The 92376-nt window shown below is 60.4% G+C and carries 80 protein-coding genes, 1 pseudogene and 1 riboswitch; of the genes and pseudogenes, 31 read left to right on the forward strand and 50 right to left on the reverse strand.

Annotation, left to right across the window (positions count from 1 at the left end; genetic code table 11):
- From PMI11_RS24380 to PMI11_RS24390, 3 genes are all read left to right on the forward strand, one after another.
- Positions 1-326: ABC transporter permease (locus PMI11_RS24380; protein ID WP_007822510.1), on the forward strand; the 326-nt coding region annotated here is incomplete at its 5' end.
- Complete coding sequence (locus PMI11_RS24385; RefSeq protein WP_037072025.1) at positions 313-1155, forward strand: ABC transporter ATP-binding protein; 843 nt, start codon at positions 313-315, stop codon at positions 1153-1155. The genes PMI11_RS24380 and PMI11_RS24385, both read left to right, overlap by 14 nt.
- Positions 1155-1892 (forward strand): ABC transporter ATP-binding protein, encoded by a 738-nt coding sequence (locus PMI11_RS24390; RefSeq protein ID WP_037072045.1) that lies wholly within the window; start codon positions 1155-1157, stop codon positions 1890-1892. The genes PMI11_RS24385 and PMI11_RS24390 overlap by 1 nt, the downstream gene beginning before the upstream one ends.
- A gap of 153 nt (positions 1893-2045) precedes the next feature.
- Here the strand turns inward: PMI11_RS24390 and PMI11_RS24395 are convergent, their stop codons facing one another.
- From PMI11_RS24395 to PMI11_RS24415, 5 genes are all read right to left on the reverse strand, one after another.
- Positions 2046-3809 (reverse strand): peptidoglycan D,D-transpeptidase FtsI family protein, encoded by a 1764-nt coding sequence (locus PMI11_RS24395; RefSeq protein WP_007822514.1) that lies wholly within the window; start codon positions 3807-3809, stop codon positions 2046-2048.
- 174 nt (positions 3810-3983) lie between these two features.
- Positions 3984-4943: a sugar-binding transcriptional regulator gene (locus PMI11_RS24400; RefSeq protein ID WP_007822515.1), complete on the reverse strand. Its 960-nt coding sequence runs from the start codon at positions 4941-4943 to the stop codon at positions 3984-3986.
- Positions 4944-4964: 21 nt separating this feature from the next.
- Positions 4965-6431, reverse strand: coding sequence for an FGGY family carbohydrate kinase (locus PMI11_RS24405; protein WP_007822516.1), 1467 nt, complete (start codon positions 6429-6431; stop codon positions 4965-4967).
- Positions 6432-6495: 64 nt separating this feature from the next.
- Positions 6496-7452 carry a transketolase family protein gene (locus PMI11_RS24410; protein ID WP_007822517.1) on the reverse strand — a complete coding sequence of 319 codons (957 nt, stop codon included), beginning with the start codon at positions 7450-7452 and terminating at the stop codon, positions 6496-6498.
- The gene (locus tag PMI11_RS24415; RefSeq protein WP_037072047.1) at positions 7452-8261 is read right to left on the reverse strand and encodes a transketolase; all 810 of its coding nucleotides are present in this window, start codon (positions 8259-8261) and stop codon (positions 7452-7454) included. Before PMI11_RS24415 ends, PMI11_RS24410 begins: the two co-directional genes overlap by 1 nt.
- 212 nt (positions 8262-8473) lie before the next feature.
- Here PMI11_RS24415 and PMI11_RS24420 point away from each other — a divergent pair, with 212 nt between their 5' ends.
- From PMI11_RS24420 to ribB, 7 genes are all read left to right on the forward strand, one after another.
- A complete protein-coding gene (locus PMI11_RS24420) occupies positions 8474-9457 on the forward strand; it encodes an ABC transporter permease (protein ID WP_007822521.1) in 984 nt (327 codons plus the stop codon).
- 113 nt (positions 9458-9570) lie between these two features.
- Positions 9571-10500: a sugar ABC transporter substrate-binding protein gene (locus tag PMI11_RS24425; RefSeq protein ID WP_007822523.1), complete on the forward strand. Its 930-nt coding sequence runs from the start codon at positions 9571-9573 to the stop codon at positions 10498-10500.
- Between the two features lie 27 nt (positions 10501-10527).
- Positions 10528-12006: a sugar ABC transporter ATP-binding protein gene (locus PMI11_RS24430; protein WP_007822525.1), complete on the forward strand. Its 1479-nt coding sequence runs from the start codon at positions 10528-10530 to the stop codon at positions 12004-12006.
- A gap of 22 nt (positions 12007-12028) precedes the next feature.
- A complete protein-coding gene (locus PMI11_RS24435; protein ID WP_007822527.1) occupies positions 12029-12817 on the forward strand; it encodes an SDR family oxidoreductase in 789 nt (262 codons plus the stop codon).
- Positions 12818-12821: 4 nt separating this feature from the next.
- Positions 12822-13559, forward strand: a complete 738-nt coding sequence (gene tpiA, locus PMI11_RS24440) for a triose-phosphate isomerase (RefSeq protein WP_037072029.1) — start codon at positions 12822-12824, stop codon at positions 13557-13559.
- Between the two features lie 74 nt (positions 13560-13633).
- Positions 13634-14416 (forward strand): glucose 1-dehydrogenase, encoded by a 783-nt coding sequence (locus tag PMI11_RS24445; protein WP_007822533.1) that lies wholly within the window; start codon positions 13634-13636, stop codon positions 14414-14416.
- A gap of 106 nt (positions 14417-14522) precedes the next feature.
- A riboswitch (FMN riboswitch) is annotated at positions 14523-14667 on the forward strand.
- Between the two features lie 115 nt (positions 14668-14782).
- Complete coding sequence (ribB, locus tag PMI11_RS24450) at positions 14783-15409, forward strand: 3,4-dihydroxy-2-butanone-4-phosphate synthase (RefSeq protein ID WP_007822535.1); 627 nt, start codon at positions 14783-14785, stop codon at positions 15407-15409.
- A gap of 154 nt (positions 15410-15563) precedes the next feature.
- On the opposite strand, the gene PMI11_RS24455 is transcribed toward ribB, so the two are convergent.
- From PMI11_RS24455 to PMI11_RS24480, 6 genes are all read right to left on the reverse strand, one after another.
- Positions 15564-16688 (reverse strand): Gfo/Idh/MocA family protein, encoded by a 1125-nt coding sequence (locus PMI11_RS24455; protein WP_007822537.1) that lies wholly within the window; start codon positions 16686-16688, stop codon positions 15564-15566.
- A 12-nt stretch (positions 16689-16700) separates the two neighbouring features.
- Positions 16701-17486: a ThuA domain-containing protein gene (locus PMI11_RS24460; protein WP_007822539.1), complete on the reverse strand. Its 786-nt coding sequence runs from the start codon at positions 17484-17486 to the stop codon at positions 16701-16703.
- A 75-nt stretch (positions 17487-17561) separates the two neighbouring features.
- Positions 17562-18590: an ABC transporter ATP-binding protein gene (locus tag PMI11_RS24465; protein WP_007822541.1), complete on the reverse strand. Its 1029-nt coding sequence runs from the start codon at positions 18588-18590 to the stop codon at positions 17562-17564.
- A 12-nt stretch (positions 18591-18602) separates the two neighbouring features.
- On the reverse strand, positions 18603-19433 hold the full coding sequence (locus tag PMI11_RS24470) for a carbohydrate ABC transporter permease (protein ID WP_007822543.1): 831 nt from the start codon (positions 19431-19433) through the stop codon (positions 18603-18605).
- The gene (locus PMI11_RS24475) at positions 19433-20419 is read right to left on the reverse strand and encodes a carbohydrate ABC transporter permease (protein ID WP_007822544.1); all 987 of its coding nucleotides are present in this window, start codon (positions 20417-20419) and stop codon (positions 19433-19435) included. The genes PMI11_RS24470 and PMI11_RS24475 overlap by 1 nt, the downstream gene beginning before the upstream one ends.
- Before the next feature lie 84 nt (positions 20420-20503).
- On the reverse strand, positions 20504-21769 hold the full coding sequence (locus PMI11_RS24480; protein ID WP_007822547.1) for an ABC transporter substrate-binding protein: 1266 nt from the start codon (positions 21767-21769) through the stop codon (positions 20504-20506).
- 299 nt (positions 21770-22068) lie between these two features.
- On the opposite strand from PMI11_RS24480, the gene PMI11_RS24485 reads away from it, so the two are divergent.
- The gene (locus tag PMI11_RS24485) at positions 22069-23094 is read left to right on the forward strand and encodes a substrate-binding domain-containing protein (protein WP_007822549.1); all 1026 of its coding nucleotides are present in this window, start codon (positions 22069-22071) and stop codon (positions 23092-23094) included.
- Between the two features lie 121 nt (positions 23095-23215).
- Here PMI11_RS24485 and PMI11_RS24490 read toward each other — a convergent pair whose 3' ends face one another.
- Entirely contained in the window at positions 23216-24007 is a 792-nt protein-coding gene (locus PMI11_RS24490; RefSeq protein WP_007822555.1) for a phenylalanine 4-monooxygenase, read from the reverse strand.
- A gap of 119 nt (positions 24008-24126) precedes the next feature.
- Between PMI11_RS24490 and PMI11_RS24495 the strand changes: the two genes are divergently transcribed.
- A complete protein-coding gene (locus PMI11_RS24495; protein ID WP_007822557.1) occupies positions 24127-24588 on the forward strand; it encodes an Lrp/AsnC family transcriptional regulator in 462 nt (153 codons plus the stop codon).
- A gap of 14 nt (positions 24589-24602) precedes the next feature.
- Here PMI11_RS24495 and PMI11_RS24500 read toward each other — a convergent pair whose 3' ends face one another.
- Complete coding sequence (locus PMI11_RS24500) at positions 24603-25103, reverse strand: Lrp/AsnC family transcriptional regulator (RefSeq protein ID WP_007822559.1); 501 nt, start codon at positions 25101-25103, stop codon at positions 24603-24605.
- A gap of 127 nt (positions 25104-25230) precedes the next feature.
- Here PMI11_RS24500 and hppD point away from each other — a divergent pair, with 127 nt between their 5' ends.
- The 5 genes from hppD (at position 25231) to gfa (ending at position 30460) form a co-directional block, all read left to right on the forward strand.
- Positions 25231-26340 carry a 4-hydroxyphenylpyruvate dioxygenase gene (hppD, locus tag PMI11_RS24505; protein ID WP_007822560.1) on the forward strand — a complete coding sequence of 370 codons (1110 nt, stop codon included), beginning with the start codon at positions 25231-25233 and terminating at the stop codon, positions 26338-26340.
- Positions 26341-26409: 69 nt separating this feature from the next.
- Complete coding sequence (gene hmgA, locus PMI11_RS24510) at positions 26410-27771, forward strand: homogentisate 1,2-dioxygenase (RefSeq protein WP_007822562.1); 1362 nt, start codon at positions 26410-26412, stop codon at positions 27769-27771.
- Positions 27772-27820: 49 nt separating this feature from the next.
- Entirely contained in the window at positions 27821-28846 is a 1026-nt protein-coding gene (locus PMI11_RS24515) for a fumarylacetoacetate hydrolase family protein (RefSeq protein ID WP_007822563.1), read from the forward strand.
- Positions 28843-29475, forward strand: a complete 633-nt coding sequence (maiA, locus tag PMI11_RS24520; protein WP_007822564.1) for a maleylacetoacetate isomerase — start codon at positions 28843-28845, stop codon at positions 29473-29475. The genes PMI11_RS24515 and maiA overlap by 4 nt, the downstream gene beginning before the upstream one ends.
- Before the next feature lie 412 nt (positions 29476-29887).
- Positions 29888-30460, forward strand: a complete 573-nt coding sequence (gene gfa / locus PMI11_RS24525) for an S-(hydroxymethyl)glutathione synthase (protein ID WP_007822565.1) — start codon at positions 29888-29890, stop codon at positions 30458-30460.
- Between the two features lie 92 nt (positions 30461-30552).
- Here the strand turns inward: gfa and PMI11_RS24530 are convergent, their stop codons facing one another.
- Both PMI11_RS24530 and PMI11_RS24535 read right to left on the reverse strand, forming a co-directional pair.
- Entirely contained in the window at positions 30553-30783 is a 231-nt protein-coding gene (locus tag PMI11_RS24530) for a BrnA antitoxin family protein (protein ID WP_007822566.1), read from the reverse strand.
- A 169-nt stretch (positions 30784-30952) separates the two neighbouring features.
- Positions 30953-31600, reverse strand: a complete 648-nt coding sequence (locus PMI11_RS24535; RefSeq protein WP_037072031.1) for a TetR/AcrR family transcriptional regulator — start codon at positions 31598-31600, stop codon at positions 30953-30955.
- 136 nt (positions 31601-31736) lie between these two features.
- Between PMI11_RS24535 and PMI11_RS24540 the strand changes: the two genes are divergently transcribed.
- Positions 31737-32945 (forward strand): HlyD family secretion protein, encoded by a 1209-nt coding sequence (locus PMI11_RS24540; RefSeq protein WP_007822568.1) that lies wholly within the window; start codon positions 31737-31739, stop codon positions 32943-32945.
- Positions 32946-32968: 23 nt separating this feature from the next.
- Complete coding sequence (locus PMI11_RS24545; RefSeq protein ID WP_007822569.1) at positions 32969-34564, forward strand: DHA2 family efflux MFS transporter permease subunit; 1596 nt, start codon at positions 32969-32971, stop codon at positions 34562-34564.
- 142 nt (positions 34565-34706) lie between these two features.
- Here the strand turns inward: PMI11_RS24545 and PMI11_RS24550 are convergent, their stop codons facing one another.
- From PMI11_RS24550 to PMI11_RS24575, 6 genes are all read right to left on the reverse strand, one after another.
- Positions 34707-36077: an IS1182 family transposase gene (locus PMI11_RS24550; RefSeq protein WP_037072033.1), complete on the reverse strand. Its 1371-nt coding sequence runs from the start codon at positions 36075-36077 to the stop codon at positions 34707-34709.
- Between the two features lie 130 nt (positions 36078-36207).
- On the reverse strand, positions 36208-37281 hold the full coding sequence (locus PMI11_RS24555; RefSeq protein ID WP_007822572.1) for an LLM class flavin-dependent oxidoreductase: 1074 nt from the start codon (positions 37279-37281) through the stop codon (positions 36208-36210).
- 96 nt (positions 37282-37377) lie between these two features.
- Entirely contained in the window at positions 37378-38754 is a 1377-nt protein-coding gene (locus PMI11_RS24560) for an LLM class flavin-dependent oxidoreductase (protein ID WP_007822573.1), read from the reverse strand.
- 19 nt (positions 38755-38773) lie between these two features.
- On the reverse strand, positions 38774-39514 hold the full coding sequence (locus PMI11_RS24565; protein ID WP_007822574.1) for an ABC transporter ATP-binding protein: 741 nt from the start codon (positions 39512-39514) through the stop codon (positions 38774-38776).
- Positions 39490-40368 carry an ABC transporter permease gene (locus PMI11_RS24570; protein ID WP_007822575.1) on the reverse strand — a complete coding sequence of 293 codons (879 nt, stop codon included), beginning with the start codon at positions 40366-40368 and terminating at the stop codon, positions 39490-39492. The genes PMI11_RS24565 and PMI11_RS24570 overlap by 25 nt, the downstream gene beginning before the upstream one ends.
- 41 nt (positions 40369-40409) lie before the next feature.
- On the reverse strand, positions 40410-41435 hold the full coding sequence (locus tag PMI11_RS24575; RefSeq protein ID WP_007822576.1) for an ABC transporter substrate-binding protein: 1026 nt from the start codon (positions 41433-41435) through the stop codon (positions 40410-40412).
- 426 nt (positions 41436-41861) lie between these two features.
- On the opposite strand from PMI11_RS24575, the gene PMI11_RS24580 reads away from it, so the two are divergent.
- On the forward strand, positions 41862-43433 hold the full coding sequence (locus tag PMI11_RS24580; RefSeq protein WP_037072035.1) for a diguanylate cyclase domain-containing protein: 1572 nt from the start codon (positions 41862-41864) through the stop codon (positions 43431-43433).
- A 7-nt stretch (positions 43434-43440) separates the two neighbouring features.
- On the opposite strand, the gene PMI11_RS24585 is transcribed toward PMI11_RS24580, so the two are convergent.
- Positions 43441-44310 (reverse strand): LysR substrate-binding domain-containing protein, encoded by an 870-nt coding sequence (locus tag PMI11_RS24585; RefSeq protein ID WP_007822586.1) that lies wholly within the window; start codon positions 44308-44310, stop codon positions 43441-43443.
- A 145-nt stretch (positions 44311-44455) separates the two neighbouring features.
- Here PMI11_RS24585 and PMI11_RS24590 point away from each other — a divergent pair, with 145 nt between their 5' ends.
- Positions 44456-45313: an urea carboxylase-associated family protein gene (locus PMI11_RS24590; protein WP_007822588.1), complete on the forward strand. Its 858-nt coding sequence runs from the start codon at positions 44456-44458 to the stop codon at positions 45311-45313.
- Positions 45314-45349: 36 nt separating this feature from the next.
- Here the strand turns inward: PMI11_RS24590 and PMI11_RS24595 are convergent, their stop codons facing one another.
- Positions 45350-46615 (reverse strand): glycerate kinase type-2 family protein, encoded by a 1266-nt coding sequence (locus PMI11_RS24595; protein ID WP_037072037.1) that lies wholly within the window; start codon positions 46613-46615, stop codon positions 45350-45352.
- Positions 46616-46789: 174 nt separating this feature from the next.
- On the opposite strand from PMI11_RS24595, the gene PMI11_RS24600 reads away from it, so the two are divergent.
- Positions 46790-48082 (forward strand): MFS transporter, encoded by a 1293-nt coding sequence (locus PMI11_RS24600; protein WP_007822590.1) that lies wholly within the window; start codon positions 46790-46792, stop codon positions 48080-48082.
- 77 nt (positions 48083-48159) lie between these two features.
- Here the strand turns inward: PMI11_RS24600 and PMI11_RS24605 are convergent, their stop codons facing one another.
- From PMI11_RS24605 to PMI11_RS24615, 3 genes are all read right to left on the reverse strand, one after another.
- The gene (locus PMI11_RS24605; protein ID WP_007822591.1) at positions 48160-49620 is read right to left on the reverse strand and encodes an MFS transporter; all 1461 of its coding nucleotides are present in this window, start codon (positions 49618-49620) and stop codon (positions 48160-48162) included.
- Between the two features lie 62 nt (positions 49621-49682).
- Positions 49683-50519 (reverse strand): alpha/beta fold hydrolase, encoded by an 837-nt coding sequence (locus PMI11_RS24610; RefSeq protein ID WP_007822592.1) that lies wholly within the window; start codon positions 50517-50519, stop codon positions 49683-49685.
- 12 nt (positions 50520-50531) lie between these two features.
- On the reverse strand, positions 50532-51692 hold the full coding sequence (locus PMI11_RS24615) for an FAD-dependent monooxygenase (RefSeq protein WP_007822593.1): 1161 nt from the start codon (positions 51690-51692) through the stop codon (positions 50532-50534).
- Positions 51693-51803: 111 nt separating this feature from the next.
- On the opposite strand from PMI11_RS24615, the gene PMI11_RS24620 reads away from it, so the two are divergent.
- Positions 51804-52736 carry a LysR family transcriptional regulator gene (locus PMI11_RS24620; protein ID WP_007822594.1) on the forward strand — a complete coding sequence of 311 codons (933 nt, stop codon included), beginning with the start codon at positions 51804-51806 and terminating at the stop codon, positions 52734-52736.
- On the opposite strand, the gene PMI11_RS24625 is transcribed toward PMI11_RS24620, so the two are convergent.
- The 5 genes from PMI11_RS24625 to PMI11_RS24645 form a co-directional block, all read right to left on the reverse strand.
- Entirely contained in the window at positions 52701-53555 is an 855-nt protein-coding gene (locus tag PMI11_RS24625; RefSeq protein WP_007822595.1) for an inositol monophosphatase family protein, read from the reverse strand. The two genes, PMI11_RS24620 and PMI11_RS24625, sit on opposite strands and share 36 nt — an antisense overlap.
- Positions 53556-53575: 20 nt before the next feature.
- A complete protein-coding gene (locus PMI11_RS24630; protein ID WP_007822596.1) occupies positions 53576-54616 on the reverse strand; it encodes a LacI family DNA-binding transcriptional regulator in 1041 nt (346 codons plus the stop codon).
- Positions 54617-55111: 495 nt separating this feature from the next.
- Positions 55112-55417 carry a hypothetical protein gene (locus tag PMI11_RS24635; RefSeq protein ID WP_007822597.1) on the reverse strand — a complete coding sequence of 102 codons (306 nt, stop codon included), beginning with the start codon at positions 55415-55417 and terminating at the stop codon, positions 55112-55114.
- 191 nt (positions 55418-55608) lie between these two features.
- On the reverse strand, positions 55609-57504 hold the full coding sequence (locus tag PMI11_RS24640) for an ABC transporter ATP-binding protein (RefSeq protein ID WP_007822599.1): 1896 nt from the start codon (positions 57502-57504) through the stop codon (positions 55609-55611).
- Between the two features lie 24 nt (positions 57505-57528).
- On the reverse strand, positions 57529-59493 hold the full coding sequence (locus PMI11_RS24645) for an ABC transporter ATP-binding protein (RefSeq protein WP_193385629.1): 1965 nt from the start codon (positions 59491-59493) through the stop codon (positions 57529-57531).
- Positions 59494-59694: 201 nt separating this feature from the next.
- Here PMI11_RS24645 and PMI11_RS24650 point away from each other — a divergent pair, with 201 nt between their 5' ends.
- From PMI11_RS24650 to PMI11_RS37435, 4 genes are all read left to right on the forward strand, one after another.
- Complete coding sequence (locus PMI11_RS24650; RefSeq protein ID WP_007822603.1) at positions 59695-60564, forward strand: aldose 1-epimerase family protein; 870 nt, start codon at positions 59695-59697, stop codon at positions 60562-60564.
- 273 nt (positions 60565-60837) lie between these two features.
- A complete protein-coding gene (locus PMI11_RS24655) occupies positions 60838-62244 on the forward strand; it encodes an FAD/NAD(P)-binding protein (RefSeq protein ID WP_007822604.1) in 1407 nt (468 codons plus the stop codon).
- Positions 62245-62321: 77 nt separating this feature from the next.
- On the forward strand, positions 62322-64280 hold the full coding sequence (locus PMI11_RS24660) for a hybrid sensor histidine kinase/response regulator (RefSeq protein ID WP_007822606.1): 1959 nt from the start codon (positions 62322-62324) through the stop codon (positions 64278-64280).
- A 57-nt stretch (positions 64281-64337) separates the two neighbouring features.
- Entirely contained in the window at positions 64338-64511 is a 174-nt protein-coding gene (locus PMI11_RS37435) for a hypothetical protein (RefSeq protein ID WP_007822608.1), read from the forward strand.
- Positions 64512-64601: 90 nt separating this feature from the next.
- Here PMI11_RS37435 and PMI11_RS24665 read toward each other — a convergent pair whose 3' ends face one another.
- The 5 genes and pseudogenes from PMI11_RS24665 to cyoA all read right to left on the reverse strand — a co-directional run bounded on the left by PMI11_RS24665 (position 64602) and on the right by cyoA (position 69621).
- Positions 64602-65360, reverse strand: coding sequence for an SURF1 family protein (locus tag PMI11_RS24665; RefSeq protein WP_037072051.1), 759 nt, complete (start codon positions 65358-65360; stop codon positions 64602-64604).
- Positions 65361-65406: 46 nt separating this feature from the next.
- A complete protein-coding gene (gene cyoD / locus PMI11_RS24670) occupies positions 65407-65808 on the reverse strand; it encodes a cytochrome o ubiquinol oxidase subunit IV (RefSeq protein WP_007822612.1) in 402 nt (133 codons plus the stop codon).
- On the reverse strand, positions 65805-66425 hold the full coding sequence (gene cyoC, locus PMI11_RS24675) for a cytochrome o ubiquinol oxidase subunit III (RefSeq protein ID WP_007822614.1): 621 nt from the start codon (positions 66423-66425) through the stop codon (positions 65805-65807). The genes cyoD and cyoC overlap by 4 nt, the downstream gene beginning before the upstream one ends.
- Before the next feature lie 6 nt (positions 66426-66431).
- Entirely contained in the window at positions 66432-68435 is a 2004-nt protein-coding gene (cyoB, locus tag PMI11_RS24680) for a cytochrome o ubiquinol oxidase subunit I (RefSeq protein ID WP_007822616.1), read from the reverse strand.
- A gap of 42 nt (positions 68436-68477) precedes the next feature.
- Positions 68478-69621 (reverse strand): annotated as a pseudogene (gene cyoA / locus PMI11_RS24685) (ubiquinol oxidase subunit II).
- 376 nt (positions 69622-69997) lie between these two features.
- Between cyoA and PMI11_RS24690 the strand changes: the two are divergent.
- Complete coding sequence (locus tag PMI11_RS24690) at positions 69998-71329, forward strand: MFS transporter (RefSeq protein WP_007822620.1); 1332 nt, start codon at positions 69998-70000, stop codon at positions 71327-71329.
- Positions 71330-71401: 72 nt separating this feature from the next.
- On the opposite strand, the gene PMI11_RS24695 is transcribed toward PMI11_RS24690, so the two are convergent.
- From PMI11_RS24695 to PMI11_RS24740, 10 genes are all read right to left on the reverse strand, one after another.
- Complete coding sequence (locus PMI11_RS24695) at positions 71402-71869, reverse strand: cyclic nucleotide-binding domain-containing protein (protein WP_025669918.1); 468 nt, start codon at positions 71867-71869, stop codon at positions 71402-71404.
- Between the two features lie 96 nt (positions 71870-71965).
- The gene (locus PMI11_RS24700) at positions 71966-74680 is read right to left on the reverse strand and encodes an ABC transporter transmembrane domain-containing protein (protein ID WP_007822623.1); all 2715 of its coding nucleotides are present in this window, start codon (positions 74678-74680) and stop codon (positions 71966-71968) included.
- A 194-nt stretch (positions 74681-74874) separates the two neighbouring features.
- Positions 74875-76008 (reverse strand): glycosyltransferase family protein, encoded by a 1134-nt coding sequence (locus PMI11_RS24705; protein ID WP_037072039.1) that lies wholly within the window; start codon positions 76006-76008, stop codon positions 74875-74877.
- Complete coding sequence (locus PMI11_RS24710) at positions 76005-77252, reverse strand: glycosyltransferase family 4 protein (RefSeq protein ID WP_007822627.1); 1248 nt, start codon at positions 77250-77252, stop codon at positions 76005-76007. Before PMI11_RS24710 ends, PMI11_RS24705 begins: the two co-directional genes overlap by 4 nt.
- An 11-nt stretch (positions 77253-77263) precedes the next feature.
- Complete coding sequence (locus PMI11_RS24715) at positions 77264-78472, reverse strand: glycosyltransferase family protein (RefSeq protein WP_007822633.1); 1209 nt, start codon at positions 78470-78472, stop codon at positions 77264-77266.
- Between the two features lie 95 nt (positions 78473-78567).
- Entirely contained in the window at positions 78568-79743 is a 1176-nt protein-coding gene (locus PMI11_RS24720) for an ABC transporter permease (RefSeq protein WP_007822634.1), read from the reverse strand.
- Positions 79743-80741 carry an ABC transporter permease gene (locus tag PMI11_RS24725; protein ID WP_007822635.1) on the reverse strand — a complete coding sequence of 333 codons (999 nt, stop codon included), beginning with the start codon at positions 80739-80741 and terminating at the stop codon, positions 79743-79745. Before PMI11_RS24725 ends, PMI11_RS24720 begins: the two co-directional genes overlap by 1 nt.
- Positions 80742-80744: 3 nt before the next feature.
- Positions 80745-82649: an ABC transporter substrate-binding protein gene (locus PMI11_RS24730; protein WP_007822636.1), complete on the reverse strand. Its 1905-nt coding sequence runs from the start codon at positions 82647-82649 to the stop codon at positions 80745-80747.
- Positions 82649-84538, reverse strand: coding sequence for an ABC transporter ATP-binding protein (locus PMI11_RS24735; RefSeq protein WP_007822637.1), 1890 nt, complete (start codon positions 84536-84538; stop codon positions 82649-82651). Before PMI11_RS24735 ends, PMI11_RS24730 begins: the two co-directional genes overlap by 1 nt.
- A 183-nt stretch (positions 84539-84721) precedes the next feature.
- Complete coding sequence (locus tag PMI11_RS24740) at positions 84722-86062, reverse strand: adenylate/guanylate cyclase domain-containing protein (RefSeq protein WP_007822639.1); 1341 nt, start codon at positions 86060-86062, stop codon at positions 84722-84724.
- Positions 86063-86480: 418 nt separating this feature from the next.
- On the opposite strand from PMI11_RS24740, the gene PMI11_RS24745 reads away from it, so the two are divergent.
- Positions 86481-87830, forward strand: coding sequence for a nucleotide sugar dehydrogenase (locus PMI11_RS24745; RefSeq protein ID WP_037072041.1), 1350 nt, complete (start codon positions 86481-86483; stop codon positions 87828-87830).
- Here PMI11_RS24745 and PMI11_RS24750 read toward each other — a convergent pair.
- Positions 87820-88995, reverse strand: a complete 1176-nt coding sequence (locus tag PMI11_RS24750; RefSeq protein WP_007822642.1) for a DUF3095 domain-containing protein — start codon at positions 88993-88995, stop codon at positions 87820-87822. The genes PMI11_RS24745 and PMI11_RS24750 overlap by 11 nt on opposite strands.
- A 121-nt stretch (positions 88996-89116) precedes the next feature.
- Between PMI11_RS24750 and PMI11_RS24755 the strand changes: the two genes are divergently transcribed.
- Positions 89117-89596 carry a class I SAM-dependent methyltransferase gene (locus tag PMI11_RS24755; protein WP_007822644.1) on the forward strand — a complete coding sequence of 160 codons (480 nt, stop codon included), beginning with the start codon at positions 89117-89119 and terminating at the stop codon, positions 89594-89596.
- Positions 89597-89603: 7 nt separating this feature from the next.
- Here the strand turns inward: PMI11_RS24755 and PMI11_RS24760 are convergent, their stop codons facing one another.
- Positions 89604-90059, reverse strand: a complete 456-nt coding sequence (locus PMI11_RS24760; RefSeq protein WP_007822648.1) for an Rrf2 family transcriptional regulator — start codon at positions 90057-90059, stop codon at positions 89604-89606.
- Positions 90060-90194: 135 nt separating this feature from the next.
- Here PMI11_RS24760 and PMI11_RS24765 point away from each other — a divergent pair, with 135 nt between their 5' ends.
- Positions 90195-91100, forward strand: a complete 906-nt coding sequence (locus tag PMI11_RS24765) for an NAD(P)/FAD-dependent oxidoreductase (RefSeq protein WP_007822651.1) — start codon at positions 90195-90197, stop codon at positions 91098-91100.
- A gap of 12 nt (positions 91101-91112) precedes the next feature.
- Here PMI11_RS24765 and PMI11_RS24770 read toward each other — a convergent pair whose 3' ends face one another.
- Together PMI11_RS24770 and PMI11_RS24775 are read right to left on the reverse strand one after the other, a co-directional pair.
- A complete protein-coding gene (locus tag PMI11_RS24770; RefSeq protein WP_007822657.1) occupies positions 91113-91991 on the reverse strand; it encodes an FkbM family methyltransferase in 879 nt (292 codons plus the stop codon).
- A partial coding sequence (locus tag PMI11_RS24775; RefSeq protein WP_007822658.1) for an adenylate/guanylate cyclase domain-containing protein occupies positions 91991-92376 on the reverse strand: 386 nt, incomplete at its 5' end. The genes PMI11_RS24770 and PMI11_RS24775, both read right to left, overlap by 1 nt.

Raw genomic sequence — 92376 nt, forward strand, 5'->3', positions numbered from 1 at the left:
CGGCAGCCCGCCTCTATGGCGCCTCGCCATTGCGCATCCTGTTCGTCTATATCGCCCCTATGTGCATTCCGTCGGTGATCGTACGCCTGACCCTGAACATGGCAGGCATCATTTTGACGGCCGCCTCGCTTGGTTTCCTCGGATTGGGCGCGCAGCCGCCGGCGCCCGAATGGGGCGCGATGATATCGAGCGGGCGCAAGTTCATGCTCGACTATTGGTGGGTTGCCGTGATGCCGGGCGTTGCCATTCTCGTCACCAGCCTCGCCTTCAATGTCGCAGGCGACGCGCTTCGCGACATTCTGGATCCCCGTCATGCAAGGTCCTGATATGAAGCCAGTCCTCTCAGTCGAAGACCTCAATGTCAGCTTCGGCAGGAACGCCGTGCCTGCCGTTTCCCATGTCAGTTTCGAAGTCGGGCGCGAGCGCGTCGGCATCGTCGGCGAGTCCGGCTCTGGAAAATCGACGACCGGTCGCGCGATCATGCGCCTTCTGTCGGCAGGCGCCACCGTCTCGGCAAAGCGTCTCGACCTCGACGGCAGTCCGCTTCTGTCTCTGTCCGAGAGGCAGATGGGAAAGATACGCGGCAAGGATATTGCACTCATCATGCAAGACCCCCGCTATTCGCTCAATCCGGTGCTCACCGTCGGCAAGCAGATCGCCGAAGCCGCCCGCCTGCATCTCAACCTGCGTGGTGCAGCGGCGACCGCTGCCGCCAAAGTAATGCTCGAGCGCGTTCGCATCAGGGACGCCGAGCGCGTGATGGCGCAGTATCCGCATCAGATATCTGGTGGCATGGGGCAGCGTGTCATGATTGCGATGATGCTGCTTGCCAAGCCAAAGCTCGTCATCGCCGATGAACCGACCTCGGCGCTCGATGTCAGCGTGCGCAAGGACGTGCTGACGCTGCTCGATGAACTCGTCCGGGAGAACGATTCCGGCCTGCTGCTGATCAGTCACGATATCCGGATGGTCTCCGCCTTCTGCGAGCGGATCATCGTCATGTATGCGGGGCGCATCGTCGAGACGCTGACGCGGCTGGAAGATGCAAGCCATCCCTATACGAAGGGGCTGATCGCCGCGATGCCCGATCCGCGACATCCCGTCCGGCGGCTTGCGGTCCTCGATCGCTCGAAGATCGACCTGGAGAGAGCATGATGATCGAAGTCCGCGACCTCAACGTCAAATTTCTGTCCGGCAAACAGCAAAACCATGTCGTCAAGGATATCAGCTTCAGCGTCGCGCGTGGGGAAACGCTGGGTATCGTCGGCGAATCCGGCTGCGGAAAGTCCACTGTTCTGCGATGCCTGTCAGGCATGGAAAAAGGCTGGTCGGGCGAAATCACGCTCGCCGGTCGCACCGTCGGCAAGTCGAGAAGCCTCGACGACCTCAAATGCGCCCAGATGGTCTTCCAGGATCCTTATGGCTCGCTGCATCCGCGCCACCGGATCGGCACGGCCCTTGCCGAGCCTTTGCGGGCCATGGGCAGACAAGAGATCTGGCAAAGCGTTGAGCGTTCTCTGCGCCAGGTCGGCCTGCCGGGGGCATTTGCAAACCGTTTCCCTCACGAACTTTCCGGCGGCCAGCGCCAGCGTGTCGCAATCGCGCGAGCGCTGATCCTCTCCCCGCCAATCCTCCTTCTCGACGAGCCGACTTCGGCGCTCGATGTGTCAATACAGGCCGAAATCCTGAACCTGCTGGCGGACCAGCGCGACGAGATGGGGCTGACCTACGTGCTTGTCAGTCACGATCTGGCAGTGATTGCCCATATGTGCGATCGCGTGCTGATCATGAAGGATGGCCGGTTCGTCGACGAACTCTCGAAACGGGATCTGCAGGACGGAAAAACGCACGACGAATATGCGCGTGAGCTATTCGAAGCGACTTTCATCTGACACTTTCTATGTGTCGACGACCGACCATGGGCGCCGCGCGCCTCGGCATGAGGCCGACCGGCCAGAAATCAATCCTGGGCTTCGGGCGCATAGGCCGAGGCCGATCGCTGTTGCAGCGACGTACGGCGCGCGTCGCAGATCCTGGCGGATAGCTCAGTAACCGATCAGTGAATAGGGAACATCATTCGAACCGAAACGAGGCTGGACGCCGAGCAGCGGGGCTGCTCGACCAATGATTTCCTTCACCATCGGAGCAGCGGTTGACGCAGCTGTTCGCCCGCCATGCTCGCCGGTTTTCGGGGCATCGATAATCGCGAGGACCATATATTTCGGCCTATCCATCGGAAAGGCCGCGACGAAGGCGTTGAAATTCAGGTCGCTGGCATAGCGTCCATTGACGACCTTGTCGGCGGTGCCGGTCTTGCCGCCGACGTTGAAGCCCTCGACCTGGGCAGCACGGCCGGAGCCCTTCAGCCCGTTCCAGGTGAAGAGGTAGCGCATATCCGCGCTCGTGCTTTGCTTGATGACGTTTCGCGATAATGCTGCGGCCTGTTCCGGCGACCGTGGCAGGAAGGTCGGCGAAATGAGATTGCCGCCATTGATAAGAGATGCGGCCGCAGACGCCGTCTGCAGCGGGGTTGTCGCGACGCCGTGGCCGAAGGAGATCGTGACAGAGTTGATCTTCTTCCATGTGTGTGGCTGTGTTGGCGTTGCGACACCCGGCATCTCCGTCTCCATCTTGGAGAGAAGGCCGAGCTTGGTCAGGAACTGTTGATGCCCTTCGATGCCGACCATATCCGCGACGGCGGCGGTGCCGATGTTCGACGAATACTGAAAGACTTCCGGGATCGACAGTGGCCTGTGCTTGCCTTTGAAATCCTTGATCGTGAAGCCGCCCATGCGGATCGGACGGGATGCATCGACAACGGAGTTTAGAGTGATCTTTTCCGCGTCGAGGCCCATTGCCAAGGTAAAGCTCTTGAAGGTCGAGCCCATTTCGAATGTCGCATTGCTGATCCGGTTGAACCAGCCTTTCTCGTAATCCTTGTCCGGTCTGCCGTCCGCCAATGCGCGCGACGGCTCGTTGGGGTCGTAGTCCGGCACCGAGGCCATGGCCAGGACCTCGCCCGTCTCGACGTCGAGAACGAGTGCGCCGGCGGCCTCTGCCTGATATGCGTTCATCGCCTTGGCGGCGACCTCTCGGGCGATGTTCTGGACGCGGATGTCGATCGACAGCCTGACGGGCTCAAGTGGAACTCCGGACGTCAGTCCGACAGCCCTCAGATCGGCCAGGCCCTGCTGGTCGAGATACCGCTCCATGCCGGCCAGTCCTTGATTGTCGACATTGACGTGGCCGAGAATATGCGACGCGGCCCGCCCGCCGGGATAGAAGCGACGTTTTTCCGGTCTGAAGCCTATGCCGGGAAGGCCAAGGGCCAGGATGTCAGCTTGCTGCCTTGGTGTGAGTTGGCGCCGTAACCACTGGAAGCCGCTGTCCATCTTGAGCTTCTTGTGGGTCTCCCTCCAATCGAGGCTCGGGATGACGGCTGCGAGTTTCTCCACCACTTCGTCGGCGTCGACGATGCGACGGGGGTCTGCATAGAGGGAGACCATGTTCAGGTCGGTAGCCAGGAGCTGGCCATTGCGATCGATGATGTCGGGCCGGGAAGCGACGCTGTTGGGATTGCCAAGCGAGCTAGTGGTGGGATCCTCGGCAAGTCCGTGTTGGACGAGACGCCCGCCGATCAGAAGGAACCCGCAGATGAAGGCGCCGATCAAGACTCCCAGGCGCTGCCTTGCCTGGCCGCTCCGCATCTTTCTTGTGCCCGGGATCTTGTCGTCAATGCCGATCCTCTGACGTTCGACGAGGATGTGGGACCGGCTTTTGATCTTCAGAATTCGGGAAATGATACTCATTGAGCTGATCCAGAACAGGAGGCGGAAGTCGAAGAAGCACTTCCGAAAACGCGGTGCGTTTTCCGGCCGGTTTCTCCTGGGGCAACTGGTGACTAGATTTGCGTCGAATTATCTAACGGTTCGTTAACCGTCGCATTCCAGAAATGCCACTGGGAACAGCGTTCGACTGTCACATCAAGCCGTTGCGTCGATCAATCGCTGAGCGGTAAACTTGTCGGTTACCAGCATGTCGATGACGCCAACACGAAGAGCGCCTGAGATCGCTGCCGTCTTCTTCGCGCCGCCAGCCAGCGCGATGACCCGATCCACCCGCGCAAGGTCCTCGAGCGGAAGGCCAATGACCCGGTCATCCAGCGGCGTCTTCACCGGTTTTCCGTCCTTGTCGAAGAAACGCAGTGAAATATCACCGACGGCGCCGGCCTCTGCGAGATCGGCGAGTTCCCGCGACGAAAAGATGTTGCCCGAGCGAGCAAGCAATTCGGACGGCTCCACCGCACCGATGCCGACAATGGCGAGTGTGATGCTGCCGAAGAGATCCATGGTCTCACGGACGAAGGGATCTGACTGCATCAGGAGCCTGGCTTCCCTCGACGTCGTCACGCCCTGTACGGGAAGCAACTTGGGCTCGGCGCCGGTGAGGCGGGCAAGGCGCGTGGTGAGCTGCGTGGCATGTGTCTGCACCGAAGGGTCGCCCATGCCTCCGAGGGTCTGGACAACGTATTTTACCTGGGCGCTTTTCTGCGGATGGATGTTTTCGACCATCTTGAAGATGGTCTGGCTCCAGCTCGACACCCCGACAATCTCGCCAGGCGAAAGTGTGATCTCCAGAAGATGGGCTGCCGCTTCACCGATCCGGGCCATGATGGCCCCGTCCCGGTCCTCACTGCACTCGACGACGATTGCTTCTGGAAGGTCGAACTTTTGTCGGAGCGCTCCCTCGAGCTCGCTATAGGTGCCGACCGGCGGGATGACGCTGGTGCGAACGATGTCCTCGGCCTCGGCCCTCTTCAGCATTCGCGAGACCGTCGCCTGAGAAAGCCGCAAATGCTGTGCGATCTCCGCCTGCCGCCGCCCTTCGATGTGGTACATCTGGGCAACCCTAGAAATCAGGCGGAGTTCGTTGAGGCGGGACATGGGCTATACCAGCTTGAATTATTATTCACACTTAGCCGGTGTCGGCCGCGACGTCGAGCGGGCCAGCGCATCATTCCATGTATTGAGAAGGCCGATGCGATTGATCTCTTCGGGGCGGATCACTTCGGTGCTTCTGGGCAGTGCCTCGATCACATCGAGATCCTTCCACAGGCCGAGCGAAAGCCCGGCGAGATAGGCGGCACCGAGAGCGGAAGCCTCCGGTGCCTCGCACTGGATCACAGCATGCTCGATTAGGTTCGACACGCATTGCATCAGGAAACGGTTCTGGCTCGGGCCGCCGTCGACATAGAGAGCGCCGAGTTTACCGCCGCTCTGGGCGCGCATGGCCGCGACCACGTCATGCACCTGGCAGGCGATCGAATCCGTCACCGAGCGGGCCATCTGGGCGCGGGTCGTGGAAAAGTTGATCTGCGCGAAGAGGGCGCGGGCGTCGGAGTTCCAGTAGGGGGCGCCGAGGCCGACGAAGGCCGGCACGAATCCCGGTCCGCCCGGCTCGGCCGTCGCCGCAAGGTCGACGAGGGCGGCCACATCAGGAAGGCCGAGAATGCCGGCCATCCAGGGAAGGCTTGCGGCCGAAACGAGGATATTGCCTTCGAAGGCGAAGGTCGGCACGCCAGCGATCCGCCAGGCGACCGTCGTGGTGATGCCGTTTTGCGGCGCGATGAAGCGCGGCAATGTCGTCATGACGGAGGAGCCGGTTCCAAACGTCACCTTGCCGTCGCCGGGCTTGAAGGCGCCGTGACCGAAGAGCGCTGCATGGCTGTCGCCGATGGCCGAGCGGATCGGCGTGCCATCGGCAATGCCGGGAAGCCCCTGTGTTGTGCCGAAATCGGCAGAGCTGTCGAGCACTTCAGGGAGCAGGGCAATATTGACGCCGAAGATTTGGCCGAGTTCTTTGCTCCAGACCTGGCCATTGAGGTCGAACAGCTGGCTGCGGGCGGCATTGGAGGCATCGCAGACGTGGCGGCGTCCACCCGTCAGGCAATGGATTAGCCAGCTGTCGATCGTGCCAAGACGCACGCAGCGTCCGGCCGGAACGCGATCGAGCAGCCAGCGGAATTTTGACCCGGGAAACATTGGATCGAGGGGCAGACCGGTAAGTGCTTGCACGCGGTCCAGATGCCCTTCGGCGATCAGGCGCTCGCAGTCCGGTGCGGTGCGGCGGCACTGCCAGCTCAGCACCGGACCCAGCGCTTCACCGGTCTCGGTATCCCAGACCGTGACGGATTCGCGCTGGTTGGACACCGCCACCGCCTCGACGGTCGCACCGGAGGCATTTTTCAGGCAGGCCTCGATCGCTTCGCAAACGGAGGCAAAGATCCGGCGGGGATCCTGCTCGACCCAGCCCGGTTGCGGATAGGAGATGCCGACGGCGGCCGAGCCTCTGGCAAGCACCTCTCCTGTTTCGGAAACCAGGACTGCCTTCGAATTGGTGGTGCCCTGGTCGATCGCCAGAATAGCCCGCATCGTCTTCTCCTCAGACAATGGCCGGGGCGGATGTGCGCCCCGGCTCAATAGACCTGCTATCAGATTATTTGCGCTTGATCAGCGCCTGGGCCGCATCGGCGATCGCCGCCGGCGCCATGCCGAATTCGTCGAGGAGGAATTCGGCCGAACCCGTCGGCGCATAGATGCCGGGAACGCCAAGACGCTTCATCGGCACGGGCGCGTTATCGACGACCACTTCGGCGACGGCGGAACCGAGGCCGCCGAAGATCGAATGTTCTTCCGCCGTCACGATAGCACCGGTCTCGGTGGCGGCCGCGATGATGGCGGTCTCGTCGATCGGACGAACGGTCGCCATGTTGAGCACGCGCGCCTTGATGCGGCGCTCGGCCAGGATTTCGGCGGCCCTCACCATGCGGTGGGTCAGTGTGCCGTTGGCAATCAGGGTGACATCGGAGCCTTCGCGCAGCAGGTTCGCCTTGCCGACTTCGAACTTGTGGCCTTCGGGCAGCAGATCCGGAACGCCGACACGTGACAGGCGCAGGAAGCAGGGACCATTGTAGCTTGCGGCCCATTCGACGGCGGCGGCAGTCTCAATCCGGTCGCATGGCGCGATGACGGGCAGGTTTGGCAGCACGCGCGTCCAGGCGAAGTCCTCGATCGAATGATGGGTTGGGCCAAGTTCGCCGTAAGCCATGCCCGAGGAAATGCCGACCAGCTTGACGTTGGCATTGGAGTAGGAAATGTCGGCCTTGATCTGCTCGAGCGACCGGCCGGTCAGAAATGGTGAAGCGCCGCAGACATAGGGCAGGCGTCCGCCATTGGCGAGACCGGCGCCGACGCCGACCATGTTCTGTTCGGCAATGCCGACATTGACGAGGCGATCGGGAAATTTCGACTTGAAGCCGCCGAGCTTGGAGGAGCCGACCGAGTCGTTGCAGACGGCGACGATGGTTTCATTTTCGGCCGCCAGCCGTTCGAGCGTCGCGGCAAAGGCATCGCGGCAATCATAGAGCTTCGGTGGGTTTACGGGCGCGTTCATTAGAGTGCCTCCGACAGTTCTGCCAATGCGGTTTCATACTGTTCCTTGCTCGGAACCTTGTGATGCCAGTCGACGCGGTCCTGCATGAAGGAGATGCCGTGGCCCTTATTGGTATGCGCGACGATGCAATGGGGGCGGTCGGAGCGATGCTCGAGAGCGGGCACGATCGCGTGCATGTCGTTGCCGTTGATTTCGCTGACCTCCCAGCCAAAGGCCTCGAGCTTGGGGCGAAGCGGCGCGAGATCGTTGGTGTCTGAGAGGGACGCGCCCTGCTGGAACCTGTTGTGGTCGATGACCAGCGTCAGGTTGTCCAGGCGGAACTGGTATGCCGCCATGATGGCTTCCCAGTTGGAGCCTTCCTGCATCTCGCCGTCACCGGTGATGACATAGGTGTGGTATTTCGCGCCCGAGAGTTTCGCCGCCTTCGCCATGCCGACAGCGACCGGCAGCCCGTGTCCCAGAGGCCCGGTATTGGTTTCGACGCCCGGCACCTTGTTACAGTTCGGGTGGCCGTTCAGCCGGGAATGCGGCTTCAGGAAGGTCGATATCTCCTCTTCCGGAATGAAGCCGCGCTTGGCGAGCGCGACATAGAGCGCGCAGGCCGTATGGCCCTTCGACAGCACGAACCTGTCGCGATCGGGGTGTTTGGGCTGGTCGGGCCAGACACGCAGCACGCGGAAGTACAGCGCAGTGAGGAGATCGATCACCGACATCTCGCCACCGATATGGCCGGCGCCTGCCTCGTATACGGCCTGGAGGTCGCGCAGACGGATCTGGCGAGCAACACGTTCAAGTTCGGAAGGCTCCATCGTTTCCTCTTGTGCATAAATATTCATGTAGTTATATTTTTGCATACAAGCCGCCTTAGTCAAGCCCCTTATTGGTCATTATGCTTCGCTCATCACCCGAAAAGCTGGTTGACAGCATCTAAGCAAGTTGTTAATGAATTTTCCAGCAGGCATGAATAAATATTCTTGCTTGAAGAAATATTGGCCGCCGGCCTTAATCCCAGGGAGGAACGATGGTGGCGATCGACGTGAATGAACAGAGCCGTCCGTCCGGTACGTGGGTCAGCAAGCTCACGGGAGCAACCGGTCCGCTCATCGGGCTGCTTTTGCTCTGCCTGTTCCTGACCTTCAGCACTGATGCATTTCTCTCCGTCCGTAATGGTCTGAACATTCTCGACCAGATCACCGTGCTTGGGATCATGGCAGTCGGCATGACCTTCGTGATCCTGATCGGCGGCATCGACCTTTCGGTCGGTTCGGTCCTGGCTCTCGCGATGATGGTGATGGGCTGGACGGCGAATGTCGCCGGCCTGCCGCTCGGCGTCGGCATCGTGGTGGCGCTCATTGCCTCGATGATCAGCGGCCTGATCGTCGGCATCATGGTCACCTGGTTCAGGGTGCCTGCCTTTATCGCGACACTGGCGATGATGTCGGCTGCGCGCGGCGTGGCGAACATGATCACCGACGGCCAGCAGATCGTCGGCTTCCCCGACTGGTTCATGATGCTGGCCATTGACCGCCATTTCGGCATTCTGACTGCAACCGTCTTCCTGATGCTGGCTGTCGTCGCCGCTGCTTGGGTTTTCCTGCACTTCCGCGCAGAAGGCCGCATGCTCTATGCGGTCGGCGGCAATCCCGAAGTTGCTCGTCTTGCCGGCATCAACGTCCAGCTTGTGACCATTCTTGTTTACATGGCGAGTGCCGTCCTTGCAGGTCTTGCCGGTATCGTTCTTGCTGCCCGTCTGGACTCGGTTCAGCCGTCCAGCGGTTTTGGCTACGAGCTGGACACGATCGCGGCCGTCGTCATCGGCGGAACGTCTCTATCGGGAGGCGCAGGCGGCATTGGTGGGACGCTTATCGGGGTGCTGATCATCGGCGTTCTGCGTAACGGCCTCAATCTGCTCAACGTCTCGCCCTTCCTGCAGCAGGTCATCATCGGTGTCGTCATCGTTCTTGCTGTCGGTGCGGAAACGATTCGAAAGCGCCGAGCCGCCTGATCATTCGGCCGCATTCAACGCTGGCCTCACAATTCCCCTCCGAGAAGTTTGGAGCGGATCTACTGCCCGAGGGGGAGGATACCCGAGGGTTCACTAACAACGGAGGAATTGACATGAAATTTGCGCGCACTCTGCTCGCGTCTGCCGCCCTGCTTGGCCTCAGCCTCGGATCCGTTCAGGCGGCCGAAGTCAAGAAGCTCGGCCTTGCCGTCGCCAATTTGCAGGCAAACTTCTTCAACCAGATCAAGCAGTCGGTCGAAGCGGAAGCCAAGAAGCGTGGCATCGAGGTCCTCACCGTCGACGCCAAGGGCGATGGCCCGACCCAGGTCAACCAGATCCAGGACCTGCTGACCCAGGATATCGACGCACTGATCTACATCCCGGCAGGCGCTGCTGCAGCCAGTGTGCCGGTCAAGCTCGCAAAGCAGGCCGGCATTCCGGTCGTCAACGTCGACCGCAATGCCGAGGGCGCTCCGGGCGATACCTTCCTGGCGACCGATTCCGTCGCCTCCGCCAAGGCGGTTTGCGACTACATCCTCAAGGAAGCCGGCGGCAAGGGCAAGATGGTCATCATCCACGGCCAGAAGGGCACCACGCCTGAACTGGACCGCAGCAAGGGGTGCCAGGAATCCCTGAAGGCCTATCCGGATGTGGGCGTCGTCGCCGAGCAATATTCCAACATGTGGAGCCAGGACGAGGGCTTCCAGATCATGCAGAACATGCTCCAGTCGAATTCGGATGTCTCGATCGTCTTTGCCCAGGCAGATGGACTGGCGCTCGGTGCGGCTCAGGCGATCAAGGTCGCTAATCCATCGCAAAAGATCGTGGTCGGTGGTTTTGATGGCGACACCGCTGCACTCGAGGCCCTCAGCAAGGGTGTGTTCGACGTGACCGCGACACAGCAGACGCAGAAGATGGGCCGCGACGCGGTGGAGAACGCGGTCAAGCTCGCTGCCAAGGAAAAGGTGCCGCCGGTCCAACTGATGGACGCTACGCTGACGACCAAGGAAAACGTGGCCGGCTTCATCGCCAACCATCCGTAATCAGTCGAAATCTCGAGGAGGTGTGCTGTGACCGAGCCGGTTCTTTCCCTGAGGGGCATATCCAAGCGCTACGGACCGCTCCAGGTTCTGAAAAATGTGGACCTGGACGTCTATCCCGGCGAGGTGGTGGCACTTCTCGGCGAAAACGGCGCTGGCAAGTCGACGCTGTCAGGCATCATTGCCGGATCACGCACACCGTCCGAGGGCACGATGACATGGCTGGGGCAGCCCTATGCCCCGGCCGCTCCACGCGAGGCGATCGACAAGGGCGTCGTGCTGATCCATCAGGAACTGCAGCTTCTGCCGCATCTTTCGATCGCTGAAAATGTCTTCATCGGTCGTTGGCCGATGAAGAACGGCGTGGTCGACCGCACCCAGATGGTCCGCCGCGCCCAGGAACAGCTCGCACGGCTGAACCTGCACATTCCCGCGACCCGAAAGGTCGCCGGTCTTTCGACCGCCAACCAGCAGCTCATCGAGATCGCCAAGGCGTTGGCGCTCAATGCAAAACTCCTGATCCTCGACGAGCCGACCGCAGCCCTTGGCGGGGCGGAGACGGAAGCCCTGTTCGAGCAGGTGCGCAAGCTTCGCGCCGAGGGCGTGGGCATCATCTACATCTCCCACCGCATGGAGGAGATCAAAAAGATCACCGATCGCATCGTCGTGCTTCGCGATGGAGAGCGTGTCCATGAATTTGCCGACAGCTCGACGCCGGTGCGCACGATCGTCGAAAGCATGGTCGGCCGCTCGCTCGATCGCATGTTTCCGACCCTTCCCGAGCCGACCAGCAGGCCCGTCCTTGAGGTATCCGGCCTGACGTCGCCGGACGATTCCTTCCGGGATGTGAGTTTCGACGTTCACGCGGGCGAGATCCTCGGCATCGCCGGCCTCGTCGGTGCCGGCCGTACCGAGCTCGTGCGGGCGATTTCCGGTGCCGATCCAATCAGCGCTGGCTCGATCCGGCTGGAAGGCGAGGCGCTGAAGCTGCGCAGCCCTGCGGACGCGATTGCCAAAGGCATCGTGATGGTCCCGGAAGACCGCAAGGACCAGGGCCTCGTCGTCGCGCACAAGATCAGCGAAAATATCGTCTACGCCAATCTCGACAAGCTCGGCGGGCGCTGGCTCACCTCGAGCATGAAGCGCGTTTTCGCCGAAAAGGCAGTGGCGAAGTTCGGCGTCAAGGGGCGTGCGGAGCAGTTTGCCTCCGATCTCTCGGGCGGCAACCAGCAGAAGGTCGTCATCGCCAAATGGCTGATGCGCGATCCGAAGGTCGTGGTGCTGGACGAGCCGACGCGCGGCATCGATGTCGGAGCCCGCGCCGGCATCTACGATATCATCGTCAACCTGGCCAAACAGGGTGTCGCGGTCATCGTCGTAAGCTCCGACCTCGAGGAGGTTCTCGGCGTATCGAACCGCATTCTCGTGCTGGCTCAGGGCAAGCAGGCAGGCATTTTGAAGCGTGACGAGGCGAACGACGTCTCGGTCATGGAACTGGCGACAATCTAGGCAAAGACAGAAAGGAAGAGCGGTGTCCGACATCTCTCTGAACGCACCGAAACTATTTGATCTCAGCGGCCAGGTCGCCATCGTGACCGGCGCCGGCAGCGGCATCGGGCAAAGGATCGCCATCGGTCTTGCCCAGTGCGGCGCCGACGTGGCGCTTCTCGATCGGCGCACCGATGACGGTCTTGCCACGACTGCCAGCCATATCCGGGCTGCCGGCCGCCGTTCGATCGAAATTGCCGCCGATGTGACCAGCAAGTCGTCTCTGACCGATGCCGTCGCCCGCACCGAAGTCGATCTCGGGGCTCTCTCACTTGCCGTCAATGCGGCCGGCATCGCCAATGCCAATCCCGCCGAAGAGATGGAAGAGGACCAGTATCAGACGCTGATGGACATCAACCTGAAGGGCGTCTTCCTTTCCTGCCAGGCCGAAGCGCGCGCCATGCTGAAGAACGGCCGCGGCTCCATCGTCAACATCGCCTCCATGTCCGGCGTCATCGTCAACCGCGGTCTTAGTCAGGCCCATTACAACGCCTCCAAGGCGGGCGTGATCCATATGTCGAAGTCGCTGGCGATGGAATGGGTCGGGCGCGGCATCCGCGTCAACACGATTTCGCCGGGCTATACCGCAACGCCGATGAATACCCGGCCGGAGATGGTGCATCAGACCAAGCTCTTCGAGGAGCAGACGCCGATGCAGCGCATGGCTGGCGTCGACGAGATGGTCGGTCCGGCCGTCTTCCTCCTGTCGAATGCTGCAAGCTTCGTGACGGGCGTCGATCTGCTCGTCGACGGCGGCTTCTGCTGCTGGTGATGCCATGCGCAAGCTGATCGCAGGCAACTGGAAAATGAACGGTCTCATCTCCTCCCAAGCTGAGATCGAGGCGCTGAAGGGACTAACGGGCAGTGCGACGTGCGATATCGTCGTCTGCCCGCCCTTCACGCTGATTGATCGCGCAGTGGAGCGAGCCAAGGATTCGAACCTGGTCATCGGCGCGCAGGATTGTCATGCGCAGCAGTCAGGCGCCCACACAGGCGACGTTTCTGCCGAAATGCTGGCCGATATCGGTGCGCGTTTTGTCATCCTCGGACATTCCGAGCGCCGTGTGTCTCATGGCGAAGATGATGAAATCGTCCTTGCAAAGGCGGTCGCCGCGCATCGGGCCGGCTTGATCGCGATTGTCTGCGTCGGTGAAACGCGGCGTGAGCGCGACGAAGGAAGGGCGATCGAAGTGGTTGATGGGCAGCTGCAGGAATCGGTCCCTGAGGGTGCTACCAGCCGAAATCTTGTCATAGCCTATGAACCCGTCTGGGCAATCGGAACCGGACTGGTGCCGACCAACGAACAGATCGAGGAGGTCCACGCCGCAATCCGGCAGATGCTCGAAGAGCGGCTGGGCAGCGATGGCCATTCGGTCAGGATCCTCTATGGCGGCTCGGTCAAGACATCCAATGCAGAGGCGATATTCGGGCTTCGCAATGTGGACGGAGCGCTGGTCGGTGGCGCTTCGCTGAAGGCCTCGGAACTCGCAGGAATTATTTCGGCAGCCGTTTGAACTCTGAGTGCGGAGACAAGTGTCGCCGGTGCAGATCGGTGCGCTCACGCCGGCCCCGTTGAAAGGAAAAGAGAATGCAACGTTTTGAAAACAAGACCGTCGTCATTACCGGTGCAAGCCGCGGCATCGGCGCTGCGATCGCCAAACGCTTTGCGCGCGAAGGGGCCAATCTCGTCGTCTCCGCCAATGAGGAGAGCGTGCATGGCGTGGCCGAACAGATCAAAGCCGATGGCGGAAAGGCGATCTCCTTCGTCGGCGACGTTACCGACAAGGCGAGCGTCAAGGCACTCTATGACGCTGCCGAGCAGGCATTCGGCGCTGTCGACGTCTCCATCCAGAATGCCGGCGTCATCACCATTGCCCGCATCGAGGATATGACCGAGGGCGAGTGGGACAAGGTCATGGCGGTCAACACCAAAGGCGTGTTCCTCTGCGCCCAGGAAGCGATCGCCCGCATGCGCAAGCACGGCCGCGGCGGACGTATCATCAACACCGCCTCCGGCCAGGCACGCGACGGCTTCATCTACACGCCGCATTATGCCGCCTCGAAGATGGGCGTCGTCGGCATCACCCAGAGCCTTGCCAAGGAAGTCGCGACCGACGGCATCACCGTCAACGCCTTCTGCCCGGGCATCATCGAGACCGACATGTGGGCCTATAACGACCAGGCATGGGGCAAGCTGCTCGGCAATTACGGCCCCGGCGAACTGATGAAGGAATGGGTCGAAGGCATCCCGATGAAGCGCGCCGGTTCCGGCGAAGACGTCGCCGGCCTAGTCACCTTCCTTGCCAGCAACGATGCGGCCTACATCACCGGCCAGACCATCAATGTCGATGGCGGCCTCATCATGTCCTAGCTCTGTTCGACAATAGGAAACGGTGCTTTCACCCCTGCGAGACAATTCCCGCGGCGAGATCTGCACCCAACCTCTTGCAGAACAAGGCCTTCATCATCTATCTAAGTAATGTTCTCAGGGCGGGGTGCAATTCCCCACCGGCGGTATCGAGGCAACTCGGAGCCCGCGAGCGCCTTCGTGAAAGCGAAGGGTCAGCAGATCCGGTGAGATGCCGGAGCCGACGGTCATAGTCCGGATGGAAGAGAGCAACGCAGAGGACACCGCTCGGCACGCGGTGTTTCATATGCTTGTTCGCCCAAGGGAAAATGGTGGCTTTTGACAAGCCATGTATGCCGCTCACGCGGCTAACCCTTGAAAGGCAGAGAAATGGCAATTTCCAAAATCGAAGATGCGATCACCGCGATTGCGCGTGGAGAGATCGTGGTCGTCGTCGACGATCGCGACAGGGAAAACGAGGGCGACCTCGTTATCGCATCCGAGGCAATCACCCCGCAGGCGATCGCCTTCATGATGAATTATGCCCGCGGCCTCATCTGTGTGGCCATGGAAGGCGAGCGGCTGGACGAATTGCAGATCCCGCAGATGGTCCCCAACAATACCGAACTTTTGAAGACGGCTTTCACCGTGTCGGTTGACTATATTCCTGAAACGACGACCGGAATCTCGGCGGCTGACCGCGCCGCAACGGTTCGCGCACTCATTGCCGAGACTTCCCGCCCCGAGGATTTTGCGCGGCCCGGCCATATCTTCCCGCTGCGTGCGCATCCGAACGGCGTGCTTTCTCGCCCCGGCCACACCGAGGCTGCTGTCGACCTCGCAAGGCTCGCAGGCCTTTCTCCGTCGGGTGTCATCTGCGAAGTGGCCAATGATGACGGCACGATGGCGCGTCTGCCCGAGCTCGAGCAGTTTGCCGAGCGGCACGGCCTCCACCTGATCACGATCGAGGATCTCATTGCTTATCGAGGCGTGAGCGCGCCTGTTAAGGCCGCCTAAGCGCGCTAGCCCTTGGCGTGGTAATGCCACAGTAAGCCGAGGTCATGTGGGTGCCGTTTGCGTAAGGCACCCGCGCTCCGCCATGGATAAGCAGCGTGAGCTATTGGCTTAAAGAAGACCCGATCGCTCGGGTCTTCGATGTTTCAGCATGCCGTCAGATGACGAGTGCTAGCGCCGGCCCCTGATCGTCTGCCTTGCGTTCCTGGCCGGCCGTGCCTTCCAGGCTCTCGGAGGCCAGCAGATTGAACTCCCGACGTTCTTTCTCCGATACGATCGCGAGATCAATGACCTTCTGCAGATTGGCGGCGTGGCGGAAGGTGGGATCGTCCTGCTTTCCGGTCCTGACCGCTTCGGCAAAGCGCTGGTAGTTGGTCAGCGCCGCCGGCACCTCGATGTCACGCCAGGTGGCGCTTTCAATATCGTCACCGAAGCAGCCGCGAAGATCTGAGCCGTCAGGACGATGGATGACTTCGAGGCTGCCCTTCTCGCCATAGATGCGCAGCTTCAGTTCGTTGAGATGACCGGTTGCCCAGCGTGTCGCATGGATGACGCCAAGGGCGCCATTGGCGAAATCGACCGACATGGTGAAGCTGTCATTGGCATCGAGCATATATTCGCCGATCTGGCCGCCCGGCGCCTTGTTGAAGGTCTTCAGCCGCGCAAAGACATGGTCGATATCGGTCGCGGCGCCATAAGCGGCGAAATCGAGGATATGGATGCCGACATCGCCGAGCACGCCGTTCGAACCGTGACCGGTGGACAAACGCCACAGCCAACGCGATTCCGTGCGCCAGTCACCCCAGGCGCGCGATACCAGCCAGCTCTGCAGATAGGAGGCCTCTACATGGCGGATGGTGCCAAGTTCGCCTGCCAACACCATCTCACGGGCGCGCTGCAGCTGCGCGACGTTGCGATAGGTGAGATTGACCATGTTGATGACGCCGGCGGCCTCAGCTGCTTCCGTCATTTCGAGAGCGTGCGCATAGTTTTCCGCCAAGGGTTTTTCGCAGAAGACGTGCTTGCCGGCAGCAATCAAAGCCAGGCTGGTTGCGTGGTGGACACGGTCGGGCGTGACGTTTGTGGCCGCATCGAATCCACCCCAGGCGATCGCCTCTTCAAGCGTGCTGAAGCGTTTTTCGATGTTGAAATGATCGGCGAACTCATCGAGCCTGGTCCGATCCGTATCGACGGCGCCGACCACCTCCACGCCATCGATGGTGAGGAAGTTGGCAACCTGGTTTTTCGCCATCATGCCCGTACCTAGAACGAGTAGACGCATTTGCTCTTCTCCTCAGCGGTAACCGGCTTCGCCGGCCTGATGCAGTCTCGGGCCGCGTTCGACGATCGGCTCCAGTGCCTTCTCTACCGGCACATTTGGGGCATCGGTGATGCTCTTCAGATCGCCCTGCGGGTTATAGGCCCACTTCACGCCGTTGATCAGCACCTTCTGCACTTTGGCATCATGATAGGTCGGATAGGTTTCGTGGCCGGGACGGAAATAGAAGATGTTGCCCGCACCACGGCGCCAGGTCAGGCCAGACCGGAAGACTTCGCCGCCCTGGAACCAGGAGATGAAGACCGTTTCCAGCGGCTCCGGCACGGAGAACTGCTCGCCGTACATTTCTTCGTTTTCCAGTTCGAAATGCTCGCCGAGACCGGCCGCGATCGGGTGGCGCTGGTTGATCGTCCACAGACGCTCGCGCTCGCCCGCCTCGCGCCATTTCAGCGCACAGGGCGTGCCCATCAGCCGCTTGAAGATCTTCGAGAAATGACCGGAATGCAGAACGAGCAGACCCATGCCTTCCCAGACCCGCTTGGCGACGCGCTCGACAACGATATCGGAGACGGCGCCATGATCCTTGTGACCCCACCAGGTCAGAACGTCGGTCTCGGCAAGCCGGGCTTCGCTCAGGCCGTGCTCAGGCTCCTGCAGTGTAGCGGTCGTGGCCGAAATCGCCGGATCGGTGTTCAGCGCCTTGGCGATCGCGGTGTGCATGCCCTCGGGATAGATCTCCTGGACAATGGCGTTGGTATTTTCATGGATGTTTTCACCCCAGACGATGGTGCGAATAGGCAAGTTTCTGCTCCTTTGCAGCAAGTGGCGGACCGGAACCGATGGGAAGCGGTCGGATCCTGTTTGTTTGATTGGTGGTCAGGCTGCGCCCTTGAAAGGGACCTTTTCGAGCGCGCGTCCGGATTGGTCGAAACGGTGAATGCGATCCTTGACCGGCGACACGCCCAGCTGCTGGCCGGGCTCGTGGCTTGATACGCCGGTTTCTCGAACGGTGAGCGGTTCGGCCGAGCCGATGTCGAGATAGACGAAGCTGTCCGAGCCGAGAATTTCTGAGTGGATGACGGTGCCCGTCCAGGCAGGATCCTGATCTCTAAACTCGATATGTTCGGCTCGCACCCCGATCGTGTGGGCACTATAGGGAGCCGCGAACGGTCCGGAGAGGAAATTCATCTTCGGCGAGCCGATGAAGCCGGCGACGAAGATTGAGTTCGGGGTTTCGTAGAGTTCGATCGGCGTTCCGACCTGTTCGACGACGCCATCGCGAAGAACGCAGATGCGATCGGCAAGCGTCATGGCCTCGACCTGATCGTGAGTGACATAGATCATCGTGGTGTCATGCATGCCGCGGTGGAGCTTGGCGATCTCCAGCCTGGTGGCGACGCGCAACGCAGCATCAAGGTTCGACAATGGCTCGTCGAACAGGAAGACCTTCGGGTCACGAACGATGGCGCGGCCAATGGCGACGCGCTGGCGTTGGCCGCCCGAAAGCTGGCGCGGCAGGCGCTCCAGATAGGGTGAGAGCTGCAGCATGCCGGCTGCCTGTTCGACGCGCGCCTTGCATTCTTCCCTGGTCCGGCCGGAGAGCTTCATGCCGAAGGCCATGTTTTCGTAGACCGTCATATGCGGATAGAGCGCATAGGACTGGAAGACCATCGCGATGCCGCGCTTCGACGGGGAAAGACGATTGACCGGCTGACCATCAAAGGAAAGCGTGCCTGACGTTATGTCCTCCAGTCCTGAGATCAATCTAAGCAAGGTGGACTTGCCGCAACCGGATGGGCCGACGAAGACCATGAACTCCCCCTTCCGGATGTCCATGCTGACGCCCTTGATGACTTCGAATGCCCCGAAGCTCTTGCGGATATTGTCTAATCTAATTTGTGCCATATCTCGCTTTCCTCAGCCTTTGACGCCGCCGGCGGTCAGCCCGGAAATGATCCGGCGTTGAAAAATAAGAACAAGGATGACGACGGGCACGGTAACGATGACCGATGCCGCCATGATATTGCCCCAGGGGATTTCGAACTGACTGCCGCCCGAAAGGAGAGCGATCGCTACCGGCACCGTCCGTTGCGCATCCGACGAGGTGAAAGTCAGGGCGAACAGAAATTCATTCCAGGCCGTGATGAAGGCGAGCAGGCCGGTGGTGACCAGGGCCGGCCACATCAGTGGCATGAACACCTGCGTGATGATGACCCAGGGGGAGGCGCCATCGACGATGGCCGCTTCCTCGATCTCGATCGGCAGATCCCGCATGAAAGTCGTCAGCACCCACACCGTGAAAGGCAGGGTGAAGATCATATAGGAGAAGATCAGCGCGAAGGGCGTGTTGAAGATGCCGACCCAGCGAATGAGTTCGAAAAGCCCCGCCAGCACCGCAATCTGCGGGAACATCGAGACAGACAGGATGGTGAGCATCAAGAGTGCCCGACCCCGGAAATGCACGCGGGCAAGCGCGTAGGATGCGGTCACGGCGAGCAGCAGCGAAGCGGCAACCACGAGGCATGCAATGAACAGCGAATTGCCGAGGCTGCGAATGAAACTGCCTGTCGTCAGCACGCCGGTATAGTTTTCCAGCGAGATCGAGGTCGGCCAGTAAGTGACCTCGAAGAGCGCGGTGCCGGCTTTGAAGCTTGTCAGGATCGCGTAATAGAACGGGAAGACCGCGATGATGACGATGACCGTGACCAGCAGATAGAACAGTGTATTTTTCGTGGCTGTGAGCAGCATCAGCGTTCGCCTCCGCCGAGATTGACGCGTCCGAGCCAGATGTAGAGCACGGTAACGGACGCGATGATGAGAAAGAGAACAGTGGAGGCGGTTGCGCCATAGGCGAACTTGTCGAAATCGAAGAGGTTTTCGCGCGCCATGACCGACATGGTCTTGGTCTGGGCGTTGTTCGGTGTCAGCACGTAGATCAGGTCGAAGATGCGCATGGCATCGAGCATGCGGAAGATCACGGCGACCATGATTGCCGGGCGGATCAGCGGCAGGGTAAGACGCCAGAACACTTTGATGGGGTTGATGCCGTCGATCTTTGCGGCTTCGTAAATATCGGCCGGAACCATCTGCAGGGCGGCGAGGATCAGCAGCGCCATGAAGGGCGTTGTCTTCCAGACGTCGACGATCAGAACGGCGATCATCGCGGTCTGAGGATCAGCGGTCCACGCGATCTTCTGGCTGATGAGCCCGAGGCTGAGAAACATGTCGTTGAGGATGCCGAACTGGTCGTTGAGCATCCAGGCCCACATTTTCGCGGAGACGATGGTCGGGATCGCCCAGGGAATGAGGATAGCGGCGCGCACGATGCCGCGGCCAACGAATTGCGCGTTCAACACAAGGGCGACGACGAGGCCGAGCGCGGTTTCGATCGTCACCGACAACAGCGTGAATTTTGCCGTGTTCCAGACTGCGCCCCACCAGGCGGGATCAGCCAGCAGTCCTCTATAGATCGTGCGGCCGCTCTTCAGGGTGACCCAGGAGAGGTAATTGTCGAAGCCGACGAACTGGGCATCGCCGAGGTTCGTCAGCGACGCGTTGGTGAAGCTGAAGTATATGGTGCGGAACAGCGGCCAGCCGGCAACGATGGCCAGGATCAGCAGTGTCGGAGCCAGGAAGATCCAGGCGGATCGGACACGTTCCGAGCGCAGATCCGAAGAGATTGCCTTCGTGCGCGCGCCTGTGCTCAGATTTTGGGAGACTGCAACTTCACTCATGGAATATCCGCTTCATGAGACAATCGACGACGGCGTTATCGGAAGCGGCAGCGACGAGATATCCGACGCCGCCGCCTTGATTTGTTACCAGCCGCTGCCTTGCAGCGTCGTCAGATCGGCTTCGAGAAGCTCTAGGTTTTCTTCGGCTGTACCGCTGCCGGAGAGCGTATTGTGCACGGCGGTCCAGAACTTGGCGGAAACCTCGTTATACTTGACCTTGGCAACAGCCGATGGCCGCGGCACCGCGTTTTCGAAGATCGGCTTCCAATTCGGCATGAACGGCTGCGCAGCAGCAATGTCCTTGTCGTCATAAAGCGCCGACAAGGTCGGCAGGTTGGAAAGCTCGATGGCGCGCTGCTTCTGGCTTTCCTTCGACGTCAGGAACTTGACAAGTTCGATCGCCACATCGGGGTTCTTCGAATATTTCGAGACGGCGAGATTCCAGCCGCCGAGCGTCGAGGAAGGCTTGTCGCCTTCTGCGGCAACGGGAAGTGTCGTCACGTCGAACTTGCCCTTCACCGGGCTGTCGGCGCCGTTGCCCAGCGCATAGGCGTAGGGCCAGTTACGCATGAAGACGGCGTTGCCGGTCTGCCAGACACCGCGGGATTCTTCCTCCTGATAGGCGAGCACACCGCTCGGTGAAATCGTGCCGATCCAGCCCTTGGCGCGATCGAGCGCCGCCGCAGCCTTCTCGTTATTGATCGAAATCGTGCCGTCGGTCTCGATGATCTGGCCACCGCCCGAGGACTTGACCCATTCCAGCGCATCGCAGGTCAGGCCTTCATAGGCATTGCCCTGGAAGACATAACCCCAGAGATCCTTCTGGCCGGCGGCGCGTTCCTTCCCCTGGATTTCCTTGGCGGTTGCCTCCATTTCGTCCCAGGTCTTCGGCGGCTGCTTACCATATTTCTCAAGCAGATCCTTGCGATAGAAGAGGGCCGGCGCGTCCGTGTAAAGCGGCATTGCGACCAGGCGGCCGTTCACGGTCTGGGAGGCGACGATCGCCGGGAAAAAGTCGCCGACGACGTCCTTGGTGGCATCCTTCAGGTCGACGAACTGGTCTGCCAGCTGCGGGGCCCAGATAACATCCGTCTGGTAAACATCGACATCCGTGTTGCCGGCTGCGAGCCAGAGCCGATACTGCGAAAACTGTTCCGTGGACGAGGATGGCATGGTGACGATCTTGACCGTATTGCCGGTCGCCTTCTCGAAGGCATCGAGCTGCTTGCGGAACAGGTCGAGGTTCTTGCCGGTTGAGCTCGCTGAAATGCTGATCTCGGCGGCAAAGGCCGGAACTGACGCGCCAATAAGCGCAGCCGCGACGGCGGCCGCTGTGAAACGAAACTTCATTTTCTCCTCCCAAAGACCAAATTGAAATCGATTTGGTTGTGAAAAACTGGCAGAAGCTCGATACCGTGTCAAGGGAGGTTCTTAACTGCGACCTATACTTGTTCGAAAATTCGAAATATCGTTGAAAATCAATGAGAAGTCCCAATGCCATGATTTCCTAATTCGCGCCGGTCTTTATCTGATGGCGGATAAAATTGAAATCGATTTGAGAAAATATAATCGACGGCATAGAATGTGGAATTTGCGAGGCCGATGGTATAGATGCCCGGCAGCGCAGGCGATGAAAGTTATTTCGGTCAATGAAACTCAAAGAGTTCGCAAAACAACTTGGATTGTCTCCAACGACCGTCAGCCGTGCGCTCAGTGGCTACCCCGAGGTAAGCGAGGTGACGCGCGCCCGCGTCGTCCAAGAGGCGGTGCGGCTGGGTTATCGGCCGAACGTCAATGCGGTCAGACTGAAGACCGGCCGGGTTGGCGCCATTGGCGTCGTCATGGGGCGTGCCGGCGAGTTTCATTTCGCGGAATTCATGGCCGGTATGGCGGAGCGTCTTATCACGGAAGACACCGATATCCTGGTCATTCCGATGGCCAATCCCGAATATGATGCCGAGATGCAACTCTACAGACGGCTGGCGGAAAGTCAGCGGGTGGATGCGATCATCGTGCATTCGCCTCGACCCAATGACCAGCGTATCGCGCTGCTGCATGAGCTGGGAATGCCGTTCCTCGTTCATGGCCGTTCAGACATCGACGTGCCGCACCCCTGGCTCGATATCGACAATGAAGGGGCTGTGCGCCGTGCGACTTCGCATCTGATCGATCTCGGTCATACGAGGATTGCGATGATCAATGGCCGCGAGGGCGCAACTTACGCGCTGCATCGCGACATCGGTTACCGCAGCGCCTTGCAGAGCCACGGGATCGAGGTCGATCCGCAACTGATCGCCAACGGCAATTTCACCGACGAGCTCGGTTTCCGCTTTGCGCGGTCATTTCTCGAGCAGCCGAAGCGGCCGACCGCGTTTGTCGCGGGGTCGATGATGACGGCGCTCGGCATTTACCGCGCCGCACGTTCGCTGGGGCTCCAGATCGGCAGCGATGTCTCGGTCATTGCCCACGATGACGTCTTTCCGTATCTGACAGCCGACAACATGGTCCCCTCGCTGTCGGCAACCCGGTCGTCGATGCGTGCGGCTGGTACGCGATGCGCCGATCTCGTCCTGCAGCTTTTGGCCGGGCGTTCGCCGACGGAGATTCACGAATTGTGGCCGGTTGAACTCATCCTGCGCGAGTCCACCGGACCGGTGCGGGCGCCCCGGACCTGAGCGATTGACGGTTGTAAAGCCTTCCTGACATTATCGCGCTGTCTTGTGCGGTCGCCAGGAGCCCGCGCGTCGACATCGGATACGAGGTCGAGTCGGGACCGGCCGCGATATTGTCAGCGATTCACGAAGCTTTGGCCTCGAAAGTGGGGGCGAAATCACCCAGCGATTTTGCCTTCAGGATCGTGCCTTCGATATCCTGCTCCACGATCGCTTCGAGATCGGCAAAGCTGTCGATGACGTAGTAGATCGGCTGGAGGATATCGATCCGGTAGGGCGTCCTGAGCACGCTCAACAAATCGAACGGCCGAAATTCGCATGCCTTGCCTTCCATCGCCGCCTTCGCTTCGCTTGGCGATGAGACGATGCCGGCGCCGAAGCAGCGGCGGCCCTGCGGCGTATTGATCAGGCCGAACTCGACAGTGAACCAGAAGATGCGGAACAGATGCCATGAATAGCCCTTGCCGAGGTGGACTGCTGTCTCGCCGAAATGCCGAACGAAATTGGCATAGCTCTGGTTGGTGAGCATCGGGCAGTGGCCGAAAACCTCGTGGAACAGGTCCGGTTCCTCAATATAGTTGATATGCTCGCGACGGCGCAGGAAGGTTGCGAGCGGGAATTTGCCTTGTGACAGAAGTTCATAAAAGCGCGAGGGTGGAATGAGCGCCGGCACGCCTTCCACGCCGAAGCCGGTGGTCTCGTTCAGGCGTCTGTTCACATCGAGAAGCTGAGGCACCTTGTCGGGCTTCAGCCCTAGCATTATCACGCCATCAAGATATTCGCGGCAGGCCGTATCGGCGAGCAGCTTCATCTGACGCCGGTAGAGTTCACCCCAAATCGCATCCTCTTCAGGGGTATAGGCATAAGAGCCATCAGGGCCGGGCAATTTGGCGGTGTAGCTGCTTTCCTTGGTCATATTCTGATCCTCCCGGGATAGCGTTTCTGCCATTATCCCCCGGATTTGGAGGATTTTCTTTTCTTTCGTGCTGCCAATTGCCATAGTGATGGCAAATATTCCCAAACGTGGTGCGGAAAATGAAAGAACCTGGGAATTTTCGCCGCAAGCTTCTGCAACTTATCCAAGCCGACGGCAGTCTTTCGCTGGCAGACCTGGCGGAAAAGGCCGGCATGTCGCAAAGTTCGGCCTGGCGGAAGATCCAGGAACTGGAAGCCGACGGTGTCATCCGCAAGCGTGTGACACTACTCGATCCCGGAAAACTCGATCTCAAGCTCTGCGTGATCGCGCATGTGACGCTGGAGGATCACCACGAAGAGGCGGTCGCCTCTTTCGCTTCGGTGGTTCTGGAGCGGCCGGAGATCATGGAGTGCTATGCCTTGTCAGGCGCTTTCGACTACATGCTGAAGATAAGGGCGAGGGACGTGGAAAGCTACGAAGCCTTCATGACCCGCCACCTCATGCGCAATCCGCATGTGCGCACAGTCGTATCGAGCTTTGTGCTGCGGGAGCTGAAATTCTCGACCGAACTGCCGCTCTGACGCTTGGTGCCAGATCACCGCGTGCTGTCGCCATGCCAATGACCCGGCATGTGTATCGGAAAGCCTTCGAATGTCTTGAGCGTGTCGAGGACGATCGAGGTCTTTACGTGCTGCACCGACTCGTGGGGTAACAGAACGTCGTTGACGAATTTGGAGAGATCCGCGAGCCCGCGGGTTGCGACCTTCAAGTGATAGTCCATTTCACCGGTCAGCGCATAGGCTTCGAGAACTTCCGGCAGCCCATTGATCAACTGCGAAAATCTGCGGGCATTATCTCTGTTGTGGGTGGCAAGCGTCACGGAGATGACTACCAGCATATCCAGGCCCAGCTTCTGTTGATCCAGATAGGCACGGTAGCTGCGAATATATCCCTCAGCCTCCAGTCTCGTCCGCCGGCGCGAGCATTGCGAGGGTGAAAGCGCGATCCGCTCCCCCAGTTCATTGTTCGTCAATCGTCCGTCTTTTTGAAGCTCCTGGAGCAGGCGCAAATCCAATTTGTCGAGCTGTTCATCCATTGCGCAAAATCTCCAAAATCCTCACGAACCGTGTATAATCTCTTCCTCTTGCATGAAGAATGCAAGAACTTTGCATGCGTTTTGGGCCACACTTTGCATATCAAAGTCCAGTTCCCAGGAGGAAAAAATGGGCCCTTTTCCGCATGATGCGCCGCCCTCAGAAATTACCGCCGACAACCCGGCCGGCACTGACGGATTCGAATTCGTTGAATTCGCCCATCCTGAGCCCGAGAAGCTGAGCGAGCTCTTCACGCGCATGGGTTACATCCCAGTCGCCAGGCACAAGACGAAGGACATCACCGTCTGGCGCCAGGGCGACATCAACTATCTCCTGAATGCGGAAGTCAGCAGCCATGCTGCGCGTTTCGTCGCAAATCATGGTCCCTGCGCTCCCTCGATGGCATGGCGCGTTGTCGACGCCAGACACGCGTTCGATCACGCGGTGTCGAAAGGCGCCGTTCCCTATGAAGGGGATGACAAGGCGCTCGACGTTCCGGCGATTGTCGGCATTGGCGGCTCGCTGCTCTATTTCGTCGAGACCTATGGCGCAAAGGGATCGGCTTACGATGCCGAGTTCGATTGGCTCGGCGAGCCTAACCCACATCCCCAGGGGATCGGTTTCTACTATCTCGACCATCTCACTCACAACGTCTTCCGCGGCAACATGGACAAGTGGTGGGATTTTTACCGCAACCTGTTCAATTTCAAGCAGATTCACTTCTTCGATATCGATGGGCGCATCACCGGTCTGGTGAGCCGCGCCATCACGTCGCCCTGCGGCAAGATCCGCATTCCGCTGAATGAATCGAAGGACGACACGAGCCAGATCGAGGAATATCTGAAGAAATACAAGGGCGAGGGCATCCAGCACATCGCCGTTGGGACGGAAGATATCTACGAGGCCACTGACAAGCTTTCCGACAATGGTCTGCGCTTCATGCCGGGTCCGCCGGAAACCTATTACGACATGTCCTATGAACGCGTGAACGGCCATAGCGAACCTGTCGACCGCATGAAGAAGCACGGCATCCTCATCGACGGCGAAGGTGTGGTGAATGGCGGCATGACGAAAATCCTGCTCCAGATCTTCTCCAAGACAGTGATTGGACCCATCTTCTTCGAATTTATCCAGCGCAAGGGCGACGAGGGCTTCGGCGAAGGCAATTTCCGCGCTCTCTTCGAGTCGATCGAGGCCGATCAGATTAAGCGTGGTGTCATCGGTACTGCGGCGGAGTAAACTCTCGTGGCCACCTCGCGCATCTGAAAAGACGCGCGGCGCCGAGAGTTTCCGGGGAGGAGTTGAGCAATGGATCAGACATCAATCCACACTTCCGAGGGTGAAGCCTCGACGGCAAGCAAGCTGAAATATATGCCGGGATTCGGCAACGATTTCGAAACGGAGTCGCTTCCCGGCGCCTTGCCCCAGGGGCAGAACAGCCCCCAGAAATGCAACTACGGTCTTTATGCCGAGCAGCTTTCCGGCTCGCCGTTTACCGCGCCGCGCGGGACGAATGAAAGGTCCTGGCTTTATCGCATTCGCCCGAGCGTGCGTCATACAGGCCGCTTCTCGAACGCGTCCTATCCGCTCTGGAAAACCGCGCCTTGCCTGGACGAGCATTCGCTTCCCCTGGGGCAGCTTCGCTGGAATCCCATCCCCACGCCCACCGATAAGCTGACATTTCTTCAGGGGGTGCGGACAATGACGACGGCAGGCGATGTAACGACCCAGGTGGGTATGTCAGCACATGCTTACGTCTTCAATGAGGACATGGTGGATGATTATTTCTTCAACGCCGATGGTGAACTGCTGATCGTGCCGCAGCTCGGCGCCGTCAGGGTATTCACCGAAATGGGCATCATGGATGTCGAGCCCCTGGAAATATGCCTCATCCCGCGCGGTATGATGTTCAAGATTCTGAGGGGCGGCGAGCAGACGGTCTGGCGTGGCTATATCTGCGAGAATTACGGCGCGAAATTCACCCTGCCGGACCGCGGACCCATCGGCGCCAACTGTCTGGCAAACCCGCGCGACTTCAAGACGCCCGTCGCCGCTTTCGAGGACAAGGAAAAACCCTGTCGCGTCCATGTGAAGTGGTGCGGAAAATTCTATGTTACCGATATCGGCCACTCACCGCTCGATGTGGTGGCTTGGCACGGCAACTACGCCCCCTTCAAATACGATTTGCGGACATTTGCTCCTGTTGGCGCGATCCGCTTCGATCATCCCGATCCGTCGATTTTTTCAGTGCTGACCGCGCCCACCGAAGATGCAGGCACGGCGAATGTCGATTTCGTGATCTTTCCGCCGCGCTGGCTGGTGGCCGAGCACACTTTTCGTCCGCCCTGGTACCACCGCAACATCATGAGCGAGTTCATGGGCTTGATCCATGGCCAGTATGACGCCAAGGAGGAGGGCTTCGTCCCCGGCGGCATGAGCCTGCACAACATGATGCTCGCCCACGGGCCGGACGCGCTTGCCTTCGAAAAGGCATCCAATGCCGAGCTCAAGCCGGTGAAGCTGGATCACACCATGGCCTTCATGTTCGAGACCCGGTACCCGCAGCAATTGACGAAATACGCAGCCGAGCTTGAAACGCTGCAGGATGATTATCTGGAATGCTGGAACGGCCTGGAACGCAAGTTCGACGGAACCCCCGGTATCAAGTGATGGCATCAAGTGAGGGTCGGTCAGGCATCCTCTGGCACGGGAATGGGATATGAAGCTTGCGACGTTAAAAGACTCCACGAGAGATGGCCGGCTCATTGTCGTCTCCCGCGACCTTACCCGCTATTCCGAAGTCGGTCACATTGCCCGCACGTTGCAGGCGGCTCTCGATGACTGGGAGCACGTGGCTCCAAGACTCGCGCAGATTGCCGAAGGTATCGAGACAGGTGCCCAGCCGACGATCCGGTTTCACGAACACGACGCCGCATCGCCTTTGCCGCGGGCCTACCAATGGGCCGACGGTTCAGCCTATCTCAACCATGTTGAATTGGTACGCAAGGCGCGGGGCGCCGAGATGCCGGCGAGCTTCTGGACCGATCCGCTGATGTATCAAGGTGGTTCGGACGGTTTCCTCGCGCCGCGAGATCCGATCGTGGTGGCTGACGAGGCTTATGGGATCGACATGGAGGGCGAGGTTGCCGTCATCGCCGGTGACGTTGCCATGGGCTCCGGTCTGGAAGCTGCGCGCGATGCCATCCGTCTGGTGATGCTCGTCAATGACGTGTCGCTGCGCGGTCTCATACCGGACGAGCTGGCAAAGGGATTTGGCTTCTTCCAGTCCAAGCCGGCATCGGCATTTTCTCCGGTCGCGGTGACGCCGGACGAGCTCGGAGAGTCGTGGGATGGCGGCAAAGTGTGTCTGCCGCTGCTTGTCAGCTTGAACGGCAAGGCATTCGGCAAGGCGAATACCGGCATCGACATGACGTTTGATTTTGGTCAGCTCATCGCCCATGCGGCCAAAACCCGCAATCTGGTGGCCGGAACGATTATCGGCTCGGGAACGGTTTCCAACAAGCTGGATGGCGGAGCGGGCAAGCCCATCGAAGACGGAGGGGACGGCTACTCATGCATCGCCGAGATACGGATGATTGAGACGATCGAGATCGGATCGCCGAAGACTCCATTCATGAAGTTCGGGGATCAGGTGCGCATCGAGATGAAGGATCGTGCCGGCCATTCGATCTTCGGGGCGATCGAGCAGACGGTCGAAAGATACGGGGGAGCTGGGGTGCAATGAACGAGGTTGTTCTCTACGATTACTGGAGGTCATCGGCGAGCTATCGCGTCCGCATTGCGCTCAATCTCTTGGCGATCGACTACAAAACAGTGTCCATCAACCTGTTGGAGGGAGCGCACAGGAAGCCGGAATATCTGGCGCTCAACCCGCAGGGGCTCGTGCCGACATTGGTAGTCGACGGGAAAACTCTGACCCAGTCGCTGGCAATTATCGAGTATCTGGCCGAGGTTCGGCCGGAATGCGGATTGCTGCCAGCCGATATTGCCGATCGTCAGAAAGTGCGCGCCTTCGCATACGCGATCGCCATGGACATTCATCCGATATGCAACACCCATGTCGTGGCGCATCTCATGACCGTAACGGACAAGACCGAGGCCCGCGAGGAATGGATGAAGCATTTCATCACGGACGGACTTCGTAAGCTGGAAGCGATGATCGACCCAGCCGACAAAGGGTTCAGCTTTGGGGATACACCGACGATGGCGGACCTCTGTCTTGTTCCGCAGGTCTACAATGCGCGCCGCTGGGGAGTGGACATGACCGATTTCAAGCGCATCGTCGACATCGATGGCAAATGCGCCAAACTGCCAGCCTTCCAGGCTGCCCATCCTGACCGCGCGAAACCTTAACGCAAAGGGCACGTTTGGAGTGCGCGGGAGCACGACCGATGAGGTGGCGCACGGCAATTGCGACCACCGCTTTTCCCGCCGATCTTCTCAACCGCATGCTGCTATGTTTCTCCGGTGCCGAGGCCAAGGGCTGAACCCTGCTGCATCAGTTGAGTTAGGTCGAGATCACCGGATGGCTCGCGACGTCTCTCGTGGCGCTCGTCGCACCGACCGCTGACCGCGCTTCGCAAAGTCGATTTGGATACCACGCTGATCGCGTGGCATCAGCAGAAGAGGAGCGGACGATATCGGCGGCGTGGTGATATACTCATCCCAGGAGGAGGTCTCACGCTGGCCGTCGAGCGGTTCGCGCGATGACACAGGGCTTGGCCGCGGCATCCCGCCTCGGCCCAGGAAGGGAAGGAGACAACGCATGAACAATGTAGCGATCCACCCAATCGTGGATTCAGGATACCGGGCGACCGATGCGTCATTTGCCGGCGGCACGCTAGTATGCAATTGCGCGAGCAATCCGGTGAAAGTCCGCGTCAAGGGCGATATTGCCCACAACCATGCCTGCGGCTGCACGAAATGCTGGAAGCCGCAGGGTGCGGTCTTTTCCGTGGTTGCCGTCGCGCCAACGGCGAATGTCGAGGTTCTGGAGAACGGAAACAAGCTGGCAGTTGTCGACGCGTCCGCGCTGATCCAGCGCCATGCCTGCAAGGATTGCGGGGTCCACATGTACGGGCCTGTCGAGCGCGATCACGCCTTTCAGGGGCTCTCCTTCGTCCATCCCGAACGGTTCCAGGAAAGAGGTTGGGCAGGACCCGGCTTTGCCGCCTTCGTGTCTTCCATTATCGAAAGCGGATACGATCCTGGGAAGATGGGCGCCGTACGGTCGCGTCTCAAGGAGGTTGGGCTTGAGCCTTACGATTGCCTGTCGCCCGGGTTGATGGACTTGATCGCCACCTGGACGGCGAAAAAGGCGGGGGTTCTCGCGGCCTGACACGTCGCGGAAATTCGCTTTCGGTACCGTCGCGATTCTCGCGGCGGTGCTCCAGGATAAAGGCGCTCGACACGCCTTCGCCCAGATGCGGGTCAGCCCTTGTTCGTTATCGCTGCCCGCAACGCGTCGTTGATGCGCTCCTGCCAACCTGAGCCGTCGGCCTGGAAGTGGGCGAGAACCTCGCTGTCGAGCTTCAAGGTCACAAGTTCCTTGACGTTGGGCAGGGTGGGCCGCTCGACGGCCGATGTCGCCGGTTTCTTGACGGGTTTGAACAGGGCCTCGGCCGCTTCATGCGGGTTAGCGGGGCGTCTCGGGGTGCGCATGCGCGTTTCTTCCTGGTTTTTCGAGCCGGACCATTCGAGCTCGAGACCGGGTTTGTCGACAGGATCTGTCGCATCGTCAAGTGGAAACACCGGAGGCGATCTTCAAGAGTAGGAAAACTGCCGCCCACCTCAGGGAGAGCCCTCCTTCAATCCTGCATGTCCCACGTCCCTAAGCCGCGCATCCCTTCAGGAATATATCCGCGCACATTCTCGCCCTTGCGGCGATCTCTTCGATGTTGGGCGCCGGCAGCTGGCGCAGCATGGCGGCGCGTTGGGGTTCCATGATCATCATGCCGCGCAGCATGCCGCAGGCAGCGTGCGGATCTTCGAGCTTGATCAGCCCGCGTTCCACCTGGCGGCGCAGCCAGTTTTCCATCGACGTGTTGGTGCGCACGATCGCCTTCTCGTAAAACGAGGTGGCGAGTTCGGGAAAGCGGTCGGATTCGCCGATGACGAGGCGGGTAATCGTAATCGTGTCCTGCGAAAGCGTCAGCATGCCATAGGCCATCAGCATGCGTTCCAACCCCTGGCGGAGCTCGGCCGTCGCCAGTGTGCCGGGATCGAGCGCCAAGAGGAAGCGTCCAGTACGATCCGAGACCATTTCGGAAAACAGATCTGCCTTCGTTGGAAAGAGGCGATAGAGCGTCTTCGTCGAAACGCCGGCTTCTTGGGCGATCGCGGCGATGCTGACCGCGGCATAACCATTCTCGTGAAACTGCTTGTTGGCGGCCTCGATGAGCACGCCGCGCGTATCCTCGTCACAACGCACCTGCGGCCTGCCACGTGGCTTCTTCTCGATATTGTGATTTTGGACCATTGTGATTTTCCAAATTCTTGTTGACTTCTCTTTTTTAGCCCATATTTTGGAAAACATCAAGTTTCCTAAATTTGACTTGAGCCGAATTTAAAGGCCGCGGCCAAGACGACAGCGACCTTCCACAAGGAGAGAGACGATGTCCGTCACAAAGCTGCATGCTCTGAACAACAACGGTGTCCCGGCCGATATACCGGCCACCGAAACCACCGCTGAAGCCACACCTGCAACGCTTGACGCCGGCAAGACGCCGCGTGTCACCGAGCCTGCTGCCGCGTCCGCCACAGAGGCACCGGTCCGCAAGCGCGGCGGCCGCTCGCTGCTGATCGGCGTTGCCGCCATCGCCATCATCGCCGCAGGCGCCTATTACGGCCATAATTACTGGACGGTCGGCCGCTTCGAGGTCTCGACCGACGATGCCTATGTCCAAGCCGATAGCACCACGGTCTCCCCGAAGGTTTCAGGCTATCTTATGGAGGTCCTGGTTGCCGACAATCAGGCGGTGAAGGCCGGTCAGCCGCTCGCTCGCATCGACGATCGAGATTTCCGCACTGCGCTCGATCAGGCAAAGGCCGATGTCGCCGCTGCCGAAGCAACCGTCAACGCCAAGCAGGCTTCGCTCGATATCCAGCAGTCGACCATCGCCGCCGCTCGCGCCACGCTCGACGTTGACCAAGCCAACGAGACCTTCGCGGAACAGAACAACAAGCGCTATACGAACCTGGCCACCAACGGTTATGCGCCAGTTCAGACCGCCCAGCAGGCGGCTTCGGCAATCGCCGCCGCCCAGGCCACGATCGTACGCGACAGCGCCGCCCTCGACGCCGCAACGAAGCAGGTCGAGCTGCTGAATGCCGAGCTTGCCCAGGCCAAGGCGACACTTGCCCATGACCAGGCCGTCGCGCATCAGGCTGAGCTCAACCTCTCCTATGCGACGATCGTTGCGCCCGTCGATGGCACGGTCGGCAACCGTACGCTGCGCGTCGGCCAGTATGTTCAGGCCGGCACCCAACTGATGGCAGTCGTGCCGACGACAGCTGCCTATATCGTAGCCAATTACAAGGAGACACAGCTGACCGATGTCCATGCCGGCCAGCCTGTCGCCATCGAGGTCGATATGTTCCCGGGCCGCACCTATCACGGCCATGTCGACAGCCTGTCGCCGGCAAGCGGCCAGGAATTCGCACTGCTGCCGCCCGACAACGCCACCGGCAACTTCACCAAGGTCGTCCAACGCATCCCGGTGAAGATCGTGCTTGATGGCGATGCCGCAGAAAAGGGCGATCTGCGCCCAGGCATGTCCGTCCAGCCGAGCATCGACACCAAGGTCGATGCTACCAGCAACTAAGCGAAGGGGCAGGAGACCGTGTCATGTCCAGTATCGCAACAACATCGGGCGCCATCCCGCAGCCGGGCGCCAGCACCAAGGCCAGCACAAGGGATTGGATTGCCGTTCTCGCCGGCATGATCGGCGCCTTCATGGCGATTCTCAATATCCAGATCACCAATGCCTCTCTCCTTGATATCGAGGGCGGCATCGGCACAGGCGTCGATAACGGCGCCTGGATCTCCACCTCCTATCTGATCGGTGAGATCGTCGTCATTCCGCTGACGGCCTATTTCAGCAATGTCTTCTCGTTCCGCCGCTATATCCTCGTCAATTCCATCCTCTTTCCGCTCTTTTCGATGGCCTGTGCCTTCGCCCATGATCTCGGCACGATGATCCTGCTGCGCGGCCTGCAGGGCTTTGCCGGCGGCGTGTTGATCCCCATGGCCTTCACCATGGTGCTGACCAAGCTGCCGAAGAGCCAGCAGCCGCTCGGCCTTGCCGTCTTTGCCTTGTCGGTCACCTTCGCCCCGGCCATCGGCCCGACAATCGGCGGCTATCTGACGGAGAATTACGGCTGGCAGACGATCTTCTTCATCAACACCATCCCGAGCCTCATCATGGCGGCGGCTCTCGCTCTGACGCTTGAGAAGCAGCCGATGCAGCTTCATCTCCTGAGGGAGGGCGACTGGGCCGGCATCGTCACCATGGCAATCGGCCTTTCGGCGCTGCAGACCGTACTGGAAGAAGGCAACAAGGACGACTGGTTCTCTTCGCCCTTCATCGTCAAGCTCGGCATCGTGGCCTTCGTCTTCCTGGTCGCCTTCATCTGGATCGAGCTCACCGTCAAGAAGCCGCTGGTAAAGCTGCGCCTGCTCACACAGCGCAATTTCGGCATCGGCGTGCTGGTCAACGTGCTGGTCGGTGTGGCGCTCTTCGGCACGGTCTATATCCTGCCGCAATATCTCGGCCAGGTGCAGCGCTATAATGCCGAGCAGATCGGTAATGTGCTTGCCTGGACCGGCCTGCCACAGCTCTTGCTCATCCCGCTGGTGCCGGTTTTGATGAAGCGCTTCGATGCCCGCTATATCGGTTTTCTCGGCATCTCGATCTTCGCAATCAGCTGCTTCATGAACATCACGCTCTCGGCCAACAATGCCGGCGACCAGTTCTGGATTCCGAATATCGTGCGCGCCATCGGCCAGGCCCTGGTGCTGACCCCGATCACCGCGATCACCACGGCCGGCATTGCGCCTGCAGATGCCGCTGCTGCCTCGGGCCTCACCAACATGCTGCGCAACCTCGGTGGTGCGATCGGCACGGCTTCACTCGGCACCATCCTGACGAAGCGCGAGCAGTTCCACTCGAATATCATCGGCCAGTCGATCACATTGACCCGGGACGAGGTGCGCGACCGCCTGACCCAGCTCACCGGTTACTTCACCCAGCACGGGGTCACCGATCCGGCTGTCGCATCGCAGAAGGCGATCGTCGTGCTCGGCCAGATCGTCAAGCGCCAGGCCCTCATCATGGGTTTCAGTGATACGTTTGCGGTCATCGGCGTGGTATTGGCGCTGGCGGCAATTGCCTTGCTTCTGACCAAGAAGCCGCAGGCCGGCGGGGGTGCGGGCGCCCATTGAGGTACCCGACCGAAATAGAAACAGGCCCGATGGGCCTGTTCAGACTGCTGACAAACCCGTCGATATTTTCGGCGGGTTTTGTTTTTGTGGCTTGGATTTTTAGGCTGGAGGATATTGGCGCAGAGAAAACCGGCGTATCGGCTCACGCCATGCTGGGATTCGGCGCTCTGGTCAACGCCATTGCGATCTTCTTGATGTTTTGGGCGGCGGCAGCCAGCAGGCACTGGCATGCGACGCGGGTGAGACTTCGGAAGCGGGCATAGCGATGCCCGTGAAGCTGCTTTGCATCGGCAAACGAGCGTTCGACGGTCTCCTTGCGGCGCTTGTAGATCGCCTTGCCCCAGGCCGTCAGGCGGTTGGCATCGGTGCGCTCTCTGGCATCGGCCCAGACATGGCGGGTGATCGTGCGGATTGCCTTGGCGTTCGACGTGCAGGAGGCCAGCAACGGACAGTCGCGGCAGATAGCCGGATCGGATGTGTATTGTTTGTAGCCGTTGCGGTCGGTGGTGGCATAGGCGAGCAGTTGTCCCTCGGGGCAACGACAACCGTCCGTCTCAGGCTCGTAGACGAACTTCGACCTGCGCATCATGCCGGCCTTCGGCGGGGTGGGAGTGCGATAGCCGGTGACACCGAGGATATGGCGGTCTTCCAGACCCTTGGCGATGCCGGACGTGGCATAGCCCGCATCCAGGCCAACCGCGCCGATGTCGAAGGCGAAACGGGTGCGCTGACGGTCCAGCCGCTCGAGATAGACGATACTGTCGTGCACATTGGCGGGTGTGACATGGGTATCGGTGATGATGGCGAGCTTGCCGTCCACCGTGCGGTGATCGAGATAGAAAAAGCCCTTCGGTTTGCCGTCGCGCACCATATAGCCGCTGTCGGGATCGGTGCGCGAGACCTTGGTCTCCTTGACCTGCGGCTCGCGGTCCTTTTCCGTCAACGGCTTCTGGCCGTGCAGCGCCCGTTCCGCCTCGATCGCCCGGTCGAGATCGGCCCAATAATCGGAGCGCGACTTTTCGATCATAGCAAGATCATATTTGCCCTTGTTGGCATTCGCCTTCAGATGCGTCGAATCCGTATAAAGCACCGTGCCATCGACCAGCTTGTGGGCGATCGCCTGGCTGACGATATGGTCAAAAATGTCCTGGGCAACCGAGGTGTCATTGAAGCGCCGCCGCCGGTTCTGCGACAATGTCGAGGCATCGAACACGCCATCGGTCAGCTTCAACCGCAAGAACCAGCGATAGGCCACGTTGACCTCGATCTCCCGCACCAGCTGCCGCTCCGAGCGCACTGCGAACAGGTAGCCGATGAACAGTGCCTTGAACATCAAGGTCGGATCGAGCGGCGGGCGGCCGTTGTCGGTGCAGTAAAGCCCGGCAACACGGTCATGAATGAAGGAAAAGTCGATCACCGCATCTATTCTGCGAAGCAGGTGATCCTTCGGAACAAGCTGATCGAGCGTCACCATCTCGAGAGCCGTCTGTTCGGGAGCAGGTTTCTTCAGCATAGCACACTGAATCACAAACCCCTGGGCCAGACCAGGGGTTTGTCAGCAGTCTGAGCAGGCCCGATGGGCCTGTTTTTTGCGTCTCGGGCAGCCCGATTAGCGATGATGGAGATATGCTTTTCAGGCGCCGTTATGCGGCCTTGAGCAAGGGCAGCAGTTGCGCGCCCTGCCGTTTGATCTCCGAAAGATAGGGCGTGTCGGAGAGCACGAAATGGCTGATGCCGAGCTCCTGATATTTGCGCAATGAGCGGGCGACATCTGCAGCGGAACCCACCAGCCAGGTCGTGCCTGCGCCGCCGCCGCCGAATTTGCCGGGCGTGGTGTAAAGATTGTCGTCGAGCACTTCACCGCGCTGATGAAGGTCGAGCAGGCGCCGCTGCCCGACGGCGACGGCCCGCTGGTGGTCGTGCCAGCCGGCACCGCTGTTTTCTGCCATTTCGGCGACCTTCGCCTCGGCATCGGCCCAAGCTTCTTCTGTCGTGTCGCGGACCAGCGTCGTAATCCTCAGCCCGAATTGAAGCGGTGGCAGATCGCGGTCGAGATTGCGGCTCAGCCGCTTCAAACGGTCGATCCGTTCCCGCACGCCATCGAGCGGTTCGCCCCAGAAAAGCTGGACATCGGCTTCGGTGGCCGAGACGCGCTCGGCCGCTTCCGATGCGCCGCCGAAATAGAGCTTCGGATGGCGGCGCTCGCCGCGAGCCGCGATGCGTGGAACGACGGTGGATTCGCTGACCCCGAAATGCTCGCCGGCAAAGGTGACGTTTTCCTCGGTCCATAATTTTCGCACCAGCCGCATGAATTCCTTGGTGCGGCCGTAGCGATGCGCCTGATCGCCCTCGCTGTCGCCATAGGCGGCCAGATTGTCTTTGCCGGAGACGATGTTGACGCGCACACGTCCGCTGGTGAGATGATCGAGCGAGGCGGCGGCCGAGGCAAAATTCGCCGGCCGCCAGTAGCCGGGACGGATGGCGATCAGCGGCTCGAAGGTTGTTGTCCGTGCCGCAAGTGCAGTTGCCAGAGTAAAGGTGTCCGGCCGACCCCAGCCGGTGCCGATGAGCGCGCCCTTCCAGCCGTGCTCTTCGAGTGCCTTGGCATGGCTCGTCAGCGTTTCCAGGCTGTTGTGGTTTTCTGCCGCCGAATCGCCGCGGTGGCCGGGTTTGACGGCATTGGGGATGTACCAGAGGAATTCCGGATTGCTGCTCATGCGATGCGCCTGCGGTTCTCTATGATTGGATTGTCAAGGATAGGGCGGCCGGGCTTTCCTGCGAGCCCGGCTGCCCCGTGTCTCTGCATGGATGAATTACCCAGCCGCCCGGGCCGCTTCGCCCTGCTGCGCCTTGAGCGCCAAGCCATTCGGCGGGCGGCGAAGGCCGAGATTCTCGCGCAGTGTCGTGCCTTCATATTCCTCACGAAAGAGGCCCCGCTTGCGCAGGATCGGCACGACCTGATCGACGAAATCAGTCAATCCCGTTGGCAGGACCGGCGGCATGATGTTGAAGGCGTCGGCGGCGCCATTGTCGAACCATTCCTGCATCGCGTCCGCCACCTGTTCCGGCGTGCCGACCACCGTGCGGTGGCCGCGGGCAGTGGCGACCGCCAGGTAGAATTCGCGCAGCGTCATATTGTTGCGGGAGACCAGATCGGTGACCAGCTTCAGGCGGCTCTTGTTGAGCTCGGTGTTGTCAGGAAGCGGCGGAGCCGGATCGTCGAGCGAATAACCGGAGAGATCGACGCCCTTGTAGTGGCGTGACAGGATGTTCCAGGCGACCGAGGGGTGAACGAGCGACTGGATATAGTCGTAATTTGCTTTGGCCTCAGCCTCCGTGCCGCCCAGCACCGGGAAGATGCCGGGGCTGATCAGCAGTTCGTCTGGGCCGCGTCCATAGCGGGCAAGACGTCCTTTGACGTCGGAGTAGAATTCCTGAGCGTCTTCCAGCGTCTGGTTGGCGGTGAAGATCATCTCGGCGGTGCGCGCTGCGAGCTCGCGTCCGGGCTCGGATGCGCCGGCCTGGACGATGACGGGATAACCCTGGACGGGGCGGGCGACATTCAGGGGGCCGCTGACACTGAAGAACTGGCCCTTGTGATTGAGCTGATGCACCTTGTCCGGATCGAGGTAGACGCCGCTTTCCTTGTCGCGGATGAAGGCATCGTCCTCGTAGGAATCCCATAAGCCCTTCACCAGGTCGACGAATTCCTCGGCCCGTGCATAGCGGTCGGCATGGGCCGGGTGGCCAGGGATAGAGAAATTCTTGGAGACATCGGCGCCTGTGGTGACGACATTCCAGGCCGCACGCCCCTTGGAAATATAGTCAAGCGAGGCGAATTTGCGGGCAAGCAGATAGGGATCTTCGTAGGTCGTGGATGCGGTCGCGACAAAGCCGATATGGCTTGTTACCTGCGAAAGCGCCGCCCACAGGGTGACCGGCTCGAAATGGGCGCCTTGCGCCGTGCGGCGTAGCGCCTCCGGATCCTTGGCACGCTCCCAGCCGGCGGGACTATCGGCAACGAAGACGAGATCGAACTTGCCACGTTCGGCCGTCTGGACGAGGTCACGATAGTGATCGATGTTGAGGCCGGCATCGGCCTGCGCGTCCGAGTGGCGCCAGGCGGCGATATGATGGCCCGTTGCCATGATGAATGCGCCAAGCCGTATCTGTCTTTTCTGACTGGCCATGATGACGATCTCCGTTGGTTCAGGCGGCGCGGCGGCCGGGGGCATCAACCCCGAGCCGGCTCAGAAGACGGGTTCGGATCTGTGCGAAGCGCAGATCGCCGTGATCGCGGGGCACGGCCAAGTCGATGCACAGATCCTCCACGAAACGGCCCTCGTCGAGCACCAGGATCCTGTCGGCGAGCGAGATCGCCTCATCGACGTCATGGGTGACGAGCAGAACGGCGGGGCGGTGTTTCGCACAAAGCTCCCGCAAAAGGTCGTGCATCTTCAGCCGGGTCAGCGCATCGAGCGCGCCGAAGGGCTCGTCCGCCAGCAGCAGGGCCGGCTCGCGCACCAGCGAGCGGGCGAGCGCGACCCTCTGCTGCTCACCGCCGGAAAGCTGGTTCGGCCAGGCAGTTTCCCGTCCTTCGAGACCGACTTCGGCGAGCGCCTTGCGTCCGGCTTCCTGCCCGGTTTCACCCGGCAGACCGAGCGTGACGTTCTGGATGACCGTGCGCCAGGGCAGCAGGCGGGCATCCTGAAAGACCACAGAGAGTTTTTCCGGCGTCTCGAGCGTACCCGTTCCCTCGACCTCGTGGTCGAGGCCGGCAAGGGCTTTGAGGAAAGTGCTCTTGCCTGATCCGCTTTTCCCGAGCAGGGCCACGAACTCGCCCTCGCCGATATCGAGATCCACGCCGTCGAGGATCGTCTTCGCCGCAAAACGCCGCACGAGATTTGCGATGTGGACGGCCGGCTTCAATTGGCCAGAGTGCGGCGCCATGACAGGACCCTCCGTTCGAGCAGTCGGACGAGACCGTCCGAGACGAGGCCGAGAAGCACATAGACCACGAGGCCGACGAGAATGACGTCGGTCTGGCCATAGGTGCGGGCAAGATCGATCATGTAGCCAAGGCCGCTGGTGGAGTTGATCTGTTCGACCACCACGAGCGACACCCAGCAGAGCGTGACGGCAAAGCGCAGGCCGAGAAGGAAACCGGGCAGGGCGCCGGGCAGTACGACCTGGAAGATGAAGTCCTTCTGGCCCATGCGCAGTGTCTCGGCGAGCTCGACATAACGGCTGTCGATGCTACGCAGTGCGTTGTGGGTGTGGATGTAGATGGGGATGATGACGGCAAGCACGATGGTCGTGACCTTCATGCCTTCGCCAATCCCGAACCACAGGATAAAAAGCGGGATCAGCGCCAGCGTCGGGATGGCTCGCTTGATCTGGATCGGGCCATCGATCAGCGCCTCGCCGATGCGGGACAGACCGGCGATGACCGCGAGAGCCGTGCCGATGACAAGACCGATGCTGAGGCCGAGCAGCGCGCGCGTCGCAGAGGTCACGAAGTTGTCCTGCAGGCGGCCCTCGGCGATCAGCCGTCCGAAGGCCTCGACGACCGTCCAGGGTGCCGAAAGAATGCGCGGATCGATCCACCCCAATGCCGATCCGACAACCCAGGCCAGCACCAGCAGTGCCGGACCGATCTGCAGTCCGAAGGGTATCTCGCGTCCGGGGCCTAGCCTGCGGCGGGCGCGGGAGGCTGAGGGCTTTGCCGTGGCGGTGACACCAGCGCTTCCGCGCGACGATCTCAGTGATGTCTTGACGTTATCCGCATCCCAGGTGGTTGCCATGCTTGCGATCTCCTCTCTTCGCGATGGAACGGCACGCGCGATTACTGGCTTCTTGGCAGAGCGCCGGCAGCGATTTTTTCGAAGCGGTTGTCGAAGATCTGTTCGACGTCGAAGGGCTTGTAGCCAAGCTCGTCGGCCAACAGGTTGATGGTTTCCTGATGGCGCTTCTTCACGTCCGCCCAGCTGTCGGGGATGACCTGGGTGCCTGCGAGCTTGATAAGAAATTCGGCATCCTCGCGGCTCAGGCCCTGCTGGCCGATGTAATATTCCTTGATCCAGATCTCGGGATTCTGATCGACCCATTCGGTTGCGCGCGCCCAGAGGCGGACATATTCGGCAAGGGCGGCTGCTTTTGCGGGATCGTCCAACACCCATTGCGGCGCATAGAGATGGGCGGGGTCGTCACGCAGGCCGTGCTCGACGAGGTTTGCGCCATCGGAGCCATACTGGCTGATGTAGCGGCGGATATTGACGCCGCCGAGCGGCGCGATATCGACCTGCTTGCTGGCGAGTGCCTTTGGATAGACATCGCCGGTGCTCGGCAGCTCGACCAGCGTGGCGTCTTTCTTCGTCAGGCCTGCGGCATGGAGCGCGCGGAGCACGAGCGTGCCCTGGGCCTGGCCGGGGCTGAAGGCGATGCGCTTGCCGCGGAAATCTGCGAGCGACTTGACGTCGACGCCAGGCGCGATGCCGAAACGGTAGATTGGATTGGCAATCGGGTCCTTACGTTCACGATAGGCGATGTTGCGGACGGGCAGGTTGTTCCAGGTTGCGAAGATCGACGGGATTTCGGCTACAGAGCCGACATCGAGCGCGTGCGCGCGGAAGGCTTCGGAAGTCTGCGGGCCGCCGCTGAGATTGGCCCATTTGACCTCGAAGGTGAGTTCCTTGATGAGGCCGGAAACCTCAAGGGCCTTCTGCGTCACCGGATCACCGATCGTCAGGACCGTTCCCGATGGCACCTTGTCGAGCAGCGGCGTGCTCGTTTCGGCCACCGCCACGTTGCTGAACATGCCGAGGGAGATGAGGCTGAGCAAAGCCGTTCCCAATGTTTTTGCCAATGTCATCGTTGATGTTTCCCGTTAGGTTGCAATGTCAGGAAGCGATGACGGGAAGGGTGGCTAATTCTCTATAAAATCTATAGACTATTTATTTCTTTCGTTCGCCGGTTCATGAAAAATCCTACCAATTGTGCAGGCGTGACAGACTCGCGCGTTGCCTGTTGAGCGTATTGCGATTTCCTGCTCAGGCGACAAGTCGCAGCCTTGCGTTGTGATGAGATCGGGTCAGAGCAGTGAAGCCAATGCAATGCCCAAGCCTTTTCGTCGTGGAACATTACATCAGGATCTTCTGTTAACTCTCGAGAAACCTTGTCTTGCTTCGGAGTGTGTATGAAATTCTCGCACTGTGAGGCTTGGTTACATTCCTTTACGTTCCGCTGTTAAAGTCACATCCGAAAGATCTGCTGAAGCGACTTTACGGTTGGACTAACGATGCTTGGTGCTGAGATCCTTGCATTCCTGGAGGCATGTCCGATGGCGGTGCTCGTGCTCGACACCACCGGCCATGTCATCTTTGCCAATGCCGAAGCCGGGCATCTCCTCCATCTTGAAGACCGGCTCGCCGGCGTGGGTATTACCGAACTCATGCCGGAATGGCCGTTGCTCTCGGGCGTCTCCACTGCCTTCATCAGTGATCGTTCCGGTCATCGTCGGCTATGCCGTGTACAGGTCATGAGCTGGCCCACGGGCACGGAGACGGTCACGGCTGCTTTCCTCGAGCCGGTGGATGACGAGCGTCCTGCGGGTTATGCGGCGCGCGAAGCCAATCTGCGCCTGCGCTATGTCATCGAGATGCTGCCGGAGGCGGTCTGCGTGTTCGACGCCAACGACCGCTATGTTCTCTGGAACCAGAAATATGCCGAGCTTTACGTTGATATAGCCGAGCATCTCAGGCCCGGTGTCGCCTTTGAGGATATATTGAGGACCAGTCTCGCCGGCGATGGGATGCGCGAGCTCGTCGAGGACAAGGAGGCGTGGTTCAGCGCCCGCATGCAGAAATTTCGTCAGCCGGTTTCGCAAGAAGAGCAGCAGTTGCGGGATGGCCGATGGCTGCGCCACGACGACCGGCGCACGCCCGACGGCGGCGCGATCGGCATGCGTATCGATATTACCGGCCTCAAGCAGCGGGAAGACTGGCTTCGCCAATTGTTCAACGCCAATCCCATGCCCATGCTTTTGTGCGATGGCGATAGTCTTACCATTCTGCAGGCCAACCAAGCAGCTGTTGATTTCTATGGCTTCCAACCTGCGACGCTACTGTCGAAGCGAGCCTGCGACATGCATGTCGACGGCGAACTCCAGGAATTCGAGAAAGTCCTCCTTCATCTTGACGGTGACTGTGATGCGCGGACGATCTGGCGACAGACGACGCGGGACGGATCAGAGCGCCACGTGCTGATCTATGTTCGTCAGCTCCACGAAGGGGCCGAGCATCGGCTGCTGCTCACCGCGGCCGATGTCAGCGACAGAATTCTTGCCGAGACTGAAGCCAATCGTTTGGCGCATCACGACATTCTCACAGGTCTGCCAAACAGGATGCAATTCTACAAGGCGCTCGAAAAAGCCCTTGCATCGGAGGACCGGGAAAAGGTCATTATCTGCTGTCTGGATCTGGATGGGTTCAAGCCCGTCAATGACACGTTTGGCCATGCTGCCGGGGATGAAGTGCTGAAAAATGTTGCCAATCGGCTGCAGATGCATGCGCGAGGTCATCTGGTTGCCCGCCTCGGGGGCGATGAATTTGCAATCCTGATGATGGGAAAAAGAAGCGAGGCCATTGATGTCGCCGAGCGCTGCATCGGCGCCTTCGAGCAGCCTTTTACAATCAACGGTCTTGCCATACGTCTCGGCATCAGTATCGGCATTGCTGCGGCTGACGAAGTGGACCGCGAAGCGCTCATGCAGGAGGCGGACCGGGCGCTCTATCGCGCCAAGGCCGATGGTCGCAACATCTGGCGCATGACGCCTCAGGATTTGCCTGTTCCGAAGCGGGCCAAGGCCTGATCGCCCGTCAGTTCTCGTCCTGCCTAGCTGCAAGCAGCCAATCACGAAACGTTCTTGCCTCGCGCGAGAGGCCCTTTGCCTCGATGAGCCAGTAGGCCTTGTCCATATCGGAAGCCCTCTCGAAGAGGGAAACCAGCGAGCCCGCCGCGATCTCCTCTGCGATCAGCTCGGTTGGGCAAAGTCCGATACCCTGGCCGCTGATCAACGAGCCGATCATGAGATTGAAGTCGGCAAAAACAGGTCCGGCCTTCGGCGCGGAATTGATACCGGCGCCTGACAACCAGCGCGCCCAGGCATCGACCGTCTCGTCATGCAAGATTTCGCAGGCGAGCAGGTCAGCTGGCTTGTGAAAGGGGCCATGCCGGGCGAGGAATTCCGCCGAACAGGTCGGTCTGGTCTCGGCATCCAGGAGCTTGATGGCACCGGGGCTTGGCCGCACGCCGTGGCAGACCAAGAGATCGGCACCTGCCGCTTCGGGCGTCCTGGCATCGAGCGCATAGACGATGTTGATCCTGATATCTGGATAAGCAATTCTCAGTCTCGGCAGCTGCGGAATGAGCCATCGCACTGCCATCGAGGGAATGCACGCAACGCTGACCGGGCGGCTGTTTACCTCCAGCCTCAACTGCCCGGCGGCGACTTCGATATGCTCCAACGCATGCGTGACGGCTGCACCGAATTCCCTGCCGGCGGCTGTCAGCGTCACGCCACGGCTATGACGCAGAAACAAGGGGATGCGGAGCCAATTCTCCATTGCCTTCACATGCTGGCTGATGCCGGCCGGTTTCAGGTTCAATTCGGCAGCCGCCCGGACGAAGCTTTCGTGGCGTGCGGCGGCTTCGAACGCCCGCAGTGATGCGAGAGGAAGGTTTCTCATGGCAGGATGACTAAGCATAACTTGCCCAGAGGGCAAGGATCATCTCGGTTGCCCAATGGCGCAGCCTCGCTAAGAGTGCTCGGCGACTTATTGCGTGTCACCGGGCGCAGCACCGGAAGATCGCCAGCGGAGCGGAACTAACCGGATGTCGAAGCAGTCGATAGTGCCAATTCCATCTGACGCAGCCGAGCGGCGGTCAGCACCGCCCGTGGTTGTCTATCCCGTCGAGACCCTGCCGTCTGCCGATCTCGGTCTGCTCGAGGCCGCCCGCGAAACGCTGACGAAGGTCGGCGAGGTGATTGTGCCACCGCGCGAGGCAGGCAGCTTCCACGTTCCACAGGGGCATTTCTTTCGCATCGTTAGCATCGACGGTCCGCAGGTCGGTGACCTCAATCTGTGGAACGCTGCCGATCTTACCGAACGGTTTTTCAGCGGCAAGACACGGGCTCTGCACGCAACCCATGTCGGTGTCGGCGATCGTCTCTGGAGCACGCTGCCGTATCTGCGCCCTATGGCGACGATCACCTATGACAGCCTCGGCTGGTATGGCTGGGATGACGACGGTGCCGGCATTCATGATGTCATCGGCACGCGCTGCGATCCCTATACGAACCGATTGCTAAAGGGTAGCGACTACCATCATTGCTGTCATTCGAACCTGACGCGGGCGCTCGCTGCCGATAGCGGCATGCCGCTCGAGCAGGCCGAGATGCATGTGCATGACGTGCTCAACGTCTTCATGTGCACCGGTTTCACCAGGGACACGCACCAGTATTTCATGAAGGCCAGCCCCGTCAGGCCGGGAGATTTCATCGAATTCTTTGCCGAGATCGATCTTCTCGGCGCCTTGTCGGCCTGCCCAGGTGGCGATTGTGGTGCAAGCCATTCCAGCGATATGGCCGCATGCTATCCGTTGAAGGTCGAGATCTGGAAGCCCGATCCCGCGACACTCGCCAACTGGGCGTCGCCGGAGCGAAATCCCTATCCGAGGACGCATCGATAAATCGGTAAGTCGAACGGCTCTTTCGTAGAAGAGCGCTCAGACGATCAGGATTGCCCTGAAATCATTCACGTTTGTGCCGGTCGGGCCGGTTTCGAAGAGGTCGCCGATCGCCTTGAAACCGGAATAGCTGTCATTGCCGTCGAGTACGCGGCGCGGGTCGAAGCCGGCGGCGCGCAGCCGCTTGACGGTACCGCCGTCGGAAAATGCGCCGGCATTGTTTTCCGAACCGTCGATACCGTCGGTGTCGGCGGCGAGTACGTGGATGGTGTTGTGCCCGTCGATTGCCAATGCGAGCGCCAGCGCGAATTCACCGTTGCGGCCGCCTTTGCCGTCCTTGGCGCGCAGCGTCACCGTCGTCTCCCCGCCGGAGAGAATGACGGCCGGCTTCGTGAAGGGCCGGTCGCGGCCGGCGACCTCGCGAGCGATCGCCGCATGTACTAGCGCCACGTCGCGCGATTCACCTTCGACGGAATCCGACAGGATCGCCGGCGTGATTCCCTTCGAACGTGCAAGGTCGGCGGCTGCCTCCAGCGATACGCCGGCTGAGGCAATGATGTAGTGCTCATGCTGGGCAAAGGCCGGATCGTTCGGCCGTGGCGCATCGGCTTTGGGGGAGTTCAGATGATCGATAGCCGCCTGCGGCAGCTTGAGGCTGTACTGCTGGATGATCTGAAGCGCATCGTGCCGGGTCGAACCGTCGGGAACGGTCGGGCCTGAGGCAACATGGGCGGGATTGTCGCCGGGAATGTCAGAGACGATCAGGCTGACGACGCGGGCCTTGGTCGCAGCAGCCAGCCGCCCGCCCTTGATAGTCGAGAGGTGTTTGCGCACGACGTTCATGGCCGAGATCGGTGCGCCAGAAGCAAGAAGCAACTCGTTCAAGAGGATCTCGTCCTGCAGCGTCAGCCCTTCCGGTGGAGAAGGCAGGAGCGCCGAGCCGCCGCCGCAGATCAGTGCGATGACGAGGTCGTTCTCACCCAGTCCGGCGACTGTCTCCATCAATCGTCTGGAGGCGGCAAGGCCGGCGGCATCGGGAACCGGATGAGCAGCTTCAATGATCTCGATATGATCGGTCTCGCAACCGTAGCCATAGCGGGTGACCACCACGCCTTCGAGCGGTCCGTCCCACACGCTTTCCAGCGCGCGTGCCATCTGTGCGGCACCCTTGCCGGCACCGATTATGACTGTCCTGCCATCAGGCTTCTCCGGCAAATGCGCGGTAATGCCGGTCAGCGGATCGGCGGCGCGCACGGCGGCGGAAAACAGCGAAGTCAGGAAATCGCGAGGGGAGGGCATGGACATGATGATCTCTCTGGAGACACGGGCAGAAAGGATGGCTTCCACGTTTGTAGGCATGGCTGTCGACATATCGCTTGTCAATGCAGGAGCCGTCCCCATCCGTTCGGTGTGATTGATAATCGTCTGGAGGCGGCTATCTATTGGCGAGAAAAGCAACAATCATTTGGAGAATTTGCAATGGTCAACGAACAGCAGTTGATCTCGAAGATTACCTGGCGGCTCATGCCATTCCTCGGAATCCTTTACCTCATTGCCTATATCGATCGTCAGAATGTCAGCTTCGCCAAGCTGGAAATGGTCGGCGCTCTCGGCATGAGCGAATATGCCTATGGCCTTGGCGCCTCGCTCTTCTTTATCGGCTATTTCCTTTTTGAAGTACCGAGCAACCTATTCCTCGACAGGTTCGGCGCACGCGTCTGGTTCGCCCGTATTCTCGTATCCTGGGGCATCGTTACCATCCTGCTCTCCTATACGCAGAATGCGACAATGTTTTACATCTTGCGTTTCCTGCTCGGCGTCTGCGAAGCGGGCTTCTTTCCGGGCGTCCTCTATCTTTTGACGCTCTGGTTCCCCTCGGATTATCGCGGCCGCATGGTGGGTCTCTTCATGATCTTCAGCGCACTTGCCAATGCCGTCGGCGCGCCTGTTGGAGGCATGTTGCTCGATCTCGACGGCTTCCTCGGCCATGCCGGCTGGCAATGGGTCTTTCTGGCGACAGGCATTCCGGCCGTCGTTGCTGGTGTCGTTACCTTCTTCTACCTCTATGACCGCCCTGAAAACGCGAGGTTCCTCAGCAATGAGGAGAAGGGCTGGCTGGCAGACCGCCTGGCGTCGGAAAATTCCGGCATGGATCACAATGCCGAGAACGGCTTCAGGGCACTCATCGACCCTCGTGTCCTGTTGATGGCGCTCTGCTACATCGCCTTCCCGCTTGCCGCCTATGGTCTCAGCTACTGGCTGCCGACCATCGTGAAAGCCTTCGGCGTCAGCAACACTGTGAACGGTTTGCTCAACATCATTCCGTGGATACTCGTGGCGATTGCGCTCTGGGCGGTGCCGACTGCCGCTGACAAGGCGAAGGCGAAGACGCCTTATATCGTCATTCCTGCCTTCATCGGTGCGGCCTGCCTGCTGCTCTCGGCGCTTGTTCCGAACAACACGCTGCAGTTCATCTTCCTCTGCATTGCCGCGGCCGGCATCTTCGCACCACAGCCGGTCTTCTGGAGCCTGCCGTCCCGCTTCCTTAAGGGCGCGGGTGCTGCGGCGGGCCTGGCAGCCATCAATTCTGTCGGCAATCTCGGCGGCTTCGTCGCTCAGAACGTCGTGCCTTGGATCAAGGACGAAACCGGCAGCACGATTGCGCCGATGTTCTTTCTGGCTGTCTGCCTTGCGGTCGGCGCCCTGCTCGTCTTTGTCGTCGCTACGGTGATCGCGCGCAAGGAGCATGATGCCGTGCCGCACGGCGCCTGAGGCCTTAGAAATGTCGAAGCCCCGGCATCAAAGATACCGGGGCTTCTTTCCGCGAATGCAGCCGGACGGGGCATGAGTTAGGAGGAAATCTCCTCGAGCCTGCGTCCACCGGTCTCGATCATCTGCGTTGCGGCAAGCGCGCCGATAACGGCGACGATCCCGAACATGATGAAGACCGACTTGATGCCCTGTGCGCCGACCATGTAGCCGACCGTCGTCGGGCCGACGGCCGAGGCGATACGCAGCCATGATGTCGCAAGGCCCGTCCCGACCGCGCGCATGCGCGTCGGGTAGATTTCCGGCGTATAGAGGTAGAGTACGGCGTTGACGGAGCCGACGACGCCATAGGCGAGTGTGGCCAGCAGAATGAGCGACCAGAGGCTGTTTGCGCCGCCGGCGGCGAGTGCGGCCAAGAGAACGGCACCGACGAGGAAGGAGACGACGGCCCAGGTGCGTCGTCCGATACGGTCGATGCAGAAGGCGCAGGCGAGCAGGATGACGACCTGGGCGACATTGGTCATCGAGGCTGCTCGCAGCGCACTGCCGAGTTCCAGCGAATAGACGGTGTGGTAGAGCGTCGGCATCCAGTTGTTCAGGCTGTTGGCGACAAAGAATGAGCTTGCCCAGAGGATCCATGCGATGATGGTGCGCATACGGAAGGTCGGTGACAACAGTTCCCGCCAGCGGCTGCGTGGCCGTGGTGCGGCGACCTGGCTCTGACCGCCGAGCGCCAGTGTCGCTTCGTTATAGGCGCGGTGGTCGAAGGAATAGCCGGGATCTTTGTGCCGCGCACTTTCCTCGGCCTGGCGGATCACTTTTTCAGCTTCATCGAGCCGGCCCTGGCCGATCAGCCAGCGAGGCGATTCCGGCAGCCGATAGAGCAGATAGGCAATCAGCAGGCCGGGAATTCCGCCAAGCAGGAACAGGGATTTCCAGCCGAAGACCGGCACGATCAACGTGCCGACCTGCCCCGTCACCATCAGGCCGATCGGGAAGATCAGCTCGTAGAGCATGAAGTTGCGCCCGCGACCCTTGGCGCGCAAAAGCTCGCTGATATAGGTGGCCGCGACGGGCATTTCGCCGCCGACTCCGATACCCTGGATCAGTCGGCAAATGAACAGCATCTGGAAATCGCCGACCAATATGCAGGCGAGGCTCATGACCGACATCAGCGCGGTCGCGGATGCGGCCATGTGAACGCGTCCGAGCGCCTCCGCAAGGCGGCTAAAGAGAAGGGCACCGACGAGCTGGCCGATATAGCTTGCCGCAATCATCCAGCCGATCTGAGCCGGCGTCAGTGCCCAGAGCTTGATCAGGATCGGCAGAACAAAGGCCAGCGAAAGAGCATCGAAGGCATCTAGGAATGTAGCGCTGCCCATGATGATACGCGCCCGGCGATGCCAGGGCGTAAAAGGGATCGCTTCGAAGCGTGCAGTCAAAACCGCGGCGCGGCCAGCCAGCCGCGTTTGCTGCGGCTCATCGTGCGAGACCTCGCCTGCAGCCGGGCCGGCAATCAGTATGCTATTGTTATCGTGCATATCATCCTCCCAGATCAGCACGGTTCAACACGCCGGCGGCGCCCCCTGCCGCCAGCTTCGCCCTAATGGGCGGCAGCTTCAATCATCTTGGCGATCGCCTCTGCGATGACATCGCTGCATTCAATTGGCGTCAGATGCCGGGCGCCCGGCAGGATCGTCAGGGACGCCCCGGGGATCGCCTTTGCAAGCTGGCGTGCACTCTCGATCGGGGTCGCATAGTCCTCTTCGCCGACAATGACGGAGACCGGAAAATGAAAACCGGAAAGCGCACTGCGGAGATCGGCATCGCCGAGCATGATGCAGGTCGCCTCATAGGCATCGAGATCGTTGCGGACAAAGATCTCCATCATCTCCTGGATCTTGCGCGGATTTTCCGCCCTGAAGCGGTCACCGAACCAGCGGGTCGCCTGGAAGGCGGCCATGGAGGCCAGGCCTTCGGCCCGGGCTTTCTGAGCCCGCGCCCGCCATTCTTGCGGTGCCTTCTCCCCATACCAGGCCGTGGTATCGATGAGGATCATTGCCGAAACACGTTTCGGATAACGGACGGCAAAAGCCTGCGCGATGCAGCCGCCCATGGAGCAGCCGGCAACGACCACCTGGTCCCAGCCAACCTTGTCCAGAACCTCGGCCGCGTCATCGGCGTAGCGCTCTATTGCGTAGGAAAGGGGCGCGCGGCTGCTCCAGCCATGCCCCCGGCAGTCGATGCAGAGGATCTCCGCCTGACCCTGCAGGCCGGAGATGACGTCCGTCCAGATGCTGCCGTCAAGGGCGAGCGAATGGATCAGCAGCAGGCGCGGCTTGCCAGGCGTGCCATATCGCCGGAAGGCTATGGTTGCCTCATCCGAGACGGTCACGAATTCGTAGTGACCGTCCATGTCACGGGTTTCTTGCTGCAACATCTGTTGCTCCAATCAGCCGGCCATGGCCAGGTCGTTTTCACCGACGAGCGGTATATTCCAGGCGTCATAACCATAGAGCCAGGTCGTATCGTCGTTGCCGCCGGACATCCACGTATTGGCGCTGGAGATTGCCTGAATGCGCGAGGTGCGCGGCTTGCGGTTCGCCTCGTAGCGGCGGAAAGCGCCTTCGATATCGTCATTGTCGACCGCTTCGAGGCAGCGTGCGAGCACGGCAGCGTCCTCGATGGAGGTTGCCGCCCCCTGCGCCATATAGGGCGTCATTGGATGGCAGGCGTCACCGAGAAGGGCCACGCGGCCGTCGCTCCAGCGGGGCAGAGGTTCACGCTCGAGAATTGCCCACTTATGGCAATCCGGGCAGGCGTTGAGAACCATCTGTACTTCTGGATGGAAGCCTTCATAGGCGGCTCTCAATTCCTTGACGTCGCCCTTAGCGGACCAGGATTCAGCCGTCATCCAGTCGGCGGATTCGGGAACGCTGGTGACGAAATACAGCGAACTACGGTCGGCGGCCGTGTAATAGATCACGATGTGGCGATCGACACCCCACCATTTCGTTCTCGAGGGCGCAATCTTACCCCCGTTCATCAGGCTGGCGTCGAAGACTGCGCGATAGGCGATACGCCCCTTGTGCAGCGGCGCATCCGGGCCGACGATGAGCTCTCGCACCAGCGAGTGAACGCCATCAGCGGCAATGACCGCATCCGCTTCGACCTTGGTGCCGTCGGCGAAGGAAAGGCTGACACCGCCGTTCTTCTGATCGAGGCCGACGAGCTTCTTGCCGAGATGGACGATCTCAGGCGGAAGCACTGAGTAAAGCGCTTCATGCAGATCGGCACGATGCATGCAGAGGAACGGCGCACCGTAGAGGCTCTCCGGCATCGGCAGCTCGCGCTTGATCTCGCCGGTGTCCCAGACGCGGTTGAGATGGGAATAGGGTTCGAAGGCAATCTTCTTGAGGCGATCCAGCACGCCGATGCCACGTAGCACATGCGACGAATTGGGCAGCATCTGGATGCCGGCGCCGACGCGCGCGAATTTCGGCGCCTGCTCGTAAACCTGGACGTCGATACCGACCTTGCGCAGTGTCGCCGCACCGGCAAGTCCGCCCATGCCGGCACCAATGATTGCGATCTTCGGTTTACTCTTGGCCATGTCGTCTCCTCCGTGTCTCGGTCAAGTTGGGAAGAGCCTAGAGGCGTGACATAAGCATGTAAAATATTTATATTGTTCAACACTTAAACTCAAAAAGTTCTAGGATATCCAGTGGAGCTCAGACATCTCAGATATTTCGTGGCCGTTGCCGAGGAGGGGAGTTTCAATCGCGCCGCCGAGCGCCTGCACATCCAGCAACCGCCCCTTGGTCAGCAGATCCGTGATCTCGAATATGAGCTTGGCGTCCAATTGTTCGATCGGTCTCCGCGCCGGGTCGTTCTCAACAGTTCGGGCGAGCTGTTCCTTGAAGAGGCACGCGATATTCTGAGAAGGTCGCAATTGGCGGTCGACAATGTACGACGCTTCAGCCAGGGCGAAAGCGGCCGGCTGTCGGTCGGCTTTACAAGTTCGGCCTCTCTGCACGTGCTTGCGCCCCAGTTCCTCCAGCAGTTTCGCCGGGCCTTTCCGCTCGCCGAGATCGTGGTCGAGGAGAGCGAGACCTACGAGCTCATTCTGGCCCTTCAGCAACAGCGCATTGATGTCGCGCTGCTGCACATCGACGCGAAACGCTTTCCCGAGCTGACGGCACGGGCTCTGTCCGAAGAGGACATGCTTGTCGCAGTCCCGCGCAGCCACCCCTATGCGGAGGCAGAGGATGAACCGCTGACGCTCGATATGCTCCACGGTGTCGATATGGTCGTCTACCGGCGCACGGACGGGCCTGGGATATTCGAACGGCTTACGGAAACCTTCCGCGCTGCCGGCGTTGCACCGCGGATCGTCGATGAGGTTTCTCGAATCATCGCCGCCATCAATCTGGTGGCCGGCGGCCGCGGCCTGACGGTAGTGCCGGCGTCCATGCGGGTGCTTCATCGGGAGTCTGTGGTCTATCGGCCGCTATTGCCCGGCGAACTGCCGCCCCTGCCGCTTTACGTCGCCCACCGCGCCGATGCGCGGCTTGCCCTCATCCGGAATTTCGTCGATCTGACGGAGAAGATCGCATCAAGCTCATCCGGGACCAGCGAGGCTGGGCAGACAGGCTAGCGGATTTCGGGCCAATTCATCCTGCAGAGAACGGTCGACGAGCGTCAGGAGATCGTCCCTCACGCCGGGCGCTGCAGCGATGACCGGGCCGCCGGTCAAAAGTGTGCCCTTGCCGGGGAAGGCTTCGGTCCAGCCGCCGGCTTCACGGATCATCAAGAGCCCGGCCATGCAGTCCCAGGCGTTGATATGCGGTTCATAATAGCCAGCGAGCCGGCCGCAGGCGACCTGCGCCAGCATGAGCGCACCGGAGCCGTTGCGGATGAACATACCGCCCGCCTCCAGCAGCAGGTGGATGAAGATCGACACCTGCTTCAGCGGAATGCGGAAATTGGCGCCGACACCGAGAAGCCCGGTGCCGATGCTGGTGGCGCTGTCGACGCTGATCGCCTTGCCGTTCAGAAAGGCACCTTCGCCCTTTCTCGCCACGAAAAGATCGCCCGATGTCGGCTGGCAGATAAGGCCAAGCACGGTCTCGTCGCCTTTCATGACGGCGATCGAGATGCACCACTGATCAATGCCGTGCACGAAGCAGCTCGTACCGTCGATGGGGTCGACGACCCAGAGGTAGCCCGAGGGACCTTCCGCCAGTCCCTCTTCCTCCCCGAGTACGCCGTCATCGGGAAAGGCGGCGGTGATGCGATCACGAATCATCGCCTCCACGGCCTTATCGGCCTGGCTCACCACATCCTGGCCGTTCAGTTTGTGGCCGGTTTCCAGTGACGAGAGATCGGAGAAGTAGGAGAGTGCCTTTCCCGCCGCATCGAGGATCACGTCTTTGGCAAGTACGAAGCGGGCATCATCAGGAAATTCGCAATGCATGAGAATCTTTCGGAAGGGAATCAGGGTCTGAAGCTCTGGCGGATGACGAGCTCTGGAATGATGCGTTCATAGCTCGGCGGCAAGTCCGGATTTCCAAGGCGCCGCTCCATCAGTTCGACGGCGCGCATCGCCATGATGAGTGGGTCTTGGCGGAAGGTGGTCAGCTGATAGCTGAGCCAGGACGCTTCGGGAACGTCGTCGAAACCGATGATGGCAACATCCTCCGGAATCCGCAGCTTCACCTCCTGCCGCACGTAATCCATCAGCCCGAAGGCGATCTGGTCGTTGGCGCAATAGACGGCGTCGGGGCGTACAGAATTCGAAAACAGCGCCCGACCCGCGGTGATGCCGCTCTCATAGTCCGAATCCGCGCCACGGCCGACGAAGACTTCAGCGCCGAGCTCTTCAGCCGTCGACAGAAAGGCGCTTTCGCGCTCGATAATGCTCGGCGTACCGGTGTTGGAACCGGCAACCGCCAGTCGGCGCCGTCCGGCCTCGAAGAACACCGTCGCCGCCTTGCGGGAGGCCTCCGAATTGCCGGCGCGCACATGGTCCGCATCCGGTTCGGAACGGCCGATGACGACGAGCGGCTGGCCATTGCGCTGGGCAAGTTCGAAGAAGCTGGCCGGCGGCGAGCCGGACAGGATGATGATCGCCTCGGCGCGGTGGCCGATCAGCATCTTCTGGGCGGCCAGCAATTCGTCCTCGGTCTGGCCGGTGTTGATGAGGATCGGGATGCTGCCGCGCTGGATCAGGAATTTGGCAAGGGCTGCGGCAAGATGGGCGCGGAACCCGATCTCCGGTTTCGTGGCGACGATGCCGACGAGGCGGCTCTGATTGGCCAGCACGCCGCGCGCAAGATCGTTGACGTGGTAGCCGAGCTCCTCAGCCGCACGCAGCACCTTCTCGCGCGTCGCGGGTGCAACGCTTGCTCCAGGCGTAAAGGTGCGCGATACGGCCGACCGGGAAACGCCGGCAAGCTGCGCCACCTGTTCGGCGCTGACGAAGCGCATGCGCTCCTTCTTTGGAGTCTTGCCGTCGTTCACTGGACCATCAGTCATCGGTTTCCCCTCAATGTCCCACGCACGACAAAACTTCCGCCGTCTGGAACCGCTCAACAATCAGCATCGAAAACGGGTGCTGGACGAGCCGCCGAAGGACGGGTGACGAGATCCGGGAATCTCCACCGGCACATATAGAGAGAAGCGACAGCAGCAAGTTGACATGGGCCGCGCCGGAGCGGCTGGCAATGTTCTGCCGTTTCGGAATCCATCCCGGTTCATTCTCTGCCCGTTGCACAGGTGCAATCATGTCGCACAGCCATGCAATTGCCCGGGCCGACAACTAACGGCGGTTCTTTGCAGGCGAATGACAGATGAGGATTTTCCGACTGGCCGGAATGGGTCACAACTGATGTCGCCGATGGCTCTTTTCAATTGCTGGGGAGGCATGGCCGGGATTGCAACTGCAATCCCGGCCGAGGGGGCGAGAGGCAGCGGCGATAACCAAGCATCAGGTCAACGCCGCTTTAGTGCATCAGGCGATTCTCGAAGCCACTAATCGCAGACCCGCACGGTTTCGGTATGATAGCCGCCGTCGTAACGGTTGCGAACGTCACGGTCCTCGTACCAGCATCTCGGCGGCGGTGGGCCTGCATCGTAGTAACGAGGGCCGTCGACATAGCGAGGACCGCTATTTACTATCGCGCCACCAATCAGGCCGCCAACGACACCCGCGGCAAGGCCGCCGACAATGGCACGGCCGGTATTGTCGTGGTGATGATGATCGCGCGCCGCAGCAGGCTGAATAGCCGAGCCTATAAGGGCCGTCGCAATCAACAGACTGCTAACAATTCTCTTCATAACATTCTCCTTAGTCGCAAATCGCCCCTGTAGAACATAAAATGCTCCACGGCCGCGTTTGTTCGTTCAAATCTTGCACCTTTTGAGGCAAGCCCGCCAAGAAACGGTGCGTCGGGCCTCAATTTATGTTTTGCACTGAAATCCACAGGGCGAATTCCACCGAGTCAAACGCGCAATCGCAACTGTGGGCATCAGGTCGCCGATTCCGTCACCGTCTCTTCCAGCACATCCTCGGGAATATCGTCGAAGGAAGCGTAGTTGAGGTTATAGAGCTTTGAATAAAGCTTGCCATTTTTCATGAGCTGCTGGTGATTGCCGCTTTCGACGATTTCGCCGTTCTGCAGCACGATGATGCGGTCGGCTTCGCGGATCGTCGCCAGGCGGTGGGCGATGACGAGGCCGGTGCGGTTTTCGAGCAGCTTTACCAATGCCCTCTGGATCAGCATCTCCGTATAGCTGTCGATATTGGCTGTCGCCTCGTCGAGCACGAGGATCTTGGCGTCCGCCACCAGCGCGCGGGCAAAGGAGAGAAGCTGGCGCTGGCCGAGCGAAAGATTGCCGCCGCGCTCGCCGAGCATGCTGTCATAGCCCAAGGGCAGGCGCATGATGAAGTCGTGCGCACCGACGGCCTTGGCAGCCTCGATCACCTGCTCACGGGTGGCTTCCGTCTTGTGATAGCGGATGTTTTCGAAAACTGTGCCCGTGAAGAGGAAGGGCTCCTGCAGCACCATGGCGATCTGCTGGCCAAGAGAATCCTGCGTCAGCTCGCGCACGTCATGGCCGCCGACCACGACCTGTCCCTGTTGCACCTCATAGAAGCGGTGGATCAGCGACATGCAGCTCGACTTGCCCGAACCGGTCGGGCCGACAAGAGCGACCGTCTCGCCGGGGTTGACGCTGAAGCTCACATGCTTGAGCACCGGATGCTTGGGATTATAGCCGAAGACGACATCGCGGAATTCGACAGAGCCGTCCATGTCGGGTGAAAGCACCTTGGCATCCGGAGCATCTTTGATTTCGACCGGCACATCGAGCACGTCGGTCAACCGCTGACCGGAGGCCATGGCGCGCTGCATGACCGAATATTGCAGCGTCAGTGAGCGGATCGGGTCGAAGAAGCGCTGGATGTAGAAAAGGAAGGCGACGAGCACGCCGACGTCGAGCGCCTGATTGAGCACACGCGAGCCGCCGACGACGATGACGAGCGCCATGGCGATGCCGGTCAAGGAATCGACGATCGGCACCATGACCTGGGCGTAACGCGCCGCCGTCAGATGCGTCAGCAGGTTGGCATGCGCCTTGTCATCGTAAAGCTGGAAGTTGACGTCCTGCCGATCCATGCTCTGGACGGCGCGAACGCCGTGGATCGCTTCGGCAAGCGCGCCGTTCGCCACCGAATTCGTCTCATGCGCGGCCATGAAGGATTTGCGGGCTAGCGGCAGCCAGAAGAGACGAACGACGAAGAGCACTGGCAGCGCGGAAAGCGTCAGCAGGCCGAGCTTAAAGTCGAGATAGAGCATCACGAAGACGATGCCGAAAAGCAGGAAGATGTCGCCGACCGAGAGGACGCAGGTTTCCAGGAATTCCTGCATCGAGTTGACGTCGCCCTGCAGGCGCGACATCAGCCGGCCGACCTCGGTCTTGTCCATGAAGGAAAGCGATACGCGCTGCAGATGCGAGAACATCGCCTTGCGCATGTCGAAGAGCACGTTTTCGGCTACGCCGCCGACCAGCATTTCCTGCCAGTAGCTGGCTGCATAGTTGATGAGAATGGCGATGAGGAAGGCAACGATCGCCCCTATCAGCGCCGAGTTGCTGTCGTCCGGCTGCATGCCGTGGTCGATGGCATAGCGGATGATGAGCGGAATGAGCAACTGCATGCCGGTGAAGACCAGCACCGAAATCACTGACAGGATGACATCGCGCCGATAGGGATGCACGAAGGCCCAGATGCGCTTGACGATGTTGGTATCGAAGACCTTGCCGAAGATTTCCTCTTCGATGCGCTGCGATCCGACAACCGCCCTCGGCGGGCGTCTGCCATCGTCGCGAACGTCCGGACGCTCGGTTTCCAGTTCCTCGGCCATGCTGTTTCCTCCTGCGCCGGTTTCTTACGCGCTCAAAGCGTCGTCGCCCGGTCGCACCTGCAAATCGTAAAGTGCCTTGTATCGTCCACCGAGCGCCAGCAGCTCGTCATGCGTGCCCTGCTCGACGATGCGGCCATCCTCGATGAAGAAGATCCGGTCAGCGTGCATCAATGAGCTCAGGCGGTGCGCGACGATGATCGTCACGCGGTCGGCGGCATAGCGGCGCATGGCGCTGCGAATGCGCTGCTCCGTCGCCGCGTCGATTGCCGCCGTCGAATCGTCGAATACCATGACGGCGGGCTTGAGCATCAGCGCGCGGGCGATCGAAAGCCTCTGGCGCTGACCGCCCGAAAGCGAGACGCCGCGTTCGCCGACGACGGTGCCGTAGCCGGTCGGCAGGCCGAGCACATAATTGTGGAGCTGCGCGCTTTCGCTGGCGCGCTCGATACGGCCTTCCTTCGCCCAGGGATCGCCATAGGCGATGTTGTTCTCGATCGTCGTCGTGAAGAGGAAGGAATCCTGCTGCACGACGGCGACGGAGCGGCGCAGCGACTGTAATGTCGCCTTGCGGATATCCTGGCCGTCGATGGTGATCTTGCCGGCGGTCGCGTCATAGAAGCGTGGGATCATGTGCGCGAGCGTGGATTTGCCGCTGCCGGGCGGGCCGACGATGCCGATCGTTTCGCCACGTCTTGCCTCGAAACTCACCTCATGCAGAACCTCATGCATCGGCGAGCTCGGATAGGCGAAGCTGACATTCTCGAAGCGCAGCGTGCCCTCGGTGACTTTCAACTCCTTGGCATCCGGCGCATCGCGCACGGCAATTTCCAGGTCCAGCAGTTCGAACAGGCGCGTGCCGCAGGTCGAGGCACGGGCAAAGGCGTTGACCATCAGGCCGAGCTGGCGCACCGGCATTTGCAGGATGGTCATGAAGGTGAGGAAGGAGGCGAGCGTACCGACAGTGATCTCACCGGAATGCACCTTGGTGCCGCCGACCCACAAGACCAGGCCCATGGCCGCAAAGAAGGAGAAGGTCATGGCGCTGGTATTGACGACGCGAATGCCGACGCGCTGATGGGCAAGCTCCAACGCATTCTTGGAGGCCGCTTCGAATTTCGAAAGCTCATGTTCCTGCGCTGCGAAGGCGCGCACGACGCGAATGCCGCCGAGATTTTCCTCCATGATGCGCGTCAGTACCGACAGACGCTGCTGCAGGTCGAGCCAGGTGGCGCGCAGGCGAAGCTGGGTGACTGAGGAGCGCCAGCCGACGAAGGGCACGAAGGAGAGCGCCAGCAGGCCGAGTACGACATCTGTGGTCAGGAGCATATAGGCGCCGATGCCGATCAGCATGGAGAGCAGGAAGACTCGCACGAGCGCCGTCGAGAAATACATGCGCACGCCTTCCAGATCGAGCAGACCGACCGTAATCAGGTCGCCCGAATGGACGCTGTCATGGAAGGAGAAGGAGAGGCGCTGGATCTTTTCGTAGCAGGCGAGGCGAAGCTCGTAGCCCATGTGGTGGCCGACGGATTCGCTGTAATAGTTCTGGACCATCGTGAAGATGCCGCGCAGCACGCTGGCGCCGAGCAGAAGCAGTGCCGTTGTCAACAGCGCGTCCTGCGCCTGCTGGCCGAGCGTACCGCCGTGAAGCGCCACCTGCGTATGGTCGACCGCCTGGCCGAGCAGGCGGGGAATCAGTAGCTGGAAGGTGGAGGCGATCAGGGTAGCGCCGATGGCGAGGCCGGCTTGCCAGGGGTGGCGGAAGGCCATGACGGTGATGCGGAACAGTGTATAGAGGCCCTTGCCCCACCCTGCCGCGGTTGCAAGCGCCATCGAAGCCGAAGGCTTCGTCGCGCGTATAGACGCATCGCTGCTCACGGTATTTTTTCCAATAGATGTGTGCTCGGACCAAGTGGCCCGGAAAAGAAGGCAAATCCATGAAGGGATTGATAGCGCACCCACATTTGCCGATTCCGACAGGGGGTTCAAGTAAAGAATTCACCAGTCGGTTATTTTTACGTGAGCCGTCCTCGCATTGGACGGTAACGTTACCGTCAGGACCTGCCGACTACACGCAGTAGGCGCATTTTTCTGCCGGAAAACGAAAGTCCCGGAGCGGCGCATCGCCAGTGGAAATCCGTGTGCCGCGCATGTATGGTCCGCTCGCAACCAGCACGAAGAGGGCGTTCGATGTCATCCACGGTCCGGATCGCAAATCAGTTTCTCACGGTCGACGTTTCCTCGCTCGGCGCCGAAATGCAGGCGCTGACATCAAGCGACGGCCGCTCCTGGGTTTGGAACGGCGATGCAGCCTTTTGGACAGGCCGTTCGCCGATCTTGTTTCCGATGGTTGGCAAGGCACCGAACGACATTCTAAAGGTTGGCGGTCACAGAGCGCCGATGGCCCAGCACGGCTTTGCCCGTCGCAGTGAATTTGCGCTGGCATCCTCGTCCGAAGTGAGCTGCCGCTACGAGCTTGCCGCTTCAGAGGCGACAAAGGTTGTCTACCCCTTCGATTTCCTGCTTGCCGTCATTCATAGTGTCGAGGGCCGGGCTCTGACCGTTGCCGCCGAAGTCACCAACCGCGGTATCAGGCCGATGCCTTTCGGTCTCGGCTTTCATACGGCTTTCCGCTGGCCGCTGCCGGGTGCTGGAAGCAAGCCGCACATGGTCACGCTGGACAACGGCGCCGAGCCGGCGCTCGTCCGGCTTGAAGGCGGTCTGATCTCGCCGAAGAAACTTGCTTCGCCCTTCAAGTCCGGCAGCCTGGTGCTCGACCATTCTATGTTCGAGCAGGATGCGATGATCTTCCCGGAAGGCGCAGGCCCCGGCCTGCGTTATGAGGCTCAAGGCGGCCCGGCCATGCATTTCAGCTTCGAGAATCTGCCCAATCTGGCGCTCTGGACCAAGCCCGGCGCTCCCTTCCTTTGCGTCGAGCCCTGGCACGGGACGGCCGCCGAAAATGGCGGTTCGGATGATCTGGAGGGTCGCCCCTATACGAAGGTGCTTGCTCCGAGCGAAACGGCGCGTTTTTCCTTCACCGCCGAAATCCTCGAATAGGCCGGACTCATTTTCCGTTTTGGATCAGGGTGTTGGGCAGGTGGTAAAATAAACTTCTTGCCACCTTGGGCTTTTCGCGCTTTCATACACGACTAGTTTAATAGACTATGGGTGGGCTGAGAATGCCTTCTCCGGCCTGTAATGGTTCCGAACGGAACCGGATAGCGGCGAACGTTTTGCATGGCCGCATGAACCTGCCCAACGCAGGGCTTCAGATGTTCTGCGTTGAAACCTTGATCGAGACACATGCGGATGAGCCGCAAGGGAGTTGAGATGACGGTTCAGGGACTTTTTTCCGGCAAGGCGAATGCGGCGGCCCAGATTTCCGCCGTGCCGCGCATTGCGATCGTCGGCCGCGGTTTTTCCGGCATGACGATGGCGGTGGCGCTGATGCGCACCGTGCGCACGCCGTTTCACCTCCAGCTTTTCGATCCGAACTCTACGGTCAATGGCGGCCAGGCGTTGGCCTCAGCAAGATCCTCGACCATCCTCAATACGCGTGTGCGTGATCTCTCCGTTTCGCTCGGCGATCCTGACGATTTTAACGACTGGCTTTGTAGCAACGCCGAATTCCGCGCCGCCGTGCCAGCTGCAATCCCGGGCTTCCGGCAGATCTTCGTACCCAGGGAAATCTTCAGCGACTACGTCTACCAGCGCTTTTCAGAAGCGCTCGCTGCCCGCCGGGACATCACTGTCCAGGTCTGCCACGATCCGGTCGTGGCAATCCGCAGGAGCCATGGCAGCCGCTTCCTTTTGGAAAGCGCCAATCCGTCCAATCCGCTTTTCGATACCGTGATCCTCGCAACAGGCTATGGCCTGCCTCGACCCGAGGCCGAGGAGCCGGAGGTTTCACCGGTCAGGGCGCAGCGTCTCGTCGCCCGGCCGCATACGGTGCTGCTCGGCAGCGGTATCCGCGTCGTGGACCAGTTGCTGCAGCTTCGCGACGCCGGTTATGCCGGGCAGGTAACGATCATTTCACGGCACGGTTTCCTGCCGCAGAGCCATACGCCGAATTCCGCCGATCCGGTCTTCCCGGCCGAGGCGCTACCGCAAAGCCTGCCTGACATTGTCAGCTTCATCCGCCAGGCCTGCCGCGAGGCGGAAGAGGAGGGGCGAAGCTGGCAGTCGGTCATGAACGGCCTTCGCAGGCACGCCCGTTCGCTCTGGCGGTCGCTGCCGGCTCGCGAGAAGCGCCAGTTCAATAGGCATTTGCGGGCGATCTATGACAGTCACCGTAACCGCCTGCCGGAGACCATGCATCTGCGCCTCAAGCGGGAGCTTGCAGAGGGCCGCACGGTGCTCAGGCGCGGCCGAGCTGGGCGTCGAGGTCTCAGCGGCCTGTTCTTCACTCCGGCCGGTTCGTCGAGCGAGGAGGTCATCCATGCCGAACGCATCATCGATTGCCGCTGCCATGCGCCTGATCTTTCCGCTCCTCTGATTCAGAGTTTGTTCGCGGCGCGTCTTGCCATGCCTGATGAGCTTGCGCTTGGACTGGCGGTCAACGCCCGCGGCGAAACGTTTCTGGACGACGGCTCGTCGATCGATGGGCTTTTTGCGGTCGGCCCGCTCGGCCTCGGCAGCCTGCCGGACATCGATCTCGTGCCTGAGATCGTCACGCAGGCCTATTCGGCGTCAGAACGCATTGCGGAACGCTTCTATCCGCAGAGCCAGGCCGTCTGAGGGAATTCGTCGTTTCAGCTGGAACCATCGGCCCGAGCCGGCGTTATAGTGCGCTGGTAAAGCGTTTAGAGGGGCAGATGGGAGCGGTGGATCGATATGACACGTCTCTTCAGAACGAGGGGCGTTTTCGGGTGCTCGTCGACGCAATCACCGACTATGCGATCTACATGCTGAGCCCCGAAGGTTATGTGACGAGCTGGAATTCCGGCGCCCAGCGTTTCAAGGGGTATCGCGCTTCCGAAATCCTCGGCCAGCATTTTTCCCGATTTTATCTTGATGCCGATCGGGAAGCCGGCCTGCCGGCCCGCGCGCTGGCGATTGCTACGAATGAGGGGCGCTTCGAGGGGGAGGGCTGGCGCCAGCGCAAGGACGGTACGCGCTTCTGGGCGCATGTCATCATTGATCCGATCCGCCATCCCTCGGGCGAGCTGATCGGCTTTGCCAAAATTACCCGTGACCTGACAGAGCGCAAGGCGGCAGAGAACGCATTGAAGCGCAGCGAAGAGCAGTTTCGTCTTCTCGTTCAGGGCGTCTCCGATTATGCGATCTACATGCTCGACCCCGAAGGGAACGTGGCGAGCTGGAATTCCGGTGCTGAACGCATCAAGGGTTATAGGTCGGAAGAGATCATCGGCCGACACTTTTCCACTTTCTACACGGATGAGGACCGCCTTAACGGATTGCCTCAGCAGGCACTGGCCACCGCCAGCCGCGACGGACGGTTTGAAAAGGAAGGCTGGCGCCAGCGCAAGGACGGCTCCCGCTTCTGGGCCAGTATCGTAATCGACGCTATCAGGGATGATTTCGGCGAGATTATCGGCTTTGCCAAGATTACCCGCGACATCACCGAGAAGCTGGAAACGCAGCGTGCGCTGGAGCGGACCCGCGAAGAACTGTTCCAGGCGCAGAAGATGGAAGCGATCGGCCAGTTGACCGGCGGTATCGCGCACGACTTCAACAATCTGCTGATGGCGGTGCTAGGCAGCCTCGAAATCCTCAAGAAGCGCATGCCTCAGGACCCTGCTTTGTCGCCGCTGGTCGACAACGCCATGCTCGGCGCACAGCGCGGTGCGGCGCTGACCCAGCGCATGCTCGCCTTTTCCCGCCGCCAGGAGCTGCAGGTGGAGACGATCGATGTTTCCGAGCTCTTGCGTGGCATGATGGACATGGTCGCCCGATCCCTTGGCCCGGCCTCCTCGCTTGAAACCGAATTTCCCGAGAGCCTGCCGGCGATCGCTACCGACCCGAACCAGCTCGAGACGGCAGTGCTAAACCTCGTCGTCAATGCCCGCGACGCCATGCCTGGCGGCGGACTTATTACGATCAAAGCCACTGAAGAGATCGTGCCTGACGGCGGTAACATGCCGGCCGGCCACTATGTGCGCGTCGCCGTTGCCGATGAGGGCGAAGGCATGGACGAAGGGACGCTGAAACAGGCGGTGACCCCGTTCTTTACGACCAAGGGCGTCGGCAAGGGTACGGGTCTCGGCCTCTCCATGGTGCAGGGGCTCGCCGCTCAGTCCGGCGGCAGGCTCATGCTGAAAAGTCGACTCGGTGAAGGCACGACAGCTGAGCTCTGGTTTCCGGTCACGGAAGCTGAAAAACTCGTCGAACAGTTCGAAGTGCCTGCGCCTGAAGCCGTAATCGGCTTACGGCCGCTGCGCATCCTTGCCGTCGATGATGACGGACTGGTTTTGATAAATACGGCGCTGATGTTGGAGGATCTCGGTCATACCGTGTTTGAGGCGATGGCCGGCGCTGATGCGCTCGACATCCTTCGCCGGGAAAGCGTCGATCTCGTCATTTCCGACCACGCCATGCCGCGTATGACTGGCTCGCAGCTTGCCGTAGCGATCCGCAACGAGTGGCCGGACATGCCGATCATCCTGGCGACTGGCTTTGCCGAAATTCCGGAAGGTGCTGAGGTCATCGACGTGCCAAGGCTGGGTAAACCTTTCTCGCAGGCGCAGCTTGCCGAAGCAATCGGCCGGGTGGTGGTTTGCTCTGAAGGGCATATTGCGCGGGCTTTGGAGTAGCCATCCTTTAGAACCAGCACGCCGTCGCCACAAGTTACAAGCAAGAGTTTCAAGTTATTGCTCGGCGGCAAGATCTCGAAATCGAGAACGGCTCTCACACAGGTTCAATATGCCGCGCTGCCACCGATCGTCATCCAGCCTCCGACAGTGGATTACGAGGCGATGATGGGTGATCCGCTCTATGCGCAGCTTCAGAAGCAGGCCGACAATCTCGAAGCGTGGAAGCAGTAGAGAGAATCATACCTGTCCCAACAACAAGCCGTCATTCAAGATTGACGACCGCCGGCGACGGGCAGGTTGCATCTCTATCCTGTGACCGCCTTACGCTCCACGACGAAGCCTGGCTTCGTTCCGCACGATATAGACGAGAAGTCCCGCCACCATGATCGCCAGCACATACCAGGTGATCGCATAGACAAGGTGGTTGTTCGGAAAGTCTAGGATTGTCAGCCCTCCGACGGGCAAGCCGCCGGCATTGGGTGTCGCGTCCGCGTCGATGAAGAAGGGGGCAACGTCCGCAACACCACGCTTCTCGGCAATGGCTGCGACATCGCGCGAATACCAGCGGTCGGCAGCCGGATCGTTGGAGCGCAGCAGCATGCCCTTCGGCTCGGTCATGCGCATCAGCCCGGTGACGGTTGCTGGCCCGGTGATCTGACTTCCCGACCGTGAGGCCGGGTCGCGATGGTCGGTCGGTACGAAGCCGCGATTGATCGATATCGCGCTGCCGTCCGCGAGCTTGAGCGGTGTCAGCACCCAATAGCCGGCGCCGAGTGCTGTCGATGCCGTGACCAGCGTTTCCTTATCGTTCTCGAAGGTGCCTGTTTCCGTCACTCGCCGGTATTCGTCATCGGCGGCGTTGACCTTGCCCCAGTCGGCGCGAGTCGGCGGGGCGACGGGCTCGGCGTGGACGCGCGCATCGACGCGGGCGATGAGATCGAGTTTCCACGAGAGTCGATAGACTTGCCAGGTGCCGAGTCCGAGCAAGGCGGCGATGAGGGCCATAAGGCCGATGCCAAGGATCGCAAGGGTGACGGCTGAACGCGGCCTGTCCTGTTGGTCGGAAGAGATATCGGTCATAGGTAAGCCGCAACGGGCGGCGTTGCCGCCGCCCATTCCCCAGCCTTTATGGCATGTTCTTCATCATTTCAGGGCTCATCGGCATCATGTTCGCATTCAGATGATACATGACCCAGAGCGAACCCGAGAGAGCGATCGCGACGATGATGATCGTGAAGATCAGCGCCATGATCGTCCAACCGCCTTCCGACTTCGTGTTCATGTGCAGGAAGAAGATCATGTGAACGACGATCTGCACGGCGCCGAGCACCATGACGAAGATGGCGGTCACGACATGATTTGCGAAGACCTCTCCCATGACCAGCCAGAAGGGGATGGCGGTCAGGATGACGGAGAGAATGAAGCCCGTCACGTAGCTCTTGAAACTGCCGTGACCGGCCTGGTGCCCATGGCTGTGGCCGTGGTGAGCCTCGTGGGCATCCTCATGTGCGGGTGCTTGCGAACTCATCCGAGAACTCCCATCAGGTAAACGAAGGAAAAGACGCCGATCCAGACGACATCGAGGAAGTGCCAGAACATGGAAAGGCACATCAGACGGCGGCGGTTGGCTTCATGCAGGCCATGCATGGAGACCTGCACCATCAGCGTGATCAGCCAGATGATGCCGAAGGTGACGTGCAGACCGTGCGTACCGACCAGCGTGAAGAAAGACGACAGGAAGGCGCTGCGCTGCGGACCGGCGCCCTCGTGGATAAGGTGCACGAACTCGTAAAGCTCGAGGCCGAGGAAGGCTGCGCCGAAAAGGCCGGTCACGGCCAACCAGAACAGCGTTTCCGCCTTTGCGTTTCGCTCCATCTGCAGCATCGCAAAACCATAGGTGATGGAGGAGAGCAACAGCATCGAGGTGTTGATGGCGACCAGCGGCAGATCGAAGAGATCGGCCGGCGACGGGCCGGCCGCATAGCTGCGGCCGAGCACGGCATGGGTGGCAAACAGCACCGAGAATATCAGGCTGTCGCTCATCAGATAGAGCCAGAAGCCCAGATTGGTGCTGTTCTCCGGATGATGGTCTTCCGTCAGATAGAATTCAGGCTTTTCGGCCGTGTCGATAGTATGATCGCTCATGGTCTCTTACACCTGTTCGGCAAGCAACTGCGTGCGCTTGCCTTCCGTTTCGGTGACTTCGTCCGCGGGGATGTAGAAGTCGCGGTTGTAGTTGAAGGTATGGCCAATCGCGACGACGAGCATGGCAACGGCGGAGACGACCACCAGCCACCACATGTACCAGATCAGGCCGAAGGCGAGCGCGATACTGATGGCGGACAGAATCGCACCGGTGCCGGTATTCTTCGGCATATGGATCGGCTTGAAACCGCCGAGCGGACGCTCGTAGCCGCGATTCTTCATGTCGTACCAACTGTCGTGATCGTGCACGACCGGCGTGAAGGCGAAGTTGTAATCCGGCGGCGGTGAAGAGGTCGACCATTCCAGCGTGCGGCCGTTCCACGGATCGCCACTGTCATCGCGCAGCTCTTCGCGCCTCATGAAGGAGACGACGATCTGGATCAGGAATGACGCGATGCCAAGCGCGATCAGGCCGACGCCGAAGGCGGCGATGATGAACCAGATCTGCAGCGACGGATCCTCGAACTGGCTCATGCGGCGGGTGACGCCCATCAGACCAAGCACGTAGAGCGGCATGAAGGCAAACCAGAAGCCGATCTGCCAGAACCAGAAGCTCATCTTGCCCCAGAAGGGATCGAGCTTGAAGCCGAAGGCCTTCGGGAACCAGTAGTTCACGCCGGCGAACATGCCGAAGAGAACACCCCCGATGATCACGTTATGAAAGTGGGCGATCAGGAATAGCGAGTTATGCAGCACGAAGTCGGCCGGCGGGACGGCAAGCATGACGCCGGTCATACCGCCGATGACGAAGGTCACCATGAAGCCGACTGTCCACAGCATCGGCACCTCGTAGCGGATACGGCCGCGATACATGGTGAAGAGCCAGTTGAACATCTTCGCCCCCGTCGGGATCGAGATGATCATCGTGGTGATGCCGAAAAAGGAGTTGACGGAAGCGCCCGAACCCATCGTGAAGAAGTGGTGCAGCCAGACGAGGTAGGAGAGGATCATGATCACGCAGGTGGCGTAGACCATCGAAGCGTAGCCGAAGAGGCGCTTGCCGGAGAAGGTTGCGACCACTTCGGAGAAGATGCCGAAGGCCGGCAGAACCAGGATGTAGACTTCCGGGTGGCCCCAGATCCAGATGAGGTTGACATACATCATCGGATTGCCGCCGAGGTCGTTCGTGAAGAAGTTCGTGCCGGCATAGCGGTCGAGCGACAGGAGAGCGAGGGTGGCCGTCAGGATCGGGAATGAAGCGACGATCAGGATGTTGGTGCAGAGTGCGGTCCAGGTGAAGACCGGCATCTTCATGAAGGTCATGCCCGGGGCACGCATCTTCACAATGGTCGCAATCAGGTTGATGCCCGATAGCGTCGTGCCGACACCGGCCACCTGCAGACCCCAGATGTAATAGTCGACGCCGACTCCAGGACTATAGGCGGCGCCCGAGAGCGGCGGATAAGCGAGCCAGCCTGTCTGAGCGAATTCACCGATAAAGAGCGAGATCATGATGATGATCGCGCCCGCCGTCGTCATCCAGAACGAGAAGTTGTTCAGGAACGGGAAGGAAACGTCGCGGGCACCGATCTGCAGCGGCACCACGAAGTTCATGAGGCCGGTGACGAAGGGCATCGCCACGAAGAAGATCATGATGACGCCGTGAGCGGTGAAGATCTGATCGTAATGGTGCGGCGGCAGCGGGCCTTCATTGCCGTTGAAGGCGATCGCCTGCTGCACGCGCATCAGGATGGCATCAGAGAAGCCGCGCAAAAGCATGATGACGGCCAGGATCACATACATGATGCCGATCTTCTTGTGATCGACGCTGCAGATCCAGTCGCTCCAGAGCGAACCCCAGAACTTGAAATAGGTGATGATGCCAAGCACCGCGATGGCGCCGATGACGACGCCGATGAAGGTCACGACCAGGATCGGCTCGTGATACGGGATCGCGTCGAGGGTCAACCGGCCGAAGATGAACTTCAGGAGGTCAGGATTGGAAAACATGGAACAACCCGTTCATTATGTCTTGCGACGCAAAGCGCCAGGTTAATTGTTATTGTTGCTGAGCCGGCGCCGGAGTGCCGCCATTGCTCATGCCGGGCATGGAATGACCATCATGCTGCATGTCCATTCCGGGCATGTTCTGCATGCTGTTGCCATCGGCGCCAGCGGGCGCTTCCGTAGCCGGGGCTGCGGCCGCCGGTTCGACGGTACCTTCCTCGGCATGGCGGTTGTCGTATGTCAGCTTTTCACGATTTTCTTCGCTTTCCTTGCCGCCGCCGCCCATCATGTCGATGTGCATCATCTCGCTCGCGCACATCTTGCCGGGCGTGGCGCACATGTTGAGAATCGCGTCGTAAAGATCGGCATCGGCGCCGGCGTAGTAGCGCACCGGCTCCTTCTCGCTCGGCTTTTCGAGCTTCAGATAGGCGTCGCGGTTGAGCATCGTGCCGCGCTGCTTGACCTGCGCCACCCAGGCATCGAAGCCCTCCTGGTTCAGGCCGTGGAACTTGAAGCGCATGTGCGAGAAGCCTTCACCGCTGTAATTTGCGGAGAAGCCGTCATACTCGCCTTCCTTGTTGATGACGGCGTGAAGTCTCGTCTGCATGCCGGGCATGGCATAGACTTGGCCGGCGAGGGCGGGGATGAAGAAGGAGTTCATCACCGAAGAGGCGGTGATCTTGAAGTCGATCGGCACGTCGACGGGAGCTGCGAGCTCGTTGACCGTCGCAATGCCGAGGTCGGGATAGAAGAATAGCCATTTCCAGTCGAGCGCCACGACCTCGACGGTCAGCGGCTTGGTATCTGCCGGAATGGCACGGTCCGCATCAATACGGTCGAGCGGGCGGTAGGGATCGAGCTTGTGCGTGGAAATCCAGGTGACGGCGCCAAGCGCGATAATGATGGCGAGCGGCGCCGACCAGATCACGATTTCGAGGCGCGTGGAATGATGCCATTCGGGCGCGTAGTCCGCGTCCGTATTGGAGCGCCGGTAGCGCCAGGCGAAAAACAGTGTGAGGAAGATCACCGGAATGATGATCAGCAGCATCAGCACCGTGGAGACGATGATGAGGTCACGCTGTTGGGTGGCGATATCGCCCGAAGGCGACATGACCACCAAGTTGCATCCTGCCAAAAAAAACAGCGGCAAGATTAATAGAAGGCGGGAAAACTTCTGCAGTTTTGGCACGTCTCTAAGCTCTTTTTGTTTCGTTCGATTGCCGACTAAAGCACTGGCACGATGAGCGATATGAGGTCTTTGGTCGCAGTGCAACATGCATTTTGCACCGCGGGAGAAGTCAGCTTCCACGGCGCCCACAAATCCTGATAAAAGTCAGAAGGAAATTTTTCCGGCGCCGCCTCGTGTATAGCTGAAAAGCGTGGCCTTGCCCAATAAAACTCTGGAATAGGTTGGCATAGGTATCACGCGATTTTTCCATCGCATCGATTTTTGAGAATTCGGCGTCAACTATTTGCGCAACAAGGACTTGATAAGCTGCAAATATGGAACAAGATCAGCTTGAGGTGCTTTGCAAAAGGCACCTTAAACGAGGGAGGCGTTTCATATGGCTACTGCTACACATTTAGGACCATCATCTTCATCGCTGGAGCGGGATGCGCGGCGCATTCACGGTGACAAGCCGGTTTCGCCCGGCAGCATCGCGATCGGCGTGGTGATCGGTCGCATGTCGGAGTTTTTTGATTTCTTTGTTTACGGCCTCGCATCCGTTCTCGTCTTTCCGCAGCTCGTCTTTCCCTTCGCGCCGGACCGGCTGACGGCCACGCTCTATTCTTTCGCGATCTTCTCGCTGGCCTTCCTCGCCCGTCCCGTCGGCTCCGTCGTCTTCATGACGATCGACCGTTTGTACGGGCGTGGCACCAAGCTCACCATTGCGCTTTTCCTGCTCGGCGGCTCGACGGCATCGATCGCCTTCCTGCCGGGCTATGATGAAATCGGCTACTGGTCGATTGCGCTATTGGCGCTCTTCCGGCTCGGGCAAGGCTTTGCCCTCGGCGGCGCGTGGGATGGCCTTGCATCGCTGCTTGCTCTCAATGCGCCGCCGAATCATCGCGGCTGGTATGCAATGATCCCACAGCTCGGCGCACCGATCGGCTTTGCGCTGGCGAGTATCCTGTTCGGCTATTTTGTCGCCAACCTCTCCCCGGAAGACTTCCTCTCATGGGGCTGGCGTTATCCGTTCTTCGTCGCCTTTGCGATCAACGTCGTTGCGCTCTTTGCCCGCCTTCGGCTTGTCATGACCAAGGATTTCGGCACGCTCTTGGAACAGCATGAGCTTGAAGCAGCACCAATCCTCGAGGTGCTGCGTGTCCACGGCCGCGATATCCTGATCGGCGCTTTCGTGCCGCTTGCAAGCTTTGCGATGTTCCACCTCGTCACCATCTTCCCGCTCGGCTGGATGAGCCTTTACGGCAACCAGCGGATCGGCGCCTTCATGGTGGTGCAGGTCATCGGCGCCGTGGTCGGCTTCGTTGCCATCATTGCCTCGGGTGTGATCGCTGACCGCATCGGCCGGCGTAAGCAGCTTGCGATCTGCGCTGTGCTGATTGCGATCTTTAGCTTCATCGGCCCGTTCCTGATTGGCGCCGGCAACACCGGTCATGACGCCTTCCTCATCATCGGCTTCGGCGTGCTCGGCCTTTCTTTCGGCCAGGCGACCGGCTCGATCTCATCGCGCTTCGGCCGCGGCTATCGCTACACCGGTGCGGCCTTCACCTCCGACCTTGCCTGGCTGATCGGCGCCGGCTTTGCACCGCTGGTGGCGCTCAGTCTGTCGAGCCAGTTCGGCCTGCCCTTCGTTGGCTACTACCTGCTCTCGGGCGCAATCTGCACGCTGGCGGCTCTTGCTTTCAGCAGGGCGCTAGAGCAGCGTGAGTAGCGCATAGGCATAACAAAAAGGCCCGCCTGATTTCCGAGGCGGGCCTTTTTGTTTGGGATCTATTTTCGGACTTTACTGTGCCATCTGCGGCTGCTTGGCAGCGCGCGCGGCAGTCAGTTCGGCAGTCGTGTGGTTGAGACGGTCGGCGAGCACGCGCATGATCTCCACGGCCATTTCCGGGAAATCGCTCAGAAGCTTGAGGAAATGTTCCTTGCTGATGCGCAGGACTTCGAGCGGCGAGGTAGCGCGCACGGTCGCGGTACGCGAGACGTCGCAGAGAATGGCAATTTCGCCCACGATGGAATTGACCTCAACATCGGCGACCTTGATTTCGCCGGCAGGTGAGGAAACGATAATATCGGCGGTCCCTGACAGTACGACATAGGCGGCGTCGCCGACATCGCCCTGACGGAACAGGTTCTGGCCGGCGTTGTAGGTCATACGGTCGGAGGTGAAGGCCAAGAGCTTGAGTTTCGCCGGTGCGATCCTCGAGAAGATCGGCACCCGCCGCAGCATTTCGACTTCATCTCTCAACAGCATGAGCGTTACTACCCCCTGCCGCATGGTCCTTGATCATGCGCTAAAAACCAACTTCAAGCGCCTTGCGAGCGCCGTATCTGCCGCCCCAATAGAATATTACGATAACAGTTCCTTGAACATCCCGTTTTTCTCGGAAAGTTCCGGATAGTTGCCAGCCTCGGCAAGATCGCCACGATCGAAGAGCAGAATGCGATCGAAGATTTCTGCAAGCTTGGCGTTGGACAACACCCAGATGATCGCCGGGCGCTTGCCTTCCTCGTGCAGGCCTTCGATGATGTTGTGGGTGATCTGGTCCTGGATGCGCTGGTCGAGCGCCGGGATCGGCCGGTTGAAGATGAAGTAGTCGGAGCGCTTGAGCAGGGCGCGGGCGAGATTGAGCTTCTGCCGTTGCACCCCCGTCAGCCGCTTGCCGCCGGAGCCGACGTCAAATTCGAGCCCGATCGACAACACGTCGTCATAGAGATCGAGCGCATCGAACAGTTCACCCATGATGAGGCGGATGCGGTCGGAGGCGTCGGCCTGCTGATAGGCGATGCGGCCGAAGAGCACATTGTCCATCAGGCTCGCGGAGGCCGTGAAGCGGCTGATGTCGTAACGCTCGATCAGCTCGGCGAGATCGTCGGGGATGTTCTGGTGGAACTGCTTGCGGGCGCTGACGATCTTGTCCATCAGCGCCTGGGTCAAGAGACCGAAGCGATGCCGAGGTTCGATATAGGCGAAGCTCAGGCGGATGATGCTTGCCCGGTCTTCCGGCGTCGCATCCTCGAAGCGCTTGCCCTGCAGCTTCTGCAGCAGCGCCTGATAGGTCGGAATGTCGTCCGCCGTCATGAAGGTGAGCTGCTGGAAGAAGGGATGGTCCGGCGGCAGATCGTGGAAAAGCTCCACCGCGTTCTCGGCGATTTCCAGGCCCATGGCATAGAGATCTGTGCTGAGCCCGGTATCGCGGAAGAGCTGTTGGAAATAGGGATGGCCGGCAAGCCGGCGGTTGTTCATCAGCGGCCGCTTCATCGTGCCGAAGAGCAGGTTTTCGCCGACAGTCGCCTGCGTGTTGTAAGCGTCGAAATCGAAGGGCACGACGATGGCGTCGAGGTTTTCCCCGGCAAGCCGCTCGCGCAGCGATGTCCGAAGCTTGACGATTTGGCTGCCGAGGGCAGTATGAACCTCGGTGTTGACGGTGGAACGCAGTGCCAGATCCAGAATGTCCTGCGACATCATGACGGCGTCGAGCACCGGCCGGATCGCCTTCAGCAGGTCTTCAGGCCCTTTTGCGCCGGCAGCATCGTAGTCGACCCAGTCGCTGTTGAGATCGAGGGTCGGATTGCCGGCCTTCTGCGATTCCGCCACATGCCATTTATATTCCTGCGCAGCCTTGCCGTCATATTCGGGCTCTTTCATCGGAGCATGCTTGAGGCCGTAGACCAGATTGTCACGGAGCGTGCCATGGAAGAAATAGCTTTCGGCGGACGCATAGGAAATGCGCCGGCCAGTGATCGATTCCGGCAGATCCAGCAGGTCCTGTCCGTCGATGGTGATGCGGCCGGAATCCGGCCAGACGAGACGGCCGAGCGCTTCGGCGAAGGCTTCAGCGCCGCTGCCGTTCGGCCCAACGATCGCAACCGTCTCGTTCGGTTTGATCTCGACCGAGACGTGGTCGACGAGGCGGGCGCCGCTGTCGTCACTGACAGAGAGGTTTGTGACGACGAAGGCACTCGTCAGCGGCGCGACCGGCGCCGTTGCCAGCTCCTGGATGCGGCTGTCGATCAGCGGCTCGACATTGAACTGCTCGTAGACCTGCGCATATTTGACCTGCACGTCCTGGCGCATCTGGTCCCAGTCGATCAGTTCCTTCAGCGGGCCGGGCAGGTCCTTGTAGGCGGAAATGACGGCGACGAGCTGACCGATGTCGAGCCGGCCCTGCAGAGCCAGATAGCCGCCGATCGCGTAGAAGAGGAAGGGCGTGACCTGGGCGAGGAAGTTGTTGATGAACTTGACCAGGAACTTCCACTGATAAAGATCGTAGCGGATCGAGAAGATGCGGCCGAGGCGGGTAGCGATATCGGCGCGCTCGAAGTTGGAGGTGTCGTTGCCGTGGATCGTGCCGATGCCGTCAACGATCTCCCCCACGCGCCCCGAAAGTTCACGCGCGGTCAGCTGCCGCTGACGGCCGAGTTCCAAGAGACGCTTGCGCATGCGGGGAATGACGATCGCCTGCACGCCGACGATGCCCGCCGCGATCATGCCGAGCCAGAAATTCTGGATGATGATGAAGGCAAGCGCGGTGATCGCCTGGCCGCCGAGCAGGGCGGGCGAGACGAAGGCGTCGCCCGTGAAGCCGCCCATCGGCTCCACCTCGTCCTTGATCATGGTGGCGATCTCGGCCGATTTCACCCGCTTGAAATGGGCGGGCGGGAAGCGCAGCACACGATCGATAAGCTCGAAGCGGATGCGGCGCAGCATGCGTTCGCCGAGCCGGCCCTTGTAGGTATTGATATAGAACTTGAAGAGGCCGTTCAGCACCACCAACGCCAGGAAGACGAGGCTCAGTGCCATCAGCATCTGGAAGCGGTTGAGCTCCAGGCCCTTGAAGAATTCGACATGACCGATCAGCGGAATGTCGTAGGCGATGTGCATGAAGGTCTGTCGCGCACCCGGCCCTTCGAAGCCGTCACCCTGAATAGGTCCGTTGACGATCTGCTTCGGCAGGTCGAAGGACAGGAAGTAGGGCACCATGGAAGCTGCGACGACCAGCAGAATCCAGAGCTGCTGCAGCCGCGTGTTCTTCCAGATGTAGCGCGCGAGGCTTTTTTCCATGGCTAACCGTCAGACTGTGGGGAAAGTCCGGACAGCGATCCTGCTGCTGGGAAAGGGGGAATCTCCGAGTACAGGACCATGCAGTCAGACCGCCGATATCGCAACGAAAACAAGGCGGAGCGGACTGATGTCGAAACGCCGATTCTCGCCGGAAATTTTCTTATATCACATGAATTTTAGAATAGGCGAGGGTTTCAGCGGATCATTGAACGAATGATGGCGGCACTTTTTGCGGCTCCGTCGAGATCGAGGGAAATGGCCTGACGCAGTGGGGCGGCAAGTGCCCGTTCGATCGCTGCTTTGACATCGTCGAGGGTCAGCCCCTGCTCCGGCAGGATCTCGGCAAGGCCGAGCGCCTGCAGCCGTTCGGCGCGCACAGTCTGTTCCGTTTCACCGGCCGCTACGAAGGGGATGAGGATCGAGCGGCACTGGGTGCGCAGGAGATCACCCACCGTATTGTAGCCGGCCTGCGAGATCGAGACTTTGGCGCCGCGCAGCAGCGAGGGGAAATCCTTGCGGAACCGTACCAGTGTGACATTGGCAGGTGCATCTTCCGACAATGCGGAAAAATCGGCTGCGGGAAGGTTGGGGCCGGTAATCAGCAGCCAGCTGATATCGGCAGACATGAGTGCGGCCGCATCGCGTGCGGCGCGGAGCAACTCCAGCCCGACGGCGCCGCCACCGGCCGAAGCGATGATGTCGAATGTCTCGGATGGTTCCGGCGCGGGTGAGGGAGCAACGAGACCGGTATAGCGCAGCCGGTCGGCGATCTCAGCTGTCAGCGGGAAAGTATCTTCCAGGCGCACGAAGTCAGGATCGCCATGGACGAGCACGGCGTCGAAATGCTCCTTGACGAGCTTGACGGTTTCCTCGTCGCGACCGGGCTTGCGGTTTTCCTGCAGGATGTCGCGCACCGAACTTAAAAGCTTCGGGCGTGGGCTGGCCTTTTCGATCGCCTCGAGCAATGGCAACAGTTCGAAGCGCATCTGCCGGCGTCCGAAAGGAAAAGCCTCGATGATGACAACGTCAGGCTTTTCCTCGTCGAAAGCTTTGAGAAGCAGGTCGCGGCGATTGGAGAGGAATTCCTCGTCGGCCGGCTTTCCATCGGCATTAGCAAGGCCGGAAAAGCCGATATTGCTGGCGACGACCGGCGGCAATTCGACCGTTCTGACACCCTCGCCCGGAAAGCCCGGCACGGGCAGGCCGCCGGTAACGACCGTTACCTCGAAATCGTCCTTCACCAATGCACTGGCGATACGGCTCGCACGTGCAATATGGCCGATGCCGAGCAAATGCTGGACATAAAAGAAGATGCGGGGAACCGTCATGAGGTCTTCTGCCATTCTGCCTCGAACAGGCCGCTCAACTGCCGGATGCTGGAGTGATAATCGAAATGGCCGCGCACGCGCTCCTCGGCCGCGTCGCCCAGCCGCTTGCGCAGATCGGGATCGCGGATTGCCGTCTCGAGTGCTTTTGCAAGAGCGGCCGGATCTTCCGGCGGCACGACCAGACCGTTCTCGCCGTTGCTCAGCAATTCCGGTACGCCTGAGACATTGGTGGAGAGACAGACGAGCCGCTGACTGGAGGCTTCGACCAACACATTGGGCAGTCCGTCGCGGTCGCCATTGGCGGCGATGCGGCAGGCGAGCGCGAAGAGATCGGCGCGGCGATAGTGCTCAAGCACATCCTCCTGCGCCAGCGCGCCTTTCCAGGTGATGCGCTCGGCAACACCGAGTTCAGCCGCAAGTTTCTTCAGCTTGGAAAGCTCCGCGCCGCCACCGATATGGTCCATGCGCCAATTCAGTTCTTTCGGTAGCAGGGCAAGGGCGCGCAACAATACGTCATAACCCTTCTTTTCCACCGCGCGGCCGACGCTGAGGATGAAGGCAGGGTCGGCGGGATCGCTGCCATCGCGGTTCGAGCGCTTGCCGGCGAAATGGCCGAAGCGGGCAAGGTCGAGGCCGTGATAGCTCAGATGTACCGCATCTTTGCGGCCGGTCAGCGCTTTCATATGCTCATAGCCACTGCGGGTGCAGGTCACGGCCCAGCGCGCGCTTCCAAGCTTCTGGCCGAGGTCCCAGTCGGGCGAGGTCCAGATATCCTTGGCATGGGCCGAGCAGGTCCAGGGCGTGCCGGTCAGAATGCTCGCATATTCCGTCACGGAAGCCGGCGTGTGGATGAAATGGGCATGCAGCCACTCGCCGTTGTCGGGCCATTCGCGCGCCAATACCAGCGCCTGGCCGAGCCTGCGGAAACGGTTGCGGGAGATGTCGCGCGGCAGATCAGCGAAGAAACGCTTCATCAGCGCACCGAAGCCTGGTTTCGAAAAACCGGCGAAAAGGCCCTTCAGCACACGGATCGGCTCTTCGTGCAGATATTCCGGCAGATAGACGACGCGCGCCTTGATCTCATCGTGGACAGGATGACGCTTCTTGTCGGTCGGCCGGCGCATGGAAATCAGCGTCAGGTCGAAGCCGGCCTTTTCGAGGCCGAGCAATTCCTGGGCGATGAAAGTTTCCGAAAGGCGGGGGTAGCCTTTCAGCACAACGAGAATCTTGCGGCGTGGCGGCAAAGGATGGCTCTTTATTCTGCGCCGACGAGGGAAAGGTGGCGTCCGCGGCTGTCCAGCCATGTGCCGACGGTGCGGGAAATATGATCCAGCCCTTCGAGGTGCATGTTGCAGCCGCTCTTCGACGGCGGCAACCGCGAGGGCAGGCGCTTCAGCGTCTCCGCCATGACGGAGGGGTCGGCCGACTGCTCGGGCAGCAGCATGTCGATGAGGCCGAGTTCGCTGGCGCGGCGGGCGCGCAGAAGCTGCTCCTCACGCGGGGCGACACGCGGCACGATGAGCGCCGGCTTGTCGAAGGAGAGGATCTCGCAATAAGTATTATAGCCACCCATGGCGACGACGGCAGTCGCGCCGTCGATCAATTCTTCCATGTGATTGTCGAACTCGATTACCTCGATATAAGGAATCTTCTCCCCTTTTTTGACCAGCTTTGCACGTTCGGCCGCCGGCATGTAGGGGCCGAGCACGACAAGCGCCTTCTGCGTCAGCGACTCGTCGGCCTCATAGGCGTTCATGACGTCGTGAACGAGATCGGAGCCGTCACCGCCGCCGCCGGTCGTTACCAGAATATAGTCATCCTTGCGGGCATTCAGAGAGTTCTTGCCCTTGGAGACGCTACGCTGCAGGAAACCGACGAAATCCATCTTGCGACGCACCCCTGGGGGCACGTCTAGGCCGACAAGCGGATCGTAGAAATCCGGCGGCCCATAGACCCAGATGCTGTCGTAATACTGGTCGATCTTCTGCATGACGCTGTTTCTCTTCCACTCGGCTTCAAGCAGATGCGGTGCGTCCATGATCTCGCGCAAACCGAGCACTAGCGTGGTGCCGCGCGACTTCAGATAGGCGAGCGTTTCCTCAATCTCGCCCTTCAGGCCCATCGGCTCCTTGTCGACGATGAAGATATCGGGCTGGAAGGTTTCGGCGGTGTGACGAATGCTCGATTCGCGCATCTTCAGCGTATCCTGAAGATCTATATGGCTGGCGAGCGACGTATATTCACCGTTGCGAAGCTTGATGACGCTCGGGATCTTCACGAAATCGACTCGGGCGCGGTAATCGAAGGCGCCGGCAATCGTCGCGCCTGAAATGATGAGGATGTTCAGGCCGCGATAATCCTCGACGAGGGCATGGGCGATCGTGCGGCAACGGCGCAAATGGCCGAGACCGAATGTATCGTGGCTGTACATGAGGATGCGTGCATCTTCGAGGCGTCTGGCCATGTGGGTGCCCTCTGAGGTGGACGACATACTTCTACCACCCCCGTAAATCGGAGGCCACGAGGCGGCGGACGCGAAGCACCCCGCCGAACTCGACGTTATTTGTAGGGATCTGCCGCATCGCGCAAGCCATCTCCCAGAAAATTGAACGCCAAAATCACCAGCACTACCGGAACGATCGGGAACAACAGCCACGGATAGAAGGCGATGACGCTTACGCTCTTGGCCTCTGTCAGCAGGATACCCCAGCTGGTGATGGGCGGCCGCAGGCCGAGGCCGAGGAAGGAAAGCGCCGTCTCACCGAGGATCATACCCGGGATGGAGATGGTGGCGGATGCGATGAGATGCGACATGAAACCGGGCACGAGATGGCGGCCGATGACACGGGGGGTGCTGGCACCCATGAGCTGGGCTGCCTGGACATAATCCTCCTCGCGCAGCGCCAGAAGCTTGGAGCGCACGGCGCGGGCGAGACCTGTCCAGTCGATGATGCCGAGAATGACGGTGATGCCGAAATAGATGACGATCGGGCTCCAGGTCACCGGCATGATGGCGGCAAGCGCCATCCAGAGCGGCAGCGAGGGCAATGATTGCAGCACTTCGATCAGCCGCTGCACGATGAGGTCGAAGATGCCGCCCCAGTAACCGGCAAGGCCGCCGATGACGATACCGAGCACAAAGCTGATGGAAATGCCGATCAGCCCGATGGTGAGCGAGATGCGCGCGCCATAAAGAATGCGCGAAAGCACGTCACGGCCAAGGCGGTCGGTACCGAGCAGGAACATCTGCCCGCCGATTGCCGGACAAACGAGATGATAATTGGAGGCCACAAGTCCCCAGAACTTGTAGCCATCGCCACGGCAGAAGAAGCGGATTGGCTGGATGTCGTTCTGATTGTCGGTATAGAGACGGTGCAGGGTGTCGATATCGAGCGTCATCTGCCGGCCATAGACGAAGGGGCCGACGAAATTGCCCTGGCTATCGAAAAGGCGGACGCGCTGAGGCGGCGAATGGATGAAATCGACGTTGCGGGTATGCAGCCCGTAAGGCGCCAGAAACTCGACGATCAGGATCATCAGATAGACCGCGGCAAGGAAAATGCCGGATGCAAGCGCCAGCTTGTGGCGCTTGAACTTCCACCACATGAGCTGCTTCTGCGAGGCGAGGTGGATACGAGACTGCGCAGACGTCATCGTCTCCGTTGCGATCGGATCGAACGGGGCGGTCGAAACATAATGCGGCAGCGGTGCACCGGGTGCGGGTAGGGGCGACATTATTTGGTGCTCCTGCCTTGCAGACGGATGCGGGGATCGAGAAAGCCGAGCGCGATATCGGAAATCAGCACGCCGATGACGTTCAGGAAAGCGAGGAACATCAGGAACGAACCGGCAAGATACATGTCCTGGCTCTGCAGCGCCTTGATCAGCATCGGCCCTGTTGTTTCCAAGGACAGCACGATGGCGACGATCTCGGCGCCTGATATGATCGACGGCAGGATCGAGCCGATATCGGCAACGAAGAAGTTGAGCGCCATGCGCAGCGGATATTTGACCAGCGCGCGCACCGGATGCAGTCCCTTGGCGCGTGCCGTCGTCACATATTGCTTCTGCATCTCGTCGAGCAGGTTGGCGCGCAGGCGGCGGATCATGCCGGCGGTACCCGCCGTGCCGACGATGATGACCGGGATCCAGAGATGCGCGAGGATGGACTGCGCCTTAGCCCAGCTCATCGGCTCGTTCAGAAATTGCTGGTCCATCAGATGGCCGATGGAAAGCCCGAACCAGACATTGGCGAAATACATCAGGATCAGCGCCAGCATGAAGTTCGGGATGGCGATGCCGAGCAGGCCGAGAAAGGTCAGGCCGTAATCGCCCCAGCTATATTGATGGGTTGCCGAATAGATGCCGATCGGGAAGGCGATCAGCCAGGTGAGAAGGATGGTCGTGAAGGAGACGAGGATCGTCAGCCACAGGCGGTCGCCCACAACGTCGGAAACTGGCAGCTGATATTCGAAGGAATAGCCGAAATCGCCATGCAGCATGCCCCCGACCCAGAAGAAGTAACGCACGATCTCCGGCTGATCGAAGCCGTATTGATGGCGCAGCTCCTCGATTTCCTGCAGGTTTGCGGTCTCGCCCTGGGCGCGCAGTTCGGCGATCTGGCTTTCGAAGAAGTCACCCGGCGGCAGTTCGATGATGACGAAGACCAGCGCCGATATCACGAGCAGGGTCGGCACCATGGCGGCGATACGCCAGAGGATATAGCGGATCATCGCTCAGGCCTCCTTGAACCAGAAGGTATCAGGCATGTAGACACCGAGGAAGGAGGTAGGATCGAAACCGTAGAGCGCGTGCTCCGGCACGTTCTGCATTTTGGCGGATCTGAGGATCGGCTGCAGCGTGCTGTTGATGAGGCCGATCGAAAAGACCTGCTGGGTATAGAGGGACAGCATCTTGTGCCAGATAACCTCACGCTCTTCCGTTGTAGCACTTGCGCCCCACTGGTTCAGGAGATCCACAAGCTCGGCCGCCTCCGGCAGATCGGGCGCTTTGCCCTCCTGACCGGCCGAAAGATAGTACATGCCCCAGAGCGGCCATTGAAGCTGGTCATCCAGAGTAGGTGCTAGTCCATAGGGAGACATGTCGGCGGTCGGCACGCCGTTATCCAGCCCGTACCAGATCGACATCATGATCGAACCGCTCATGGCGCGATTGCGGAAGACGTCGCGCTGCGAGGTGCGGGTGAAGAGCGCCAGACCGATATTGGCCCAGTGATCGTGCACGAGTTCCAGAACGTCCGTGTCGAGATTGCTCTCGCCGGCTGTCTCGACGGTGATCTCGGCGCGGCGTCCATCAGGCAGCAGGCGGATGCCATCGCTGTCGCGCTTGTCGAGGCCGAGTTCGTCGAGCAGCTTGTTGGCGGTGTCAGGATCGAAATTCACATAGGCGTCGGCATATTCCTGCTTGAAGAGCGGGCTTTCGGGCAGCACCGTATCGGCACTCGCCTTGCCGAGACCGTAGAAGGCCACCATGTTGATCTCATGCCGGTCGATCGCCAGCGACAAGGCCCGGCGGAAGCGCACGTCGCGAAAGAGCGCGCGCCAGGCTTCGTCGGCGACATTGAGGTTTGGCAATAATGTGATGCGCGAGCCGCGCGCCATCTTCCATAGTTCGACTTTCACCGGGAAGCGCTTTTCCGCCTCTTTCAGGAAAGTGTAGTCGTTGAAGTCAATGCCGGTCGCCTGCAGGTCGGATTCGCCCGCACCCGCCTTGGCAGCGATGATCGAGGAGGATGAGACGTTGAGGATGAAGCGGTCGAGATAGGGCAGCTGCATGCCGTTCTCGTCCACGCGGTGGAAGAACGGATTGCGCTCGAAGACGAACTGATCGGCCGGCGGAGCCGTGCGGTTTTTCCAGGGATCGAGCGTCGGCAGATCGGGATTGTTGGGCCGGGAAGCGAGGGCCATCTTGATGTGCAGATCGGCCCACTTCTTGGCGCGGTTCTTTTTCATCAGCTCTTCAAGCTTGGCCTTGTCCTGAAAGCCCTTGTGGAACTGTTTCAGGTAATGGCCTGGGCCATAGATGACGAGCGGCAGAGGTCCGGCAAGCGCCGACAGGAAAACCGGGTTGGGCTTGTCCCAGGTGTAGCGCACGGTCAGCTCGTCGAGTACTTCGAAGCGCGGCAGGGAGCCGTGCGGACGCAGCTCCAGCGCACCGCCGCCGGGCGTCAGTTCCTTGTTGAGGATGACTTCTTCCCACCAGTAGCGGAAGGCTTCGGCCGTGAAGGGATGCCCGTCAGACCACCTGTGTCCGTCGCGCAGGTAAAAGGTAAAGACTGTGTCATTCTCTGAGGTGAAGTCCCGCAGGATATCGGGTTGAAACTGCAGCTTCGTGTCGTAGCCGACCAGCCGCGAATAGCCGTAGACCGTCATGTAGCGGATATCGCGTACACCGCCGATGATGGTGCGCACAGTGCCGCCATAGGTGCCGGGTACACGGCCCATGTCCTTGAGATTGACGATACGCGGCTCGGTCGGAATTCGCTCGGCCATTGGCGGCAGACTGCCGTCAGCGACCCTGGCCTTCAAAATTTCCGGCTCGGCGACCTGCTGGGCCCGCAGTACCGAAGGCGCGATGACCGAGCCGATCAGGCCGCCGAGAAAGATACGGCGCGTCACCATCAGACCAGCTCCTTCGCATCGGCGCCCTTGCGGGCGCGCACCAGATGGCCGCCGCCGAGATCGGCATAAGCGAGTTCGGAAGCGTCATCGTGGTCCGCCCGGAAGACAGGCCCCCAATTCTGCTTATCGGCCGCTCCGTTTTCCTGCAGCGCCTTGAAGTCGAGCGGCCGGTCGAGATCCGGGAAGGGAACGGCGGCGAGCAATGACTTCGTATAGGGGTGAACCGGATTGCGCAGGATGATCTCACGCGGGGCGATCTCGACGATACGGCCCTTGCACATGACGGCGATGCGGTCTGCCATGTAGTCGACGACTGCGAGATTGTGCGAGATGAACAGATAAGTCAGCCCCAGTTCTTTCTGCAGATCCTTCAGAAGGTTGAGGATCTGCGCCTGCACAGACACGTCGAGGGCCGAGACCGGTTCGTCGAGGATGACAAGCTTGGGGCCAAGGGCGAGCGCGCGGGCAATCCCGATGCGCTGGCGCTGGCCGCCGGAGAAGCTGTGCGGATAGCGGTTGAGATAGCGCCGGTCGAGGCCGATCGCGCCCATGAGCGCCTCGACCTTGGTCTTGCGCTCGGCGCTGTTGCCACGATCGTGGATTTCGAGTGGCTCGCTGAGGATATTGCGCACAGTCATGCGCGGCGAAAGCGAGGAAACCGGGTCCTGAAACACCATCTGGATCTTGGTGCGCAGGTCCTGCAGTTCCGACCCCTTGACGGAGAGGACGTCGATGACATCCTTGCCGTCGTTGAAGACGACCGCGCCGCTGTCAGGCGTGATCGCGCGCATGAGAATCTTGCTGACGGTCGTTTTGCCGCAGCCGGATTCGCCGACGAGCCCCAGACATTCGCCGCGGCGGATATCGAAGCTGACGTCGTCGACAGCGTGCACGACCGTGGCTTCCTGGCCGCCGAAGAAGCTGCGCTTGCGTGTCTTGTAGGTCTTGGAAAGGTTGGCGACGGAAAGGAGCACGCCGGGCGCTTCCTTTTCGACCGGCTTCTTCTTGCCGATCAGCGATTCCAGGTTGACCGGAACCTCGCGCAGCGCTTTCAGCCGCTCGCCCGGCTTCATGTCGAAATGCGGAACCGCGGCCATCAGGGCCTTGAGATAGGGATGTTGCGGATTGCGGAAGATTGCCTCGACCGGGCCGGCTTCCATGATCTCGCCGTGATAGATCACCACCACTTCATCGGCCATATTGGCGACGACCCCGAGATCGTGGGTGATGAGCAGCATGGCCATGCCAAGCTTGGCCTGCAGGTCGCGCAGCAGTTCGAGGATCTGGGCCTGGATCGTCACGTCGAGCGCGGTGGTCGGCTCGTCGGCGATCAGGAGCGCCGGCTTGCAGATCAGCGCCATGGCGATCATCGCGCGCTGGCGCATGCCGCCTGAAAGCTCGAACGGATACATGTCGTAGGTGCGCTTCGGATTGGAAAAGCCGACGAGGCCAAGCATTTCCTCGGTGCGCTCGCGCGCTTCCTTCTTGTCGGCGTTCGTGTGGATCAGCAAAACCTCGCTGATCTGATTGCCGACCGTGTGGAGCGGCGAGAGCGACGTCATCGGCTCCTGGAAGATGGTCGCCATGCGGCGGCCGCGCAGGTCGCGCATCTCGGCGCTATCACGTGACAGGGAGAGAATATCGGTCGCCTTGCCATCCAGCGGGTCGGTAAACAGGATGCGGCCGCTCGCATGGGCCGGTGCCGGCAGGATGCCCATGATCGACTGGCTGATAACGGATTTGCCGGAGCCGCTTTCGCCAACGAGGGCAGTCACTTTCCCCGGCAGGATGCGGAGATTGGCTTCCTTTACGACACGCAGCCGGTCGCCGAAAACGGAGAAGGCGACGTCCAGATTCTCAATACGCAACAGATCGGCTGCAGACGCCATACCAACGAAATTCCCCAGTCCTTTGTGTTCCCGTTAAGGCACACTATCGTACCGTAAACGGGGTGTCTAGTTGATGACAGGCATGGGAAAAAGCAGCGCATGGCGCCTGTTTTCCAAGGCGCTTGATGCGAGGGTTCTCATATACGGTGCAGCGGCTAAAGCGGCTGCAATGTTCGCGCGTGATTACTGAATGAATTTTTCGATCGGCGTACGTTTTACCTGTTTCTTGTCGCGGTGAAGCATGATGACCTGTTCGGCTTCCGAAAGGCCGTTCTGAACGGATTCGCGGAAGCCTTCGTCGACATGGAGGCCGGATGCCGGCGCCCGCGGCTGCAGCACCGTCACCTTCTGGCGGATGCCGCGCAGCTTTTCCTCGCCGAGCGTGATCCATTCGCCGCCGCAATAGCCGGCGAAGGCCTGGCTCGCGACGACCTCGCGGCTGTATTTCTTGGTCAGCACCTGCAGGCGCTGCACCTCGTTTACTGCAGAGCCGAAGGCGGAGAAGGTAAGGCGATCCTTCAGGCCGACATTGCCGAACATGACGTTGCCGACATGCAGGCCGATGCCGTAGCCGATCTTCGGAAGGCCCTTCGCCTCGCGATCCTTGTTCAGTTCGGCAACCCGCGCCTGTGCATGATGCACTGCGGAGAGCGCTGCCTCGCAGGCGATTTTGGACGGGTCCTTGTGGCGACCGCAGGGATAGACCGCCAGGAAGCCATCGCCGAGGAAGCTCAGGATTTCGCCGCCATTGCGGTTGAAGGGGGCGGCGATCGCGTCGAAGAACTGGTTGAGCGTATCGATATAGGCCTGCCGGCCTTCCTTCTCGGCATACATAGTCGATTCGCGCATATCCGCCATGACGAGAGCGGCACGGATCGTCTCACCGTCACCACGGCGAACCTGGCCGTTCAACACGCGTTTGCCAGCATCGCCGCCGAGATAGGTTGTCAGCATATTGTTGGCGAGCTTGGCAAGCACCGCCATCTTGGCGGCGACCGCCAGGTGGTTCTGCATGCGCAGCAGCGCGTCGATCATGTCGTCGGAAAAACCGACCGGGCTGTCGGTCGACCATGAACCCATCATGCCCTGTACCGAGCCGTCACCGAACGGCTGCACGAAGGCGAGGTAATCGGTGATTTTTTCCTGCCGCAGATCCTCGAAAATCGGGAATTCACTCGGGCCGTCAGGCATGATGCGGCGGCGGATATGCTGCAGATTGTTGTCGAGAAGATGGAAATAGGGGCTCTGCAGGAAACGATCCGGCTTCTGGCCGGCCGGCATGCGGAAGCCCTCGATGGTCACGCCGCTCGCGCGCTTCCAGGTGAAGCTCAGCGCGTCGTAAAGCGGATGCAGCATGGAGAAGGTCAGGTGCACGCGCGCGAGTGGCAGGCCGGCGGCCGCAAGCCGCTCGCAGAAACCGCGCACGATGTTTTCAAGGTCGTCACCGGCCAGCGAAGAATTCGTCAGCCATTCAGCAACTCGGTCCAACAAAATGGAGGATACGCTGGATTCGATCGTGCTCATTCTTGGTATTATCCTCATGTCGCACGTCCATCCCGAAAGGCAAAAGCAGCCCGGACCTGCCCATTCACGATGAGCAGATCACAAAAAAATCAGGATGTACGAGCGGTATTATCGTGTCAACGATTGCCGATAGCCGGCTTTGACACCCGCCGGCTTCCGACCTCCTGGAAACGGGCGAGCAATCTTCGCAAAGTAGTTCATTATCATTTGCCTAAATAGGCACGCTGAAAGTGCGAAACAATGGGATTCGGATTTTTTTGTGCGTCCCGGTTGCTGGGATAGGCGACCTCGGGTCATTTCCGCCACACCCGGCTCATGAATCAAAGGCGCGGCACGGTCAGGTGCTGCGAAAGCGCCGGGTTTAATTTGCCGCGATCATGCATTAGATCAGCGTTCGGATTCACTTTTTGCAAGAGGCATGGCCTTGGACGCACGCTCTTCCACTTTCGAGACGCTTTCAAAGAAGATCGAGGCCCGCACCGCACGTGCCGGCATCATCGGCCTTGGTTATGTCGGCCTGCCGCTGGCGATGGCTGTCGCGCGCAGCGGCTTTACTGTGACCGGCTTCGATATCGATCCGAAGAAGATCGTGGCACTGGATGCCCGCCGCTCCTATATCGATGCGGTGACGAATGAGGCGCTGACGGCCGAGATCGATGCGGGGCGTTTCTCCTCGACGACCGATTTCGCCAGCCTTTCGGATTGCGACGTGATCGTCATCTGCGTGCCGACGCCGCTCACCAAACATCGCGATCCCGATCTTTCCTTCGTGGAAGCGACGTCGCGGTCGATCGCCGCCCATCTGCGGCCGGGCCAGCTCATCGTGCTGGAATCGACAACCTATCCCGGTACGACCGATGATATCGTAAAGGTCATTCTCGAAGGGACCGGGCTGAAATCCGGTTCCGACTTCTTCGTCGGTTTCTCGCCGGAGCGCGAGGATCCCGGCAACCAGCATTACCACACCGCGACGATCCCCAAGGTCGTTGCAGGCGACGGCACGCAAGCCCTGTCGCTGATGAAATCTTTCTACGGTGCTGCCGTCTCGACCGTCGTCCCGGTATCCTCCAATGCGACGGCGGAAGCGGTCAAGCTCACCGAGAACATCTTTCGCTCGGTCAATATCGCACTCGTCAACGAGCTGAAGACCGTCTATGCGGCAATGGGCATCGATGTCTGGGAAGTCATCGACGCCGCCAAGACCAAGCCGTTCGGCTATATGCCTTTCTATCCCGGCCCTGGTCTCGGTGGTCACTGCATTCCGATCGACCCTTTCTACCTCACCTGGAAGTCGCGTGAATACGAACTGCCGACCCGCTTCATCGAGCTTGCCGGCGAAATCAATTCGGCGATGCCTCGCTATGTCGTCGGCAAGCTGGCCGAGGCGCTGGATATTCGTGCCGGCAAGGCGCTCAGCCGCTCACGCGTCCTCGTGCTTGGCCTCGCCTACAAGAAGAACGTTGCCGATATCAGGGAAAGCCCGTCGCTGCGTCTGATTGAAATCATCGAGGAGCGCGGCGGCAAGGCGGATTATCATGACCCCTTCGTCGCGGAGATTCCGCCGACGCGCGAATATCAGGCGCTGAAGGGCCGGAAATCCGTTGATCTGACGCCGGAAGCCATTGCGGGATACGACGCGGTTCTCATCGCGACCGATCACGACATGATCGACTATGCGGCTCTTTCGAAGAGCGCCAGACTGATTGTCGATACCCGAAACGTCTTCAGCCGGCTCGGCCTTACGGCCGATCACATCATCAAGGCGTAACGAGTACGCCGGAAAGCTGCTTGCCGGTGATCTGGCTGGCGGCGACGGCGTAACCGCCGGCAGCGCCATCGATGAAGTGCATGTGGTCGCGCGACAGCGGCGTCGGCACGAAGCAGGTCATCAGTGCCGATGACTGGCGGTGCAGGCCGTAGCGCGCCACGCCTTTTTCCTGTGCTTGCTTCAGCAGCGTCTCGATGCGGACGAGGTGGGCTGCGTCGACGTCGATGGTCATCTTCAGCCCGTCGTCGAATTTGCGGAAATCCGAGTTGCCCGAGACGTCCTGTTTGTAACGGCGGGCGTTGAAGTGGGCGAAGGTGATGCCGAATTTGTGCAGGAAAACAGTCAGGCCGATCTGCAGGAGGATGAAGAGCTTCTGGCGCAGGCGTTTGCCCTCAGGTGCGGTGGCATTCGCCTCCCGATTGATGCCTTTCATCGAGAAGGCAAGTTCGGGACCGTCTTCCGGCACAGGATGGCCGCTGCGGTTCTGCTCGGCTGTGATGGAAACGATGCCGGCAACGAGAGCCTGAAATTCCGGGCCGGGACCATCTTCGCCGGGCACGGCGATAATCGAGATGATCTCGCCGTTGCGGGCCTCGATCGGGCTCCAGCGACAGGAGAGGCCGGCCAGATCCGGCCGGGTGCCAGGTGCGGCCTTTTCGACGCCGTAGCGGCCCATCTTCATGTTCTTCTCCGCCCAACTCGTGCCACCGCCTGAGAACATCGCATAGGTGACATAGGGGCTGGCCGAATAGCGGGCGACGCGCACATCAAGGCCTTCCGCGCGGATATCGGCAATCGGCACGATGGCGATGCGCAGATCGAGGTCAAGATCCTCCTTCACCCAGACCTGCGTTGCGGCAAGTGCTGCGCGCGCTTCCTTCTCAAGCGAAGCGGGCAAGGCGATCAGCGCGCCGTCGCCGCCGAAAACGAAGGGATAGTCGCCCTTGCCGACGGCATTAAGCACCGCGGAAATGACGCTGGCGCCAGCCATGTTGACGTCCTTATAGCGCCCGCCAACGATTGCCTTTGTCGAGCCGACGATATCGGCCATTGCCAGCACCCACCCTTCGGGCAGCGGCTGATAATTGCTTTCGTCGGTCACACCTTCGAAATCGGTGAAGACCGGCACGTTGGCGAAGAATGCGTCGTTGGACATCTCGTTCATGAGGCCGAGTTTATCACAGACCCGTGTTGCCGCTGCAACGGCAATTTGCGTTTCCGGCAATCGACTTACACTGCATCGATATGGTAGCACCACTGACATATTTTATGACGGACAGGACAAGATGAGCCGCCTCGACAGCTTCATTCGCCGATTGACGGCTCAACGCGATATTCTCAATGCCATCATCGATCTGGTGGAAGAGGTGAAGGGGCCGGTGCTCGAATTCGGTCTCGGCAATGGCCGCACCTACGACCATCTGCGCGAGCATTTTCCCGACCGCCGCATCATCGCCTTCGATTGGGAAATACGCTCCTATTCCGCCTCCACGCCGCTGGCCGAGAATATGGTAACGGGCAATATCCGCGACACCGGCCAGGCATTCCTCGGGGTCAATGCCGCGCTCGCCCATGCCGATATCGGTACCGGCCATGACGAGATCGATGCCGTGACGCTGACCTGGCTGCCGCAATTGATGGCTGGCGTGCTTACCCATCGCGGCATCGCCGTCAGCGGCCTGCCGCTGGAACATCCCGAGCTTTTGCCCCTGCCTCTGCCTGGCGGCATCAAGGAAGGGCGCTATTTTCTCTACCGCAGGAAATAATCCCGGCTTATGAAGCGCAGGAATAGGGCGTAGCCGAGAGCGCGGCAAATTTTGCCTCGAAGTCGGCCGCGATTTCGTCCAGCGTCACGCTGCCCAATCGCCGCAGGAGCAGGGCCTGTGCCTCCTTCATCGCATCCTCGAGAGCGGCATTCACGGCCTGTTCCACAAGGCATTTCGGCTGATCGTCGGCTGGGCCGATGGCGAAAAGATGCGGTTCGCCGATGGCGCGGTAGACATCGAGCAGGGTGATTTCCGACAACGGACGCACCAGCGTCCAGCCCCCGCCATGCCCCTTTTCGGAACGGACGTAGCCCTGTTCGCGAAGGCCGGCCATGGTGCGGCGGACGACGACGGGATTGGTGTTCAGCATCTTTGCAATCATTTCGGAGGTCGCCGAATGCTCATGCCGATCCATGTGGATCAGCACGTGCAGCATGCGTGAAAGGCGGCTGTCATTGCGCATGAGATTCTATTCCTGTCGATCGAATGGCCATTATCACAAGCGGATCGTAACAAGACAAGTAACATGATGCTTGACTGTTGCGTTTCATGTAACTTATGTTGCTTCATGATTAGGGCGGCGTCAAAGGAGGGTTTCATGTCATTCGAGGTCATCGTCATCGGCGGAAATTTCGCCGGCCTATCCGCGGCCATGCAGCTTGCCCGGGCGCGGCGCAGCGTTCTGCTGATCGATGCAGGCGCGCCGCGGAATCGGTTTTCGCAGGCGTCACATGGCTTCCTGGGCCAGGACGGCCAGACGCCGACGGCGATCATGCGGGAGGGAAAGCGGCAGCTTTCGCTTTATCCGACCATCACCATTCGCGACGGGGAAGTTGTTCAGGCTCGTGCCGATGGCGACGAATTCGTCATCGGCATCAAGGGCGGTGACGAAGAAAGAGCCGCGCGGATCGTCCTCGCAACCGGCATAAGCGACACGCTGCCTGATATCCCGGGCCTGCGGGACCGATGGGGCCGCTCCGTGCTGCACTGCCCCTATTGCCACGGTTATGAGGTGAGCGGCGGCAAGCTCGGTGTTCTCGCAAACCATCCGCATTCGGCACATGCGGCCATGCTGATTCCCGACTGGGGAGAGACAACCTATTTCACCCAAGCGCTGTTCGAGCCCGACGAAGAGCAACTCGCAGGGCTGACTGCTCGCGGTGTACGGATCGAGCGCAGTCCTGTCGTGGAATTATTGGGCGACAATCCCGAGCTTGAGGCCGTTCGCCTCGCCGATGGCCGGGTCGTGCGGCTAAACGCTGTGTTCGTTGCTCCGAAAACGGCGATGGCGAGCCCGATTGCCGAACAACTTGGCTGTGTCTTCGACGACGGTCCGTTCGGCTCGCTCATCCGGACCGGCGATAACAAGGAAACCACCGTCAAGGGCGTCTTTGCCGCCGGCGATGCGGCAAGTGCCATGCACAACGCCACGCTCGCTTCCGCCTCGGGCGTGCTCGCAGGCGTGCACTGCCATCAATCGCTGGCAATGCAGTCTGTCCGATAGTTCCTCTTCGGTCTAAGGTAGGAACAGCACGTCATATTGATCGAATGCGCTCGGCAGATCGCGGACTTTCATCTCCTTCTCGCCGTCCTCGAAGATCACGAGGCAATCCTCGTAGAAGCCGGCGAGCGTGCGAATGAAGGCTTTCGTGCCCTCCTGGCCGTAAAAGAGCGGCGTGAATTCCATATAGAGAGGCGTGCGACGGGCAAGCAGTGGCAGCATCGAGCGGCAGGCAACCGGCTCATACCCCTCGATATCCATCCAGACGAGGCCGATGGCAGTCTGGTCGATACCGAGGCCGTCGAGAATGCCGGTCACGGACCGCACCGGGACGGTGATCTTCTGGTCGCTGGCGCTCTGGCGGATTGCGCTGCTCTTGCCGTGATTGGCGCTGTTCATAAAGAAGTCGATCTTGCCTTCATCTTCGCCGGCGGCGCAGTTGACGAGGCGCACCGCGTCGATAAGGCCGTTCTGGCGAATATTCTGTTCCAGAAGACGAAAATTGCGCGGGTCCGGCTCGACGCTGACGATCCCGGCAAATGCGCGGGCGAGCGCAAAATAGACTGTCTGTGTGCCGATATTGCCGCCGATCTCCAGCAGCATGCTGTCCTTCCTCAGCAGGCCGCGCTGGCGCAGGATCACGAGCAGCCGGTCGACTGCCTCGCGTTCGAAATGGCCCTTCCGGAAGACCTTGCGGCCGATATAGTCGGCGGGTGAAAAACTCATCAGATGATCGCCGGCATCGACGGTCATGGAGGTCACGCGCGGCCCGATATTCTCGATCAGCAGCCGGCGGCCGGTGCGGGTGTCAAAGAAACGTGTGGCCAGCGCATTGCGTGCCTTGCGCAAACTGCGCTTCCAATATTTGCCAGTAAGCCATGCTTGGCCGGACATTATTGTCTTTCCTTGAGCGGTTCGGCGGCTTTCTCTCTCGGAATGACGTAGACTTTCAAGGGGAGTGCCCGGCCACGCACATTGATTTCGCAACTTTCGATCGTTTCCGGATCAATGCCGGCGCGCATCGCGACCGGCTCGGAAATGACGATCGCAGCGTTGAGCTCCTTTGCCGCCGTCTCCAGGCGGCTTGCGACATTGACCGTATCGCCGACGGCCGTCAGGCTGCGTACGCGCCCATAGCCCATCGTGCCGACGACTGCCGGGCCAGTGTGGATGCCGATAACGATCTGCAGCGGCAAAGGCAGTTCGTCCGAAAGTTCGGCGGCGAGCTTTTCCACCTCGGCAACAATCGCGGTTGCGGCTGCCATAGGCTGCCGGCAGG

Origin of the sequence: Rhizobium sp. CF142 (assembly GCF_000281145.1) — a bacterium.
GTDB lineage: Bacteria > Pseudomonadota > Alphaproteobacteria > Rhizobiales > Rhizobiaceae > Rhizobium.

Bases quoted from the DNA above. Each gene is read 5' to 3' on its own strand.
- PMI11_RS24385 (WP_037072025.1), top strand. From the start codon at position 313: ATGCAAGGTCCTGATATGAAGCCAGTCCTCTCAGTCGAAGACCTCAAT.
- PMI11_RS24390 (WP_037072045.1), top strand. From the start codon at position 1,155: ATGATCGAAGTCCGCGACCTCAACGTCAAATTTCTGTCCGGCAAACAG.
- PMI11_RS24395 (WP_007822514.1), bottom strand. From the start codon at position 3,809: ATGAGTATCATTTCCCGAATTCTGAAGATCAAAAGCCGGTCCCACATC.
- PMI11_RS24400 (WP_007822515.1), bottom strand. From the start codon at position 4,943: ATGTCCCGCCTCAACGAACTCCGCCTGATTTCTAGGGTTGCCCAGATG.
- PMI11_RS24405 (WP_007822516.1), bottom strand. From the start codon at position 6,431: ATGCGGGCTATTCTGGCGATCGACCAGGGCACCACCAATTCGAAGGCA.
- PMI11_RS24410 (WP_007822517.1), bottom strand. From the start codon at position 7,452: ATGAACGCGCCCGTAAACCCACCGAAGCTCTATGATTGCCGCGATGCC.
- PMI11_RS24415 (WP_037072047.1), bottom strand. From the start codon at position 8,261: ATGGAGCCTTCCGAACTTGAACGTGTTGCTCGCCAGATCCGTCTGCGC.
- PMI11_RS24420 (WP_007822521.1), top strand. From the start codon at position 8,474: ATGGTGGCGATCGACGTGAATGAACAGAGCCGTCCGTCCGGTACGTGG.
- PMI11_RS24425 (WP_007822523.1), top strand. From the start codon at position 9,571: ATGAAATTTGCGCGCACTCTGCTCGCGTCTGCCGCCCTGCTTGGCCTC.
- tpiA (WP_037072029.1), top strand. From the start codon at position 12,822: ATGCGCAAGCTGATCGCAGGCAACTGGAAAATGAACGGTCTCATCTCC.
- PMI11_RS24445 (WP_007822533.1), top strand. From the start codon at position 13,634: ATGCAACGTTTTGAAAACAAGACCGTCGTCATTACCGGTGCAAGCCGC.
- ribB (WP_007822535.1), top strand. From the start codon at position 14,783: ATGGCAATTTCCAAAATCGAAGATGCGATCACCGCGATTGCGCGTGGA.
- PMI11_RS24455 (WP_007822537.1), bottom strand. From the start codon at position 16,688: ATGCGTCTACTCGTTCTAGGTACGGGCATGATGGCGAAAAACCAGGTT.
- PMI11_RS24465 (WP_007822541.1), bottom strand. From the start codon at position 18,590: ATGGCACAAATTAGATTAGACAATATCCGCAAGAGCTTCGGGGCATTC.
- PMI11_RS24470 (WP_007822543.1), bottom strand. From the start codon at position 19,433: ATGCTGCTCACAGCCACGAAAAATACACTGTTCTATCTGCTGGTCACG.
- PMI11_RS24475 (WP_007822544.1), bottom strand. From the start codon at position 20,419: ATGAGTGAAGTTGCAGTCTCCCAAAATCTGAGCACAGGCGCGCGCACG.
- PMI11_RS24480 (WP_007822547.1), bottom strand. From the start codon at position 21,769: ATGAAGTTTCGTTTCACAGCGGCCGCCGTCGCGGCTGCGCTTATTGGC.
- PMI11_RS24485 (WP_007822549.1), top strand. From the start codon at position 22,069: ATGAAACTCAAAGAGTTCGCAAAACAACTTGGATTGTCTCCAACGACC.
- PMI11_RS24490 (WP_007822555.1), bottom strand. From the start codon at position 24,007: ATGACCAAGGAAAGCAGCTACACCGCCAAATTGCCCGGCCCTGATGGC.
- PMI11_RS24495 (WP_007822557.1), top strand. From the start codon at position 24,127: ATGAAAGAACCTGGGAATTTTCGCCGCAAGCTTCTGCAACTTATCCAA.
- PMI11_RS24500 (WP_007822559.1), bottom strand. From the start codon at position 25,103: ATGGATGAACAGCTCGACAAATTGGATTTGCGCCTGCTCCAGGAGCTT.
- hppD (WP_007822560.1), top strand. From the start codon at position 25,231: ATGGGCCCTTTTCCGCATGATGCGCCGCCCTCAGAAATTACCGCCGAC.
- hmgA (WP_007822562.1), top strand. From the start codon at position 26,410: ATGGATCAGACATCAATCCACACTTCCGAGGGTGAAGCCTCGACGGCA.
- PMI11_RS24515 (WP_007822563.1), top strand. From the start codon at position 27,821: ATGAAGCTTGCGACGTTAAAAGACTCCACGAGAGATGGCCGGCTCATT.
- maiA (WP_007822564.1), top strand. From the start codon at position 28,843: ATGAACGAGGTTGTTCTCTACGATTACTGGAGGTCATCGGCGAGCTAT.
- gfa (WP_007822565.1), top strand. From the start codon at position 29,888: ATGAACAATGTAGCGATCCACCCAATCGTGGATTCAGGATACCGGGCG.
- PMI11_RS24530 (WP_007822566.1), bottom strand. From the start codon at position 30,783: ATGCGCACCCCGAGACGCCCCGCTAACCCGCATGAAGCGGCCGAGGCC.
- PMI11_RS24535 (WP_037072031.1), bottom strand. From the start codon at position 31,600: ATGGTCCAAAATCACAATATCGAGAAGAAGCCACGTGGCAGGCCGCAG.
- PMI11_RS24540 (WP_007822568.1), top strand. From the start codon at position 31,737: ATGTCCGTCACAAAGCTGCATGCTCTGAACAACAACGGTGTCCCGGCC.
- PMI11_RS24545 (WP_007822569.1), top strand. From the start codon at position 32,969: ATGTCCAGTATCGCAACAACATCGGGCGCCATCCCGCAGCCGGGCGCC.
- PMI11_RS24550 (WP_037072033.1), bottom strand. From the start codon at position 36,077: ATGCTGAAGAAACCTGCTCCCGAACAGACGGCTCTCGAGATGGTGACG.
- PMI11_RS24555 (WP_007822572.1), bottom strand. From the start codon at position 37,281: ATGAGCAGCAATCCGGAATTCCTCTGGTACATCCCCAATGCCGTCAAA.
- PMI11_RS24560 (WP_007822573.1), bottom strand. From the start codon at position 38,754: ATGGCCAGTCAGAAAAGACAGATACGGCTTGGCGCATTCATCATGGCA.
- PMI11_RS24565 (WP_007822574.1), bottom strand. From the start codon at position 39,514: ATGGCGCCGCACTCTGGCCAATTGAAGCCGGCCGTCCACATCGCAAAT.
- PMI11_RS24570 (WP_007822575.1), bottom strand. From the start codon at position 40,368: ATGGCAACCACCTGGGATGCGGATAACGTCAAGACATCACTGAGATCG.
- PMI11_RS24575 (WP_007822576.1), bottom strand. From the start codon at position 41,435: ATGACATTGGCAAAAACATTGGGAACGGCTTTGCTCAGCCTCATCTCC.
- PMI11_RS24580 (WP_037072035.1), top strand. From the start codon at position 41,862: ATGCTTGGTGCTGAGATCCTTGCATTCCTGGAGGCATGTCCGATGGCG.
- PMI11_RS24585 (WP_007822586.1), bottom strand. From the start codon at position 44,310: ATGAGAAACCTTCCTCTCGCATCACTGCGGGCGTTCGAAGCCGCCGCA.
- PMI11_RS24590 (WP_007822588.1), top strand. From the start codon at position 44,456: ATGTCGAAGCAGTCGATAGTGCCAATTCCATCTGACGCAGCCGAGCGG.
- PMI11_RS24595 (WP_037072037.1), bottom strand. From the start codon at position 46,615: ATGTCCATGCCCTCCCCTCGCGATTTCCTGACTTCGCTGTTTTCCGCC.
- PMI11_RS24600 (WP_007822590.1), top strand. From the start codon at position 46,790: ATGGTCAACGAACAGCAGTTGATCTCGAAGATTACCTGGCGGCTCATG.
- PMI11_RS24605 (WP_007822591.1), bottom strand. From the start codon at position 49,620: ATGCACGATAACAATAGCATACTGATTGCCGGCCCGGCTGCAGGCGAG.
- PMI11_RS24610 (WP_007822592.1), bottom strand. From the start codon at position 50,519: ATGTTGCAGCAAGAAACCCGTGACATGGACGGTCACTACGAATTCGTG.
- PMI11_RS24615 (WP_007822593.1), bottom strand. From the start codon at position 51,692: ATGGCCAAGAGTAAACCGAAGATCGCAATCATTGGTGCCGGCATGGGC.
- PMI11_RS24625 (WP_007822595.1), bottom strand. From the start codon at position 53,555: ATGCATTGCGAATTTCCTGATGATGCCCGCTTCGTACTTGCCAAAGAC.
- PMI11_RS24630 (WP_007822596.1), bottom strand. From the start codon at position 54,616: ATGACTGATGGTCCAGTGAACGACGGCAAGACTCCAAAGAAGGAGCGC.
- PMI11_RS24635 (WP_007822597.1), bottom strand. From the start codon at position 55,417: ATGAAGAGAATTGTTAGCAGTCTGTTGATTGCGACGGCCCTTATAGGC.
- PMI11_RS24640 (WP_007822599.1), bottom strand. From the start codon at position 57,504: ATGGCCGAGGAACTGGAAACCGAGCGTCCGGACGTTCGCGACGATGGC.
- PMI11_RS24650 (WP_007822603.1), top strand. From the start codon at position 59,695: ATGTCATCCACGGTCCGGATCGCAAATCAGTTTCTCACGGTCGACGTT.
- PMI11_RS24655 (WP_007822604.1), top strand. From the start codon at position 60,838: ATGACGGTTCAGGGACTTTTTTCCGGCAAGGCGAATGCGGCGGCCCAG.
- PMI11_RS24660 (WP_007822606.1), top strand. From the start codon at position 62,322: ATGGGAGCGGTGGATCGATATGACACGTCTCTTCAGAACGAGGGGCGT.
- PMI11_RS24665 (WP_037072051.1), bottom strand. From the start codon at position 65,360: ATGACCGATATCTCTTCCGACCAACAGGACAGGCCGCGTTCAGCCGTC.
- cyoD (WP_007822612.1), bottom strand. From the start codon at position 65,808: ATGAGTTCGCAAGCACCCGCACATGAGGATGCCCACGAGGCTCACCAC.
- cyoC (WP_007822614.1), bottom strand. From the start codon at position 66,425: ATGAGCGATCATACTATCGACACGGCCGAAAAGCCTGAATTCTATCTG.
- cyoB (WP_007822616.1), bottom strand. From the start codon at position 68,435: ATGTTTTCCAATCCTGACCTCCTGAAGTTCATCTTCGGCCGGTTGACC.
- PMI11_RS24690 (WP_007822620.1), top strand. From the start codon at position 69,998: ATGGCTACTGCTACACATTTAGGACCATCATCTTCATCGCTGGAGCGG.
- PMI11_RS24695 (WP_025669918.1), bottom strand. From the start codon at position 71,869: ATGCTGTTGAGAGATGAAGTCGAAATGCTGCGGCGGGTGCCGATCTTC.
- PMI11_RS24700 (WP_007822623.1), bottom strand. From the start codon at position 74,680: ATGGAAAAAAGCCTCGCGCGCTACATCTGGAAGAACACGCGGCTGCAG.
- PMI11_RS24705 (WP_037072039.1), bottom strand. From the start codon at position 76,008: ATGACGGTTCCCCGCATCTTCTTTTATGTCCAGCATTTGCTCGGCATC.
- PMI11_RS24715 (WP_007822633.1), bottom strand. From the start codon at position 78,472: ATGGCCAGACGCCTCGAAGATGCACGCATCCTCATGTACAGCCACGAT.
- PMI11_RS24720 (WP_007822634.1), bottom strand. From the start codon at position 79,743: ATGTCGCCCCTACCCGCACCCGGTGCACCGCTGCCGCATTATGTTTCG.
- PMI11_RS24725 (WP_007822635.1), bottom strand. From the start codon at position 80,741: ATGATCCGCTATATCCTCTGGCGTATCGCCGCCATGGTGCCGACCCTG.
- PMI11_RS24730 (WP_007822636.1), bottom strand. From the start codon at position 82,649: ATGGTGACGCGCCGTATCTTTCTCGGCGGCCTGATCGGCTCGGTCATC.
- PMI11_RS24735 (WP_007822637.1), bottom strand. From the start codon at position 84,538: ATGGCGTCTGCAGCCGATCTGTTGCGTATTGAGAATCTGGACGTCGCC.
- PMI11_RS24740 (WP_007822639.1), bottom strand. From the start codon at position 86,062: ATGAGCACGATCGAATCCAGCGTATCCTCCATTTTGTTGGACCGAGTT.
- PMI11_RS24745 (WP_037072041.1), top strand. From the start codon at position 86,481: ATGGCCTTGGACGCACGCTCTTCCACTTTCGAGACGCTTTCAAAGAAG.
- PMI11_RS24750 (WP_007822642.1), bottom strand. From the start codon at position 88,995: ATGAACGAGATGTCCAACGACGCATTCTTCGCCAACGTGCCGGTCTTC.
- PMI11_RS24755 (WP_007822644.1), top strand. From the start codon at position 89,117: ATGAGCCGCCTCGACAGCTTCATTCGCCGATTGACGGCTCAACGCGAT.
- PMI11_RS24760 (WP_007822648.1), bottom strand. From the start codon at position 90,059: ATGCGCAATGACAGCCGCCTTTCACGCATGCTGCACGTGCTGATCCAC.
- PMI11_RS24765 (WP_007822651.1), top strand. From the start codon at position 90,195: ATGTCATTCGAGGTCATCGTCATCGGCGGAAATTTCGCCGGCCTATCC.
- PMI11_RS24770 (WP_007822657.1), bottom strand. From the start codon at position 91,991: ATGTCCGGCCAAGCATGGCTTACTGGCAAATATTGGAAGCGCAGTTTG.